Source organism: Geodermatophilus sp. URMC 63 (genome assembly GCF_053502565.1).
The window spans coordinates 3,170,750-3,286,092 of record NZ_CP199956.1; the positions used below are offsets into that span (position 1 = coordinate 3,170,750).

The following is a 115,343-nucleotide window of genomic DNA, read 5'->3' on the forward strand; positions in this document are numbered from 1 at the left end:
GCCTGCTCCACCACCTGGCGCGCGACCCCGGCGGCCCGCGCGGTGACCACCGCCGCGACCGCCACCGCCGACGCGGTGGCCAGCGACCCCGCGGCCGTGCGGCGGACCAGCGCCGGGAGCAGGGACCGCACCGCCGCCGGCACCGTCCTCCGGTCCGGCACCCGGCTCCCGTCCGCCCGGTACACGTCGCTGGGCTCGACCGGCTGCTGGTCGGTCACGGCGCCACCCCCTCCGTCCGGTCCTCGCCCGTCGCGGCGACGGGACACCTCCCGCTCCCGGGAACGGTTCCCTACCCTCGGGACGTGGGCAACATCGGCAAGGAAGTGCGCCGCATCGAGGTCCTGCCCGTGCCCGAGCCGGCACCCGAGCCGGCCGTGCCGGACCGTCCCGAGCCGCAGCCGGCGTCTCCCGCGGAGTAGCCGCGGTGGACCCCCAGGGTGGCTTCGAGCCGCAGGTGGGTCAGATCCGGGCACTGCGCACCTTCCGCATCGGCCCGGACGGCGTGCTGTACCCGCTCTTCTCGGACGACCCCTGGCACGACGGCGTCAACACCGCGCGCTGCCTGCAGGACCGCCCGCCGCACCCGAGCCCCGACCCGGACTGCACGTGCGGCTTCTACGCCTCCGGCCGGGAGGAGTGGGTCCGCGAGCACCCGCGCAGCCGCCACGTCCTCGCGGTGGTCTCCTGCTGGGGACGCGTCGTCGCGGGGACCCGTGGCCTCCGGGCCGAGCACTGCCGGATCGAGGCCCTGTGGCTGTCGGCCGCCGTCCCGGGAGAGCTCGTCGAGCGCGTCCGCCGCAACCATCCCACGGTGGCGGTGTACCGGGACCGGTCCCGCATGCTGGCCGCGCACCCGCCGACCGAGCTGGACTGCTACGAGCCGCCGGCCGCGGGGACCGGCCGGTCGGCCGGACGCCTGTGGTGGTCGGCCGCGGTCGCCGCGGCCGTGCTCGGCGTCCTCCCCGCTGCCCGGCTGGGCGGCTCCAGCAGCGCCGCGCTGCTGTCCGTCGTGCTGGGGACGGCCTTCGGGCTGGCGGCGCTGCCCCTCGCGCGGTCGGGGGCGGACGTCGGCTGGTCCGGCCGGCGCCTGCTCTGCCTGGGGACCTCGCTGTGGCTCTTCGCCGGCTTCCTGGGCGTCTTCGGTCTGGTGTTCGTGCGGCTGCCGCTGCTGCAGGTCGCGGCGGTCGCCGGGCTCCAGCACGCCTGCCTGCTCGCCGAGGGCCGCCGCATCCCGGCCGACGTCCCCGCACCGCGCCACGACGAGGCGCCCTGACCGCAGGCGCCGGTCACCGGGTGACGGCGGGCACCGGCCGCCCGCAGACTCGGGGCATCATCGGCCGTCCGACCCGAAGCCCCGAGGAGCCCGGGATGACCACCTCGATCGAGCAGCCCCCGGCCGGCGTGCCGGACGCGACGGCGGCCCGCGCCGCCGACCACCTGTGGATGCACTTCGCCCGCCAGGGCCGCCACCCGGAGATCCCGGTCCCGGTGGTCACCCGCGGCGAGGGCGCCCACATCTGGGACAACCGGGCCGGAAGATCCTCGACGGCCTGTCCGGGCTATTCGTCGTCCAGGTCGGGCACGGGCGCCGGGAGCTGGCCGAAGCGGCCGCTGAGCAGGCCGCCGAGCTGGCCTACTTCCCGGTGTGGGGCTACACCACGCCGGTGCAGGCCGAGCTCGCCGAGCGGCTCGCGCACCTGGCGCCCGGCGACCTCAACCGCGTCTTCTTCACCAGCGGCGGGGGAGAGGCGGTGGAGTCGGCGTGGAAGGCCGCCAAGCAGTACTTCAAGCTGATCGGCAAGCCGCAGAAGCACAAGGTGATCAGCCGCGCGGTGGCCTACCACGGCACCCCGCACGGCGCGCTGGCCATCACCGGGCTGCCGGCCATGAAGAAGGACTTCGAGCCGCTGGCCCCCGGCGGCTTCCGGGTGCCGAACACCAACCTCTACCGCCACCCCGAGTTCGCCGAGGACCCGAAGGCCTTCGGCCGCTGGGCCGCCGACCGGATCGAGGAGGCGATCCTCTTCGAGGGCGCCGACACCGTCGCCGCGGTGTTCCTCGAGCCGGTGCAGAACTCCGGCGGCTGCCTGACCCCGCCCCCGGGCTACTTCGACCGGGTCCGCGAGATCTGCGACGAGCACGACGTGCTCCTGGTCTCCGACGAGGTCATCTGCGCCTTCGGCCGGCACGGGACGACGTTCGCCTGCGAGAAGTTCGGCTACACGCCCGACCTGATCACCTGCGCCAAGGGGATGAGCTCCGGCTACGGCCCGATCGGCGCGATGATCGCCTCGGAGAGGGTCGTCGAGCCGTTCCTCCGCCCCGGTGTCGCGTTCCCGCACGGCTACACCTTCGGCGGCCACCCCGTGTCCGCCGCGGTGTCCCTGGCCAACCTCGACCTCATGGAGCGCGAGGGGCTCAACCAGCGGGTGCTGGACAACGAGGCGGCACTCGGCGCCACCCTGCGCAAGCTGCTGGACCTGCCGATCGTCGGCGACGTCCGCGGCGACGGGTACTTCTGGGCCGTCGAGCTGGTCAAGGACAAGGCCACCCGGCAGACCTTCGACGCCGCCGAGCGGGACCGCCTCGTGCGCGGCTTCCTGCCCGGCTCGCTGTTCGACAACGGCCTGTACTGCCGCCCCGACGACCGCGGCGACGTCGTCGTCCAGATCGCCCCGCCGCTCATCTGCGGCCAGGCGGAGTTCGACGTGATCGAGCAGGTCCTGCGGCACACGCTGACCGAGGCCCAGCAGCTCGTGTGACGCGGTGACCGCCGGCTCCCCCGGCCGGCCGGGGGAGCCCGTCACCGCCCCTGGTGGAACCGCCGGGTGACCGCCGAGGCGACGGTGTTGCCGGCCCTGGACCTCCTGGGCACGATCGCGCCCGGAACGGTGCGCTGACCGCGCTGAGCGTCGCCCGGCTCGACGTCGTCGGCGGCCTGGGCACGACCACCGCGATCGGGGGAGGCGTCGTCCGCGACGTCCTGCTCGGCGACGTGCCACCGGCCACGACCGGCGCCACCTGGCCGTCGCGGCGGTCCTGTGCTCCGGCATCCGCACGGTCGGCGTCCACCACGACCTGGACGCGCCGATGCGGCCCCGGGCCTTCGACGACCCGGGCCCGGACGACGACTGACCGCGCCGCCGGGGCGCTAGCCGGCCAGCCAGGCCAGCGCGCCGACGACCAGCGCCTGCGTGCCGGTGTCCAGGGTGGGCTGCAGGACCGGGGCGAAGCCGGCGGAGTGGTTGACCGGCACGTCCTGGGCGACCCGCCCGGCCGCCTCCGCCGCGCGGTACACCTCGGGGTCGGTCCCGCCGACGAACCAGTAGGTGGAGGGCACGCCCAGCGCGGCCGGGATGTCGCTGAAGTCCTCGCTGGCCGACTGCGGGCCTCCCGGCCCGGCCCGCTCGCCGAAGAAGTCGGCGAACGCGGCGGCCACCCGCTCGGTGACGGCGGGGTCGTTGTCGGTCAGCGGGAACCGGTCGAACAGCGCGAACTCCGGCTCCCGGGGGCAGCCCGACGCCTGGCACTCGGCCCGGACGATCCGCTCGACGGCGTCCAGGATCGCGCGGCGGGTCGCGTCGCTGAACGTGCGGACGTTGAGCAGCAGCACCGCGTGGTCAGGGATGACGTTGCTCTTGGTCCCGGCCCGGATGCTGCCGACGGTCAGCACCGCGGTCTCCCCGGGGGGCACCTCGCGGGAGACGACAGTCTGCAGCCGGACGACGATCACGGCGGCCAGGACGACCGGGTCGACGGCGGCCTGCGGCATCGAGCCGTGGGCGCCGCGCCCGTGCACGGTGACGCGCACGCTGTCGGCCGCCGACAGCACGGCGCCGGCGTGCGTGCGCACCTGCCCGGCGGGCCCGGCCACCACGTGCTGGGCCAGGGCCACCCGCGGGGTCGGCACCAGGTCGGCGAGCCCGGCCTCGACCATCCCGCGGGCGCCGTCGCCGGTCTCCTCCGCGGGCTGGAAGAGCGCGACCAGCGTCCCCGACCAGTGCCGCCTGCCCTCGGCGAGCAGCTGCGCGGCCCCGGCCAGGCAGGCCACGTGCGCGTCGTGGGCGCAGGCGTGCATCACCGGCACCTCGTCGCCGTCGGCGTCGGGAGCCGTGATCCGGCTGGCGTAGGGCAGCCCGGTCGCCTCGCGCACCGGGAGGGCGTCCATGTCCGCCCGCAGCAGCACCGTCGCGCCGTCGCCGTTGCGCAGGACGCCCACCACCCCGGTGCCGCCCACGCCCTCGTGCACCTCGAACCCGGCGGCACGCAGCCGGGCGGCCGCCAGCCCCGCGGTCCGGGTCTCCCGGTGGGAGAGCTCCGGGTGCCGGTGGAGGTCGCGGTAGAGCTCCTCCTGCCACGGCCGCGTCCGCTCCAGGCCGGCGAGGACGGACGACGCGGCGCTCATGGCCTCCCCCTGTCCGCGGACGACGGTCGGGCAGCTCCCGCGCCAGTGTGCGCGCAGGCCGCGGTCCGCGCCCGCGTGCCGGGTGCCGGTGGGCAGCGGTGGGTAGCCGCGGGGCCGGGACCGGGGACGACGCCCCGGACGGTCACCGGAGCGCCGCCCCGGGAGGAGGCGCGACGACGCAGCAGGGGCACGCCGTCGGCGAGGTCGTGGTCGGGGTCGACGGGTCCGACGAGGGCCGCCGGGCGCTGACGTGGGCTCTGTGCGAGGCCCGGCTGCGCGGGACGGCGGTGCGGGTGGTCACCGTGTGGGCGGGGCGTCGGCCGCCGGACGACGCGGACGGCGCGGACCGCTCCGGATCCGTCGCCCGGTTCGAGGCCGACGTCGTGGCCGGGATGCGTGCCGACGACGACGCGGCGGCCCGGGCCACGGGGACCACCGCGGTCCCGGTCGTCCCCGAGGTCCGGTACGGCCACCCCGCGAGGACGCTCATCGAGGTGGCCGGCGCCGACGGGCTGCTGGTCGTCGGCTCCCGCGGGCTGGGCGGCCTGCACGGCCGGCTGGTGGGCTCGGTCGGCCAGCAGTGCGCCCAGTACGCCGACGGCCCGGTCGTCGTCGTCCGCGGCGAGTCCCCGGCGGCCGGATCCGACGCGGGCGGGCGGGTCGTGGTGGGGGTGGACGGCTCGGCGGACTCGGTGACCGCGGCGCGGTCCGCCGCGGCCGAGGCCCGGCTGCGCGGCGCGCAGCTGCACGTGGTCCACGGCTGGATCGACACCGTGTCCGGCTACGGCGGGCCGCTGTGGGCCGTGCCGGACACCACGCTGCAGGAGGAGGCCGGGGCGACGCTGCAGCGGAGCCTGCGGGCCGCCGGACTCGACCGGCCCGGCGACCTGCGGGTGCGGGCGGAGGCGGTCCAGGGCGTCGAGCGCGACGTCCTGGTCGACGTCGCCGGGGGAGCCGACCTGCTGGTGGTGGGCTCGCGCGGCCGGTCCGGGTGGGCGGGCCTGCTGCTGGGCTCGGTCGGTCTGCACTGCGTCACCGCCGCCCCGTGTCCGGTCGCCGTGGTGCGGTGACCGCGGAGCGGCCGGGAGCGGCCGGGGGGTCCGTGGCGGGCGTCCGGACGGCGGCGAGCACGGCGCACGCGGCGACGACCCCCAGGTAGACCCCGTAGGGGAGCAGCACGGAGTCCACCCGCACGGGCCACGCCAGCGGCAGGCCCGGTCCCGTCGCCACGTCGCGCACGAAGTGCAGCAGCACGCCGACGCACAGCCCGGTCGCTGCGGTCCGCAGCCGCCGGCTGGCCACCGCGACCGCCGCCAGCGCGAGGACAGTGACCAGCGAGTGGGTGACCGGGCGCCCCTCGGGCGTGCTGGCCAGCGCTCCCCACAGGTACAGCGGCACGTGGTCGACGTCGATGGCGACCGCGCCGGCGAGGACCCACGGCAACGGCGACCGGGCCCGGAGTTCGGGCACCGCCCGCAGGACCAGCCAGGCGGTGAGCAGGTGCGCCGGCTCGTCGAGGACGCCCACGACGGCCAGCGACCACCACCGCGACGACGCGACGAGGTCCAGCACCGCGATCACCGACAGGGCCGCCAGCGGGGCCAGCACCCGACCGGGCACGGCAGGAGGGGAGATCCGCACCGCCGCATCCTCCCCGAGGCCGCGGACCGCACCGCGCGGACGGACCGGTCCACACCGACTTCCGGAACCGCCGTGGTAACCGGCGACCTCGTGCGTCACCTCTCCTGTGGATCGATCAGCGTGGCCTGGGGGCGGCACCGCCGTGCTCCCCGCCGACCCGGCCGGGGAGCGGTCCGTGCACCTCGAGGAGACGCGCGACCCGCGACGCTGGGAGGCGGCCGCACACGCGTCCGGTCAGCCCGGCACCCCCTTCCACACCTTCGCCTGGCTGGAGCTCGCCGCCCGCATGACGCGCACCTCCGCCACGCCGCTGGTCGTCCGGGCCGGGCGCGCCGACGTCGGGGTGGTCCCGTGGCTGTCCCGCCGGCGCGGCCCCGTCACCACGGTGAACTGGCTGCCCTTCCCCTACGTCGGGCCGCTCGTCGCACCGGTGCACCTCCCGGGGCTGCTGCGCGCCCTGCGGGCCCGGGCGCGGAGCCGCCGGGCGGTGCTCGTCCAGTTCGGCTTCCCGCCGTCGGCCGGGGTGGCGGTCGACACCGCGCGGGGCGCCGGGTTCGGCGTGCGGGAGGACGCCACCTACGTCGTCGACACCTCGGCCGGCGTCGACCGGCTGTGGGCCGCCCTCGACGGCCGCGCCCGCACCAAGGTCCGCCGGGCCGAGCGGGCCGGTGTCGTCCTCACCCCGGCCCGGGGCCGGGAGCGGGTCCTGCGCCGGGTGGTGGACGAGGCCTTCGCGGCGCGCGGCCTCACCTCCGGCTACACCGGCGACTTCCCGCCCACGGTGGCCGACCTCGACTCCACCGGGCTGGCGGTGCGGTGGACGGTCGCGCGGCTGGGGGACGACGAGGTCGGCAGCCTGGTCACCCTCGGCTGGGGGACGACGGGTGTGGTGTGGCAGGGCGGGGTGCTGCGGGCGCACCGGCCGACGCACGCCAACACCCTGCTGTACTGGGACGGCATCCGGTGGGCTGGTGAGCGCGGTCTGCGCACCCTGGACCTGGTCGGGGTCCCGGACGAGGGCATCGGCCGCTTCAAGAGCCAGTTCGGTGGCGTCCGGCGCACCCATCCGGTGCTGCACCGCAGCGCCCCCGGCTGGCCGGTCCTGCAGCGCCTCGCCGTCCGGGTGGCCGCCGCCCGGAGGACCGCCGGCGGACGGCCGACGGGGGACCCGTGCTCCTCGTGACCACCGTGCGCGCGAGGGGTCACCGCTTCCGGTCGCGGGTGTCCGAGGCCGCCGCGCGGTCGGGTCGAGCGGCCGCGCTCGGCACGGCGGTGTCCCTGTCCGTGGGTGGCGTCCGGCGGGCGGGCGCCCACCTCCTCGAGACGGCGGTCGACGTGCGGATGGGGGTCAGCACCCGCGGCCTGGTCGAGAACGGGCCGGTGCTGCGCGCGTCGGCCTGCGGGGACGGCCATCCCTACCAGGCGGTGCCGGTGCGGAAGTTCCGCCGGATCCTGGCGGCGGCACCGGTCGTGCCGGCGGACTCGACGTTCCTGGACCTCGGCGCGGGTCGCGGGCGGGCGCTCCTGCTCGCCGCCGAGGCGGGCTTCCGCGACGTCGTCGGCGTCGAGCTGGACCCCGCCCTGGCGGCCGACGCCGAGCGGAACCTGGCCCGGTACGCCGGCGGCCGGGGGGTGGCCGGCTCCGTGCGGTGCCAGGACGCCGCCGACGTCGTCGTCCCCGACGGCCCCCTGCTGGTGTTCGTCTACAACTCCTTCGGCCCTCGGACGCTGCGCCGGGTGCTCGACCGACTCGAGGACTCCTCCTGCACCGACCCGCGGCCGCTGCTGCTCGCCTACCACAACCCCGTCCACGCCGACGTGGTCGAGGAGCGCCCCGCCCTCGTCCCGACGGCGAGGGGGCGGGACTGGGCGCTGTACTCCGTCGCGCGACCGGGCCCCGGGTCCCGGACGGCGGAGGACGCCTGATGCTCGACCAGTCGCAGGCCGGGTGCGCGGCCCGGCGCTCACCGCTGCTCACCACCGGGCCGCCCGCGCCGGCGCGGGCGCCGTCGGCCTACGCGGTCGAGGTGCACACCCGCCGCGACGTCGACGCCCTCCTGCCCGGGTGGCGGGACCTGCACCGGCGGGCCGGGGCCTGGTCGCCGTTCAGCGACCCGGACGCCCAGCTGGCCTGGTGCGACCTGTTCGTCCCCGCCGGACGGGAGCGGATCGTCGCTGTGCGCCGCACCGCCACCGGCGACCTGGTCGCCGTCGTCCCCCTGTTCGAGGTGGCGGTGCGGGCGCCGGGCCTGACCGTGCGCACGCTGCAGGCCTTCGGCGCCCTCCACGAGCCCCTGCTGCACGAGCTGCCCGAGGTGCTGGTCGACCCGGCGTGCGCGCGGCCGGCGCTCGCCGCCGTCGTCGGCTGGCTGGCCCGGTCCCGCGACTGGGACTGGGTCGAGCTCCCGCTGCGTCAGGACCAGGGGTGGTTCGAGTCGCGCTGGGCCACCGACGCCGGCCTGCACGGGGCGATCGTGGTGCACAAGGACGTGGTGCCGACCGTCGTCCTCGCCCTGCCCTCCTCGGGGGAGCCGCCCGCGCTCAAGCGGAACCTGCGCGAGAGCCTGCGGCGCAGCCGCAACCGCATCGACCGGCTGCCGGGCGAGTGCACCCTCGACCGCGTCGACCCCGGCGACCCGCGCTGGGAGCAGGCGCTCGACGACCTGCGCCGGCTGCACGCCGCCCGGGCGCGCATGGGCGGCGTGGTCGCCCACGACGACGTCTTCGCCGGCACCTCCCAGACCGCCCTGCTGCAGGCCCTGGCCGGCAGCGGATCGCGGACCCGGCCGCGCATCCACCGCCTCGTGCACGACGGCACCGCGGTGGCGGCCCTGCTCACCCTCGACGCCGTCGACCGCACGTGGCTGGCCGTCTCGGGGGTGACCCCGGCGCACTGGGCGCTGGGCGCGGTGACCCTCCTGCAGTGGGAGGCCGTGCAGGAGGCCGTCCGCGCCGGGCGCCGGGCCGTCTGCTTCCCGACCGGGGTGGACACGGCCAAGCTGCGGTGGAGCGAGGACGTCCGGCTCAGCCACGTCTTCGTCCTCGTCGGCCCCGGCCGCCGCTCCCGGCTGTGGTTCCGCGCGTACTGGCTGGCCCGCGGCCTGCGGTCGATCCGTTCCTACGAGCGCCGGGCCGCCGTCCGGCCCGTCCCGCAGGGGGGTGCATGAGTCAGCGGGTGTGTGTGGTGGGACCGGGGTTCCGCTTCCTCGGCGGGGTGTCGGTCTACACGTGCACGCTGGTCCGGGCCCTGCGCGAGGACTTCCCGGTCTCCGCGCTGCTCGTCCGGCGGCTGCTGCCGCGCCGGCTCTACCCGGGCGCGGCGCGGGTCGGCGACCGGCTGACCAGCCTCGACTACGCGGGGGTGCCGCACTTCGACGGGATCGACTGGTTCTGGGGCCGCAGTCTCGTGCAGGCCCTCGGCTTCCTCCGCCGGCAGCGCCCGGAGGTGCTCGTCCTGCAGTGGTGGACCGCCGCGGTCGGGCACACCTACCTGCTGCTGGCTCTCCTGGCCCGGCTGCGCCGGGTGCCGGTGCTCCTCGAGGTGCACGAGGTGCAGGACCCGGGGGAGGCCGGCACGGCCGGGCTGCTCAGCCGCTACGGGCGGCTGGTGCTGCGCCTCCTGCTCGGCCTGGCCTCCGGCGTGCTGCTGCACCACGACCGCGACCGGGAGGCGCTCGAGGAGGCCGGCCTCGACCTGTCCGGCACCCGCACGGCCGTGGCGCCGCACGGGCCCTACGACCACCTGGCGGCCGTCGTCCCGTCGGAGCCCCCGGAGCTGGCCGGGGACCCGCTGTCGGCCCAGGTCGCCGACGGCACCTGCCGCGACGTCCTCTTCTTCGGCCTCATCCGCCCCTACAAGGGGCTGGAGGACCTGGTCGAGGCGTTCGGTGCGCTGCCGCGCGCCGTGGCCGAGCGGCTGGTGCTCACGATCGTCGGGGAGACCTGGGAGGGCTGGGAGGAGCCGCTGCGGCGGCTGCGCGACTGCCCGCACCGCGACCGGGTGCGGGTGGTCAACCGCTACGTGAGCGACGCCGAGGCCGCCGCCGTCTTCGCCGGGGCCGACGTCCTCGTGCTGCCCTACCGCCGCGCGTCCTCCAGCGGCCCCCTGCACATCGCCCTCGCCCAGGGCCTGGAGGTCGTGGTCTACGACGTGCCGGCGCTGCGGGCGGTCACCGCCGGGCAGGAGAGCGTGCGGGTCGTGCCGGCCGGGGACGTGGCGGCGCTGTCGGCCGCCCTGGAGCGGGTGGCCGGGCAGCAGCGGCGCAGGTTCGAGCCGGCGGGGGACTGGCGGCGCACGGTCGAGGCCTACCGGGAGCTGCTCGCATGACGCTGCTGGTCTCCCGCCCGTCGCGGCCGGTGCCCGCCCCGGCGCCGGCCCGGGCGCCCGCCGGCGCGCCGGCCCGGCCGGTCGTCCCGCCCGCGCTGGGCTGGCTGGTCGCCGCGGCCGAGGTGCTCGTCGTCGCCGCCAGCTACCGGGTCGCGGCGGACGGCGGCTCGCCGCGCCTCTACTACGGCGTCTTCTGGATGGGCACCCTGGTGATGGTCGCGCCGTTCGCGGCCGTCCTGCTCTCCGCGGGGGCCTCGGCCCGGGCGCGGACCGCCGCGGTCGTCTCCTTCGGCCTGGTCACCTACGTGCCCAAGTTCCTGCGCAACCCCTACGGCCCGGCCTACCACGACGAACCCCCGCACTTCCGGGCCGTCGAGGACCTGCTGCGCTCCCGGGAGCTCTACCGGCAGAACCCGCTCATCCAGATCATCGGCGACTTCCCCGGGCTGCACGTCGTCACCGCGACGCTCGAGGGGCTGACCGGCCTGTCGGTGTGGGGCGCGGCCACCGTCGTCCTGCTGACCGCGCACGTGGCCGCGGTCGTCGCGGTCCTCGCCCTCGGCCGGCTGCTCCTGCCCGACCCGCGCGCCGCGGGCCTGGCGGCGGTCGTCTACGGGCTCAACCCGAGCTACGTGTACTTCGACACCCAGTTCTCCTACGAGTCGCTGGCGGTCTGCCTCTTCCTCTGGGTGCTCACCCTCACCGTCGCCGCCGCCGCGACGACGGGGTCGGCGCGGGCGCTGCGGCTCGCCGGCGCCGTCGTCCTCACCCTCGCCTGCGTCCCCACCCACCACCTGACCACGCTGGTGCTCATCGTCGTGACCGCGGTCGTGCTGGCCACGCACACCCTGTTCCGGCGGCTGGACCCGACCGCGCGCGGCCGGTGGCGACCCTGGGCGCTGGTCCTGGTCACCGCGACGGCCGGCTTCACGCTCTGGATGCTCACCGTCGCCGACACCACCTGGTCCTACCTGGCGCCCTACGCGGAGAAGGCGGTCGGCAGCCTGTCGCAGCACGCCACCGGCCAGGAGAGCCAGCGCACCCTCTTCGCCGGCAGCGTGCAGCCGCTCTACGAACGGCTGCTCGGCATGGCCGCGCCCCTGCTGCTGGTGGCCGTGTTCCTCGCCGTCCTGTGGCGCACCCGGCTGCTCGCCGGCTGGGCGCACCGCCGGATGGCGCTCGGCCTGACCGCGGTGGGCGGCCTGTACTTCGCCTCGCTGCCGCTGCTGTTCACCCCCGAGGGCTACGAGGGCACCCGGCGCAGCTGGGCCTTCACCTACGTCGGCGTCGCCGTCGTCGTGGCCGCGGCGCTGGCCCTGCTGCTGTGGCGCAGCGCCCGGCGGCGGTGGGCGACGGCGGCGGTCGCGGTCCTCCTGGCCGCCGTCCTGGTCGGCAACACCGGCGCGGGGCCCAACGACGCCTACCGGTTCCCCGGCCCCTACGAGCTGGGCTCGGCCCCCCGCTCGATCACCCCGGAGCTCCTCGCCCTGTCGGAGGAGTTCGGCCGCCGCCACCCCGGTGCCCGCACGGTGTCCGACCGCTACACCAACCAGGCGCTGGTGGGCTTCGGCGGCGCGGTCAGCGCCCAGGCCGGTCCCGGCTTCCGCGTGTGGGACCTGTTCTTCGAGGCCGGCACCCCCGACCCCTACCTGGTGCACGAGCTGGACACCAGCGACTTCGCCTACGTGGTCGTCGACGAGCGGCTGTCCCGGTACGTGCCGGCCGAGGGCACCTACTTCTCCCGGGAGGGGGAGCCGACCGTCCGGGGCGACGAGCCCTACGACCCCGCCGCCCGGCAGTCGCAGGTGCCGCAGGAGGCGCTCGACCGGTTCGAGACCGCACCGTGGGCCACCAAGGTGCTCGCGACGACGAACTACTCGGTGTACCGGCTGGACTTCGCCTCCGTCGGCACCCCCCAGTGCGACCGGCCCGGCTGCGAGGTGGCCGGGCCGTGACCGCCGACCTGCAGACCCCGCCCCGGGCCGGCTCCGCGCCCGGCGTCCTCTCACTGGTCCTCACGCTGTGCCTGCTGCTCGCCGTCGCCGCCACCGCGCTGGGCCTCCCGGCCGTCGTCCGGACACCCCCGGCGCTGCCCGGCGTGCTGCTGGCGCCCGGGTACGCCTGGCTGTCGCTGGCCCGATGGCGCACCGGGCAGCCGGCCCGCACGGCGACCGCGCTGGCGCTCGCCCTGGTGCTGAGCCTGGGTCTGCTGCCGCTGGTGGGCGTCGCCGTCGGGGCGGTGGGCCTGCCGGTGTCCCCCGTCACCGTGGGAGCCGGGCTGCTCCTCCTGACCCTGCCGCCGACCGGCTGGGTGCTGCTCGCCCAGCCCGCGCACCCCGCCGCGCGGGTGGTGGTCCCGCCGCGGGCGTCGTGGCGGCCGGCCGCCCGGCGGCTGCTGCCGACGGCGCTGGCCCTGGCCGTGTTCGCCGGCGCGGTGGGCTGGGCCGCCTCCTGGCAGGAGCGGCCCGACAGCGGCCCGTACACCGGGCTGGCCTACGTGGGCGAGCTGGCCGACCTCACCGGCCCGGTCGACGTCCGCCCGGGCGAGCAGGTCCCCCTGCCGGTGCGGCTCGAGCGCAGCGACGGGCAGCCGTGGACGGGCCTGCTGACCGTCTCCGTCGACGGCCGCGCCCAGGACGCGCGGACCGTGCGCCTCACCGCCGGCGACGTCGTGACGCTGCAGGCCGGCGCGCCCGGCGACCCCGGGCTGCACGACGCGACGGTCAACGCCGTCGACGACCGGACCGGTGAGGAGCTCAGCCTGACGCTGCGCCTGCAGGTGGGGGAGCCGTGAGCCCGCGCTCCCGTCTCCCCGTCCCGGCGGGGGGCTGAGCCGTGCGCGTCCTGCAGGTCAGCGACGCCTTCCCGCCGGCGCTGGGCGGGCTGGAGCGCTACGTCGCCTCGCTCAGCCGGCGGCAGGCCGCCGACGGCGACGAGGTCGTCGTCGCCACCCTCGAGTCGCCGGAGGCGCCGGCCGAGGAGGTGGTCGACGGCTACCGGGTGCTGCGGCTGCGCGGGCTGACCCGGCACCTGCGCCGCTTCGCCGAGGACCCCGGGCACGCCTTCCACCCCACCGTGCCCGACCCCGCGCTGGCCCGGCGGCTGCAGCGGGTCGTCGACGAGCTGCGCCCCGACGTCGTGCACGCGCACGGCTGGATGCTGGAGTCGGCCGTGGTGCTGCGCCGGCCGCCGTCCACCGCCCTGGTGGCCACGCTGCACGAGTACGGCGCGGCCTGCGCCCGCAAGACCTACACGCAGACCCGGACCGGGTGCCCGACCGGGCCGCGGCTGGGACGCTGCGTCGCCTGCTCCCGGGAGGTGTACGGCCTGCCGAAGGCCGCCCTGCTCAGCGCCGGGCTGCGGGCCGTGCGGCCGCTGCACCGCCGGGTCGACCGGTGGATCGCCATCAGCGGGCCGGTGGCCCGCGCCAACGCGCCGGGCCTGGGCGGCGGCGCCCGAGTCGACGTCGTCCCCACCTTCGTCGACGACGGCGTCGCCGACGGTGCCCGCACCCCGCTGGCCCTCCGCGTCCCGGACGAGCCGTTCCTGCTCTTCGTCGGCGCCCTGGGCCCGCACAAGGGGATCGACGTGCTGCTCGAGGCGCGGGAGCTCATGCGCCGGCCCGCGCCGCTGGTCGTCCTCGGCACGCCGCGGGCCGACACCCCCGACCTCGACCGGCCGGGCGTCGTCGTGCACACCGACGTGCCGCACGAGCAGGTCATGGCGGCCTGGGCCGCCGCGGCCGTCGGCGTCGTGCCCTCGGTGTGGCCCGAGCCGTTCGGGCAGGTCGCCGTCGAGTGCCTGGCCGCCGGCACCCCGGCCGTCGTGTCGGCCACCGGCGGCCTGGGGGAGATCGTCCGCGACGGCGTCGAGGGGCTGCTCGTCCCGCCGGCCGACCCGCGCGCGCTCGCCGCCGCCCTCGACCGGCTGCTCGGCGACGACGCGCTGCGGGCCCGGCTGGCCGCCGCCGCGCCGGCCCGCGCGCGGGAGTACGAGCTGGGCCGCGTGCTGCCGGCGATCCGGCGCAGCTACGAGCGGGCACTGGCCGCCCGGACGGGAGACGGACGTGGGTGAGCGGCTGCGGATCAGCCTGGTGGTCCCGCGCTACCTGCCGCACCTGGGCGGCATCGAGAACCACGTCGCGGCACTCGCGGTGCGGCTGGCCGACCGCGGGCACGCGGTCACCGTGGCCACCCAGCGCGAGGCCGACGCCACCCTGCCCGCGCGGGAGGTGGACGCGCACGGGGTGGTCGTGCGCCGCTTCCCCTCGGCCGGGCGGCTGCGGGGGCAGGGGCTCTCCCCGGCGCTGTGGGCGTGGGTGCGCCGCGGCGCCGACCGCGCGCAGGTCCTGCACCTGCACAACCTGCACGCCCTGACCACGCTGCCCGCCCTCGCGGCGGCCCGCCGCCCGGTGGTGCTCACCCCGCACCACCTCGGCCCGGGCGAGGGGTGGGCCGAGGAGCTGCTGCACCGCGGCCACGCCGCCGCCGCGCGGCGGGTGCTGCCGAAGGTGGGCCGGGTCGTGTGCACCACCCCGTCGGAGGCGGCGTCCTTCGCCCGGCACCTCGGCGCCGGGGAGCGCTGCGTCGTCGTCCCCAACGGGGTCGACGCCGCGGCGATCCGCGCCGCCTCCCCGGTGCCGGCCGACGGTGGCCGCCTGGTCGTCGTCGCCGGGCGCCTCGAGGAGTACAAGCAGCCGCACCGGGTGCTCGAGGCCCTGCCCCTGCTGGCCGGGCACCGGCTGGCCGTCGCCGGCGCCGGCCCGCTCGAGCCGGTGCTGCGCCGGCGGGCCGGGGAGCTGGGCGTGGCCGACCGGGTGCGGTTCTGCGGCCGGCTGTCCCCGGCCGAGCTCTACCGCTGGTACAGGGCCGCCGACGTCGTGGTGTCGCTGAGCCGGCGGGAGTGCTTCGGGCTCACCGTCGCCGAGGGGCTGGCCGCCGGTGCCGCCGTCGTCGCCAGCGACATCGGAGCGCACCGGGACGTCGTCGCGCTGGCCGGGATCCCCGACGCCGGGCTGGTCCCGGTCGACGCGCCGCCGGACCGGGTCGCCGCGGCGGTGGCCGCCGCCCGGCGCCCGCCGGCACCGGTCCGGCTGCCCGACTGGGACGACGTCACCGACGCGACCGAGGCCTGCTACCAGCAGCTCCTCGCCGTGTCCGGCTGAGCCACTGCACGGCCGGCCCGACGGCCGGGAGGGACCGACGCCCGGCAGACCGCGCCGGGGACGAGCGACGACGCCGGGGGACCCCGGCAGGGAGCGAGACCGTGCACCCCTGGCTGAGCCGTGCCACCCGGCACCTGACCCGAGCCGCCCTCGACCTGGCCAACGCCGCCGTGCCCAAGCGGCAGCAGCTCCTGCTCAACCTCTACCCCGACACCGACGCCTCCCTCCCGCCGCTGCTGGCCGCCTGCCGGGACACGCAGGGGCGGGTCGTCGTCCTGCTCACCGACCCCACCAGCGCGGTGGCCGCCCGGGTGCGCGAGGCGCTCGGCGCGCGGGCCCGGGTCCACCGCCGCGGGTCGCTGCCGGCGGCCTGGCAGTACCTGCGGTCCGCGTCGGTGGTCTTCACCCACCCGGTCCACGACACCGCCCGGCTCTCGCCCCGGCAGACGCTGGTCGACGTCTGGCACGGGATGCCGATCAAGGCGATCGGCCGCCTCGACGGGTCCGCGGACACGGTCCCGGCCGACTGGACGCTGGCCTCCTCGGACTTCTACCGCCCGATCGTGGCCGAGGCCCTCGGCGTCCCGCCGGAGAGCGTGGTGGCCCTCAACTCACCGCGCATCGAGCACCTGTGCCGCCGGCACGAGGACGTGTGGGACCGGCTGGGCATCGACCGCCGCGCCCACGACCGGGTGCTGGTGTGGATGCCCACGTTCCGGGGCCGGGAACCCGAGCGCGGCGGCAGCGGCGTGCAGAGCGCCCGGCTGCTGTCCGCGGACGGCGCCGAGCGACTGGCCGCGCTCCTCGAGCGGCGCCGGTGCCTGCTGGTGCTGCGGCGGCACCCCTACGAGGCCCGGACCGCCCCCGTGCCGGTCCCGGGGGTCCTCGAGCTCACCGACGCCGTCCTCGAGGCGGCGGGGGTCGGCGTGTACGAGGTCCTCGCCGAGGCCGACGGCCTGGTCACCGACGTCTCCTCGGTCTGGCTGGACCACCTGCTGCTCGACCGCCCGGTCGTCATCTGGTTCCCCGACGTCGGTGAGTACACCGCCGACCGGCCGCTGCTGCTCGAGCCCTACGGGTCCTGGACGCCGGGGCCGGTGCTGGTCGAGGAGGACGACCTGCTGGCCGCCCTCGACGCCGTCGCCGCCGGCGAGGACCCGCACCGGGTGCGACGGCGGGAGGTGCGGCAGCTGCTCATGGGCGAGGAGCGGGAGGGCGTGTCCGCGCGGGTCCTCGCCCTGGCCGGGATCCACCGCCGCCTGCCGTCCGGGCGCTGAGGGGCGCCCGGCCCCCGCCGTCAGCGGGGGATCGAGCGGATCCGCTCGATGGTCGCCGTCGTCGAGACCGACGGCGTCCGGGCCAGGTAGCGCACCTCGCAGACGTCGCCCAGGTGGTCGAACCGGCCGCGCCAGTCGTCGCCCATGACCAGCACGTCGGCCTGGGCCACCTCCAGGTAGCGGCGTTTGTCCTCCAGCGACTCCTCCAGGAAGCTGCCGTCCACGCACCGCAGGCCGTCGACGATCCGGCGCCGCTCGTGCTCCGGGTAGACGGGGGCGCGGCCCTTCTTGGCCTGGTTGAGCCGGTCGGTCGAGACCCCGACCACCAGGCTCGCGCCGTGGGCCCGGGCCCGCTCCAGGATCGACAGGTGCCCGACGTGGAAGACGTCGAACGTCCCGAACGTCACCACCCGGGGGTGGGCCAGCGGCGCGGTCACCCGCTCGATCGCCCGCTCCGTCGCCGTCACCGTCACCGTCATGTGCCGTTCCTCCTGTCCTCCGGGGCTCATCCGCCCGTCACCTTCCACGACGCCCGCGAGAAGGTCACCGAGCCGCTGTTCGCGCTGCTGCGCAGGTGCAGCTGGACGGCCTCGGCGCCGGCCGGCGGGGACCCGGTCACGATCAGCCACTGCCAGCCCTGCCGCCCCGTCGCCAGCGGGGGGCTGCTGGAGTTGGCCAGCCAGTGCCCGTCGCCGTCGAACCAGCTGAGCGTGACGTCGTTGTCGCCCGTGGCGTCGGTGACGCGCGCCTGCACGCTCACGGTCCACCGCTGTCCGGACTCGACCGGCTGCGCGGGCACGGTGAACCACGACGTGACGCCGTCGGCCCGGGCCCGGGTGCCGGAGAAGACCAGCGCGTTGTCCCCGGAGACGCCCTGCCCGCGCGCGATCCGCGCCGAGCCGGTCGGCTTCCACGGCGTCCAGCCCGCCGCGGCGTCGCCGTCGCCCACCAGCAGGGTGAAGCGGCCGTTGAACGGCTGGGCGTCCAGCGTGCCGGCGAAGGCCGCGGACACCACGCCCAGCGCCGGCTTGGGGGTGCCGTCGGTGCGCAGCAGCCCGAAGCCGACCTCGGCGTCGGGCAGCTGCTCGGGCACCCCGCCGCGCCGGAAGTCGTAGAGGGTCCACGGCGCCACGGGCGCCAGGCCGGCCGCGCGGGCGGCGTTCTGCACGACGCGGTACCAGGCGGCCTGGTCGGCCTCGTCCTGCGCGCGCCCGGGGGAACCCGGCCCCTCCGGGCGGCTGGACAGGCCGGCCTCACCGACGACCAGCGGCGTCGGGGCGACGGCCGCCGCCGCCCGGCGGAACGCGCCGTAAGCCAGCCCGGGGTCGCCGTAGTAGTGCAGGCTGAACAGGTCCGGCGGCGCGTCGGCCAGCGCCCGCCGCAGGGTGGTGAGCCCGTCGACGCCGAGCCGGCCGCTGGTGGAGACGGTGACCGGGGTCGCCGGCAGCAGGTCGTGCAGCAGCGAGACCTGGTCGCGCGCCCAGGCCGTGGCCTGCGGGTCGGACGGGTCGATCTCGTTGCGGACCTCCACCAGCGCGATCCGCTCGTCCTCGGCCGACCCGGACAGCAGCGACGTCGTCCAGGTGCGGCTGCCGGCCAGGTCGGCCCAGTCGCTCCAGGAGTCGAACAGGGTCAGCTGCACCCGCAGGCCGTGCCGCGCGGCGATCCCCAGGGCGTTCTCCAGCCGCTCGCGCATCTGCGGCCGCACCACCGGGAAGCCGAAGGCGGACGGGAAGACGATCAGCCGCACCGTCGTCGCGCCGGTGCCGGCGACCCGGCGCAGGTCGCGGTCGAGGGTCGAGGCCGACCACTCGGTCCACATGCGCTCCCACGGGGAGCCGGAGGGGTAGTAGTTCACCAGCCGCAGCGACGTGGCCAGGCGGCCGGCGTTCTCCTGCCGCACGCCGGCCTCCAGCGACAGCCCGGCCGGGCCCAGGGGCAGGCTCGGCGCGCGCCGCTGCTCGGCGACGTGCCGCTCGACCCGCGAGGTGTCCGCCCGCTCGCCGAGGGCGCCCGGGAGCAGCGCGAGCAGCACGGTCACCGCGGCCACCAGGGCCAGCGCCGGCGCCGGGCGCGGACGCACGGGGACCCGCACGGGTCCCGGCGCGACCGGCAGGACGGCGGCTCCGGCGCTCACCGCGGCGCCCCGGCGGCGGCCGGAGAGGTCGTGCCGCGGGCCACCGGGTGGCCCGCGATCCGGTCGCGGGCGGCCGCTTCCCAAAGGGGAGGGGCGCTCCTACGGTCCTGCAGGTCCCCGTGCGCGGGGACGGTCCACCAGGCCGTGCACCGCCCCGCCGGGCACCCCGATCGCCGGGGCCGGCGAGGGAGGGATGACCACGGCGCCCATCGCAGTACCGCACCCCCCGGAGTCTCGCCATGACCCAGCCGACCTCCACCCCACCGCCCGCCCCGACCCCCGGGGAGGCGATCCGTCTCTCCGTCGTCATGCCCGTGCTCAACGAGCAGCGCACGCTGCGCCTGGCCCTCAACCGGCTCCTGCACACCGAGCTTCCCGTGCCCGCTGGAGGTGATCGTCGTCGACGACGGCAGCACCGACGGCACCTGGGACGTGCTCACCCGGCTCGGGTCCGAGCACGACGAGGTCGTCCTCCGCCGGCACGAGCGCAACCGCGGCAAGGGAGCCGCGGTGCTCACCGGCCTCGACGTCGCCACCGGCACGCACGGGCTGGTCTTCGACGCCGACCTCGAGTACGACCCCGAGGACATCCGCCGCATGCTGCAGCCGGTGATCGAGGGCCGGGCCTCCACGGTCTACGGCACCCGGCTCTTCGGCCGCGACACCGTCTACCAGTCCTTCTGGTTCGCCCTGGGCAACCGGGCGACGACGCTGGCCGCCAACGTGCTCTACGACGCGGCGATCAGCGACCTGCACACCTGCCTGAAGCTGCTGCCCCTGCCGCTGCTGCGCAGCCTGGACCTCGACGAGCAGGGCTTCGGCCTGGACACCCAGATCACCGCCCGCATGCTGCTCAGCGGCGTCCGGCCCTACGAGGTGCCGATCAGCTACAACAGCCGCACCCGCGAGGAGGGCAAGAAGATCGGCTGGCGGCACGGCGTCGAGTCGATCGCCATCCTCCGGCGGGAGCGGGCCGCCGCGCGCCGCGGGCCGGCCTGGGTCCGGATCAGCCGCGACGTCGCCCGCTTCCAGCGGGGCCAGGACGTCGAGCGGCTGATCGCCACGGAGGAGGCCCGCATCGCCGCCCGCCTGCTCGTGCGGCTGGCCGGGGCCGACCCCCGGATCGCTCCCGCGGCCCGCGCCCACGCCTGACCGGGCGACGGCCCCGGGTGCACGCCCGTGTGCACCCGGGGCCGCCTCCAGCGGTCCCGGCGGCGGGGGCAGGGCCGCCGGGACCTGCGCCGCCGGGGTCCTGGGGGAGGGGACACCGGCGCACGCGGACCGAGAGACGTCGAGGGACGGAGGAGTCACCATCGAGACGCCCGGAGGGGGTCTGAGATCTCGCTCAGCACACCCAGGAGACGTGCGGGAGGGCCGGTTACCACGTCACTGCCGGGTTCCCCCGGATGACGTGGTCGGTGCCGCTCCCGCCTCAGCAGTAGGGCGCGGCGGCCTCGTACAGGTCGTGCAGCCGCACCGGGTAGGGGTGCCGCAGCTCGTAGGCGGGGACGCCGGCGAAGGCGCGGGTGAGCACCCGCAGCTCCCGCTCCCGCGCCGTCTCCAGGAGCGGGTTGACGCGGTCGGGGAAGGCGTAGCGGAACTCCTGGTACGCCGTGGTCAGCGCCGCCCGCTCGAAGGCCTGCGAGCTCACCATGCGCCGCGCCACCTCGGCCGGGTCCAGCGGCGTCACGGTGGTGTCGCCGTCCCGGCCGACGACGGGCAGCAGGACCCGGTCGAGCGGGGCGCGGCCCCGCCACACGCGGCTGCCGAAGAGCACCGCCGGCTCGAGAGGCCCGACGCCCTGCGGGCGCCACGCGCCGTCCGTGGCCAGCCGGCGCAGCGCGCGCACCGGCCGGGCACGCGAGCGGTCCAGCCCCGGGACGGCGCGGTAGAGCCGCCGGTACCCCCGCCAGGCCCGCAGCCGGGCGCGCTGCCGGGGCCGGATCCGCGCCCAGTACCCCGGCAGCTGGCGCAGGTGCCAGTCCCAGACGCGCGCGATGCCCGAGCAGCCGTAGAGGCCCGCCGGGTCCCCGCCGACGATCGTCCACTCGTCGGACACGTAGTCGGCGCCGGCCGCGGCGAAGGGCAGCAGGGTCTCGGTCTTGCCGCCCTTCTGCCACCCGGTGACCAGGACGCCCCGGGTGCCGTGCACGAACGACGCCGCGTGCAGCAGCACGTGGTCGCGGCGCAGCAGGTGCAGGCCGAGGACCGGGATCAGCAGCGGGACCCGGTCGACGCCGCGCTCGCACACGATCTCGTCGCGCCCGCCCAGCCGGTCGACGTCGATCCGCGTCCGGCGCCCGTCCGGGTCGAGGAGGTAGAAGTGCTCGTCGTCGAAGCCGGCCCGCTGCAGTCCCAGCAGGCGCAGCGACCCGGCGACGGGCAGCTCGTCGGTGAACCGGACGGTGACGTCCGGCGTCCCCTCCGGCGGGCCGGCCGGTGCGCCGAGCTCGGCGACCAGCGCCTCCCGCACCCGCCGCGGGGCGCCGTGCAGCCGGACCCGGACGAGGCCGTGCACGTCGTGGTCGGTGACGTCGGTGATGCCGGGGGCGGCGCTGTGGGGAGCGTCGGTGTGGGGGGTGCCGGTGCGGGTGGTGTCGGTGGCGGGGTGGTCGGTGGCGGGGTGGTCGGTCATCGGCTCCGGTCCGTTCGTCGTCGGGCACGGGGGGAGGGCCGGGCGTGATCACCCGGCTCCGGTCCTCGGTGGCGCGGCTGTGGTCGGTGGGCCTCTACCGGAACAGCTTCCTGATCCTGGCCACGCAGGCCGTCACGTCCGCGGTCGGCTACCTGTTCTGGGCGCTGTCGGCGCGGGACGCCGGTCCCGCGGCGACCGGCCTCGGCGGCAGCCTGCTCAGCGCGGTGAGCGCGACCCACCTGGTGACCGCCACGGGGGTCGTGGTGGGCACCATCCGGCTGCTCGCCGAGGCCTCCGACCCCCGGGCGCGGCGGGCGGAGGCGGTGCGGGCCGGCGTCGCCACCGCCGTGCTGTCGCTGGTCGGGGGACTGTTGCTGGTCACCGCCGTCCCCCGGCTGGTGGGCTCCCTGGCGCCGGCGGCCGAGCCGTCGCTGGCCGCCGCCCTCGTCGTCTCGGTGGTGGCCACCAGCACCGGGCTGGCGCTGGACGCGGTGTCCTTGGCCGTCGGCCGGACGCGCATCATGCTCGTCCGCGGCGCGGTGGCCAGCCTGGCGCGGTTGCTGGTCTTCCTGCTGCCCGGCCCGACGTCGCTGCACGACCTGATGTGGTCCTACGCCCTGGCGACGGTGGCGGCCGACCTGCTCGCCCTGGCCCTGCTGCGCCCCCGGGAGGCCCTGCGGCACGTGCCGCGGGCGCTGCCCGACGTGTGGGGCAGGCGCCGGTACTTCCTCGGGCACCACCTGACCGCCCTCGGCGGCGCCGGCGCGGTGTACCTGCTGCCGGTCGTCGTGCTGACCCGGCTGGGGCCGGTCGAGGCCGGCTACTTCTACCCGACCTGGCTGCTGGGCAGCCTGTTCTTCACCATCAGCCCGGCGGTGGCCAACGCCTACCTGGCCCGGACGACGCCGCCGGGGGAGCCGCTGGGGGCCCAGGTGCGGCAGGCGGTCGTGCTGATCGGCGTCCTGCTGGCCCTGCCGCTGCTCGTGGTCGCCCTCGCCCCGGACCTCCTGCTCGGCGCCCTGGGCCCCGGCTACGCCGAGCGGGGGCGGGTGCTGCTGTGGGTGCTGGCCGCCTCCGCGCTGCCGGACGCGGTCACCAACGTCGCCGTGGCGGCGCTGCGCATCCGGCGGCGGCTGGGCACGGCGGCGGCCCTCAACGCGGGCATGTCCGTGCTGGCGCTGGCCTCGGCGTTCCCGCTGCTGGCGGGGCTGGGCATCGCCGGCGGCGGGGTGGCCTGGCTGCTGGCGCAGACCGCCGGCGCCCTCGCCGTCCCCGTCCTGCTCCGCTCGCGGGAGCGGGGGTGAGCAGCGCCGGGGGTCAGCCGCCCGGGTCACGGGTGGCCCGGGTCAGGCGGGAGGCGCCGGCCGCCAGCAGGGACCGCAGCTGGGCGTCCACCGCGTGCAGGCGGAGCGGCAGCAGCGCCGGTCGCCCGTGCAGCCGGGCCAGCTCGCGCAGCCGCAGCCACCGGCCGGCCAGCTGGTGCAGCAGCCGCAGCTCGAACACCGGTGCCGACACCCGGGAGCCCCCGGCCTCGTAGCGCCCGAGGAAGCAGGCCACCAGCGGGCGGTGCCGGCGCAGGTGCTCGGGCAGGGTTGCGTCGAGCAGGAACGGCGCGGACCCCGCGGTGAACGCGACGAACCGGGCCAGGTCCTCCTCGGGGGGCCCGACCTCGCGCAGGTCGACGTCGATGCCGACCACCGACCCGGGCGCGGGGAGGAGGACGTTGGCCGGTGTCCAGTCGCCGTGCAGCCGCACCCGGCGCACCGGCACGCGGACGTCCGGCACGGCGGCCAGGGCGCGGACCACGCCGGGGGGCACCGGCAGCCCGGCCGCGACCAGCCGGTCGGCCAGCAGCCGCCGCACCCGCTCGGTCTCGGCGGCCAGGTCGAGGGGCGCGGAGGGCGCGGGGTCGACCTCGTGCAGGCCGCGGAGGAAGTCGGCCGCCCGGCCGACGCCGTCCAGTGGCATCGCGGGCGAGAGCACCCAGCCGGCGTGCAGCAGGTCCGACAGCGCCGGGCCGGGGACGTAGGCGGTGGCGAGACCGCCGAGCCCGGGCAGCAGGGCGACGGGTGCGGGGACGCCGACCGCTGCGTCGCGGGCGCCGAAGTGGGCGGCCAGCCGCACCAGCACGGCGTACTCTCGCTCAGCGGCCAGCGGACTGGCGACGTCGTCCTGGGTCCAGCCCGTGCGCGGCTGCTTGACCACCCACCGGCACCGGTCGGGCCGGTCGGCGGTGCCCAGGAAGTGCACCGTCGAGCGGGCCTGTGCGCGGGCCGGGCGCACGGGCCGGCACGCACCCGCCGGCAGGCCGAGCCGCTCCCCGAGCGCGGCCGCCACGTCGGCCGACGGCGTCAGCGGCGGCCAGTGCTCGACCGGTCGCGGGGTCAGCAGGTGCGGCGCCAGGATGCGGGCGGTCCTCACAGCGCGCGCCACACGGTCCGCAGGATCTCCTGGTGCAGGTCCCCGGCGGCCCGGAGGCCGTCGAGGCGCCGGAGGCCGAAGCGCGGCACGTGGCGCTCGTAGAGGTCGGCCATGCGCTGCAGCTCGGCCGGCCCCCAGTGCTCCTGCCGCCGCGCGTGGGAGACCTCGCCGGAGACGGCCAGCAGGAACCCGACGGCCGGCCGCGGGGCCAGGAGGCGGAACAGCGCCCGCGCGAGCCGCACGTCCATCCGGCGCTCCTGGCCGAAGAAGTAGTCGATCTTCACCGCGGTGTCGGGGCTGAACCGGTCGAACAGCACCACCTCCGGCCGGGGGCGGGGCCGCAGCACCAGCCACCACAGCTGCGCGGCGTTGAAGACCGCCGCGAGGACCACCCACAGGTGGGGCGCCACGGTGCCGGTTCGGCAGCCGGGCGGGACGAACGGGTCCGCCGGCCCGGTGCGCAGCTGCCGGCGGCCCGCCGGCGTCCAGGCGCGCCGGTCCCACCGGGAGCACAGCCGGTACAGCTTCCTGCTCGTGGCGAACCCCGCCCACTGCTGCGCGCTGGAGGTGCCCAGCCGGTCGAGGGCCTCCCGCAGGTGCCGCGCCTGCGTGCTCTTGCCCGACCCGTCCAGACCCGACAGCGAGACCACCGTGGGGTGCAGGCGCCGCGGGAGGGCCTCGCGCACCAGGGCGGCCTTGACCCGCACCGGGTCCGGGGACAGCAGGTACCGCAGCAGCCGGCCCGCGCGGGCCGGCGCGGGGTCCGCGGGGGACCCGTGGGCCGCCCGCAGGGCCCGCAGCGCTCCCCGCAGCCCGAGCCGGCGGGCCACCCGCTCGGCGGCCGCCCAGGCGTCGGGCTCCCGCTGCAGGGCGCCGTCCACGCGGGCCCGGGTGCCCTCCGTCAGCCGGCCCCGGCGGGTGACGACGCTGCGGGCGGCCAGGACCAGGACGGTGGCCGGCGCCGACCGCGCCAGGTGGTCGAAGCCGGCCAGCGGCTCGGCGCCGTCGAACAGGACCGCGGGGTCCCGTCCGCCCCAGCGCCGCCGGTCGGCCCGGTGCACGTCGACGACGTAGGGGACCGCGGCGCCGAAGGCGGCCCACCGTCCCCGCGAGGGGGCGTACCCGGAGACGGCGCACCACGCGTCGACCTCCCGGCACTGGGCGGGCGCGACCAGCAGGTCCAGGTCCCGGCCCGTGGGCGGGAGGGAGCCGGTGACCAGCGCCGGGCCGCTCAGCGCGGCGTCGACCGCCGAGGCCACCGACGCGGCGAGGAGGGCGGGGTCCTGCTCCCGGACGGGGTCGGCGGGGGTCACCGGGCCGCGCCCCAGCGGCTGCGGCCCCGCCGCGCCGAGGCGCGGGAGCCCTCCACCGTCCGGCGGCGGTCCTGCTCCGTGCGGCCACCCCAGAGGCCGAAGCTGCCCCCGCCGGACGTCGCCTCGAACCGCAGCGCCTCCGACAGGCAGCACGACCGGACGGGGCAGGACGCGCAGATCCCCGCGGCCTGCTCGCGGTGGGCCGGCAGGGGGGAGAACCACAGCTCCGGGTCGCTGCCCCGGCAGGCGGCCGACTGCCGCCAGTCCACCGGCGAGCAGGTGCGTTCGGACCCGCACGTGCCGAGCGGCGCCGAGAGGTCGGGGCCGGTGGCGGACACCAGGGTCACCGGGTCCGGGCCCGGGGGTGGGGTGCGTCGTGGTGCGTCACGGAAGGGTGACGAGCCGGGCGGCCCCCTACCACGTCACTTCGCCGTCACCTCCCGGTCACGTGACGTGCGTCACGACCGGGACGCCGCCGGCGTCAGGCCGAGGACGTGCTCGCGGTCGAGGTCGCCGTGGACGAGGTCCCCGACGGCGTGGACGAGGTCCCCGACGGCGTGGACGAGGTCCCCGACGGCGTGGTCGACCGGGTCGACGACGTGCTCGACGACGACCGGGTCGAGGACGCGCCGGACGACGACGCGCCCGAGGACGACGCGCCCGAGGACGACCGCGACGACGACGCGCTCGACGAGGACCCGCTCGACGACGAGGACCCGCTCGACGAGGACCCGCTCGACGAGGACCCGCTCGACGAGGACCCGCTCGACGACGAGGACCCGCTCGACGACGAGGACCCGGAGTCGTCGGACCCCGACGACGACCTGCTGCTGCTCGAGTCTCCGGAGGACCCCGACCCGGACGACCCGGACCCGGAGGACCCCGACCCGGACGACCCCGACCCGGACGACCCCGACCCGGAGGACCCCGACCCGGACGCCCCGGAGCCGTCGACCGGTGCGCCGGAGGAGGACCCGCCGGAGTCCGAGGCGCCTCCCGGAGGTGCCTCGCCCGTGTTGAGCGAGCCGCTGACCGGGGGCGAGATCCTGGGGGAGCCGTTCGACCCGGACGAGCCGCCGGGGAGCGCGGGCGCCGTGTCCGACCCCGACGGCGAGCCGGGGGTGACCTGCGCCGGACGCGAGTCGCTCGGAGCCGCCGGCTGGGCCGGGCGGCTGTCGACGGCGACGTAGGCGCCGAAGCCCGTCGTCGCCACGGCCGCCGCCACCAGGCCTGCGGTGACCGGCTGCGACAGCGCCGTCATCGTCGCCCCGAGCAGCCCGCCGGCGCCGAGCAGGGAGCCCGCGGCCGGCGGACCGCTGACGCCGGCCGCCGCGCCGGCGGTGCCGGACCCGCCGGCTGCCGTGCCCGCGGTGCCGGACGCCTTCGTCGCGGCACCCGCGGTGCCGGACGCCTGGGCCGCGGGCTCGGCCGCGGGGCCCCCACTGCCGGGTCCCGGCGTCGCGGCCGCGGCGGCGCCCGCGGCCCGGACCGCCGCGGCGGCCGCCGGGTGGGCGTCCCAGGCGAGCTGGGCCATGCTCAGGCCGAGCAGCGCGGGCACCAGGATGACACCCAGCCGGGAGTTGACGTCCTGGAGCTCGTCACGCAGCCGGCGGCAGTCGGCGCACTCCGCGAGGTGGGCCTCCAGGGCCCGGCGGTCCCGCAGGCCCAGGGACCGGCGGATGTGCGCGGCGAGCAGCGAGACCATCTCCTCGTGCCCCGGGGGCGCGGAGACCACGTGCTCCCGCAGCCAGGCCGTGCGCAGGCCCTCCCGGGCCCGGACCGCCAGCTGGGCCACCGCCCGCGGGCTGATGCCGAGCAGCGGCGCCACCTGCGCGGGTGTCTCCCCCTGCACCTCCGTGTGCCACAGCACCATCTGCCAGCGCTCGGGCAGCGCCTGGAAGGCGCGGGCCACCAGCTGCTGCTCCAGCTGGTCGATCACGGGGTCGGTCCGCGGCTGCTCCTGGCCCAGCGGGGTCTCGGCCTCCTCGAGGCTCTCCCGGGGCGTGACGCGACGGACGCGACGGTGGCGGTCCATCGCGGCGTTGCGGACCGCGCGCAGCAGGTAGGGCCGGAAGGCGACGTCGGGGCCGCGGCCCTCGCGCAGCACCGTGTAGGTGCGCGTGAAGGCGTCCGACACGACGTCCTCGGCCTCGTCGGTCAGTTGCCGGGCGACGTGCAGAGCCGTCCCGACGTGTCGTTCGTAGAGCTGTGCGTAGGCGCCTGCGTCCCCCTCGCGGGAGCGGGAGAGCAGCTGCGCGTCGTCGTTCACGTCCATGTGGTGACCTCAGGTGTCCTCGACGTCCGGCCGTCCCTGGCGTGGGGGACGGCAGGCTCCGTCTCCCGCGAGTGCTGCGGATCCCCCTCGAGCCTGGTCGGGTCGTGCCCCCGGGCGTCGGGTGGCCCCGACGCCGGGACGGGCACGGCCCTGAGGTCCCCGTGACGAACGGTCCGTGCCCGCGCAGGGGTGCAGGACCCCTGTGCTGCGCTTGCGCCCCGTCCGGACGACCCGGACGGTGGGTGTGCCCGCCGGTCACGCGTCACCCGGGGTTCGGGGGAGTCCAGATGGAGCCGACAGCGTACCGCTACGAGCCGCAGGCACCCGGCCACTCTTCGTCCCCCGTCCTGCACCCCGGACGGGACACGCTGACGGGTGCCACCGTGAGCGTCCTGCAGCTGCCGGCCCCGGACGGCGCCGCCGCGACGGCGGCCGCGGTGGACCGGCTGCGCCGCTCCGCCCGGGTGCGCCACCCGCACCTGGCCGAGGTCCGCGACGTCGAGGTCCGTGCCGGGGTGCTCCGCGTCGCCTGCGAGCCGCTGAGCGGTGACCTCCTGTCGGCGCCGGGCGAGCGCGCGATGACGGTGCAGACGGTGCAGCGGCTGGCGGGGGACGTCCTGGACGCGCTGGCGGCGCTCCACCGGTCCGGCGTCGTCCACGGGGCGGTGGGCGGCAGCAGCCTGCTGCTGTCGCACCGGACCGGCCCGACGACCGAGCTCGACGTGACCCTCCTGCCCGTCCCGGCGGGACCGGACCGCCCGGGGCCCGGGCCCGCCGCCGACGCTGCCGCCGAGGCCACCCCGGAGGACGACGTGCGCGCCGCGGCCACCACGTTCCTCGCGCTCCTGGACCGGACGCCGAAGGGCGGGCTCGACGCCACGGTCCTGGCCGCCGGCCTGGCGCGTGCGCTGCAGCGGGCCGGGGGGGTCACCTCCACGCCCGGGAGCGGACACGGACCCGACGCCGGGGCCGGCGCGCGGGCGGTCGCGCAGGCCGGGCGCCCGGCCGGCGCGGAGCCGGTGGACGGACGCCGTCCACCGGAGCGCGGCGGCGCGGGGAGCCCGGACCGCCGGCCCGGTCCCGGGCGGCACGCGGTGCGGGCCCGCCGACCCGAGCCGGCACGGCTCGGCGGGCGACGCACGCGGACCGCGGCGCTGGCCCTCGGCGCCGCCGCCGTGGGCGCCACCGCCGCGTTCCTGGCGGCCGGCGGGGGCACCGCGCCGTCGAGCACGGCCGCACCCGCCGGTGGGACGACCGCGACCGGCGTTCCGGTCACGTCGTCCCCCGCGCCCGCTCCCGTCCCCCGGACGGTGCCCGGGCTCGTCGAGGACCTCACCGCGCGCCCGGACGTCGCCGGCCCGGCCGGACCGGCGCTGCGCGACGCACTGGCGGGGCTGCTGTCGGCCGACGGGGCCGTGCGGCAGCAGGCCGGGCTGCAGGTGCTGGGCCTGCTGGTCGACGGGTCCGGGCTCGACCCGCGGTACGCCACCGCGAGCCGCCAGGCCCTGGTCGAGGCGCTGACCGGGGCGCCGGACGCGCTCCCCGTGCCGGGTGGTCCGCCGACGTGCCTGCGGGTCACCGCGGGCACCCCGGTCCCGCTGGTGCAGGGGTACGCCCAGCAGGTGCTCGATCGGTTGCCGGCGTGGCAGGCCGACGGCCTGCCGGCCGGGGACGCCGAGACCGTGCGGCAGCTCGTCACCCCGGTCGCGGCCGGGACGGCGACCCTGGGCCTCGCGCCCTGCCCGGCCGGCTGACCCGGGGCGGGCAGCGGTCAGGACACGGGCGGCGGTCAGGACACGGGCGGCGGTCAGGACACGGGCGGCGCTCAGGACAGCTGCGGCAGGACGAGCTCCTGGCCGGGGCGCAGGAGGTCGGGGTCCGGCCCGATCAGGTCGCGGTTGGCCGCGTAGACCTCCGGCCAGCGGTCGAGGACCTGCTGCGCCGACACCTCGTCCCCGAGCAGCTGCGCGGTGATGGTCCACAGGCTCTCGCCCACCTGCACGACGTGGCGGGCCGGCTGCGCCGTGGGAGCCGTCGGGGACTGCTCGGCCGTGCCGCCCGGCTGCGCCGGCGACGGGCCGCCCTGGCTGGAGTCCCCGCCCTCGCCGTTGAGTCCTCCACCGGACCCCGGTGCTGGCGACAGCGAGGACACCTCGTCGTCCCCCGGCTGGCCGGTGGCCTCCGACCCGGGCAGGGAGGAGTCCGCGGCGTCGCTCGACCCCGCGTCCTCCGACCCCTCGGCACCCGAGCTCGCCGAGGCCGTCGCCTCGGGGGAGACCCCGGCCGACGTGCCCACGCCGTCGGCGCTCGGCCGGCCGCCGTCGTCCCCGTCGATCACCCCCGCGGCGAGGCCGCCGACCAGCCCGCCGGCGGCCAGCGCCGCGGTGGTCACCGCCGCGACCCGGAGCCGCTGCCGTCGCCGCTCGCTCTGCTGTGCGGCGAACAGCGCGTCCACCTCGACCTCGCGTCGTCCGGACCCGCGTCCGTCCTGTTCGGTCATCTCTCCCCCTCGGCAGGTCCTCGCGGCCGCAACCCTCGTCCGGGAGCGCCGCAGCTGACGGTGGCCGGCCGCGCCGCCGGGCCGGCCCCTGGTGCGTCCCGGGCGCGACCGCTCCCGGCGCCGGCGCCGCGGAGGGCGCCGGCCAGGTCGCTGGCCGCGTGGGACTCGTCGTCGGCCGGCCCGGGGGCGTCCGCACCGGTCGCGCCCGGCGCCCCCTGGCGCGGCCGCGCCCAGGCGCCCGCCGTCCGCGGCGCGCGACCCCGGTGGACCACGACGACGGCCACGACCCGGCTGCCGGTCCGGGCGAGGCGGTCGGCGGCCCGGCGGCAGCCCACGACGGTGGAGCTCCCCGGCCACCACGACCAGCACCGCCGCGTCCGAGACCGCCGCGAGCCGCAGCGGGACCTCGGGCTCGGTGAGCGGCGGGCCGGCCAGGACCACGAGGTCGGCGGCACCGAGCAGCCGGTCGACGAGCAGCGGGAGCCGCCGCGACTCCAGGGCCGCGCGGCCCCGCCGGTCGGAGGCAGCCGGCCAGTCGAAGGGCAGCACCCGCAGGCGCGGACGGTCGGTGGGCAGCAGTGCGGCCGCCACGGCGCCCTCGTCGTCGAGCGTGTCGCGGAGCACCTCGCCGGCGGAGCGGGTGTGGCCGGAGAGCCGGGAGCCGACCAGCACGGTGCGCACCCCGGCGTTCGCCCCGGCCACGGCGACGTCGATGCTGCGCACGCCGGCCCCGGCCCGGGGCGAGTCGCCGACCACGAGGACGACGTGCAGGTCCGGTCGTGCGGCCAGCGCCCGGTGCAGCTCCCGGTAGGGCTCCAGGTCGCGGAAGCGCATGTCCGCCCCGGCGGCGGCGCGGGTCCCGCGCGGCTCGGCGGTGTGGACGACGACGTCGGCACCGGTGGCCTGGACGGCGTCCGCGGTGAGCAGGATCAGGCCGCGGCTGCGGTCGTGCACGACCAGCGCGGCCAGCGCGAGGCCCGCGCCGACGACGGCCCCGGCCGCGAGGCCGAGCGCGACGCGGGCCGCGAGCGGAGCCGGGAGGACCGGGGAGCGCGCGAGGACGGCGGCCGTCGCCGCGCCGAGCACCGCCGCGCCGGCGGCCAGCCAGGGCAGGCGGCTGTGCACGAGGACCCGCAGCCGGCTCTCGCGCGGCGGCGGGCCGCCGCCGGACCCGGCCGCGAGGTCGTCGAGGTCGTCGAGGTCGTCGGGGGCCGCCCCGCGCCGGCGAACCGGCAGCAGGACGCCGGCGGCGAGCAGGGCCCCGCCGGTGGCGGCGAGGCCGCTGTAGAGCAGTGGGCGGGGGCGCTCCGGGGCTCGGGGGACCGCGGCGGGCGAGGCGAGGTCCAGCGCGGCGTCACGCACCCCGACGAGGTCGGCGCCCTCCTCGGCGGCGACCTGCGCCCAGGCGGTGGCCAGGTCCGCGGCGCCCCGGGCGGTGGGCCCCTCGGCCGTGACCTCGACCACCGCGGTGCCCTCGACGGCGCTGAACGAGGTCCGGTCCAGGGCCGCTGCCGGGGTGAGCGAGGCGTCGAGGCGGGCCGCGACGCGGTCGGCGACCGCCGGGCTGCCGAGCACCCGCGCGAACGTGCGGGCGTACACCTGGTCGGCCACGGCACGGTCGTCGGCCGGCTCGTCCTGCGTGCCGGCCGACGCCACGAGGCGTGCGGTGGAGGAGTACTGCGGGGGGACGAACGCGCAGACCAGCAGGGCGAGGGCGGCGCAGAGGGCGGCGAACAGGACGACCGACAGGACACGGAGGCCTCTTCGCCGAGGCGTGCGCAGACCCAAATTCTCTCCCCCTCGGACCGCTCACGTTCCCCCGGCCCGGCGCCGGCTCCCCTCGGGGAGCGGGCGCGCGACCGCAGGGGAGCCTGGGCACCAGGCCGACCTGTGTCAATCGGCCGTTCCTGCGGCCGACCTCGCGTTCTGTCCTAGGGAACACGACGTGAGCAGCGGGTTACCACGCGGTTCCCACCGTCTTTTCCGCCACAGCCCCATCCCGGCGGCACGGGCACCGCCGACGCGGCGTGGCCGTGACCGGTCCTCGTGACCACGGTCACGCAGACGGGTTCGACGCGCCGGCCGTAGTCGCGTCGTAACCCGGTGTCTGGCCCGTCTTCATCCCGAGTCCACCGACCCGGGGTCCGTGGACCCACCACGACCAGAGGAGCTCCGTGTCCGAGCGGATCAGTGCACCGGCTCTCGGCCGGTCGACCGGCGCCGGGTGCGACCCGGCAGAGGCGGCCGCATGACGCGCGTCGCCGTCGTCCACGAGGCCTGGGACGGCCCCGGAGGTCCGGACGCGGTCGTCGAGCAGCTGTGCGCCGCGTGGCCGGGCGCGCAGCTCCTGACGACCGGCGTGGGCGAGGAACGGGCGCAGGCCAGGCCGGGACCGGCCCGGCTGCGCGCCGTGGTCCTGCGCTCGCGCGACCACGGCGACGGCCGGCTCCCGGGGGTCCTCGGCGCGGTGCCGCCGGCCGTGTCCCCGGTCGACCTCAGCGACGTCGACCTCGTGCTGACCGTGCACCGTGCCGTCGCCCACCGGGTCCTCCCTCCGGGCGACGCCCCGGTGGTGTCCTACGTGCACAGCCCGGCGCGCTGGATCTGGGACCCCCGGTTCCGGCAGGCCGTGCGCACCGGCCGGGTGGTCCGGCTCGCCCTGGACCACCGGGCGCTGCGGCAGCAGGGACCCGACCGCGCGGCCGCGCAGCGTCCCGACGTGCTCCTCGCGCCCTCGCGGGCGGTGGCTGCGCGGATCTCCCGCTGGTGGGACAGGACGGCGGAGGTCGTGCCGCCCCCGGTCGACGTGGACTGGTTCCGGCCGGCCCCCCGGGCCCGGGAGGACTTCTTCCTGTACGCAGGGGGGCTGCGTCCCCACGAGAGCCCGGACGTCGCGGTCGCCGCCGCACGGGTGGCGGGCGTGCGGCTCGTCGTGGCCGGCGACGGCCCCGCCCGGCCGGTGCTGGAGCGGATGGCCGGCCGGCGCGTCGACGTCCTGGGCGAGGTCGGGCGCGAGGAGCTGCGCGAGCTCTACCGCAGGTGCGCGGCGGTGGTCGTGCCCGGCGAGGAGGACGTCGGCAGGGCGGCGGTGGAGGCCCAGGCCTGCGGGACCCCGGTGCTGGCGCTCGCCGCGGGCGGCGCCCTGGAGACCGTCGTCGACGGGATCAGCGGGCGGCTGTGGCGGCCGCTGTACGACGGCACGGCGGTCGGCTCGCTCGCCCACGAGCTCCGCAGGTTCGACCCCGGCGCCTACGACCCCGTGCGGCTGCGCCGGCACGCCGAGGGCTTCGCGCCCAGGCGGTTCCGCCGGAGCGTGCAGCTCGTCGTCCGGGAGCTGCTCGCCCGGGGCGGGAGCCCGCACCGGCACGTGACCGGACGCGGCTCCGGTCTGCGGCAGGCCGCCACCTGCTGACCCGCCACGGCCCGGGGGTCAGCCCGCGTCGGAGCTGCCCTCCGGCCGCGGGAGGGTGTCGACCCCCTCGAGCGCCCAGGACGGCGTCATGGTGACCGCCGCGATGCGCCACCGGTCGCCCTCGCGCACCAGAGCGTACCGGTACCGGCCGCCGAGGACCCAGGTGCTGCGGTCCGGGCGGACGTGCGTGGCCTGGAAGTACGCGTGCGCCACGGCACGGTCGCCCTGCAGCGTCACGCGGTGGTTGGTCACCAGGTGGTGGGTGACCACGAAGGTGGTCAGGCTCCCCGTCCAGCCGGCGACGAGGTCGGCCGCCCGCACCGGTCCCGGCGTCCCGCCGGTCGACGCCGTGTAGTCGGCCGTGACCTCGTCGGTGAACAGGGCGGTCAGCGCCGCCCAGTCCCGCTCGTCGGCGAGGACGGCCATGGCGACGGTGGTGTCGACGACCGCGCGGACGTCGGCTGCCGGGTCGGCCGCCACGGGGACTCCTCGGGCTCTCGGGGTGGTCACCAGGGGATGGGCCGGCCGTCGCGGAGGAAGCCCCCGCTGGGCCCGCCGTCGGGGAGGTCGACGGCGAACAGGACGCTGTCCGCGCCGTCGGCGATCGGGCGGCCGCCCGGGCCGCCCATGTCGGTGGCCACCCACCCGGGGCAGACGGCGTTGACGAGGACCCCGCGGGGTCGCAGGTCCGCGGCCAGCTTGACGGTGAGCATGTCCAGCGCGGCCTTGGACACCGCGTAGGCGGGCGTGCCTCCGGCGCCGCCGGTCTCGGCGAAGGACCCGGCGCCGCTGGAGACGTTGACCAGGCGGCCACCCGGGCGCAGCAGCGGGGCCAGCGCCACCGCCATCCGCCAGGCTCCCACCACGTTGACCGCCAGCGCGTCGGCGACCACGCCCAGGTCGGCGCCAGCCGCGGTCTGCCAGGTGTCGTAGTGGACGGCGGCGTTGTTGACCAGCACGTCCACGCCCCCGTGCTCGTCGTGCAACCAGGACGCCAGCGCCTCGACGCTGACGGGGTCGGCGACGTCGAGCCGGCGGACGACGACGGGGCCGGTCATGCCGCGGGCGGCCGCCCGTCCCCGGGCCTCGTCGCGGGAGCCGAGCACCGTGGTCACCCCGCGGGCGGCGAGCCGGGCCACCACCTCGCGGCCGATGCCCCGGTTGGCGCCGGTGACGACCGCGACCCCGGCGGTCCTTCCCGCGTCACCGCCGCGGCGTCGGGGACCCCGGAGGGTGCTCACGGGCCGTGGTCTCCGGACAGGGAGGAGGTCTCGGCGACCCGCTCGCCGGACGCCTGCTGCAGCACGAGCGGGTCGAAGTACTCGCGGAAGACGACGATGACGCCGCCGACCACGCGGAACAGGCCGGCGTAGGTGTCGTCGAAGCGGGAACCGTCGCGCTGGACCATGCTGCCGCGGTACCCCAGCAGGATCCACTCCGGATCGGCCATCCGCCGGGCGGCGGACACGTCGAAGCGCATGCTGGTGTAGGCGTCCGGGAGGCCACCGTACTGCTGGCGCAGCGCCGCCTTGCCCTCCAGGCGGCGGGGGGAGCCCGGTGGCGCGAAGGGCATCTCCTGCACCGCGTCATCGGCGAAGCAGTCGAGGGCAGCGGCGATGTCCATGTCCGCCAGGCCGCGCAGGAACCGCTGCGGGACCGACGCCGCGGTGTCGGCGGACCGTGCCGTGTCGGGGGACGTCATGACGGTCTCCTCATCGGGTGGGATGGCCACGGGTGGACCGTCGCCGCCAGAGGGTGACGCGCAGACGGGCGGCGGCGACGTCGGTGGCCAGGCCCAACCGGGCAGGAACAGCCGGCCGGCCAGGCGCTCGTCGGAGCCGGGGAACTCCACCGCCTGCCGGGACACCGCCTGCCGGGACACCGCCTGCCCGGGTACCGCCTGCCGGGACACCGCCTGCCGGGACACCGCCTGCCCGGGTACCGCCTGCTGGGACACCGCGTCCTCCGTCCTCGTCCGCGTCGGGCCGCACCGACCGGGTGGGCCGCCACCAGGCGGGCCGGAGCCCGTGCCGCGGCGGGCGGCGCGCCGGTGACCGGGGAGGAGGGCGGTGGCGCGACACCGGTCGGTCCTCCTGCCGCCGCCCACCATGGGGTCCGGCCACCGTCGGCGTCCAATGCCCGTCCCGATGACTCCGTGGCATGGGGACGAGACCGCGGGGCCCCCGTCCTCCCGCGGTGGCCCTCCTCCCGTCGGCCGCGAGGCCTACCGCCAGGCGTCGGCGTGGTCCTCGACGAAACGGCGCAGCGTGGTCGGTTCGCGGCCGAGCAGACGGGCGAGCTCGTCGGTGGTGCGCCCGGCCAGGCCCAGCCGGGTGGTGGTGAACAGCAGGCTCATGACCAGGACCAGCCCGGGGGGCGTGCCCTCGGCCAGCTCCTCCCGCACGAAGGCGATGACACCCGGGTGCGGGTAGACGATCGGGCGGCCGAGCACCGCGGACAGGGTGGCGGCGATCTCGGCGAAGGTCGGCGCCTCCCGGCCGGTCAGCTCGTAGGCCCGGCCCTCGTGGCCCGGCGCGGTCAGCGCCGCGGCGGCCACCTCGGCGAGGTCGCGGACGTCGACGTGCGCGGTCCGGCCGTTGCCCGCCGGCACCGAGATCCGCGACCGGTCCCGGATCTGGGCGCGGTGCACGGTGAGCAGGTTCTGGTGGAAGTTCGCCGGCCGCAGGTGGGTCCAGGCCAGGCCGGTGGCCTCGACGCGCTTCTCCAGGGCGCGGTGGGGGAGCAGGGGGTTGCGACCGGCCGCCTGCACCGACAGCAGGACGACCCGCCAGACCCCGGCGGCGACGACCGCGTCGAGGAAGGGCTGCAGCCGCCCGACCCGGGCCACCTCCGGCGGGCGCAGCAGGAACAGCGCCTCGACGCCGTCGAGGGCGGCCGGCCAGGTGGCGGCGTCCTCGAGGTCGAGCCGGACGGCGGGCACCCCCGTCGGGAGCGCGGCGGCCGCGCGCTGCGGGTCGCGCGTGCCGGCGCGGACGTCGACGCGGAGGGTGGCCAGGCGGCGGACGACCTCGCTGCCGACCGTGCCGGTGGCGCCGGCGACGAGGACGGTCACCGGTCACCGGTCACGACGGACGGCGCCGCCGACTGCCGGTCGCGTGCCAGGTCCATCTCGGCCCCCTCCGCCGGTCTCCCCCGGAGCGAGCCTGTCAGGAGACCTGACACCGCACAACGCCGAGCGGACCTGCCGGTGGGAGGCGGCCGTCGATCCGCGGTCATGCGGTCCGGTCATCGGGTTCGTCATTGGACAGGACCGCCCGCCGTGGCAGTCTCCTGACGACCCGCCTCGTCCGGACGTCGGCGAGGGGCGGCCGTCGGATGGGCCTCCCGGCCGCGCGCAGGGGGCCGCTGAGGAGGTCGGGTGCGGAGCTGGGTGGGCGGCGACCGTCGCGGGCCGGCCGGTCGTGCCGGCTGAGACCGGGCTCCCGCGGGACGGCGGGACGGCGCCCGGTGGCCTGCGCATGGGCACGCGCCAGGCGCGCTGGGTCCTGCTCACCACCGTCCTGGGCTCGAGCCTCGCGATGCTCGACGCGACGGTGGTCAACGTGGCCCTGGAGCGGATCGGCGCCGACCTGGGCGCCGACTTCACCGGCCTGCAGTGGACGGTCAACGCCTACACGCTGACCCTCGCCTCGCTGATCCTGCTCGGGGGTTCGCTGAGCGACCGGCTGGGCCGGCGGCGGGTCTTCGTCGTGGGGGTCACGTGGTTCGCCGCGGCGTCCCTGCTGTGCGGGCTGGCGCCGGACGTGGGGACGCTGGTCGTGGCGCGGGCGCTGCAGGGGGTCGGGGGAGCGCTGCTGACCCCCGGCAGCCTGGCGATCATCTCCGCGTCCTTCGCCGGCGCCGACCGTGCCGCCGCGGTCGGCGCGTGGTCCGGGCTCGGCGGGGTCGCCGGCGCGGTCGGCCCCTTCGTCGGTGGCTGGCTGGTCGAGTGGAGCTGGCGCGCGGTCTTCCTGGTCAACCTGCCGCTGGCCGCCGTGATCGTGGCGGTGGCGGCCCGGCACGTGCCCGAGACGCGCGACCCGGACGCCGCGCCCGCCCTGGACTGGACGGGGACGGCGCTGGTCGTCGCCGGCCTCGGCGGGCTGACCTACGCCCTCACCGCCGCCGGTGGGGCCGGCCGCGGCGGGGAGGCGCTGCTCTGGGGCGCCGTCGGGGTGCTGGCGCTGGCGGCGTTCGCCGTCGTCCAGCGCCGGTCCCGGCACCCGCTGGTGCCGCCCGCGCTGTTCCGCAGCCGGCAGTTCACCGCGGCCAACGTGGTGACGCTGCTCGTCTACGCCGCCCTCGGGGTGGTGTTCGTGCTGCTGGTCCTGCAGCTGCAGGTCGTGGCCGGGTTCAGCCCGCTGCTCGCCGGCACCGCGCTGCTCCCGGTGACCGTGCTCATGCTGCTGTTCTCGGCCCGCGCCGGCGCCCTGGCGCAGCGGATCGGGCCGCGGCTGCCCATGACGGCCGGCCCCCTGCTGGCGGCCGCCGGTCTGCTGCTCCTGCGGCGGATCGGTCCCGGGGCGTCCTACGTCACCGACGTCGTCCCCGGCGCCGTGGTGTTCGGCGCCGGGCTGGTGCTGCTGGTCGCCCCGCTCACCGCGACCGTGCTCGACTCCGCCGAGGACCGCTTCGCCGGTGTCGCGTCGGGCGTCAACAACGCCGTCGCGCGTGCCGCCGGCCTGCTGGCGCTCGCCGTCGTCCCCGTGGTGGCCGGGATCGGCGGGAACGACTACACCGACCCGGCCGCGTTCGGAGCCGGTTTCCGGACGGCGCTGCTGATCTGCACCGGGCTGCTGGCCGCCGGGGCGCTGGTGGCCGCGGCGACCATCCGCCGTCCGCTGGGGGCGACGGGAGCCAGGGCGGCGCCGGAGGGTGGGCGGCTGCGGGTGGAGGAGTGCCTGCACTGCGGTGTCGCCGGACCCCAGCTGCACCCGCCGCAGCCGGCCGGCGGGCCGTCCCGGGCGGCCCGGGACGGCGCGGCGTGAGCGCCGGCAGCATCCCGGCCGTGCGCCCGCCCGGTGGGCCCGGCACCGACGGGCAGTCGTCCGCCGGCGGCAGCGGTCTCATGGCGCGGGTCGCGCCGCTGCGGCGCTCGCTGCGCACGGAGGCCGGGAGCGCCGGCCTGCTGCTGATCGCCACGCTGGCCGCGCTGGGCTGGGCCAACTCGCCGGTGGGGGAGAGCTACGCGGCCTTCTGGCACACCGAGTTCGCCCTCCGCTGGGGAGGCGCCGAGCTCGCCCTGGACCTGCGGCACTGGGTCAACGACGGGCTCATGGTGTTCTTCTTCTTCGTCGTCGGGCTGGAGATCAAGCGCGAGCTCGCCATCGGCGACCTCACCGACCGGCGCCGGGCCGCGGTGCCCGCGCTGGCCGCGCTCACCGGCCTGGTGGTGCCGGCGCTGGTCTACGTCGCCTTCAACCTGGGCGACGAGGCGGCGTCGGCCTGGGGCGTGGTGATCTCCACCGACACCGCGTTCCTGCTCGGCGTGCTGGCGCTGGTGGGCCCGGCCTGCCCGGCCCAGCTGCGGCTGTTCCTGCTCACCCTCGCCATCGCCGACGACGTCGGGGCGCTCAGCGTGATCGCCGTCTTCTACACCGACTCCCTGCGGCTGCTGCCGCTCGCCCTGGCCGTGCTCGGGCTGGCCCTGATGGCAGCGCTGCGCCACCTCCGGGTGTGGCGCGGCCCGGCCTACCTCGTGCTCGGCCTCGGCGTGTGGGTGGCGATGCACGAGTCCGGCGTCCACCCGACCCTGGCCGGGGTGGTCATCGCACTGTCCACCCCCGCCTACACGGCCCGGCGGGAGGAGGTCGCCGACGCCGCCCGGCTCGTGCGCGCCTACCAGCAGTCGCCCAACCCCGGGTTCGCGCGGGCGGCGCGGCTGTCGATCGACCGGTCGGTGTCGGCCGGGGAGCGGCTGCAGCAGCTGTGGCAGCCGTGGACGAGCTTCGTGATCGTGCCGGTCTTCGCGCTGGCCAACGCCGGCGTCCCGCTCACCGGCGAGACCCTGCGGGCCGCGGCGTCCTCGCCGGTGACGCTCGGCGTGGTCGCCGGGCTGGTCCTGGGCAAGCTCGTCGGCATCCTGCTCGGCACCGCGCTGGCCGTGCGGCTGCGGCTGGGGCGGCTCGCGCCGGGCCTCACCGGCGCGCAGCTGGCCGGGGGCGCGGCGCTGTCGGGCATCGGCTTCACCATCTCGCTGTTCATCGTCGACCTGGCCTTCGGCGAGGCCGAGGAGCAGGTCGCCGACCAGGCGCGCGTGGGCGTCCTCGCGGCCTCGGTGCTGGCCGCACTCCTCGGGTGGGCGCTGTTCCGCCTCGCCGACCGCCGCCGGCCTGCCGGGACCGCCCGTCCCGTGCTGCTCGACCGGCCCGTCGACCCGGCCCGCGACCACGTCCGCGGGCCGGTCGACGCGCCGCTCACCCTGGTCGAGTACGGCGACTTCGAGTGCCCGTTCTGCGGCCGGGCCACCGGCGCGGTCGAGGAGCTGCGCGAGCGGTTCGGCGACCGGCTGCGCTACGTCTTCCGGCACGTGCCCCTGGTCGACGTCCACCCGCACGCCCGGCTGGCCGCCGAGGCGGCCGAGGTCGCCGCCGCCCAGGGCCGCTTCTGGGAGATGCACGACCGGCTCTTCGCCGACCAGGACCACCTCCTGCCCGGCGACCTGCTGGAGCACGCCGCGGCGATCGGCCTGGACGTGCCGCGCTTCGCCCGCGACCTCGGCGCCGGCCGCTACGCCCGCCGGGTGCAGGAGGACGTCGAGTCCGCGGAGGCCAGCGGGGTCGAGGGCACGCCGACCTTCTTCGTCGGCGGCCGCCGCCACACCGGCCCCTTCGACGCGGACACCCTGGCCGCGGCGCTGCTCGCCGCGGCCAGGGAGGACGGGCAGCCGGTCGCGGACCCCGCCGGGAACACGGCCGGGAACACGGCCGGGAACACGGCCGGGAGCACGGCCGGCGGGCCGGTGCTGCCCGCGCTCGGTCCCCACGCCGGTGAGCGGCGAGCGGTCCCCGGCGGCGTCCCGACCCCGCTGTCGCCCGACCTGCCCGAGACGCCGGACCGCCACGGCGCCTTCCCCCGCCTGACCGACGCCCAGCTGGCCCTGCTCGCCCGGTCCGGGGCCCGCCGGACGTGGCAGCCCGGCGAGACGCTGTTCCGGGAGGGCGACCCCGGCTACGACTTCCAGGTCGTCCTCTCCGGCGCGGTGGCCGTGGTCGAGCACGCCGGCGCTCCCGACCAGCGGGTGGTCTCCGTGCACGGGGAGCGGCGCTTCCTCGGCGAGCTGGACCTCTTCAGCGACCGCCCGGTGTTCCTGACCGCCGTGGTGGTGCGCACCGCCGAGGTCCTCACCGTCCCCGACGCGCAGGTGCGGACCGCCTTCGCCGCCGACCCCGCGCTCAAGGAGACCGTCCTGCGCGCGTTCCTCATCCGCCGCTCAAGACTGCTGGAGCTGGCGGCCGACCTGCGGGTGATCGGGCGGGCGACGTCGCCCGGTACCGCCCGGCTGCGGCGCTTCGCCGAGGTCCACGGCCTGACCGTCGCCGTCGTCGACGTCGACACCGAGGACGACGACACCGGGCTGCTGGCCGACCTCGGCGTCACCGAGGACGACCTCCCGGTGGTGGTGTGGCGGGCCGAGCGTGTCCTGCGCGACCCCACCGACGCCGAGCTCGCCGCCCTCGTCGGGGTGCCCGACGGGCACCCGGCCCCCGTTCCCCAGGAGGACGCATGACCCGGACCGACGAGGCTGCCGGTCGGACCGGCGGGCCCGCCAGGCCCGTCCTGCTCACCGTGGACGACGACCCCGGGGTCTCCCGTGCGGTGGCCCGCGACCTGCGCCGCCGCTACGGCGAGCGCTACCGGGTCGTGCGCGCGTCCTCCGGCGACGAGGCCCTGGGCGCCCTGCGGGAGCTGAAGCTGCGGGGGGACCCCGTGGCCGCGATGCTGGCCGACTACCGGATGCCCCAGATGGACGGCATCGCCTTCCTCGAGCAGGCGATGGACCTCTTCCCCCGCGCCCGCCGGGCCCTGCTCACCGCCTACGCCGACACCGACGCCGCGATCCAGGCGATCAACCTCGTCGACGTCGACCACTACCTGCTCAAGCCGTGGGAGCCGCCGGAGGAGAAGCTCTACCCGGTCGTGGACGCCATGCTCGAGACCTGGCTGGCCAGCCCCGACGCCGCCGTGCAGGACGTGCGGATCGTCGGGCACCACTGGTCGGCGCCGTCCTTCGCCGCCCGGGACTTCCTGGCCCGCAACGCCGTCCCCTACCGCTGGTACAGCGTCGAGGAACCCGAGGGGCGGCGGCTGCTGGCCGCGGCCGGCGCCGGGCCCGACGACGTCCCCGTCGTGGTCCCGCCCGACGGGCGGGCGCTGCTCGCGCCCAGCGAGGCGCGGCTGGCCGCCGCGGTCGGGCTCACCGTCGAGCCCAGCGCCGACTTCTGCGACCTCGTGGTGGTCGGCGGCGGTCCCGCCGGCCTCGGTGCGGCGGTCTACGGCGCCTCCGAGGGGTTGCGGACGGTGCTGGTCGAGCGACAGGCCACGGGCGGGCAGGCCGGCCAGAGCAGCCGGATCGAGAACTACCTCGGCTTCCCCGACGGGGTGTCGGGAGGACAGCTGGCCGAGCGGGCCCGGCGGCAGGCGGCCAAGTTCGGCGCGGAGATGCTCACCGCCCGCGCCGTCACCGCGCTGGAGACCGACGGGCCGGCGCGGGTGGTGCGGTTCGCCGACGGCGGCTGCCTCTCCGCCCACGCGGTCGTCCTCGCCACCGGTGTCTCCTACCGGCAGCTGGACGCCGAGGGCGCCGGCGAGCTCACCGGCCGCGGCGTCTACTACGGCTCGGCGATCACCGAGGCCGCTGCCTGCGCCGGCGGGCACGTCTACGTCGTGGGCGGCGCCAACTCCGCGGGGCAGTCGGCGGTGTTCTTCGCCCGGCACGCCAGCTGCGTCACCCTGCTGGTCCGCGGCCCGTCCCTGGAGGCCTCGATGTCGCACTACCTGGTCCAGCAGCTCGCGGCGATCCCGAACGTCGTCGTCCGCACCGGCACGTCCGTGGCCGCCGTCCGGGGCGGGGACCACCTGGAGGAGCTCGACCTGCGCGACGCCACCGGCCGGGTGGAGACCGTGCCCGCGTCCCACCTGTTCGTCTTCATCGGCGCCGCCCCGCGCACCGAGTGGCTCGACGGCGTCGTGGCCCGCGACGGCCGCGGCTTCCTGCCGACCGGCCCCGACCTGCTCGTCGACGGGGCCTCCCCGCCGGGCTGGCACCTGCCGCGGGACCCGTGGCTCCTGGAGTCCAGCGTCCCCGGGGTGTTCGTCGCCGGTGACGTCCGCGCGCAGTCGGTCAAGCGGGTGGCCTCGGCCGTCGGCGAGGGGGCCATGGCGGTCACCCTGGTGCACCGGTACCTGGGGGAGCGGTGAGCGCCCCCGGCGCGGCCGCGGCCGCCCGGCTCTCCCCGGCGCGGCTGCGCGAGCTGTTCCTCTTCGCCGACCTCGACGACGCCCAGCTGCAGTGGGTGGCCGCAGCCGGCGACGTGGTGGCGTTCCCGGCGGGCAGCGAGGTCTCGGTCGAGGGCGAGCCGGCCGAGTGCTTCTCCGTCCTGCTGTCGGGGACGCTGAGCATGGTGCGCCGCGTCGGGCGCGACGAGGTGGAGACGGTGCGGACGGACGCGCCGGGCGTCTACAGCGGCGCCGTGCAGTTCTACCTGGGTGACCAGATCGACCAACGCTACCCGGCGACGGTGCGGGCGGTCACCGACTGCACGTTCCTCGCGCTGCCGGCCGCGGAGTTCGCCGCCGTGTTCCGCCGCTGGTTCCCCATGGCCGTCCACCTGCTGCAGGGGCTGTTCCTCGGGAGCCGCAACTCCGAGGAGCTGGTCGGCCAGCGCGAGCGGCTGCTGGCGCTGGGCAAGCTGACCGCCGGGCTCACCCACGAGCTGAACAACCCGGCCGCCGCGGCCTCCCGCGCGACGTCGGCGCTGCGCGAGCGGGTGGCCGGGATGCGGCACAAGCTGGCGCTGCTGGCAGAGGGCAGGCTCGACGGGGAGCAGCTGCGCCGGCTGACCGACCTGCAGGAGCGGTTCGTCGCCCGGATCGGCACCACCGGCGAGCTCTCCGCGCTGGAGCGGTCGGACCGGGAGGACGAGCTCGGCGACTGGCTCGACGACCACGGCGTCGACCGGCCGTGGGAGCTCGCGGCGGTCTTCGTCCCGGCCGGCCTGGACGTCGAGTGCCTGGACCTGGTGGCCGACGCCGTCGGCGCGGACCTGGAGCCGGCGCTGCACTGGCTGGCCTACACGGTGGAGACCGAGCTGCTGCTCGGCGAGATCATCGAGAGCACCGCCCGCATCTCGCACCTGGTGGGCGCGGCCAAGCAGTACTCGCAGCTGGACCGCACGCCGCACCAGCCGACCGACCTGCACGCCGGCCTGGACGCCACGCTGGTCGTCCTCAGCGCGAAGACCGGTCCGGGGATCCGGGTGGTGAAGGAGTACGACCGCGGCCTGCCGCCGGTGCCGGCCTACGCCGCGGAGCTCAACCAGGTGTGGACCAACCTCATCGACAATGCGCTCGACGCCATGGGCGGCTCCGGCACGCTCATGCTGCGCACCGCCGTGGAGGGGGACTCCGCCGTCGTGGAGGTGGCCGACACCGGCCCGGGCATCCCGGAGGAGGTGCGCCGGCGGGTGTTCGAGCCCTTCTTCACCACCAAGCCGGTGGGCCAGGGGACCGGGCTGGGGCTCGACGTCGCTTGGCGCATCGTCACCAATCGGCACGGCGGGGTGCTGAAGGTGCGGTCGCGGCCCGGGGACACCCGGTTCGTGGTGCGGCTGCCGCTGTCGGACGCCGCGCCGCCGGCCTGACGCCGGCCCGCCGCGTTCAGACCGGGCCCGCGGTCCCGGAGACGGCGGTGGCCGCGGCTCCGCAGGCCAGCACGAAGTCGTGCACCTGCGGCCGGCGGTCGCCGTCGCGCCAGACGACGGCCAGCTGCGCGGGGGCCAGCCCCCGCACCGGGCGCACGACGAACTCCGGACGGCGGTAGATCTCGGCGTTCCCGCCGCTGATGAGGGCGACGCCGAGCCCGCGGCCGAGCGCCTCGACCACCTCCTCCGGGCCGTGGACGACGGCGGCGACCCGCGCCGGCCGGCCGCCGCGCGCGTCCTCCGCGAGCCAGAAGGACCGCAGGCTCCCGGCCGACTCGGGGAGGGCGAGGAAGGGCTCGTCGAGCAGGTCGCCCATTCCCAGCTCGTCCCGGGCGGTGAGCGGGTGGTCGACCGGGAGCGCCACCTGACGCGGCTCGGTGAACAGGACGCGCCACCGCAGTCCGTCCCCCGGCAGCGGCAGCCAGCAGAAGGCGACGTCGGCGGTGCCGTCGGCCAGGCCCACCGTCGGGTCGTCGAAGCCGACCTGGTGCAGCCGGACGCGGGCGTCGGGGTGCCGCTCCTGGAAGGCGCGGGTCGCCGCCGGGAGCACCCCCCGCCCGACGCTGATCGACAGCCCCACGACGAGCTCCCTGGCCGCGGCCGCCACGGCCTCGGCGACGGCGTGCTGCGTCTCGTCCCACGCGGCCACCACCTGCCGGGCGTGCGCCTGCAGCGCCCGTCCCCCCACGGTGAGGGCCACGCCGCCCGGCCGGCGCTCGAACAGCGGTGCGCGGACGTGCTGCTCCAGCGCCTGGATCTGCCGGCTGAGCGCCGGCTGGGACACGAACAACCGCTGGGCGGCGCGCGTGAAGTGCAGCTCGTCGGCCACCGCGAGGAAGTACCGGAGGTCGCGCAGGTGCACGTCCATGCGCCGAGGTTGTCACCGCGACCGGCGGCTGGACAGCCTCCCGCACGTCCGGTGCCGCCGTGGCGCCGAGCTGCGCGCCGGTCAGCGCGGCGGACCGGGACAGGAGGGGCGGCCGTGTCGACGGAGCGGTGGCCGGGTCAGGTCCTCGGTCGCTGGGCGCGGACGCGGAAGGACGTGCCTGACGGCGGGCACCCCGCGGGGATCGCGGGGGCCGGCCGGGGGCGGAGCCAGCGGTGGAGCGGTCACCGCGGCGGCGAGCAGGAGGCCGGCGGCGGCGAGGAACGCGGCCCGGGTGGTGGTGGCGTCGGCGAGGGCGCCGACGCCGAGCGCGCCGGCGGCCTGCCCGGCGGTCAGCGCGATGAACAGCAGCGCCGCCGCCCGGGCGGGTGAACCCGGCGTCAGCTGGGCGCCCCAGGCGATGAGCACGCCGCTCAGTGCCACGAAGCCGCATCCGAAGACCGCCAGCGCCGCCGCCGCGACGGGGGCGGACCCGGGGCGCCAGGACAGCAGCGTCGTACCGCCGGCGGTGACCCCGACGGAGACCACCCAGGCGGTTCCGAGCCCGGCCCGCTCGACCAGGCCGCCGCTGAGGCCGCCGAGGAGGGCGGCCGCACCCAGCAGGCACCACAGCACCCCAGTCGCCTGTGGACCGAGCCCGCTCTCGGTCACCAGGTCGCGCCCGAAGGTCCACACGGCCGCCCCGCCGGCCCCGGCCAGCAGGCTCGCGGCCAGCGGGCGGGCGTGCCGCAGCAGCCGGCCCCCAGGGTCCGGTGGCTCCGGGGCGGCGGCGGGAGAGGGCCACGTGGCGGCGTGGTCGGCCCACCAGGTCGCGAGCAGCGCGCCGACGGCGTAGCCGAGCCATGCGCCGCGCCACTGCGCCGGCCAGGCGAGCACCACCAGGCCCCCGACGACCACGCCGGCCCCGGTACCGCTGTTGACCACGGCCTGGGCACGAGCCCCCACGGACGGCGGCACGGTCGCGGCCACGGCGGCGACCAGCGCCGGTGTGGCGGCACCCGCTCCGGCTCCGGCGACCAGGACCCCGGCGGCCAGGACGGGTCCCGTCCACGAGGAGGCGACGACCACGGACCCGATGGCGGCGCTGCCGCCGGCGACCCACAGCGCCTGCCGCGCCCGGCCGCGGGCCACGAGTCGCACGCCGAGGACCGCGGCGACGCAGTAGGCGAGGTAGCTCCCCGCGGCGATCGCACCGGCGGACCCGGTCGACAGCCCCAGGTCGGACCGGAACCGCGGCAGGTGCAGGCCGAACCCGTACCGGGCCAGGCCGTAGGTGACCGCGATGACCAGCAGTCCCGGGACCACGAGCGCGCCGCCCCGGCCGACCGGGGACCGTAACGGTCGTTTCACCATAACGATCGTTACAGTAGTGGGATGTCTCCTGCTGCCGCCAGCCGACCGGCCCGGGAACGTCTGCTCGACACCGCCGGCGAGCTCTTCTACGAGTCCGGGATCGCCGCGACCGGGGTGGACGCCGTCCTGGCCCGCGCGCACGTGTCGCCGGCCACGATGTACGCCCACTTCTCCGGCAAGGACGCGCTCGTCGCGGCCTACCTCGAACGCCGCTTCCGACGCTGGCAGCAGACCTGGGACGACGTCCTGGCGGAGCCGGCCGGTCCGGTCGACCGGCTCCTGTCGGTGTTCGACGCCGTCTCCCGCTTCCGGGCGGTCCAGCAGAACCGTCGCGGGTGCGCCTTCCTCGCCGCGGCGACCGAACTGCCACCGGACCACCCGGGCCACCGGTGGCTCGTCGCCGACTCGCGTCTCCTGGCCGACCGGCTGCACCAGCTGGCCGAGGCGGCCGGTGCAGCCGACCCCACCGACGTCGCCGACGGGCTGCTCGGCCTCTACGACGGCGCCCTCGCCCGACTGGCCCGTCAGGCGACCACCCCGGGGCTCGACACGGGGGACCCCGTGCAGCGCGCCCGGGAGATGGCGGCGGACTGGCTGGTGCGCCGGGTGGCTCGGCCGGCCGCGTCGGGCTGAGCGATCGGACCCCCTGCCGGTCCGCACGGGCCGCGCCCGTGCCTGTCACCGATGCCACAGCGACGCTCCCCGCCGGACGCCGGGGAGGCCGGCTGCGCGCCCCTAGCCTGGTGGTGTGCTCCCCGTCAACCGGTCCCCCCAGTCCCGGTACGCCCGCCTGCCGGACCGGGCCCGGCGGGTGATCTCGGGTTTCCAGCCCCCCACCGCACCCATCGGCCTGCGCGCCCAGCGCGGCGGGGTGGACGACGCCACCGCGCACGCGGCGCTCGGGCTGGCCCTGCGCATCGGGGAGTCGATGCTCGCCGTCGGGGCCCCGGCGGCCGACGTGACCGCCACGGTCCTGCGCGTGGCGGCCGCCTACGGGCTGGCCAGCTGCCAGGTCGACGTCACGTTCAGCACCCTGGTCGTCAGCCACGACCGGGAGGGCGCGCTGCCGCTCACCGCGATGCGCACCGTGCGCACCGGGGGCATGGACTACACCCGCCTGCAGGGGATCACCGACCTGGCGCGGGCGGTCGCGGCGGACCACCTGGACATCGAGGACGCCCACCGCCGCCTCGACCACGTCGTGTCGGCCCCGCACCCCTACCGCCGCGGCATCCACGCGCTGGGCTGGTCGGGCGTGGCCGGGTCCATCGCCTTCCTGTTCGGCGGCGGCTGGCTGGTGGCCCTGGTCGCCGCGCTCACCACGGCCTCGATCGAGCAGATGATGCGCGCCCTCGACCGGCGCGGGCTGCCGATGTTCTTCCAGCAGGCCGCCGGCGCCGCGGTGGTGACCGGCGTGGCCGTCCTGCTCGCCGTCTGGCACGTCGACGTCCCGAGCTCGCTGGTCGTCGCCGCGGGGATCGTGGTGCTCCTCGCCGGCCTGTCCCTCGTCGGCGCGGCCCAGGACGCGATCACCGGCTTCCCGGTCACCGCCGGAGCGCGCTCCTTCGAGGTGCTCACCCTGACGGCCGGCATCGTCGTCGGCATCGGCGGCGTGCTGGACCTGGCCCGGCGGGCGGGGCTCCCGCTGGCCGTCGCCGACCCCTCGCCGTCCCCGGTGCCCTCCGCCGTCGCCCTGGCCGCCGCGGCCGGGATCGCCGGCTGCTGGGCGCTCGCGTCGCACGCCCGCCCGCGCGCCGTCGGCATCGCCACCGTGGCCGGCGCGCTGGCCTGGGCGACGTCCTCGGCGGCCGGCGCGCTCGGTGCGGGTCCGGCGGTAGCGGCCGCGGCCGCCGCCGTCGTCGTCGGGTTCTGCGGGGAGTCCCTGACCGAGCGGCTGCAGATCCCGCCCCTGCTGGTCGCGGTCTGCGGCATCGTGCCGCTGCTGCCCGGGCTGGCGATCTACCGGGGCCTGTACGCGATCGTCGTGGACGCCGACGTCCTCGGCGGGCTCGGCGCGCTCGTCGGCGCCGCGGCGGTCGGGCTCGGGCTCGCCGCCGGGATCGGGCTGGGGGAGCACCTCGGCCGGCCGCTCGGCGGCGGGCGCGACCGGTTCGACCGCCGCGTCCGCCGCCGGGCGACGACCGGCGACTGAGGCCGGCCTCGCCCGGGCCGGTCAGGGGCCCTCGGTGGGGTAGCCCTCCTCGTCCATGCGCCGGATGACCCGGGGGTCGAGCCGTCCCTCGCCCACGGCGGCGTCGACCTCGGTGTCCACGACCGCGCCGTGCTCGTGCATCCACCGGTCGGCGCGCTGCTCGGCGGCCACGCCGTCCTGCGTGAGGTGGGCGTCGCCGATCACCCTGCGCCGGACGGCGTAGGCCACGAGCACGAGCGCCCAGGCGAGCAGGCTGAGCAGGAGCTGCGACCGCGTATCCGCCCGGACGAACATCTGCACGAGGATCGCGAGGATGGCGGCCGCCGTGAGCAGGGTGAGGACCGGGTAGAGCCACATCTTCACCCGCAGCCGCTCCGGCGGGATGGTCGGCCGCATCCGCAGCTGCGAGAGGGTGATCAGCAGGTAGACGAACAGGATGATCGCGCCGGAGGAGTTGAGCAGGAACAGGAAGACCGTGTCCGGGGAGACGTAGGCGGCGATCACGCAGAGGAACCCGATGACCGAGGACGAGAGGATCGCCCAGGCGGGCACCCCGCGCTTGCTGATCGACAGCATCCGGCCGGGGGCCTCGTGCCGGGCAGCCAGCACGAACAGCATCCGCGAGGCGGTGTAGAGGCCGGAGTTCAGGCACGACAGGACCGCGGTCAGCACGACCGCGTTCATGATGTCGGCCGCCGCCGGGATCCCCATCTGCGCCATGGCGGCCACGTAGGGCGACTCCCCGAGCTCCGTGGAGTTCCAGGGGAGGATCGTGGCCAGCAGGAAGATCGAGCCCACGAAGAAGATCGAGATGCGGAAGACGACGGAGTTCGTCGCCTTGACGATGCCGCGTTCGGGCTCGTCGGACTCCGCGGCGGCGATCGTGGCGATCTCCGCGCCCACCATCGAGAAGATCACGATGACGATGCCGCCGAACAGCGCGCCGACCCCGTTGGGGAAGAACCCGCCGTGCGCGGTGAGGTTGGAGAAGTCCAGGTCGCGGTTCGGCCACAGCCCCAGGACGTAGAGCGTCCCGAGGCCGATGAAGACCATGATCGTGGCGACCTTCACGCCGGCGAACCAGTACTCGAACTCCCCGTAGGAGGCCACCGAGAACAGGTTGGTCGCGGTCATGAGCAGCATGAGGACCAGCGCCATGAGCCACAGCGGGACGCCGGGCAGCCAGCGCTGCAGGATCCCGGCCCCGGCCACGGCCTCGAAGCCGACGACGATGACCCAGAAGTACCAGTACAGCCAGCCCACGCTGAAGCCGGCCCAGCCGCCGAGCGACTGGCGGGCGTAGTCGGCGAACGACCCCGTCGAGGGGTTGGCCACCGCCATCTCGCCGAGCATCCGCATGACCATGACGATCAGGACGCCGGTGATGGCGTAGGTGAGGAAGGCGGCCGGGCCGACCTCCCCGATGATGGCGCCCGAGCCGACGAACAGGCCCGCGCCGATGACGCCCCCGATCGCGATCATCGTCAGGTGCCGCTGCTTGAGGCCCTTCTGGAGGTCGCCGCCGTCGGCGGCTGGACCGTGCGCCATGTCCGTTCCTCTCGTCTGGGACCAGGTGTCCGGTGGAGGGCTCGGCGGGGGCAGCGCTCTTCTCGGCTGCGGGCAGCATCTTTCTGCGGCAGCCGCCGGACCGCCAACCGGAGAGCGGTCAGGGCCGGGAGGGCGGCCGAGACACGCCCGACCGGCCGACCCCGGGCGCGGCCCCGGCCTCCAGCAGCGGGCGAGTCCGCCAGGGCACCAGCTCCGACAGCGCGACGACGCTGGTCGAGCGCACCACCGCCGGGGAGCGGTTGAGGTCGACCAGGACCTGCTGCAGCTCCTCGTGGGAGCCTGCGGCCACCCGGCACAGCACGTCCCCCCGGCCGGTGGTGGCGTGCGCCTCCAGGACGGCGGGGATGGCGGCCAGGTCGTGCCGCACCTCGTCGATGGCCCCCTGCGCGATCTCCAGGGTCACGAACGCCTGGACGCCGAAGCCGGCCGCCGCGACGTCGACCCGCGGCCCGTACCCGGTGACGACGCCGCCGTCCTCGAGGCGCCGCAGCCGCGCCGACACGGTGCCGCGGGCGACGCCGGTGACCCGCGACAGCTCCAGGTCCCCGGCGCGGGGGTGGTCCTCGAGCGCGGCGAGCAGCGCCACGTCGAGCGCGTCGAGCCCGGTCCGGTCGGCCATCGCCGTCCTCCTGCCGTCGGCGTCCCGGTGTGCAGTCTGCACAGTCCAGGGTGTTGCTGCACGCCCGGGCTGCGCAGCTCGTCCAGCGATCGCGATACCGCTTGCCCAGGTGTCGGGGCCGGGTGTGCGGTGGGCACCGCACCGTTCCGAGAGGGGAGAGGGCCGTGGGCCTCGAGCAGGTTCTCGACGACGAGGAGCGCCTCGCGCAACTGGACGCCGGCCAGCTGCGGCAGCTGGTCGGGCTGGTCGAGTACGACGCCTCGACCGACCCGTTCCCGGTCACCGGCTGGGACGCGCTGGTGTGGGTGGTCGGCAACGCCACCCAGACCACGCACTTCCTGCAGTCGGCGCTCGGCATGGAGCTGGTCGCCTACTCCGGGCCGGAGACCGGCAACCGCGACTCCGTCTCCTTCGTGCTGCGGTCCGGGGCGGCCCGGTTCGTCGTCACCGGCGCCTGCAACCCGGCCAGCCCGCTGGCCGACCACCACCGCCGGCACGGCGACGGCGTCGTCGACATCGCCCTGTCCGTGCCCGACGTCGACCGCTGCGTCGCGCACGCGCGGACCGTGGGCGCCACCGTGCTCGCCGAGCCGCACGACCTCACCGACGAGCACGGCACCGTCCGCCTCGCCGCGATCGCCGCCTACGGCGACACCCAGCACACGCTGGTCGACCGTTCCCGCTACACCGGCCCGTACCTGCCCGGCCACGTCGCGCGGACGTCGTCCCACCGGCCTCGGCCGGGCCGGCCGCGGCGGCTGTTCCAGGCCGTCGACCACGTCGTCGGCAACGTGCAGCTCGGCGCCATGGACACCTGGGTGGACTTCTACAACCGCGTCATGGGCTTCACCAACATGGCCGAGTTCGTCGGCGAGGACATCGCCACCGAGTACTCGGCGCTGATGAGCAAGGTCGTCGCCAACGGCAACCACCGGGTCAAGTTCCCGCTCAACGAGCCGGCCGTGGGGAAGAAGCGCTCGCAGATCGACGAGTTCCTCGACTTCTACGGCGGCCCGGGCGTGCAGCACGTCGCCCTGGCCACCGGCGACATCGTGGGCACCGTGGACGCCATGCGGGCCGAGGGGTTGGAGTTCCTCGCCACGCCGGACTCCTACTACGAGGACCCCGCGCTGCGGGCGCGCATCGGCACGGTGCGGGTGCCGATCGAGCAGCTGCAGAGCCGCGGCATCCTGGTCGACCGCGACGAGGACGGCTACCTGCTGCAGATCTTCACCAAGCCCGTCGGCGACCGGCCGACCGTCTTCTTCGAGCTCATCGAGCGGCACGGCTCGCTGGGCTTCGGCAAGGGCAACTTCAAGGCGCTGTTCGAGGCGATCGAGCGCGAGCAGGCCCGCCGCGGCAACGCCTGACCCGGCGTCAGGGCGCCGGCTCGACGCGGCCGGTGACCTCGCCGAGGGAGATGCGTCCACCGCCGGTGCCGGGTGCGGTGGCGCTGAGGGTGACGACGTCGCCGTCCTCGAGGAAGGTGCGGGTGGTGCCGTCGGCGAGGGTCAGGGGCTCCTGACCGTTCCAGGTGAGCTCGATGAGCGAGCCGCGCTGGCCGGGCGCCGGGCCGGAGACGGTGCCGGAGGCGAACAGGTCGCCGGTGCGCAGGGACGCGCCGTTGACGGTCGTGTGCGCCACCTGCTGGGCCGGCGTCCAGTACAGGAGGTCGGCCGGCGGGCAGGAGACGAGCTCGCCGTCGAGCCGCATCTCGATGCGGACGTCGAGCCCCCAGGGCTCGGCGTCGGTGTCGTCGAGGTAGGGCAGCAGCGGCACGCGCCGGGCGGGTGGGCGCACCCGGGCGGCCTCCAGCGCGGCCAGCGGCACCACCCACGGCGAGACCGAGGTGAGGAACGACTTGCCGAGGAAGGGGCCGAGCGGCACGTACTCCCAGGACTGGACATCCCGGGCCGACCAGTCGTTGACCAGGCAGACGCCGAAGACGTGGTCGGCGAAGTCGCTCAGCGGCACCGGGGTGCCCAGCTGCGACCCCACGCCGACGACGAAGCCGACCTCGGCCTCGACGTCCAGCCGCTGGGAGGGTCCGAAGGTGGGCGCGTCGTCGGTCGGCGACCTGCGCTGGCCGTTCGGCCGGACCACCGGCGTCCCCGACACCCGCACCGTGCCGGCGCGGCCGTGGTAGCCGATGGGCAGGTGCTCCCAGTTGGGTGTGAGCGGCTCGGAGTCCGGGCGGAACAGCCGCCCGAGGTTCTCCGCGTGGTGCCGCGAGCTGTAGAAGTCGACGTAGTCGGCGACCTCGACGGGCAGGTGCAGCGTCACCTCCGCCAGCGGCACCAGGTGCGGCTCGACGCGGCCGAGGTGCTGCTCGTCGGTGAGCCAGGTGGTCAGCTGCTCACGGAGGTCCGCCCACGCCCGCGGCCCGCGCGCCAGGAAGGCGTTGAGCGAGCCGGTGGCGTGCACGTCGTCGCCGGTGGCCGCGGCCAGGTCGAGGACGTGCCCGCCGATCGCGACACCGGTGCGCGGCGGCGTCCCCCGGGTGGAGAAGACGCCGTGGGGCAGGTTGTCCGGGCCGAAGCCGGTGTCCTCGGGCAGGTCGAGCCAGGTCACGCCGAGGGGCCCCGGCCCGACCAGGTCCAGGCGTAGCGCCCGTCGTCGGCGGCGATCCCGGCCTCGCCGAGGTCGAGCGGGCGGAAGGTGTCGACCATGACGGCGAGCTCGTCGAAGTACTCCGCGCCCAGGGACCGCTCCACCGCGCCCGGCTGCGGGCCGTGGGAGTGCCCGCCGGGGTGCACCGAGACCGAGCCCCTGCCGATGCCCGAGCCCTTGCGGGCCTCGTAGTCGCCGTCGACGTAGAACATGACCTCGTCGCTGTCGACGTTGGAGTGGTAGTAGGGCACCGGCACCGCCAGCGGGTGGTAGTCGACCTTCCGCGGCACGAAGTTGCAGATGACGAAGTTGCCGCCCTCGAACACCTGGTGCACCGGCGGCGGCTGGTGCACCCGGCCGGTGATCGGCTCGAAGTCGGCGACGTTGAAGGCGTAGGGGTGGAGGTGCCCGTCCCAGCCGACGACGTCGAAGGGGTGCTCGGGGACCACGTGGACGGTGCCGGCCAGCCCGCCGGGACCGGTGCCGCGGTGCTTGACGTGGACCTCGACGTGGCTGCCCTCGCCAAGCAGCGGCTCGGCCGGGCCGCGCAGGTCGCGCTCGCAGTAGGGTGCGTGCTCGAGGAACTGCCCGTACCTCGACAGGTAGCGCGTGGGCGGGGCGATGTGCGAGTTCGCCTCGATCGCGTAGGTGCGCAGCGGCTCGCCGCCGGTGGGGACCCACCGGTGGGTGGTGGTCCGCGGGATGACCACGTAGTCACCCCGGCCGACCTCCAGCGCGCCGAAGACGGTCTCCACCGTGGCGCTGCCGCGCTCGACGTACACGCACTCGTCGCCGACCGCGTTGCGGTAGTAGGGGCTGGTCAGGCTGCTGACGGCGTAGGAGATGCGGACGTCGGCGTTGCCGAGCACCAGCCGCCGGCCGGTCACCGGGTCGACCGCCTTGTGCTCCTCGCCGGGGAACAGGTCGTGCAGCTTCAGGTGCCGGGGCACCAGCGGCGCGTTCGGCGTCAGGGTCTGGTCGGGCAGCTCCCAGGGGCGGGCGTCGACGAGCGCCGACGGGACGCCGCGGTGGTAGAGCAGCGCGGAGTCCGAGGAGAAGCCCTCCTCGCCGACCAGCTCCTCGGAGTAGAGACCGCCGTCGGGACGGCGGAACTGGGTGTGCCGCTTGGGCGGGACCTCGCCCACCTGCCGGTAGAACGCCACGGGGGTGCCTCCTCGGTCATGCCGGGACGGGGATGGGGAGGGGGTGGCCGAGCAGCCGGGCCACCGCGGGGTCGACGTCGGCGGAGCGGGTCAGGACGGCGGCGACGTGGGCGTCGGGGCGCAGCACCCACAGCTCGTGGGGGCGGGCACCCAGGGCCTTGCGGAGCAGGCCGGTCGGGTCGAGGTCGCGCACGCGGTGCACCGCCCTCGGTGGTCCGCCGGCGGCGGGGGGCTCGGGCTCGGGCGCGTCGTCGCCGAGCAGGACGGTGACGCCCTCGCGTGCGAGCTGTCGCAGCCGGACGACGTCCGGCCGGCCGGGCACGGTGACCGGGCAGTCGGGCACCAGCACGCCGGGAGCCGGCACCGGCACGTCGCCCCGCGCCGGGCGGCCGGGGAACGCGCGCGTCGGGTCCGGGGTGGTCAGCGGGGAGTCGACGTACCAGAACGGCTCGGCCAGCCGGCCGGAGTCGACCTGCGCCCGGGCCGCGGGGTCGCCGGCCGCCCGCTCGAGGACGTCGAGGCGGTGGCGGGCCTCCGCCTCGGTGCGCGGGACGAGGAAGCGCATGGTCGCCGTGGTGACCTCGGCGTTCTCGAGCGCCGCGGCGTGCCGCTCGGCGTGGTAGCTCTCCAGCAGCTCCTCGGGCGCCCAGCCCCGCCGGACGAAGGCGATCTTCCACGCGGCGTTCTCGGCGTCCAGCACCCCGGAGTTCAGGCCGCGGGCGCCGAACGGGCTGACCAGGTGCGCGGCGTCGCCGGCGACCAGGACCTTCCCGACCCGCATGCGGTCGACCACCCGGGTGGAGAAGAGGTAGACCGACCTCCACACGACCTCGTGGGGGCGGTCGCCGATGACCTGGCGGATCCGCCGGTCGAGGCCGCCGGAGGCCTCCTCGGCGGCCAGGTCGAACTCCGGCGGCACCTGCCAGTCGATGCGGAAGGTCGAGTCCGGGCACGGGTGGATGAGGACCTGGCGGCCCGGGTTCCACGCCGGGTCGAAGTGGAACCGGCGCTCGGTCGCCCAGCCGGGCAGGTCGGTGCGGACGTCGCAGATGAGGAACCGGTCGTCGAAGGTCTCGCCCTCGAAGGCGAGCCCGAGGGCCGACCGCAGGGTGTCGCAGCGCGCCCCGGCGCAGGCGACGGCGGAGGAGCCGCGGACCACGACCTCGCCGTCCGCGGTCGTGCAGGTGAGCGTCACGCCGTCGTCGTCGCGGGCGAGGCCGGTTCCCAGACCGGTCACCCGATGTCCCCAGCGGACCTCGATCAGCGGCTCGGCGGCGATGCGCCGGTCGAGCAACCGCTCGGTCTCGCACTGCGAGATGTTGACGAACGGCGGGAACGGGGACCTCCCGCGGTCGGCGAAGCGGGAGCTGAACAGCTCCGCGTCGCGGTGGAAGGTGCGGGCGGTGGTCCAGGTGACCCCGCGTCGGGCGACCTCCGCGCCCACCCCGACGGCGTCCCAGACGTCGAGGACGTCGCGCTGCTGGCAGATGGACCGGCTGCCGACCGCGTCCCGCTCCGCGCGGGCCTCGAGCACGACGACGGGCAGGCCCCAGCGGGCCAGGAGCAGCGCGGTGGTCTGGCCGACCGGGCCGGCACCCACGACCAGCACGGGTGCGGTCGTCACGGTGCTCCTCCCTGCAGCTCGTGCCAGACCTGGCGGTCGCGCTCGGCGGTCCAGATCACGGGGCGCTCGACGCCGGAGAGCTCGTCCCACAACCGGGACACGTCGAAGGGCAGGCAGTGCTCGAAGATCGGCCAGGCGCCGTACTGCGGGGCCAGGGCGGCGTGGGTGGCGTCGAAGGCCTGCTTGAGGGTGCCGCCGGCGCGGTGCACGTCGCCGACGGTGCGCTGCATGGTGAGCAGGAAGTGGCGGGTCTGGGCGACGGCGGCGTCGACCTCGTCGCGGCCGCGGGCGATCCTCCCGCGGCCGCCGACCAGCTGCCGGGCGCCCAGGGCCTCGACCCGGTCGAGGGTGCCGCCGGCCCAGTCGAAGTGGAACGCGTCGCCGGTGTAGAGCGCGGCCTGGGACTCCACCAGGTCGCCGGCGAAGAGGATCTCCTGCTGGGGCAGCCAGGCGACGACGTCGCCCTCGGTGTGCCCGCGGCCGAGGAACTGCAGGACCAGCTCTCCCCGGTCGCCGCCGAGCTCGATGGTCAGCCTGTCGCGGAAGGTCAGGGTGGGCCAGGTCAGGCCGGGGATGGACTCGGGCTCCTCGAACAACCGCGGCATCCGGCCGTACTCGCTCTCCCAGTCCTGCCGGCCGCGCTCGGCGATCAGGTGCCTGGTCTGCTCGGAGCTCACGATCACCTCGGCGTCGAAGGCGCTCGCGCCCAGCACGCGGACGGCGTGGTAGTGGGACAGCACCAGGTAGCGCACCGGCTTGTCCGTGTGCTCCCGGAGCCTGGCCAGCCAGCGGCGGGCGGCGACCGGGGTGGCCAGCGCCTCGACGCAGACGAGGAAGTCCTCACCCTCGATGGCGCCGACGTTCGGGTCGCCCTCCGCGGTCAGCGCGTAGACGCCGTCGGCGAGCACCTCGAGGGTCTGCTCCTTGACGCCGAGGTCGGCGGAGGAGGCGAAGGGCTTGGTCGCCATGGGGAGGGCTCCCGATCGTCGCCGTCCGACAGTCGGACGCACTGTCCCGTGACCGGCTCCACGGTGCGCTGTCGTGGGGCACGGCACAAGGGGCGCCCGCGGTGGTCCCGGCGCCCGGCGCGGACCACGATGGCCCCGTGGACGACGTCGCCCCTGCCGCTCTCCGGACCGCGGCGGTGACCGGCGCCGGCTCCGGCCTCGGCCGCGCCATCGCCCGGGCGCTGCTGGCCGACGGCTGGTCGGTGGCGCTGCTGGGACGCCGGCGGGACGCGCTCGAGGAGACCGCCGACGGCGCCGCCGCCGCGCTCGTGCTGCCCGCCGACGTGGCCGACGAGGAGCAGGTGGACGCGGCGTTCGACGCGGTCCGCGACACCTGGGGCCGGCTGGACCTGCTGGTCAACAACGCCGGAACCTTCGGCCCCTCCGGTGAGGTCGACGAGGTCGCGCTCGCCGACTGGCGGGCGACCGTGGACGTCAACGTCACCGGCGTCTTCCTGTGCGCCCGCGCCGCGGTCCGGCTGATGAAGGCGCAGGACCCGCCGGGCGGGCGGATCGTCAACAACGGGTCGATCTCGGCGCACGTGCCGCGGCCGGCCAGCGTCGCCTACACCGCCACCAAGCACGCGGTCACCGGGCTGACGAAGGCCGTCGCGCTGGACGGCCGCGCGCACCGGATCGCCTGCGGGCAGATCGACATCGGCAACGCCGCCACCGAGATGACCGGCGGGATCGCCACCGGTGCCCGCCAGGCCGACGGGTCGGTCCGCCCCGAGCCCACCTTCGACCCCGCGCACGTCGCCGACGCGGTGGTGCAGATGGCCCGGCTGCCGCTCGACGTCAGCGTCCCGTTCACCACGATGCTGGCCACCGGCATGCCCTACCTCGGGCGCGGCTGAGCCCGGTGCGCGTCGCCGTCAACACCTCGATCCTCTTCGGCGACCTGCCGCTGGAGCGCCGGCCGGCCGCCGCCCGGGCGGCCGGGTTCACCGCGGTCGAGTCGTGGTGGCCCTTCAACGCCGTCGTCCCCGGCGACCGGGAGGTCGAGGCGTTCGTCCGGTCGGTCGAGGACGCCGGGGTGCGGCTGGTCGCGCTCAACTTCCCGGCCGGCGCGATGGCCGACGGCGAGCGCGGGCTGGTGTCGGTGCCCGGGCGGGAGGCGCAGTGGCGCGACGCCGTCGCGGCGACCGTCGGCGTCGGGGAGCGGCTGGGCACGCGGCTGTTCAACGCGCTCTACGGCAACCGGGTGGCCGGCGCCGACCCGGCCGCGCAGGACGCGCTGGCCGACGAGCACCTGGCGCTGGCGGGACGGGCGGCGGCGCGGATCGGCGGCACCGTGCTGATCGAGCCGCTCAGCGCGGCACCCCGCTACCCGCTGCGGACGGCGGAGGACGCGCTCGCCGTCGTCGACCGGGTGGCGGCGCAGACCGGGGTCACCGCGCTCGGCCTGCTGCTGGACCTCTACCACGTCGCGGTCAACGGCGAGGACCTCGACCGGGTGGTCGAGGTCGCCGGGCCGCGGGCCGCGCACGTGCAGGTCGCCGACGCGCCCGGCCGGGGCGCGCCGGGCACCGGGGAGCTCGACCTGGCGCGGCACCTGCGCCGGCTGGAGGAGGTCGGCTACGCCGGCTGGGTGGCGCTGGAGCACGTGCCCGGGGACGGCGACCCGTTCGCCTGGCTGCCCCGTGAGCAGCGAGCGGCGGACTGACCGCGTCGCCGGCTCACCGGCACTCGGTGCACCGCACCGCGGCGCCCGGCCCACCGTCCGGGAGGCCGTGCAGCGCACCGGCCAGCAGCGCGGCGCTGTCCCGGTACCACCGGCGGGTCTCGGCCGCGCGCCGGCGCGCCCCGCCGGACCAGTAGTCGGAGAAGGCCGCGTGGCCGTTCGCGGCCGCGGTGCCGACGATGTCGTAGGACCAGTCGTGGTTGCGCCGGACCGCGGACAGCAGGCGGTGCCGCTCGGCGGCGGGCAGCCCGTAGCTGTCGACGAACAGCCGCATGCGGGTCAGCGCGCGGCCGCGCCGGGCGTCGGAGACGAAGCGGTCGGGCCGCAGCGGCGCCCACAGCCGCGCGGCGCCGGCGACGTCCCAGACCCGGCAGCCGGGACTGGCGAGGTCGAAGTCGATGAGGGCGACGGCCCGCCCGTCGCGGAACACCACGTTGTCCAGGTTGACGTCGTTGTGGCTGACCAGGTCCCCGGCGAACGGCGGGGGAGGGGACGCCGGCCAGCGGTGCGGTGCGGGGTCGAAGCCCTCCGCGGCCGCGTGGTACTCGCGGAGCAGGTGCGCCACGCTGACCAGCGCCTCGTCGGTGAGGGCCCAGGGCGGGTAGGGGGGTGTGACGGCGGTGCCGGGGACGTAGGAGAGGACCTCGCGCCCGTCGTCGTCGACGCCGAGGAAGCGCGGTGCCCCCGGGAAGCCCACCTCGGCCAGGTGGCCGAGCAGCGCCCGGGTGGCCGCGCTGGTCGCCCGCCACGGCCGCCGGACGGTGTCGCCGATCCGCACGACCTGCCCGCGGTTGGCCGTCCCGCCGACCAGGACCTCGGGCGCGCCGTCCTCGGGCACGGACTCCCCCTCCACCGGTGCGGTCACCCGGCGCCGGGGCCCCCGTCGTCCTCGAGGACCCGCTGCGCGAGCGCGGTGTGGGTCACGATGCCACCGACCAGGCCGCTGCGGAGGGCGGCGCGGACGGCGCGCGCCTTGGCCGTGCCGTACGGGATGACGATGACCTCGGGGATCGCCCGCAGCTCGTCGGCGCCGATGCCGATCATGCGCTCGGACAGCTCCGCCCGGACCGGCTCGCCCTCGGCGGACAGGAAGACGCCCGACACGTCCGCGCAGACCCCGAGCCCGCGCAGCGCCTCGCGGTCGTCGTCGGACACGGCGTCGTAGAGGGTCGACTGGCCCGGCGCCCACAGGCCCACCCCGGCGACCGCCCTGGTCACCAGGGGCAGCTGGGCGAGCGCGCTGGCGACCTCCGGCTGCTGCCGCAGCGCCGCAGCGGTCGCGGCGTCCGGGACGGTGAACGGCGCGTAGAAGACGTGCGCCGCACCGCCGGAGGCCCGGGCCACCCCCCGCACGACCTCCACCGAGGTGTCGGGGCCGCCGGGCAGCGACAGCACCCCGGTGAGCTGCACGACCGGCGTCCCGGGCAGCGGGGGGAGCGCCTGCGCCATCGCGCTGACCGCGCGTGCCCACGCGAGGCCGAGCACGTCGTCGGCGGTGACCACCTCGGCGAGCAGCCCGGCCGCGGCCCGGCCGAGGTGGCCGCGCAGGGACGCGGCGTCGTCGTCGGGGGTGTCGACGACGACGGCGTGCTGCAGGGCGTAGCGGTCGCGCAGCCGCACCGACAGGTCGACGTCGATCTCGCCCTGGTGCCGGATCTCGATGCGGACCAGCCCGCTCGCCCGCGCGGCGTCGAGGAGGCGGGCGACCTTGAACCGGCTCAGCCCGAACTCGTCGGCGATCTCGACCTTGGACCGCCCGTCGAGGTAGTAGCGGCGGGCGACCGAGGCGCTGAGCACGATCCCCGCGGGTCCGGTGCGGTCGACGGCCATCACTCTCTCCTGCTCGTGCGAGCACCCCCGCGCTCACTGTCGCACAGCGGCTTGACGGATCGTCCACCTCGCGTGAGACTCACGCCACACCCAAATGAGTGACAGGTCGCTCATCTGAGCGGATCGCTCATGTCCCGGGCCGATGCGAGAGGACCGGACCTTGCGCAGACACGGACGAGCCGCCCTGGCCGCCACGACGGCGGCGGTGCTGGTGGGCGGACTGACCGGGTGCGCCGGCTGGGGCGGCGGCCCCGGCGGCGGCGGACCGGACACCATCAACGTGCTCATGGTCAACAACCCGCAGATGGTCGACCTGCAGCAGCTCACCGCCGAGCACTTCACCGCGGAGACCGGCATCAGGGTCAACTACACGGTGCTGCCGGAGAACGACGTCCGGGACAAGATCAGCCAGGAGTTCTCCAGCCAGGCGGGGCAGTACGACGTCGCCACGCTGAGCAACTTCGAGATCCCCATCTACGCCCGCAGCGAGTGGATCGCCCCGCTCGACGAGTACGTCGACGCCGATCCCGAGTTCGACCAGGACGACGTCCTCGGCCCGCTGACGGCCTCGCTGTCCGACGACGGCCGGCTCTACGGCGAGCCGTTCTACGGCGAGTCGTCGTTCCTGATGTACCGCCGGGACGTCCTGGAGGCCGCCGGCATCCAGATGCCGGCGAACCCCACGTGGCAGGAGGTCGCCGACATCGCGGCGGCCGTCGACGGCGCGGAGCCCGGCATGGCCGGCATCTGCCTGCGCGGCCAGCCCGGGTGGGGGCAGCTGTTCGCCCCGCTGACCACCGTGGTGAACACCTTCGGCGGCACCTGGTTCACCGAGGACTGGCAGGCCCAGGTCGACAGCCCGGAGTTCCGCGCGGCCACGCAGTTCTACGTGGACCTCGTCCGCGAGCACGGCGAGGTCGGCGCCCCCCAGGCCGGCTTCACCGAGTGCCTCAACAACGTCATCCAGGGCAACGCCGCGATGTGGTACGACGCCACCTCGGCGGCCGGGTCGCTGGAGGCCGAGGACTCCCCGGTGCGAGGCCTCATGGGCTACGCGCCGGCCCCGGTGGTCGAGACCGACAGCTCCGGCTGGCTCTACGCCTGGTCGTGGGCCATCCAGCAGGCCAGCGCCAAGAAGGACGCCGCGTGGCAGTTCGTCTCCTGGGCCTCCAGCGCGGAGTACGAGCAGCTGGTCGGCGACGAGCTCGGCTGGTCGCGCGTCCCCGCCGGCAAGCGGGCGTCGACGTACGACAACCCGGACTACCTCGCCGAGGCCTCGGCGTTCGCCCAGCCCACGCTGGCCGCCATCCAGGCCGCCGATCCGAACGACCCGGGGGTGCAGCCCCGCCCGGCGCCCGGGATCCAGTTCATCGACATCCCGGAGTTCCCCGACCTCGGCACGCAGGTCTCCCAGGACGTCAGCTCCGCGATCGCCGGCCAGATGACCGTCGACGAGGCGCTGGAACGAGGCCAGCAGCTCGCCGAGGACGTCGCCGAGCGCTACCAGGAGAGGGAGTCGGGATGAGCGCGGACGAGACCACCCGGACCTGCGCGCCCGAGCGCCCCGGACCGACCCCGGAAGCGGAGGAGCGGCCATGAGCACGACCATCGAGCGCGGGCGCGACGACGTCGGGACACGACCGCCGCCACCGCCGCCGTCCGGCGGGGCTCTGCGGCGCACCTCGGACTGGGCCCGGCGGGCACCGCTGCTGCCGGCGCTGCTCTTCACGATCGTCGTGACGCAGCTGCCGTTCGTCGTCACGCTGATCGTCTCGTTCATGGACTGGAACGCCTACTACCCCGACGAGCGCGGGTTCACCGGCTTCAGCAACTACGCGAGCGTGCTGACCGACGTGAACATGCGCCAGGCGATCCTCACCACGGTGATCCTCACGGTGGTCGTCGTCCTGGTCAGCCTGGTGCTGGGCATGGTCATCGCCCTGCTGCTGGACCGTCAGTTCCGCGGCCGGGGCGTGGTGCGCACCCTGATGATCACGCCGTTCCTCGTCGTCCCAGTGGCCGCGGCGCTGCTGTGGAAGCACGCCCTGTTCAACCCCGAGTACGGGCTGCTCAACGGCACGCTGAACGCCGTCTGGCGGCTGTTCGGCTCGGACAGCGCGCCGCAGCCGGACTGGATCACCACGGCGCCGCTGGTCTCGGTGGAGATCGCCCTCATCTGGCAGTGGACGCCGTTCATGATGCTGATCCTGCTGGCCGGGCTGCAGAGCCGGCCGCTGGACGTCATCGAGGCCGCGCGCATCGACGGCGCCAGCACCTGGCAGATCTTCCGGTACATGACCTTCCCGCACCTGCGCCGCTACCTGGAGCTGGGCGCCCTGCTGGGGTCGATCTACATCGTGCAGAACTTCGACGCCGTCTTCACGATCACCTCGGGCGGCCTGGGCACGGCCAACCTCCCGTACGTCATCTACCAGACCTTCTACCAGGCGCACGACTACGGCCGGGCGTCCGCCGCCGGCGTCGTCGTCGTCATCGGCACGATCGTCATCGCCACCCTGGCGCTGCGGACGGTGTCGACCCTGTTCCAGGAGGAGAACGCGCGATGAGCTCCGTCACCGACGTGGGACCGGTCGCCGCCACCCGCACGCCCGAGGGCGAGCCCCGTGCGCCGCGCAAGCCGCGCAGCGGAGCCCTGCTCGGGCTGCTCGCCTGGCTCATCGGGATCCTGTTCGTCATCCCGGTCCTCTGGATGATCCTGACGTCGTTCCACAGCGAGGAGGCCGCGGCCACCAACCCGCCGTCGCTGTTCGCCCCGCTGACCCTCAGCGGTTACAAGGAGTTCTTCGGGATCGGGACCGGGGCCAACCCGTGGCCGTCGCTGGCCAACTCGCTGACCGCCAGCGTCGTCTCGACGGTCATCGTGCTGCTGCTCGCCATCCCGGCGGCCTACGCGCTGTCGATCAGGCCGGTGCGCAAGTGGACCGACGTCATGTTCTTCTTCCTGTCCACCCGCATGCTGCCGATCGTGGCCGGGCTGCTGCCGATCTACCTGTTCGCGCAGTGGAGCGGGCTGCTGGACAACATCTGGCTGCTCATCGTCCTGTACACGGCGATGAACCTGCCGATCGCGGTGTGGATGATGCGCTCGTTCCTCGCCGAGGTGCCGGTGGAGATCCTCGAGGCGGCGTCGATGGACGGCGCGGGGCTGCTGCTGACGCTGCGCTCGGTGGTGGCGCCCATCGTGCTGCCGGGCATCGCGGCGACCTCGCTGATCTGCTTCATCTTCAGCTGGAACGAGCTGCTGCTGGCCCGGACCCTCACCGGCACCGTCGCCCAGACCGCGCCGGTGTACCTGACCGGGTTCGTCACCAGCCAGGGCCTCTTCCTCGCCCAGGTGTGCGCCGCGGCCTTCGTGGTGTCGCTGCCGGTGCTCATCGCCGGCTTCGCCGCCCAGGACAAGCTGGTGCAGGGCCTGTCGCTGGGCGCGGTGAAGTGACCGCCGCGACGGCCGACGCCCCGGTTCCCCCGGTCGCCCCGTCGATGCGGGTCGCGGTGCTGCGCGGGGCCGGCGACGTCGCCGTCGAGGAGCGCCCCGTGCCCGAGCCGGGGCCGGGCGAGGTCGTCGTCCGGGTGTCCTCGGTCGGGGTGTGCGGGTCGGACACCCACTACTACGAGCACGGGCGCATCGGCCGCTTCGTCGTCGAGGAGCCGCTCGTGCTCGGGCACGAGGCCGCCGGCGAGGTGGCCGCCGTCGGCCCGGGGGTGCCCGCGGCACGCGTCGGCCAGCGGGTGTCGGTCGAGCCCGGGGTGCCCGACCTGACCTGCCCGCAGTGCCTGGCCGGCCGGTACAACCTCTGCCCGGGCATGCGGTTCTTCGCGACCCCGCCGATCGACGGCGCGTTCGCCGAGTACGTCGTCGTGCACGCCGCCTTCGCCCACCCGGTGCCCGACGGCATGAGCGACGACGCCGCCGCGCTGCTCGAGCCGCTCTCGGTCGGCATCTGGGCGTGCCGGCGCGGCGGGGTGAGCGCCGGCTCCCGGGTGCTCGTCGTCGGCGCCGGCCCGATCGGGCTGGTGAGCGTGCAGGCCGCGCTGGCGTTCGGGGCCACCGAGGTGGTCGTCTCCGACGTCAACCCCGCCCGGCTGGCCCTGGCCCGCGACCTCGGCGCCACCGGGGTGGTCGACGCGCGCACCGCGAGCGTCACCGACCTCGACCGCCCGCCCGGCGTGCTGCTGGAGTGCTCGGGCCACCCGGCGGCCATCGGCCAGGGCATCCGCGCGCTCGACCGGGCCGGCCGCGCCGTCCTCGTCGGCATGGGCGGTGACGAGGTGCCGCTGCCGCTGTCGGTCGTGCAGGAGCGCGAGCTGGAGGTCACCGGCACCTTCCGCTACGCCGGCACCTGGCCGACGGCGATCGCGCTCGTCGCCGCCGGCCGCGTCGACCTCGACCGCCTGGTCACCGGCACCTACGGCCTGGACCGGGCCGAGGACGCCCTCACCGCCGGCCGCCGTGACCCCGACTCGGTGAAGGTCGTCGTCCACCCCCGGTCCTGACCCCCTCCCGACCACAGCGAGGAGAGACCCATGGCCTCCGTCACCTACGACGCCGCCAGCCGCATCTACCCCGGCGCCGACCGCCCCGCCGTCGACTCCCTGGACCTGCAGATCGCCGACGGCGAGTTCCTCGTCCTGGTCGGCCCGTCGGGCTGCGGGAAGTCGACCAGCCTGCGGATGCTCGCCGGGCTGGAGGACATCGACCGCGGCGCGATCCGCATCGGCGACCGCGACGTCACGCACCTGAAGTCCAAGGACCGCGACATCGCGATGGTCTTCCAGAGCTACGCGCTCTACCCGCACATGACCGTCGCGGACAACATGGGCTTCGCGCTGAAGATCGCCGGGCGCAGCAAGGAGGAGATCGCCACCCGGGTGCGGGAGGCGGCGAAGATCCTCGACCTGGAGGAGTTCCTCGACCGCAAGCCCAAGGCCCTCTCCGGCGGCCAGCGCCAGCGGGTGGCCATGGGCCGGGCCATCGTGCGCGACCCGCAGGTGTTCCTCATGGACGAGCCGCTGTCCAACCTCGACGCCAAGCTGCGGGTGCAGACCCGCACCCAGATCGCGGCCCTGCAGCGCCGCCTCGGGACGACGACCGTCTACGTCACCCACGACCAGGTCGAGGCCATGACGATGGGCGACCGGGTGGCCGTGCTGCGGGCCGGCGTCCTGGAGCAGTGCGACACCCCGCTGCGGCTCTACCAGCAGCCGGCCAACGTCTTCGTCGCCGGGTTCATCGGCTCGCCGGGCATGAACCTCGCGGAGTTCCGGCTCGCCGAGGGGCACGCGGTGCTCGGGCAGGCCCGCATCCCGGTGCCGACCGCGGCGCTGACCGCGCTGTCGGCGGAGGGCGCGAGCTCGGTGGTCGCCGGCTTCCGCCCGGAGTCGGTCGACCTGGTCGCGCCGGGTGAGCCCGGCGCCTTCCCGGTCGACGTGGACGTGGTCGAGGAGCTGGGCTCCGACGCCTTCCTGCACGGGCGGCTGTCCGACCTGCCCGCGGGCTCGGGCCCGCTGAGCGACAGCATCATCGCGCGGGTCGACCCGAACCGGCCGCCGGCGAAGGGCGAGCGGGTGCACCTGCGGATCCAGCCGGGCCGGGAGCACCTCTTCTCGCCGTCCACCGGCCGGCGTCTGCCCGCCTGAGTCCCCCCGGAGACCGCCGTGACGAAGCTCGACGCCGCCGCCCTGCCCGCCCTCGCCGGCTCGGTGCCGGTGCCGACGTACGACCGGTCGCGGGTGCGGGCCGGGATCGTGCACCTCGGGGTGGGCGCGTTCCACCGCTCGCACCAGGCCCTCTACGTCGACCGGCTGCTGGAGCAGGGGACGGCGCAGGAGTGGGGCATCTGCGGGGTCGGCGTGCTCCCGTCCGACCGCGCGATGGCCGAGGCGATGGCCGCGCAGGACTGCCTGTACACGCTGGTGGTCAAGCACGCCGACGGCACGTTCGAGCCGCGGGTGGTGGGCTCGATCGTGGAGTACCTGCTCGCGCCCGACGACCCCGAGGCCGTCGTGGAGAAGCTGGCGGCCCCCGAGACGCGGATCGTGTCGCTGACGGTGACCGAGGGCGGCTACAACTTCTCCGCCGTCACCGGGGAGTTCGACGCCGACGACCCCGACGTCATCAGCGACCTGCAGCCCGGGGCGGCCCTGCGGACGACGTTCGGCCTGGTCACCGAGGCGCTGGTGCGCCGGCGCGAGCGCGGGGTGGGGCCGTTCACCGTCGTGTCCTGCGACAACATCCAGCACAACGGCGACGTCGCGCGGCGCAGCTTCGCCGCCTTCGCCCGGCTGCGCGACCCCGCGCTCGGCGAGTGGGTCGCCGCCGAGGTGCCCTTCCCGAACTCGATGGTCGACCGGATCACCCCCGCGACCACCGACGACGACCGCGCCGAGGTCGCCCGGCGGTTCGGGATCGAGGACCGCTGGCCGGTGGTGTGCGAGCCGTTCACGCAGTGGGTGCTGGAGGACCGCTTCGCCCTCGGCCGGCCGCCGCTGGAGGACGCGGGGGTGCAGATCGTCGAGGACGTCGAGCCCTACGAGCGGATGAAGCTGCGGCTGCTCAACTCCGGCCACCAGGCGCTGGCCTACCTCGGCTCCCTGGTCGGCTACCGGCTGGTGCACGAGGCGGCGCAGGATCCGCTGTTCCGGCGGCTGCTGCTCGACTACATGGTGGAGGAGGCGACGCCGACCCTGCTGCCGGTGCCCGGGATCGACCTCGACGCCTACCGCCACGAGCTGATCGAGCGCTTCGCCAACCCGGCGATCCGCGACACCCTGGCGCGGCTGGCGTTCGACGGCTCCGAGCGGCTGCCCAAGTGGCTGCTGCCGGTCGTGCGGGACAACCTGGCCGCCGGCGGGGAGGTCCGCCGCTCGGCCGCGGTGGTCGCCGGCTGGGCGCGCTACTCGGAGGGCGTGGACGACGAGGGCCGGCCGCTGGAGATCAATGACCGCCGCAAGGACCGCCTCGCGGCCAGTGCGCGGCGGCAGCGGGAGGAGCCGCTGGCGTTCCTCGCCGACCGCGAGCTCTTCGGCGACCTGGTCGACGACGAGCGGTTCACCACCTCCTACCTGGCGACGCTGGCGTCCCTGCACGAGCGGGGGGCGCGGGCGACGCTGGAGGAGCTGGTGGGCACCGCCGCCCACTGAGGGCCCGCTGCTGCCCGCGGGATCCTGGTGAGCACCGTCCGCGTGCACGCGACGCGTCGTCGACGCGCGTGTTGTCGTGCACGCACCCGGTGATCAACCGCTCGGTCAGCTGCTCAGGCGATCAGGAGGCCGCGACGTCGACGACCGCCAGACCGGCCTCGTGCCAGGCGTCCAGCAGCTCCTAGTCTCCAGCGGTGGCCACCACGCCCGAGTCGGCGTGCTGGAGGGCGGCCGCACAGTGCACCGCGTCGTACCCCCGCAGGCGGTGGACGGCGGCCAGGTCTGCCGCGGTGTGGATGAGCGTCGTGTCGACGGGGAGCGCGATCAGCTGGTCCCACAACTCGTGCAGCCGTCCCAGGCTCTCGCGGTGCTGCACGCTGGACACGCGGTTCATCCGCTCGGCGCGGGCGAGAGCCGCAGCTGCCTCCACGAGGGTGAGCTCCACGGTCAGGACCGTGTCCGACTCGTCCCAGACGTCCCGGCAGCGTGCGCTGGTGGGTTCAGCGACCAGGAGCGGGACGAGCGCCGACGTGTCGAGGTAGGCGATCACCGACGCTGTTCGGCGACGAGATCGGACACCGTGCCGCTCACGTCAAGCGGCGTGGGAGCCGGTCGCTTCGCCGTCCGGGGCGGCTGGACCACGCCATCGGCGATGAGGCGCTCCAGCGTCGTGGGCCGGTCGACCGGCACGATCCGGGCGACCGGTCGACCGTGGTCGGTCACGGTGATCGTCCCTCCTCCGCGCACGGAGGACAGGTGACGGCTCAGGCCGTCCCGCAGTTCGCGGATCCCGATCCAGCTCATCCTCGACCTCCTGCGGTGGCTACTTCCTCGACCTACAGAGTAGCCACATCAGTCATCCGGGACCTCCGCGGTCTGGAAGTCGTCCCTCACGGCTCCATGCGGTCGACGGTGGGGACTGCGGACGAACCGTCGGCCCGGTCGACGTGCGGGGCGAGCACGGAGGGGTGGGCGCCCGCGGGATCTCAACCATCGCGTTGAGCCCAGGGCCATCAGTGGCGAGGTCGTGTCGAGGCCGGGATGGAGGACACCGGTCGGCTCGGCGGCCGTCAGGACCGTCCACCACAGACGCGGGACGATGCCGCAACGGACTCGCGAGGAGGGTCAGTCGTAGGGGTTCGTGAGGACGGCTGATGCCTCGACGACGCCGAAGGTGACCGGCGGGCCCTCGGTCGTGGTGGTGCCCGGGACGTCGGCCGGGGCGCTGCCGTCGACGGTGAACGTCGCACCCCAGGTGACAGTGAGGCTCGCGGTGTAGGTGCCCGAGCGGTACAGGTGCTCGGCGGCCTGGTCGGGATAGGGGCCGCCGGGCTCGGTGCTGGTGAGCGTGGGCGCCGCGGGGTCGCCGGTATGCCACGTGTACTGCTGGGCCTCGGCCGCGATGACGACGGTGAAGCCGCGGATGTCGACGGTGAACGTCTGCGTGGTCGGGGAGTCGGTCCAGAAGACGACCGGCAGCCCGGACAGGCCGTCACCCGGCGGCGCGTGCTCGGCGGTCAGCTGGGGGAGGGGCAGCCGCTCGAAGTAGCTGAACACCTCGGCCGGCGACGGCGGCGGGTTGAGTGCCGTGATGTCGATGCACCCCGTGCGGACGTCGGTCCACTCCCCGAGCAGATCTCCCGGGTTGAACCCCGCAGGGACCGGGACGACCGCGGTGCCGTCGGGACGGACCACCGGGCGCTGCTGAACGGTCAGGTACCGGACTGCGCGCCCGGGCTCCACCGGACAGGCCTGGAAGTCGATTCCCGAGCAGGCGCCCAGGCGCTCGTCGGACAACACGCAGGGATCGCGGAGGCGCCAGAGGTAGTCGACGACCTCGGCACCACGGGCACCGACGACCTCGGTGACGCCGCCGCCCGAGAACTCCGTTGTCACGGCTCCGTCACCGAGCCCTGTTTCGGGACACTTGCGGTACCCGCAGTCCGCAGCGGCCTCCGTAACTGCAATCACGGTGAATGCGACAAGCACCAGCAAGCACAGCGAGCAGCGACCCAATGCCCGGGTCATCCGTACCCAAAGCTGGTGACGATCCACGAGCGGTGCATGGGCGACCAGACGAGATTGATGCCGCCGGCAACGTTAGGTGCGACTTCCTGCCCCTCGTCGATCGGATCTCCATGGTCGTCCACCCGTTGGACGGCTTCCTCCCGGATGCCGAAGCTGATGTACGCAGTCTCACCATTCATGACTGGTGACGGGACGTCGTTGAGCGTTAGCTCGCCGCCCTCGTACTTGTAGCCAGCGGCCGCGGTCTCGTCGTAGACCCGGGCGATCCGCTGGCACTCATCGCAGTCGGGCCCCAGGTCACGCAGCGGCTGGCCTGCCGGGATGGCCTGCTGCCGGTCGAGCAGGTCGATCCAGTAACGGAGGAAGGCCTCGGCGCCGGCGGCGTCCTGGGTGCGGGCCTCGGGCGGCACGGGGAAGTCGGCCGGGCCGACGACCGGCAGCGCTTCGGTGGTCGGCGCCGCGGTGGCCGACGGCAGGGTCTGGCTCGGCGTCTCGTCGCCGCCGCCGCAGCCGGTGAGCAGCGTCCCCAGTGCGACGGCCGCTGCCGTGAGCCGGATCCGTCCCCCGTGATCACGCACGGCCGGACGATAGCCAGAGGAGGGCCGTCCACGTGGCCACCCTGGGGAAAGCCACCCGAACGACGCGAGTCCCGCCCGGACAGCGGGAGCCGTGCACCACGTCGAGGAGGCAGTCGCTGCCGCGTGGTCCGGCGTGTCCGCCCGTGCCGGCGGCGACGAGTGCGCTCTCGCGCCGCCGCCTGCGAGTCAGCCGCCGAAGACGACCTCCAGCCCCTCCTCGCTCTCCGCGGCCAGCGTGCGGCCGACGGCGACGGCGTGGGTCATCCGCAGGCTGCCGGCCAGCCACAGCAGGACGTCGTGCAGCCGCAGCCGGGTCAGCGGCCGGCCGAGCAGCGTCGCCGCCGCCGTCTCGAGGCGGCCGAACGCCACGGCGTTGGCGCGCAGCTCCCGGTGCACGACGGCCTCGGGCCCGCTGTCGCCCTCGACGACGTGCCCGTGGAGCTGGCGGCGGGTGACGCCGTCGAGCAGCGGCACGAGGGACGGCTCCCGGTGGTGCAGGGCGGCGACGACGTGGCGGGCGCCCGGACGGTCGGTGAGCCGGCGCAGCAGCGCGCCCACGGTGCCGGGCTCGGCGAGCACGGAGAACTCCTCGTCCGGGAGCTCCCACAACGCGCGCCCGGCCGCCCGGTCCACGAGCTCCCGGGCCAGGGGCCGGACGTCGTCCAGCGCGGTGCGGACCTCCCGCCAGCCCACCGGGTCGAGCCGGCCGTGCAGGCCCTCGGCGAGCAGGACGTCGCGGTCGGTGGGGGAGTCGGCGGTCTCGCGGCGCTGACCGTCGAAGCGGTCGAAGGCGTAGGCGAGCACCTGGAACCACCGGCCCTGCGGGGCGCTGGGGGAGCGGAAGAACAGCGGACGGCGTCCGCGCGCGTACCCGAGGACGGCGGCCAGGGCGGTGGGCAGCGGGATCGGGTCGGGTCCGGCGCTGGGGAGGACGAGGGCGGCGTCGTCCTGTCGTCCCCCTGTCACGGAGGGTATGTCTACCGCCTCCGGGGCGTCCGATGAATCCCGGCGCTCCCGGCGGTCCCCGCTCCATGACGACGATCGACCTGGGACCTGCCGCGGCCGCGGTGAGCGCGGTGGTGGCCGGGGTGCGCGACGACCAGCTCGGCGCCCCGACGCCGTGCCGGGACACCCCGGTGGCCGGCATCCTCGACCACCTCGCCGGGCTGACGCTGGCCTTCCGGCTCGCCGCGGAGAAGACGCCGCTGGACGGCGCGCCGCGGGCCTCGGCCGACTCCCTGCCCGCCGACTGGCGCACCCACATCCCCGCGCAGCTCGCCGCGCTGGCGGTCGCCTGGCGCGACCCGGCCGCCTACGAGGGCACGACGGCGGCCGGGGGAGTGGAGATGCCCGGCGAGGTCGCCGCGCTCGTGGCGCTCGACGAGGTGGTGGTGCACGGCTGGGACCTCGCCGTCGCCACCGGGCAGCCCTACGCCGTCGACGACGCGTCGGCCGAGGGCGCCATGCGGTTCGTGGCCTCGTTCGGCGACGACCGGCCGCCGGGCCTGTTCGGGCCGCCCGTGCCGGTCCCCGACGACGCACCGGCGCTCGACCGGCTCATCGGCGCCACCGGCCGCGACCCCGGGTGGACGCCGCCTGCGTAACCGACGGCGCTCAGCGACGTGACCGTCGTCCGGAACGGTGTCCGGGGCAGCCCTACCGCGGGACCACCGTCACGGGACACCGCAGACCGGGGGCCCGGGCCAGTCGTCCGTCTGCGGTGACCAGGGCGCATCCCAGGGCCTCGGCGAGCGCGACGTACGTCGCGTCGTACGCCGTCACGTTGCCGCGGAGCTGCCACACCCGGTCCAGCAGGCCGGTGGCGGGGTGGCGGGTGACCGCGAGCCGGCGCCAGGTGTCGAGGGCCGACCACCCGTCGGCTGCCGTGATCGTGCCGGCCGCGGCGGCGCGACGCAGGGCGCTGGTGACCTCGGTGTCGACCAGGTGCGGTACCTGTACCCGTTCCCGTGCCAACAGGGTCCGGGTGGGACCGGCGTTGAGCAGGCCGGAGACGACCGCCGAGGCATCGGCGACGATCACCGCCCGGCGCGCTCCGCGTCCAGCCCTGCGACGAACTCGTCCGCGGGGACGCCCAGGTCCGGCAGTGCTCCCAGGAGGGCCGGGTTGTCCGCCCGCCGCGAGGCCTCGGCCAGTTCGCGGACGGCGAGCGCGCTGACCGACGTCGCCTCCTGTGCGGCGAGGCGCTCCAGGCGCTCGACCACGTCGTCCGGGACGTTGCGCAGGTAGAGGGTCCTCATGTCGCACCATGCTAGCGCTGTGCAAGCAGGACGCTAGCAATCGGACTGCAGCCCGCGTCAGAGCCGCAGGCCTCCGCGAGGACCGGGCTCACGACCAGGCCTGCGAGCGGGGAGCGCGACAGGGGCTGCGGCGGCTGTCCGACGAGCTGGTGAGGTGACGGCGTACCGCCACCTCACCGCCGTCGTCAGCTCTGGCCGGACTTCTCCTCGTACCGCTCGGTCATCGTGGCCACGGCCTGCAGCTGCGCGGCGGCGTACTCCTTGGCGTTCAACGTCGCCTGCGCATGGGTGATCTCGCCGCCATGGAAGTGCGGCATCACGTGCGGCGAGGGTCAGCCGGCGACGAAGGCCAGCGACGACGGCGCCTCGGCGGTGGCGCACGAGCCGACGACGGTGAGCGTCGCGCCGTCGGCGGCCAGTGCCACCCGGCCGAAGGCGCCCTGGCCGGGGCACAGCTTCGCGGCGGCGAGCTGCTCGCCGTCGGACAGGGCGAGGGTGATGACGCCGGACTCGACCTCGAAGCCGACCACGGGCAGATAGGCGACCCGGCCGTCGGGGGAGACGGCGAAGTCGGCGGGGGTGCGGTCGGTGCCGGGGACGACGTGGGACGCGGTGACCTCGCCGTCGTCCACCGTGACCACGCGGAACGGGTCGTCGCCCGAGCCTGCGGTGAGGGTGGCGACGGCGGTGCCGTCGTCGGTGACCTGCAGGGCCGACGGGATGCTGGCCGGCTCGTCGGGCGCGAGCTCCACCGGGCCGTCGACCGGGTCGAGCTGCTCGTCCCACGTGGCCAGCGCGGCGACGTCGGCCAGGTCGGGGGCGCGGGCGTCGCTGAGCAGCGCCGTCGGCCCGCCGTCGGGGCGGACGGCGAGCGCCTGCACGGTGAGCCCCTCGGCGAGGTCGGTGGTGGCCTCCACCCGGCCGGTGCCGGCGTCGACGGCGGCGAGCCGGCCGTCGTCCGTGGCCAGGTAGAGGCGGCGACCGTCGGGGGAGAGGGCGGCAGGATCCCCGGCGACGTCGACCGCGGTGACCGTGGGCGCCGCCCCGCCGGGCGGGACCCGGGTGATCCGGCCCGGGCCGGTGACCAGCACCGTCCCGTCGGCGGTGACGAACAGCTGCGTGCCGACGTCGTCGACCCGGCGGACGTCGCCGAGCCCCTCCTGGCTGATCGGCACCAGGTAGCCGGTGCGCGCGTCGGCGGTGTCGGCGAGCAGGGCGAGCGTGCCGCCGTCGGGGACGGCCGCGAGGTCGAGGACGTCGACGCCGGCGGGCGCGACGCCGTCGAGGTCGGCGCTGCCGAAGTTCTCGGTGAACGTCCGCGGCGGTGGGGTGGGCGTGCCCTCGTCGCCGGTGCAGCCGGTGAGCGCCAGCGCGACGGCGGCGAGGGTGGCCGCGGCACGGCGGGCGGGGGGCATGCGGGCTCCGGGAGTCGGTGCCCGAGTGTGGGGTGGACCTGGACAGGGCGGCAACCGGGCGGCGTGGTCTCATGCCCGGACGGACCGGCGCCGGGGCCGGCCGCTGATCCGGAGGTGCGCTCGTGGCTGACGCCGAGGTCCTGCTCGAGGTCGACGGTGGCGTGGCGGTGGTGACGCTCAACGCGCCCGACCGTCGCAACGCCCTGACGCCCGCCATGGCGAACGAGCTGATCGGCGTCTTCGACGAGGTGGACGCCCAGCCGGAGGTCGGCGCGCTCGTCGTCCGGGCGGTGGGGAAGTCGTTCTGCGCCGGCGGGGACATCGCGACGCTGACCAGCGCCGGCAAGGACCCCGCAGCGCCCGACGCCTACGAGGGCATGAGCCGCATCTACGACTCCTTCTACCGGCTGGGCCAGGTGAAGGTGCCCACCATCGCCGCCGTCCGCGGGTCCGCCGTGGGCGCCGGGATGAACATGCTGCTGGCCGCCGACCTGCGGATCGTCGCGACCGACGCCCGGCTGATCGCCGGCTTCCTCAAGCGCGGCATGCACCCCGGCGGCGGGCACTTCGTCATCCTGTCGCGGCTGATCGGCCGCGAGGCCGCCGCGGCGATGGCGCTGTTCGGCGAGGAGGTCAGCGGCGCCCGCGCGGTGGAGCTCGGCCTGGCGTGGGAGTCCGTCGACGACGCCGCCGTCGAGGACCGCGCGCTGGAGCTGGCCCGCCGCGTGGCCGCCGACCCAGAGCTGGCCCGGGTGGCGGTCGGCAACTTCCGCCGGGAGGTCGTCAACGGCGCGGTGAGCTGGGAGGTCGCCACCCAGTTCGAGCGCCCGGCGCAGATGTGGTCCATGCGCCGCTCGGCGCAGCAGGGCTGAGCGATCCGGCCTCGGCCTCGTGCGAGTCCGGGGCGCCGGGCTCGTCCCTGGCGAGCAGCGGCACCACGGCGGACGTGTCGAAGCAGGCGATCACCTGCGCTGTTCGGTGACCAGGTCGCTGACCGTCCCGGAGGTCTCGACCGGCTGAGGTGCCACCCGCTCGCGTCGGCGAGCTGGCTGGACGAGGCCCTCAGCGACCAGCCGCTCCAGTGGGCCGGGCTGGTCGACGGGCACGATCCGCGCGACCGCGCGGCCGTGGTCGGTGACGGTCACGGTGTGCCCGGCACGCACCTCGGCCAGGTACCGGCTCAGCCCATCGCGCAGCTCGCGGACGCCGACCGACCTCACGAGGACCTCTCGGTGCTGCCGCAGTGCATCGGTCGACCGTAGCCACGAACGGGCGGACGCCTCATCGGGTCAGCTAACGACGAACGCGGTGGTCTGCGGGCCGTCGGCGTCGATGCACGAACCGATGACCGTGAGCGTCTCGCCGCCGGCGTCGGGTGCGAGCGCGCCGAAGGCCCCGGCGCCGCCGCACAGCCCCACGGTGGCGGTGCGCCTTCCCGTGACCAGGTCGACCGCCGTCAGCTCGGCCGGGTGGTATGAGGCGGACAGCACCAGGTACGCGACCCGGCCGGCCGGGTCGACGGCGAGGTCGAGGGCGGTGTCGTCGGTGCCCTCCAGGTCGGCCACGGTCCGCGCCTCCCCGCCGACGACGCGCACCACGCGCCCGGCGTCCTGCGCCTCGTTGACGTAGGCGGCGGCGACGACGGTGCCGTCGGCGGTCACCTGCAGGGCGGTCGGCGTGCCCTCGGGCTCGGCGACGACCTCGACCGGGTCGCCGTCCGGGCGCAGGTCGGCGGTGAGGCGGAGGAGGACGACGCCGTCCCGGTCCGCCAGCGCGACCAGGCCGCCGTCCGGCGTCCTCGCCAGGTGGGTGACCGGAGCCGGCGCGGTGGCGGTGGTGCGGACGGCGCCGGTGCCGGCGTCCACCGCGGCCAGGTGCGTGTCGCGGGCGAGATGGAGGGTGTCGCCGTCGAGGAGGACGGCGTCCGGCGGTCCGCCGAGGGGGAGAGGGAGGACGGCGCCGCCGACCCGCGTCAGCGCGGTGCCGACGACGAGCGGTGTGCCGTCGTCGGCGATCACCAGCTCGCTGCCCGGGTCGAGGCCGGGGACGGCGGTCGGGTCGCCGCTCCCCAGGTCGACCAGCCAGCCCTGTCCGGCGCGGGGTGCGCCGACCAGCGCCACGGGTAGGCCATCGGGGCGCGGCGCGAGGTCGTGGACGACGACGTCCGTGCCGACGGCGGCGTCGACGTCCAGGGTCCTCACCACGGCCCGGAGCGGGGGAGGGGCGTCGACGTCCCCGCCGGTGCAGGCGGCCGCGAGCAGGACGGCCACTGCTGCTGCCGCGGCGGTGCGGGACACGTCGCCTCCCGGGGTCGGGTCGAGGGTCCCGCGGGAACGGCTCCCCGGACGACGGCGGGGTCGCGGACGGTCGCCCCCGGTCGGCGCGTGCACCGCCCCGATCCGTCGTACTCCCGTCCTAGCCTTCACCGTGGGTGAGCGAGAGGGAGCGCAGTGAGCACCGCGGTCTGGGCCTTCATCGGCGTGGTGGCCGGCGGGCTGCTCACCGTCGCCGCGCAGGCCACCGCCGAGTCGCTCAAGGCCCGCGCCGCGGCCCGGGCGCGGGCCGACCAGCGGGAGCGGGCGACGCGCGAGTTCCAGCGCGACACCCTGATCGAGCTGCAGACCGCGATGGCCGACTACCGGTCGGCGCTGTGCCGCGACAGGAGCCAGATACTGCCCTCGCGGAACACGGACGCCCAGCTCTCGGCGGCCCGGACGAAGTACCAGATGCTCGTGCACCGCGTGTCGTCGTCCGCCGCGCGGGAGGCGGCGCTGGCGTGGGAGGCGGCCGCGCTGCCCTGGTTCCAGGGCGACGACTCCGGCACCGCCGCGGCGGAGGCCGACGCGTGGGAGGCGGCCATGCAGGTCACCGGTGAGGCCGTCCGCGCTCCGGACTGAGAGCGGTCAGACGACCTGCAGCCGCTCCGCGACGCCGTGGTCCCGGGCCGCCTCGAGCAGCCACGCGCCGAACTCGCGGCTGACGTGCTCCGCGCGGAGCGCCGCCGCGCCGCCGTCGACCAGCACGCGGGTGACGAGCTCGTCGGCGAAGGACGGCGTGCCGGCGACCATGCGGCGGAAGTCGGCCACGATGGTGGCGCCGCTCATGCGGTCGGCGAGGCCGTCGACGAGGGCACGGGCGCGCTCGCGGCCGCCGCTCAGCTGGGGGACCTCGATCGGTGGGAGGACTGCAGGCACGGTCGTCGACCTCCTCACAGGCTCAGGCGCACGTGCGCGAGCGTACCGGGGTAGGACGCGGGCAGATCCGACAGTTCGGGTTCCGGAGAACCCCGCCGGAAGGTCCCGCTGGCCGCTCCGCTGACGAGCGTCACGCTGCCGCGGTGCTCGCCGGTGATGCCGATGACCCGGCTGATGCCGCGCCCGCGCCCCGGGCGGCCGATGGAGGTCACGTGCACCTGCGCGGCACGGACGATCGCCGTCCGGTCGTCGGGCACGGGTACCGCCCGGACGAGCCGCTCCCGCAGGCCGATGCCGCTGTCACCGACGGCGAAGGAGATGTCCCCCCGGGCGTCGTACCGCTGCAGCGCCACGTACCCGTGCGACCGGGTGCTGTGCTCCAGGACGTTGCGGGCCATCTCGTCGAGCGCCGCGTACAGCGGCTGGACGAGCTCGGGGTGGTCGTCGACGTAGGTCTGCACCAGGGCGGCGGCGACGGTGTCCAGCCCGGCCTCCCCGTCGAACCGGCGCAGCTCGACCAGGCGGTGGCCGAGCCGGCGCTCCTGCACCCGTGGCAGGTCGTGCCCGACGTCGAGGGCGGCGAGCTGCTCACCGAGCCGCATCCGGGTGAGGTAGTTGGCGACGTCGCCCCCCTCGGGCCGGCGGAAGCGGACGGGACGGCGCAGGAGCGTCGCCCGCTCGGCGACGACTGCGAGGCTCACCAGGCCGGCCGGGTCGATGAACCTGAGCCCGGTCAGGTCGATCTCGACCGGTCCGGTGCCCGCAGGGCGCAGGTGTCCGCCGATGTCGTCGTACGTCAACTCGCCGTTCGTGGTGACCGCGATGTCGACGCAACCGGCCCTGGTCATCTCCGGTACATCATCGGCGAGCCGGTGGCGGTCGGCGCAGTGACGACCCGGTGCTCGTGCGTGACCGGGCACGGCACGAGCGGGTACCCACAGGGCGGGATCTCCGGTACAGATGCGGGTGGAACGAGACCGCCGTCCGCCGGGCAGCTGCGGGCGAGCAGAGCACTGGTTGAGGAGTACGCAGAGCATGCACCGTCCGAGCTGGGTCCCGGCCGAGGTCGACCTGAGTCGTCCGAGCGCGGCCCGGGTGTACGACTACTACCTCGGGGGATCGCACAACCTCGAGGTCGACCGGCGCATGGCGCGGGAGGCCATCGGCCTGTGGCCGGACCTACCGGTGATCATGCAGGCCAACCGCGCGTTCCTGCGCCGGGCGGTCCGCTTCCTGGCCGAGCGCGGCACCACCCAGTTCCTCGACATCGGCTCCGGCATCCCCACCGTGGGCAACGTGCACGAGGCCGCCCAGCAGGTGCACCCGGGAGCCCGCGTCGTGTACGTCGACAGCGACCCGGTGGCGGTGGCCCACAGCCGCGCGATCCTCGCCGGCGACGAGCAGACCGCGGTCGTCCACGGCGACCTGCGCGCGCCGGAGACCATCCTGGAGGACCCGGCGGTCCGGGCCACGCTCGACCTGGACCGGCCGCTCGCGGTGCTCGTGGTGGCCGTCCTGCACTTCGTGGGCGACGAGGACGACCCCTTCGGGGCGGTGGCCCGGATCCGCGACCAGCTGCCCCCCGGCAGCCACCTCGTCCTGTCCCATGCCAGCGCCGACGGGCGTCCCGACGCGGCCGCCTCGCACCGCGAGCTCTACAGCCGCACCCCGACGCCGATGACCATGCGCAGCCGCGGGGAGATCACGCGGTTCTTCGACGGCTTCGACCTCCTCGACCCCGGCCTGGTGTGGCTGCCGCTCTGGCGGCCGGACGACCCCGACGCGGCGGCCCGCCGGCCCGAGCGGACCACCGGCTTCGCCGGGGTCGGCCGCCGCACGTGAGCGCGGCGGTGGCGGGCTCCCGGGACGACGGGCAGGCGGCGGGCGCCCCCGGATCCCCGGACCCCGTCGACGTCCTCGCCGCGCGGTGGGCCGACGCCGTCGCCGGGAGCAGCTACGTGCCCCTGCAGCCGGACGAGCTGCGGGAGTTCCTGCGGGGCCTGCTGCGCCGGCTGGTCTCCGCGCTCGACGAGCCGGCCGACCCGGGGTCCGTCGGCAGGGACGTGGGAGCCGCCTTGGTCGACGCCCACTTCACCAACCCGGCGTCCCTCGCGCAGACGCTGTGCGTGCTCCTCGAGGGCCGGCCCGCGACCGGTGCCGCACCGCGCGCCCGCCGGTGGGACGCGCTGGTGGCGGCGGTCGCCGAGGGGTTCAGCGCGGCGCTGCAGGAACGGGCGCTGTGCGAGCAGGAGGGGATCCTGGCCGCCGCCGCGGCGGCCCGGGAGCAGGCCCGGGAGGCCCTGCACGTCAGCCAGGAGCGCTTCCGCGCGGTCTTCGAGGGCGCCACGATCGGGATCGGGATCGGTGACCTGGAGGGCCGCATCCTCGACGTCAACCCGGCCCTGGTGCGGCTCCTGGGGTATCCGGTCGAGGAGTTCCGCCGCCGGTCGGTGCACGAGTTCATGCACCCCGCCGACGTCGAGCACGTGTGGCGGCTCTACGGGGAGCTGATCCGCGGGGAGCGGGACCACTTCCGGCTGGAGAAGCAGTTCCTCAAGTCCGACGGCGAGTCGGTGTGGACCGACCTCACCGTGTCGCTGCTCCGCGACGGGGACGGCCGGCCCCGCTACCAGCTGGCGCTCATCCACGACGTCACGGCGCTGCGCCACCTGCGGCGCCAGCTCGAGTTCGAGGCCCAGCACGACGCGCTGACCGGGCTGCCCAACCGCAGGACGTTCCTCGCCCACCTCGACGCCGTCTTCGCCGGGGCGTCGCCGGGCGCGCGGGCGGGGCTGTGCTACCTCGACCTCGACGGCTTCAAGGGGGTCAACGACACGCTGGGCCACGAGGTCGGCGACCAGCTGCTCGTGGCCGTCGCCCAGCGCCTGGTGTCCGTGGTGCGCGACCGCGGGCTGTCGGTCGCCCGGCTCGGCGGGGACGAGTTCGTCGTCCTGGTCCCTCGGACGTCGGACAGCGCGCAGCTGGTCGCCCTCGCCGAGGAGCTCCTCGCCGCGGTGGCGCAGCCGGTGCAGCTGGGCGGCCGCCGGGTGGAGATCACCGCCAGCGTCGGGGTGGTGGAGCGGTCGATCGCCGACGTCGACCCGGCGGAGCTGCTGCGTGCCGCCGACATGACGCTGTACTGGGCCAAGGCCGACGGCCGCAGCCAGTGGGCGCTGTTCGAGCCGGAGCGCAACGCCCGGGAGATCACCCGCTACCGGCTCTCCTCCGCGCTGCCCGCGGCGCTGGCGGGGGAGGACCTGCTGGTCCACTACCAGCCCCTGCGGCGGCTGAGCGACGGCCGGCTGCACGGCGTGGAGGCGCTGGTCCGGTGGGAGCACCCGCGCATGGGTCTGCTCGGCCCGGAGAGCTTCGTCGGGCTGGCGGAGGAGTCGGGGATGATCGTCCCCCTCGGCCGGCACGTGCTGCGGGCGGCCTGCCGGCAGGCGTACGCCTGGTTCGGGGCCGGCCGCAGCGGCCCGTTCGTCAGCGTCAACCTCGCCAGCCGGCAGCTGCGCGACGAGCACCTGGTCGACGACGTCCGGGCCGCGCTCGCCGACAGCGGGCTGCACCCCCAGCAGCTCCAGCTCGAGATCACCGAGAGCACGGTCATCGGCACCGACCCGCTCACCGGCCACACCCTCGACGCGCTCGCGGGGATGGGCGTGCGCCTGGCCATCGACGACTTCGGCACCGGGTACTCCAACCTCGCCTACCTGCGGCGGCTGCCGCTCGACGAGCTCAAGCTCGACGGCTCCTTCCTCCGCGGGCTGCGCTCCGCGGACGCCGTCGACCCCGTCGACGTGCAGCTCGTCGGGTCGATCGTCTCGCTGGCCCACCTGCTCGGGCTCACGGTGACCGCCGAGGGGGTGGAGACGCCGGCGCAGGTCGCCGTCCTGCGGGAGCTGGGCTGCGACGCCGGGCAGGGCACCCACCTCGGCCGCCCCGCCGGCCCGGCCGACCTCGGCCGGCTGCTCGACCCGAGGTGAGCGTCCTGCGGGTCAGCCCGGCAGGTGCACCAGCTCCAGCTGGATGTTGTCCGGGTCGCGGAACACGAGCACCGAGTACGGCATGGGGTCGGTCGTGTCGGTGACGCCGGCGTGCTGCACGCCCTGCTGGTCGAGCCAGGAGGCCCAGGCGTCGAAGTCCGCCCGGGAGGACACCGCCAGCGCGAAGTGGTCCAGGCCGGTCGCCGTCTCGCTGGCCGGCGTGCCCGGGTTGGACACGTGGCGGTGGATCCCGATCGCCCACCCCTGGGCCGGCTCGAGGAGCACGATCGCGTGCCCGGTCTCCTCCGCGCCGTAGTGCGGGAACGTCATCGGCAGCGGCTCGAGCCCGAGCACGCGCTGGTACCAGGCGACGCTCGCGTCGAGGTCCGTGGCGGTGATGGAGAAGTGGTGGAAGCCCGCGATGGCCGATCGGCCTCCCGCTGTAGCGGTCACGTCGCCCTCCTGAGAGCCGGTGGGCTCGGAGCGTGTGCCGGCGCCGTCCGCGGCGACCGAGGCGGACGGCCCTGACGCCGTGGGGTGAGCTCCTCGTGCCGCCGGGTGAGCACGCGCAGGTCGGGGACGGGTCGCGGCCCGCCGGGGTTGGCCTGCCGTCCCGCGACCCCCGAGGCTCCGGGTAGCTCGGAGCGGAAGGGGACCGCGTGGCCGTCTACCAGTACCGGTGCGCCGAGCACGGCCTGCTGGAGGTCGCCCGGCCGATCGGCACCGCGGCCGACCGCGAGCCCTGTCCAGACTGCGCGGCCCCCGCGCCCCGGGTCTTCACCGCTCCGCGCCTGTCGCTCGGGTCGGCTCGCAACCGGGCGCTGCTCGACCGCACCGCGCGGACCGCCGACGAGCCCGCAGTGGTCTCCGCGCCGCCGTCCCGGCGGTCCGCACCACAGCCGCACAACCCGGCGCTGGCCCGCCTGCCCCGTCCCTGACCCGTCTCCGTCCGGAGGTCCGCCCGTGCCCGAGGTCGTCTTCCCCCTCGACTCCAGCAGGTCCTTCACCGACCAGGAGCTCGTCGGCCACAACCGCTGGCACCCCGACATCCCGCCGGCGGTGACCGTGCGGCCGGGCGACGTCTTCCGGGTGCACTGCCGCGAGTGGTTCGACGGGGCCATCAACAACGACGACTCGGCCGACGACGTCCGGGACGCGCCGCTGTCGCGGGTGCACGCGCTGTCCGGGCCGATCGCGGTGGAGGGGGCCGAGCCCGGCGACCTGCTGCTGGTCGACATCCTCGACCTGGGTCCGATCCCGCAGGAGGACTCCGGCCCGCTGGCCGGCCAGGGCTGGGGCTACACCGGCATCTTCTCCCGGACCAACGGCGGCGGGTTCCTCACCGACCAGTTCCCCGACGCGTACAAGGCGATCTGGGACTTCCGCGGGCAGACGGCGACGTCACGGCACGTGCCCGGGGTGTCCTACACCGGGATCACCCACCCCGGGCTGATGGGCACCGCGCCGTCGGCGGACCTGCTGGCGCGCTGGAACCGGCGGGAGGGTGCGCTGATCGCCACCGACCCCGACCGCAACCCGCCGCTGGCGCTGCCGCCGCTGCCGGACGACGCGATCCTCGGGTCGCTGTCCGGCGCGGACTTCGACCGGGTAGCGGCGGAGGCCGCCCGGACCGCGCCGCCGCGGGAGAACGGCGGCAACCAGGACATCAAGAACTTCACCCGCGGCAGCCGGGTGTTCTACCCCGTGTTCGTGCCGGGGGCGAACCTGTCGGTGGGCGACCTGCACTTCTCCCAGGGCGACGGCGAGATCACCTTCTGCGGCGCCATCGAGATGGGCGGCTTCATCGACCTGCACGTCGACCTGCTCAAGGGCGGCATGCAGACCTACGGGGTGGCGGAGAACGCGATCTTCCTGCCCGGCAACGTCGAGCCGCGTTACGACCGGTGGTTGGCCTTCTCGGGCACCTCGGTGACCCTGGACGACGAGCAGCACTACCTGGACTCTGATCTCTCCTACCAGCGGGCCTGCCTGCACGCGATCGACTACCTGACCAAGTTCGGCTACAGCCCCGAGCAGGCCTACCTGCTGCTGGGCTCAGCGCCGATCGAGGGCCGGCTGTCGGGCGTCGTCGACATCCCCAACTCGTGCGCGACCGTCTACATCCCGACCGGGATCTTCGACTTCGATGTCGAGCCGTCGGCGTCGGGGCCGGTGCGCATCGATCCCGGGATGGGCGCGCCGCACTCCAGCTTCTGAGCGGTCGGATCAGGACCGGGTGCCGTCGTAGCCGGGCAGCCATCGGCGGACCTCGCCGTCCACGGGCACGCTGGCGCCCAGGGAGCAGAGGACGCCGGCCAGCCCCGCGGCGACGCGTTGCAGCAGCAGGTGGCGCGGGGGGATGGTCAGCCGGCGCTGCGTCCGCGCCGCGGCGCTGAACGGGTCGGAGGCGAGCCGCGTCTGCTCCTGCACCCAGGCCCGGGTGAACGCGAAGGCGGGGCTGCGCAGCGGCCGCAGGTAGGGGTCGAGCAGCGCCAGCAGCGCTTCCTCGGTGACCTGGTCCGGTTTCAGCAGGCCCGCGGAGGCGGCGATGCGGTGCAGCGCGGCGGCGTCGCCGTCCCGGCCGGCGGCGAGCAGCGGGCCGAGCCGGGTCGGCCAGCCGGACGGCAGCGCCTCGGTGGCCCCGAAGTCGAGGACGGCGAGCCGCCCGTCGGGCAGCAGCCGGAAGTTGCCGGGGTGGGGATCGCCGTGCAGCCGGCGGGCGCGCTCGGGGGAGGAGGCGAGCAGGCGGACCAGCAGCAGGCCGGCGCGGTCGCGGTCGTCCTGGGTGCCCTTGGCGATGACCCGGGACAGCGGGGTGCCGTCGACCCAGCGGGTCACCAGCACGCGGTCCTCGGCGGCGAGCACGTCGGGGACGGCGATGTCCGGGTCGTCGCGGTAGGCGTCGACGAACGCCGTCTGCGCGTCCGCCTCCTGGGCGTAGTCGACCTCCTCGACCAGCCGGTCACGCAGCTCGGCGATCAGCTGGCGGGCGTCGAGACCCGGCATGGCCGCCTGCATGAGCGGCGCCGCCCGCTGCAACACGCTGAGGTCGGCGACGAGCGCGTCACCGGCACCGAGGTACTGGATCTTGACCGCCACCGGGCTGCCGTCGGACCAGGTGGCGCGGTGCACCTGCCCGATGCTGGCCGCCGCGACCGGCCGGTCGTCGAAGTCGCGGAACCACTCCCGCCAGCTCTCGCCGAGGGACCGGGTGAGCTGGTCGTGCACCATCGGCGCCGGCATCGCGGGTGCGGCGTCCTGCAGCCGGACGAGCGCCTCGCGGTAGGGGCCGACCAGCTGCTCGGGCAGCGCGGCCTCCATCGCCGACATCGCCTGGCCGACCTTCATCGCGCCGCCCTTGAGCTGGCCGAGGGTGGCGAACAGCTGCTCGGCGGTGCGCTGCTGCACCTGCGCGGCGACCACCTCGGCGGGTCGGCCGCCGATCCGCCTGCCGAGGCCGAGCGCGGTGCGCCCGGCGTACGCCGCGGGCAGCGCGGCGAGCCGGGCGGTGCGGGCGAGCCGGCTGCTGGTCGGCCGGCCGGTGTCGGGCTGGTCCACCGCCGGACGGTAGCGCCCCGCCTGAGGTCCTCGGTGTCACGCGGGGCGCCCCCTCCTCACGGGCTGTCCGGACAGCGCACCGCCTGAATCGATCGGCGGCGCGACGTGCCGTCTCTGGGGAGGAGCTCTGGTCACGCGCGCGACGACCCGGCCACAGGGTGCAGTGATGCGACGGTGACGCTGCGGTGACAGCGGCCGTGTTGCCTCCAGGTCCTCAGCGTCCGTTCAGGGAGGCGAGGGCCTCCGTGTCCTCCTCCGGAGGCGGGGTGACTGGGACAGCGTCAACCCGAGCTCTGACGACCAGGAGGACAACGACATGAGGAGCGTCGACCAGTCGAGGGTGGAGGCCCTGGCGCACGTGGTCGTCCAGGAGACCGCACCGGACGAGTTGGCGCTCTTCGGCGTTGCGGCCACCGCGTACTTCGACGATCCGCAGCGGGCGGTGAAGGCGGCCAAGGCCAACGCCGGGGACGACGTGCTGGGTATCGGTGTCGAGTTGGCGGATGCGGTCCCCATGATCTCCACCGCGGCGCTGTGGGTCGCCCACCAGGTTGTGACCTGGCTCGCCTCGGAGGTCCAGGCGTCACTCGAGGAGACGTCCGGAGGCGTCATCCGGTCGTGGGTGCGCCGTGTGCTCCGACGTCTCGGCATGGGGACGGACGACGAGGAGAGCCCGGACGGCACAGAGCCCCTGACGCCGGATCAGCTCGCGCGCGTCCGGCAGGTCGCCCTCCGGAGTGCGCAGGAGGTCCTGCCCGAGAAGGAAGCGCGAGCGGTGGCCGACGCCGTCGTCGTGGGCCTCGCCCTGCCCGCTACCGACGGCTGATCCAGGGTGGTCGAGTCGGTGGGAACGGGACCCCGGCCGAATCCCTTCGCCTTTCCGCCGGACACCACGTTCCGGTTCGCCCTCCTGATCGCAGGGGTCGTCGGAGGGATCCCCGCCATCTGGCAGCAGATCTGGCTGGATCTCGACGAGGAGCGGGCGGAGGCGGTCATCGCCTCCTGCCAGCGACTGCACCCGGCCACCGGCTTGTCCGTCGATCACGCGCGCGCTGCCGCGGACTACCGGTACTGGTGGGAGGCGTACGGCGAGTTCCTGGACGATCAGCGGCGCGCGTTCGAGTGCCTGTCCCCTGTTTTCGGCATCCCCATGGGGGTGGCGGCCCTCGCCGGCCTGGTCGCTGTGGCCGGCCTCGCTCTGGTGCTCTACCGGCTGTCGCCGTGGTGGGTCGTCCGGCAGCACCGGGCACGCCCCCTACCCCTGGAGGCCCTGCCCTCCCTCAAGGACGAGATCGCCCGGCAACAGGCGCATGCCGGAGTGGAAGGGGTGTCGTGGTTCATCGACGCGCACAGTCCTCGCGTCAGCGGACTGGCCTTCGGCCGTCGGGGACGGGAGTGCATCATGGTGACCGGCGGCCTGGTCTCGTGCGCGAAGACCGATGTGTCCGCCTTCCGGGCGGTGGTCCGACACGAACTCGCCCATGTCGCCAACAAGGACATCGGCAAGACGTACGCCACCCTCGCCACCTGGTACGCGTTCGTCCTCGTCGGGATTGTGCCGTGGCTGGTCCTGCAGGTCTTGTACCTCATCCGTGGTGAGGCGTGGGCCTACTGGGGACAGGCGTGGCGCGTCGCGGCCCTGACCGTGTTCGTGGTCCTCGTCCGGAACGCGATCCTCCGGTCCCGGGAGTCGGAGGCCGACATCCGGGCCGCGTGGTGGGAGGGGGACGACGGCGAATTCGAGCGTGGCCTGGCGGCGGCGACGGGCGGGACGCGACGCACCTGGTCGTGGCTCTCGCCGCTGTGGCGGCACCCGTCGCTGGAGTTCCGTCGGAGGGCGTTGGCCGATCCCCGGACGGTCCTCCGTACGGGGTTCTGGAACGCGCTGGCCGTCGGCCTGGTCGCGAGCATCGGTTACGACGCACTGCGCGACCTGGCCAGCCGGTTCCAGGTGGGCCCCACGGGAACGACGGCCGGCGTCGTCTACGGGCCGTTGGTGGCGGGCTTCATCGGTCTGGCGGTGTGGCGGGCCGCGTATGCCGATCACATCACCCCCGGCGTGCGCACGCTGCGTCCGGGGCGCATCGGGGTGGGTCTGGGTGTGAGCCTGGCGATCGGACCCTTCTTCTACATACAGAACGCGAACGGGGCGGAGTACCAGACCATCCTCGGTGAACCAGCCTCCGTCCTCACGATCCTCAGCGCGGATGCCCTCGTGGTGTTCGGGATCTGGGCGCTCGTGCGCTGGTTGACCGTCTCGTCCCGTGCGTGGATGCCCTCGGTCATCCGTGGGGAGTCGCCCCGGGCCGGGATGCTCCGGGCGTTCGCGGCGTTCGCCGTGGTCTCCGGCGCGGTCGTCTCGATCGTCCTCTTCCTCTGGGAGGAGACGATCCTGCACAGCGGACCCGGTGTTCCGTACACCGCCTTCAACGCCGCGCTGCGCACGCTCTCCCCCATGGAGGGTGAGAGTCTGTGGGTCACCGTGATGGCCCTAGTCCTCACCGTCGTCCTGTGGCTGCACCCGTTGGGTGGTGCTCGACGGGCGGCAGACGGGCCCATCGCCTCCTGGGCCACGGTCTCCCGTCCAGCGGTGGTCGATCCGGGTGTGCCGAGGGAGTCCGCGTGCCTCGGCACCGCCTTCCGCACCGGGCTCGTCGTGGCGGCGGTTCCCTTCCTCCTCGCGTTCGCCTACCGGGCACATGCACTGTCGGGAGACGCCGACGCTGCACTGCCGACAGCCGGCTGGCTGAGCAACCTGGTGATCCTGGCGTGGGTCGTGCAGATCCTGGCCGGGGTCACGGCCGCCGTCCGGATCCGGTCGCACCCGGTCCTGCACGCACTGGGCGCGGCCAGCGTCGCCGGAGTCGTCGCGACGGCCCTCTTCGTCGCCAACGCAGTGGTCGAGACGCCGGACATCGGCGACGCCTGGCGGTGGCAGGACCTCCTCGGCCTGGCCGGGATCCTGATGCGCCCAGGGGCCCTCGCGACGTTGGCGGTCGCGGGACTCGTGGTTCTGCTGCTGCGGGCGATCCGGGGGAGCCGACCACCGTCCGTGTCCCGAGCACCGAGCGGCGACAGACAGTTGGCCGGCTGACGTCGTCCCGCGACCCGGAGGTCGGTGCCGCGTCCGGCGGTCAGTGCACGCCGCGCTCCTGCCCGGTCCAGTAGGGCTCGCGCAGCGTCCGCTTGAGCACCTTGCCCACGGGGGAGAGCGGCAGCGCGTCGACGACGTCCATCGACCGCGGGATCTTGTAGCCCGCGAGCCGGTCGGCGCAGAAGTCGTGCAGCTCCTCGAGGGTGACGGTGGCGCCGGCCGCCGGGACGACGACGGCGTGCACGCGCTCGCCCCAGGTGTCGTCGGGGACGCCGATGACCGCGCACGTGGCCACCGCTGGGTGCTGGGCGAGGACGTTCTCCACCTCGACCGAGTACACGTTCTCCCCGCCGGAGATGATCATGTCCTTGATGCGGTCGGTGAGGTACACGAAACCCTCGTCGTCCATCCAGCCGGCGTCGCCGGTGTGCATCCAGCCGCCGCGCAGCGCCTCGGCGGTCTCCTCCGGGCGGTCCCAGTAGCCGAGCATCACGTTGCCGCCGCGGACGACGATCTCGCCGATCTCGCGGCGGGAGAAGCTCGGCGTCGTCCGGGCCGACGACGCGCACCTCCGTGTGGGGGAGGGCGCGGCCGATGGAGCGCCGGTGTGACGGGTCCTCGTGTTCCTCGGGCAGCAGCACGGTCGCCCCGGGGCTCAGTTCGGTCATGCCGTATCCCTGCGCGAACCGGGCGTTGGGCAGCGCCTTGACCGCGCGGTCGAGCAACGCGCCCGACATCGGTGAGGCGCCGTAGAGGACGCGCTGGAGGCTGGACAGGTCGAACTCGTCGACCCGGGGATGGTCGACGACGAGCTGGATCATGGTGGGCACCAGGAGGGTGTCGGTCACCCGATGTTCCTGGACGGCGGTCATGGCGGCCACGGGGTCGAACACCGGGATCATGACCCGCGTGACACCGAGGACGCCGCCGGCCACCCACGTGCCGAAGGCCGCGAGGTGGAACATCGGGGCGGCCTGCAGGCCGATGGCGTGGCGAGGAGCGGGGTTCGCGATCAACCCTCCCATGGCCGAGGTCAGCAGGTTGTCGTGGCTGAGCATGACGCCCTTGGACCGGCCGGTGGTGCCGCCGGTGTAGAAGACGCCGGCCAGGTCGGCGCCGCCGCGGCGGGCGTCCTCGACCGGCTCGTGCGCCTCGATCAACTCCTCGAAGGCCAGCATGCCGTCGGGGGTGGGGCCGTCGCCGGCGTGGACGACGTGCTGCAGGCGCGGGTGCGCCGCGCGGATGCCGTCGGCGCAGCCCGCGAAGGCGTCGTCGACGATGAGAACGCGGGCGTCGACCTCGGCGAGGGAGTCGGCGATCTCCGGGACGCTCCAGCGGATGTTGACCGGGACGACGACGCCGCCGGCCCACAGCGTCGCGGCGAGGAACTCGGAGTAGCGGTCGGAGTTGAGCGACAGGATGGCCGCGCGCTCGCCGTCGGTGACGCCGAGCTGCTGGAGCGCGGCCGCGAGCCGGGAGGTGCGGTCGACCGCCTCGGCGTGGGTGCGGGTGCGGCCGGCGCAGACGGTGGCGATGTCGTGCGGGCGCTGCTGGACGTGGCGGTGCAGGCCCTGGGTGACGTACACGGGTGCCTCCTCGTTCGGAAGAGGCTCCGCATGGTGGCGCCGGCGGGGGCGGCGGTGCCAGAGGCGGACGGCCCTGCGGGTGGGGCCCTCCGGCGGGTGCGGTCAGGTGGTGGCGCGCCCCTCCGGAATCCCGGCGCACAGCCGGTGGGCCGCCTCGGTCCGGCCGGGGGAGCAGATGTCGTCGGTTGCGCCCCTCCACGGTGAGCAGCGCGGCATACCGGATGGCGCCAGGACTCGAGGCGTTGTCCGCACCAGGTGAAGCGCCCGAGGGGAGGTCGTGCTGCTGTTCAGACGGCCTCGGGGACGTGCAGGTGGGCGAGGACGAGGTCCATCTCGGCAACGTCCACGATCTTGGCGCCCATGGCCTGGGCGAACTGCTCGCGCAGGACCCGGGCGTGCTTGCGCACCAGCCCGGCGGCGTCGCGGTTCTCGAAGCTGGTGACGCTGACCGTCCGGCCGAGGCGCCGGTCGACCAGCATGCTGATGCTGCAGAAGCCGGGCAGCTCCTGGAGCTTGGGCAGCAGGTTGTGCCGGTAGGCGTCGAGCAGGTCGTCGAGGTGGTTGGGTGCGATGCGGGCCCAGGTGACCTGTGCGCCGGCGCCGTCCCCGGCGGGACGCTCGCGGTGGAGGACGGCGATTTCCCACTCCTGCACGTCGGCGTGCTCGCCACCGAGGGTGTGCATGAGGCGGTGCTGGACGGTGCGGTCCTCGTGGGCAGTGGCGCGCATGGCCTGCTCGTCGACCCAGGAGGTCGCGACGATGCAGCGGCCGCTCCCGCGGTCGGCGAGCAGCGACAGGCCGACGCAGCCTTCGGTCTTCGGAACCGTCGGCATCACCTCGTCGCGCACATAGGCGATGCCGGCGTCGAGGTTGCTGAGGTTGCCGCGGATGCTGGTGGATCGGGCGTACATGCCGCCTCCGTTCGGGCGGCGCCCCGGCGGCATCGCCTCGCGGGCTCACTGATATCGCCCACCGGCCTGCCGGGCAACCGTGGCGACTGTCGTGGCAGTCAGTGCACCAGCCGCTCGAGAACAGCCCTAACGCTGTCGACGTCGTCGTCGCCGGGCAGCCACCCCCGTCGGCCATCGCGCGTCGGCCAGCCGCTGTCCTCCGAGGTCACCAGCGGACCCGAGCACCGCCGGCGTCCGCGATGCGGGAGCCCCCGCGTGGTCGTGGTCCTCGTGCTCGTCCTGGGGCGGTGGGATGCTGGCCGCCGGCTGGCGGAGGTGGACATGGACCAGCGGGCGCTCGTGGCGGGTGTGTTCGACCGGGCGGCGGAGACCTACGATCGGGTCGGGGTCGAGATGTTCGGCCCTATCGCGGAGCGGCTCGTCGACGAGCTGCAGCTACGGCCGGGGGAGCGGGTACTCGACATCGGGTGCGGCCGGGGCGCGGTCCTCTTCCGGGCCGCAGAGCGGGTGGGCCCCACCGGCAGCGTGGACGGGGTGGACCTCGCCCCGCGGATGGTCGAGGCCGTCCGGGAGGAGGCGCGGGCTGCCGGGCTCGAGGTCGGGGTGTGGGTCGGCGACGCGCAGGACCCGGCGCCGGGGTCGGGCCCGTACGACGTCGTCGCGTCGTCCCTGGTGCTGTTCTTCCTGCCCGACCCGGCGGCCGCGCTGCGGTCGTGGCGCGGGCTCCTGGTGGACGGCGGCCGGCTGGGCGTGACGACCTTCGGCGGCTACAGCGAGTCCTGGCGGGATGTCGACGGTCTGCTGGCGTCGTACCTGCCGCCGGGCGTGCGCGATCCCCGCACCACCGGCAGGGCCGGCCCGTTCGGCTCCGACGAGGGCGTCGAGGAGCTGGTGCGCGGCGCGGGGTTCACCGACGTCCGGACGGCGCACCTGACCGTGCCGGTGCGCTTCGCCGACGAGGACCACTGGCACACCTGGTCCTGGTCGGTCGGCCAGCGGGCGATGTGGGAGGCGGTGCCCGAGGCCGAGCGGGAGGGCGTGCGGGCCGAGATCTACCGCCGGCTGCAGCGGTGCCGCGACGCCGAGGGCCGGATCGGGTTCGACCAGGACGTCCGGGTCACCCTGGCCCGGCGCGGGGAGCGGTAGTCCCTCAGCCGCCCATCCCCGGCGGGGGCGGCAGCACGCCGGTCTGGACCAGCCAGCCCAGCCAGTCGCCGAGGTGCCAGGCCTCGGACACCCTGTCCCCGGACCAGTGCAGGACGTAGGCACCGTCGGAGGACGCGTGCCTGCCGGTGGGTTCCACTCCGGGGAGGAGCGGCGTCGTCCCGGTGAAGGTCCCCTCGGCCGTCCAGCGGTGCACCGACGTGGTCCCGTCGACGACGTCCCCGTGCACCTGGACGTGCGCGTCGGGGAAGGCGGCCCGGAAGGCGGTGATGAAGTCGCCCAGCTCGGCCCGGCCCATGTCGGCGAAGGGCGGCGCGTGGTAGACGAGGTCCTCGGTGAAGACCTCGTCCACGGCCGCCAGGTCGCCCTGCTCCCAGGCGGCGGCGATGCGGGTCATCACCTCGTGCGCCCGCTCCCTGGTGCCCGGCGCGTGGGTGATCTGGGTCATGGCACGACTCCTCCCTCGGGCGTCCGCGACGGTCCCGATGCTCCTCGGACCGCGGCGGGGGACCAGGGTCGTCCGGCCCCTCGGGGGAGTGCTCGCCACCGGGGCTGGCATCGTCGACGTCGCCGAGACGGACGTCCCAAAGCGCGTGACACCGCGGATGAGGGGGAAGCGAGAGTGCATGACGCAATCCGGTGTCAACAAGCGCCGGATGGAGGCGGCCGCGTGGTGGGCGCCGCGGGAGGTGGCCGCCGCGCTCGAGCACACGGTTTTCCGCGACGACCCGGCCGTGGTGGCCGGGGCGATGCGCTCCTACCTCGGGGTGCCGCTGATCGACGAGGACGGCTTCGTGCTCGGCTCGCTCGGCGTGTTCGACAACGAACCGTGGGCCTTCTCGCAGGCGGAGGAGGCGCTGCTCGAGCACTAGGTCCGGCTGGTGCGTAGCGTGCTGTCGCTGCGCCGGCAGGTGGCCGCGCACCGGTGGGACGCCGGGCTGCTGGCCGCGCAGGGGCAGGCGCTGGAGGCGGTGGCGGCGGGGCGGCCGCTGGAATCCGTGCTCGATGAGCTGGCCTCTTCCACGGCCGGTCTGGCCGACGAGGCGGACGCCGACCAGGCGCGGCGGCTGCGGGAGGCGGTGGACCGGCTGACCGCGGTGGCCACCAAGGCCGACGGCTGGCGGCAGGCGCTGCTGCGGTCGGCGCGGCAGGACCCGCTGACCGGGCTGGCCAACCGCAGCCACCTGCTCGACACCGGGCGGGCGGCGCTGGCCGTCGGGGGAGCGGTGCTGTTCGTGGACGTCGACCGGTTCAAGGAGGTCAACGACCGCGGCGGGCACGCGGTGGGGGACCAGCTGCTCGTGCGGCTCACCGAGCGGATGCGCCGGTATGTGGAGAAGGAGCTGCCCGGGGCGGTGGTCGGCCGGCTGGGTGGCGACGAGTTCGTGGCGGTGCTTCCTGGGGTGGACGCCGCCGCGGCGGAGGCGATCGGGCATGGGCTGGCCGCGGTGCTGGTGGACGAGGTCGAGGTGGGACGGCGGACCGTGCGGGTGTCGGCGTCCATCGGGCTGGCGATGGCGACGGCGGGGTCAACGCTGGACGAGGTCCTCTCGCTGGCGGACCGGGCGATGTACGGCGCTAAGGACCGCGGCCGCGGTGCCCTACACATGGTGGACGCCTAGGACCTGTTGGCGCAGGTGACCTCATCGGCTGCTGGATGCGGCCTAGCCCGTGATACGTCTTTGACTAGTTTCCATTGATGGCGAGCGCCTTGACCGCGCATACACCCCGAACGGCCGCCCTGCCGACAGCCCTCGGCCGAGGGGTGCGGGCGCTGGAGTCCTGCGTTGATCGCTTCACATGACCACCGCTCAGCAATGAGAGCTTCATGAGGGGCATGGCTGCCGGCGCCAACGAGTTCTAGGCGCGAGAAGCATCCAAGACGCCACCATGCCGTAGCCCTGAGTCGCCATGCACTGCGTCAAGGTCATCCATGATGAGGCGTCGGGCTGTAATGCCCCAAGCTACTTCAAGCCGGAATCAGTGTCGTCAGAAGGAATCTCGGCCGCGATGCCTGACATACCCGGAGCTCCACGTGGAACTGCGGACATGGCGTCGCCTCCAGGCAGCTCCGTCCCGCGCCTTTGTCGCCACTAGGCTTCCTGCATGGCGCTCGACGAGAGTGGGCGGAAGCATCCTCGTCCTCGAGACGCGCAGGTTGCTCGTCAGATGCAGCGGATGCCGCGAAGAGACACGCGGCCGGAGGTGGCCCTTCGCAGGGAGTTGCACGCCCGAGGTCTGCGATTTCGTAAGGAGTACCGAGCGCTTCCTGGGAAACCGGATCTAGCCTTCACTCGCGCTCGACTGGTCGTCTTCGTGGACGGTTGCTTCTGGCACCGCTGTCCCCTTCATGCAACCCAGCCTAAGAACAACGCAGAGTGGTGGTCCGCCAAGCTGGCAGCGAACGTCGCCCGTGACCGGCGCCAAGAGGTGGAGCTGCAGCAGGCCGGATGGACTGTCTTACGGGTCTGGGAGCATGAACCTACGCTGGCCGCAGCGGACCGCGTCGAGGCCGTGTGGCGGACCTTGCTGGCGAGCCACCACGGTAGCGGCGACGACGTGTGAGAGCCTGGACATGTGCCACGCGACAGGGAGGCCTTGGGGGCAGTGAGCCGACACAGATCCGTAGCGCCATCCGCGGCTCGCCTGACGGAGTCGCTCCGAGACATCGGCTATGACTTCCCATCGGCCATCGCCGACCTCGTCGACAACAGCGTCACGGCCGGTGCCGAACGTGTCGAGATCTTGATTCGCTTCAATGGAACGGACTCGACAGTCACAATTCTTGATGACGGCGAGGGGATGAACGCCAACGGATTGATCGAGGCTTTACGCTTCGGCAGCCGGCGGACGTACGGGAAGGGCGATCTCGGCCGATATGGGTTGGGGCTGAAGACAGCTTCGCTGTCGCAGTGCCGAAGTCTGATGGTGGTCAGTCGCCGCACCGACGAGGGTCCAGTATCGGCGCGGGAACTTGACCTCGACACGATCATCGAATTTGATGACTGGCTCATCACATCGCCACCCAAGGCCCGCGTGCAGCCGGCCCTTGACGTCCTCGGTCATCACCGCGGCACCGTCGTTGTATGGCGCAACTTGGATCGGGTCCTGCCTGAGCGCCGACCTGAAGGCGGTTGGGCGAAAAGGCGCTTGGAAAACCTGTCGCGCAAGACTGCGGAACATTTGGCGATGGTCTTCCATCGCTTTTTGGAAGGCTCGGCTGGCCACCGTCTCGCCATCAGCGTGAATGGCGAGAAGCTCAAGGCGTGGGATCCCTATGCCGTTGACGAGGAGGCGACGCGTCGCGCGGGGAGGCAGACATTCGAGGTGTCTGTCGGTGACGCGGTGGGGGCGGTGCGACTCGAGTCTTATATTCTCCCTGCGAGACAAGACTTCAGTTCGCCGACCCGATTTGAAGAGTTGTCCGGACCGCTCAACTGGAACAGACAGCAGGGTCTCTACATCTATCGCGCCGACAGGCTGGTTCAGTGGGGAGGCTGGGCCGGCATCCGAGGTATCGACGAGCACCTGAAGTTGGCCCGTGCCTCTCTCGATTTCGACACTGAGCTGGATAGCCTTTTCCAGATTAACGTCGCCAAGATGCGAGTCAGCATTCCGAGTCAATTGAGGCAGCTGCTCGAGCGGCCGCTCAACGACTTGTGCATCCAGGCGAATCAAGTCTACCGCGATAGGACGACGAGGATATTGCGTGCTGAGCGGGGAGGAGTGGACTCAGACAGGCCTACTGTGACCCCGATGGCCGGATTGGCGTTGAAGTCGGCGGCCATTCAGGCCGGCGAGTATCCTGCGTTTAGGAAAGTGATTGATCATCTGTCGGTATTGGATCAAGATGTCTGGCGTGCCCTGGGGTTCTCCGACTCTTAGACGTGACAGCTGCGTTGTGATTGGACCACGGCGTATAGCTGCGTACCGACTAATTCGTAAGGACTGCCTTGACCGAGCCTCGTAGTCGTGCGCCCTATGGCGTCAAACTGGTGCGCGGGCCCTTCGTGAAGCTTCGCCCTCATGCGGATAGCGTTCGCACGGAGAATGAGCTCACATCGCTCGTTGAGCGCATGCGCTCCGAGAATCAAGGGATCCGCCTAGCGGCCGATCTCTTTGCTGGTGCGGGCGGACTTAGCCTCGGTTTGACAAAAGCCGGCTTCGTGAATGTGGTTGGGGTCGACCACTACACCGAGGCAGTGGAGACACACGGGCATCACTTTCCTGGGCTGAGCCTCAATTGGGACCTGGCTGATGCCGACCGCGTTGAGCGTCTTTCCGAGCTGCTCAAGGCCATCCGTGTCGACGTCATCGCCGGTGGGCCGCCCTGTCAGCCATTCTCCAAGGCGGGACGCTCCAAAATCCGCCATCGCGTCCGTAACGGCTTGCGTGACCCTAAGGACGAGAGACGGAACCTCTGGCGCTCCTTCCTCGAAGTGATTGAGCGGGTTCGTCCGCCGGCGGTGCTCATGGAGAATGTGCCCGACATGGCACTCGACCGCGAGATGTTCATCCTCCGGTCCATGGTTGAGGAGCTGGAGGATCTCGGTTACAGCGTCGAGGAACGCATCGTGAACACATGGCGGTACGGGGTTCCGCAATTCCGTCAGCGCTTGATCTTGGTCGCGCTACGAGGCAGCCTGCGGTTTGAGTGGCCCGTCGAAGCAACCGAACGGGTCAGTGTCTTCAATGCGATCGATGACATGCCTGAGGTTGAGGGTGGATGGCGTCCCGACAGGGGCGCTGACGGGTGGATGGACTACTCGGGTCCCCAGAGTTCCTTCCAGCGCATGATGCGCCTAGGTGTATCGGAGCGCGACGCTACGAAGCTGTACGACCACATCACCCGCCCCGTCCGTGAAGACGATGCTCGAGCGTTTGCACTGATGGACTCGAAAACGCGCTATTCCGAGCTTCCCCAAGAGATGAAGCGTTACCGCGACGACATCTTCGATGACAAGTATAAGCGGTTAAACGGCCATGACCTGTCTCGCACAATCACGGCTCACATCGCGAAAGATGGGTACTGGTATATTCATCCGACGCAGCCTCGCACAATCACCGTACGGGAAGCCGCACGACTACAGACCTTCCCGGATTGGTATCGGTTCTCGGGTCCCCCGTCGGCCGCCTTCAAACAGATTGGCAACGCAGTCCCGCCGCTGCTCGCAGAGCACCTTGGCATGGCGATCGGCGCCGCGCTGACACGACGGGAGACCGGGGGCTACTCGACAAAGCACATGGCAAGCATCCTGAGCAAATGGTTCGCTAGCAGTCCTACCCGAGCGGTGCCGTGGTTGAAGGCGGCTACGAGATGGCAAGTCGTTTCAGCAGAAATGCTCCTCGATCGCGCTACCGCGGACGCCGTGAGACTGGTATGGCCCATCCTGCGGCTCTGGGCGACGCCTGAGCAGACGCAAGACCACGATGAGGCGCTTCAAGACCTGAGCGCCTCGATGAGAAGGGGTGGCCGAGCCGCTCAACTCTTGGAGTTGGCTGACTGGCTAGTCGAGCACCCAGGGGTCTTGGATGAGGACGAGCCGGAGGCACAACCGATTCCGCATGTGCCCACCTCGGTGTTGGAGCTGGCGTCGCTCGTCGTTCCGTCGGGAGATCCTGACGACTCGGAGGAGCCTGTCCTCACAACCAAGGGCGTCCTCCGGGTAGCCGCGCGTGTGACGGGAGAGCATGTCGACCGCAAAAACCGGTTAACCGATGGCCGGCTGGCGGTTGCTCGTCTTATCGGGGGCGGGTCGGACGCGCGTCCTGCACATCTGGCACTCATCGAGATTGCGGCCTCCGTCTGCCGTCCGGCAGAGCCGTTGTGTGAAGTCTGTCCTCTGCAGGACGAGTGCGTGAGCTCAAGGGCTGCGGAGCGCCGAGAAGCCATGCTCTTCTGACGGCCCATCCAGGTGGAGCGACCGCCGCACATGGTGACGTGACCGGAGGCCGCCTGGCCCACAGCGCTCATGGGCAACTACCTATGGAAGTCAGCGGGCTAGACCCAACGCGCCATCCGCTCCTACGAGCTGCCTTGGTTCGACGGTCCGGGGAGCGGCCAGTGCCCTGCAGTCGCGTCGAGGCCCACGGGACGCTTGATGTCAGAGTGACGACGCACCCACGACGAGTGACGGGGTGTCCCTGCGACGCACTCCTTCAGCGTAAGGTTCGGCCAAGGAAGTAACGATTACGGGCGGTCCGTTGTCGGAGGGAGCAAGGCTGCAGAGTCACATGTGGACACAACCTCGTGTCCCTACGGCGATGCCTATCCAGGCAACGCTGATCCGGACCGCGGATGACACGCAGGCGCCACGCGATCGAGGGAGCGCTCTGCCATCCGCCGTGTAGCCGGACCGCCGGCTCGGCGCCCCCAACGACTCGCCGTCCACGCTTTATGGAGTAGCCAAACGTGCGTACGCAGGACTTGCCTCCCGACCCGCAGCTCATGGAGTCGCTCCGAGCCGTTGGCTACTCGGTCGAGACGGCCGTCGCTGACATCATCGACAACTCCTTGGCGGCCGGCGCGACGACCGTTGACATTTGCTTCGCAGCGTCGACTCAGCCATACATCGCTATCGTTGATGACGGACGGGGCATGAACCGGGCCGAGGCCAAGCACGCTATGTGCTTGGCTGCGACCAGCGCGCTCGAGACGCGTTCAAGCGAAGACCTAGGACGTTTTGGGCTTGGCCTAAAAACTGCGTCGCTGTCCCAATGCCGTCGGCTGACGGTTTTAAGCAAGAAGCGCGGCAGCGTCTCGGGCTTCTGCTGGGACTTGGATCACCTACAAGAGTCAGGCCGCTGGTCCCTTCTTCAGCTCGATGCGGACGAGATTCAAGCCTGCGTCGCCTACGAACGACTAGCGACACTGACGACTGGGACCCTCGTCTTGTGGGAAGGCCTAGATCAGCTCCCTGCGCACCCACTACTACAGCGCGCGCTGGATGAGCAAATGTCCACCACACAAAGTCACTTGAGCCTCGTCTTTCACCGCTATCTGTCTGGGGAAGCAACGGGCCAACCTGTCAGGATTAACATGAATGGCAGGTCTGTCGCAGCGGCCGACCCCTTCCTGACGGCACATAAGGCGACGCAACGCGGTCACGCGGAAGTGATCAGGATTCGCGGAGCCGACGTCGCGGTGCAGCCGTACACGCTTCCGCATATCTCAAAGCTGTCAAGGGCCGATAGAGAAAAGGCTCACGTTGCGGGACGGCTGAGGGACAGTCAGGGATTCTACATCTACAGGGGGATGAGACTGGTCATCTGGGGCACTTGGTTTCGCTTGGTGCCGAAAGACGACCTTGCCAAATTGGCACGCGTCCGCGTCGACATCCCCAATTCGCTAGACCATCTGTGGTCTCTAGACATCAAAAAGTCGGCGGCGGTTCCTCCACTCGAAATTCGCGACCAACTGCGCCGGACTGTCAATCGCCACGTTGCGCCAAGTCGAACGGTACATCTGTATCGAGGTAGGCAGGCGGGCGCGCAGGACACGAGAGTCCCCTTGTGGAACCTCGTCGAGGATCGCAATAGCTTCCGCTACGAGATCAACAGGGCCCATCCGGCTCTCGAGGCGCTCTCCGCAGAACTACAGCCGGACGTCCTCCGCATGCTGACTCACACCTTGACGGCTCTCGAGGCCGGCTTTCCGATCGAGGACGCATACAACCGCTTGGCCATGGATCAAAAGCCAGAGCGCCCAACGCGATCGGATGAGGAATTGCTGGCGTATGCCGAGTCGCTGTGGTCCGCCTATAGGGAATCGCGCCTCGAGCCCAGCCTCTTCGTTCGTCAATTGCAGGGCGTCGAGCCGTTCGCCACGCATGCGAACGGTGTCGACATTCTTGAGAGGGCAACCTTGTCATGACTGATGCTACGAAGCTGCCCGATGCTGCCAGCGAGAAGGAGATGGCGGAACTCGAGAACATCCTTGCGGCGATCCTGGCCGGGGCAGTGCACTCCGAAGCCCACCTCGTGGACACGGTTCAACGCTTCCAACCTGTTTCCGCTCCCTATGCGAGCCGAGAGCAAATCGAAGGCCTCATCAGGAGGTTGACGCAGCGGCTGACGATCGATGTGGAGCAGGGGGTGGCGCTCACCGCGGCGGAGTTTACTCCGTGGCTAGCCGAGAAGCGCCGCTCGATCGTGTGGGCGCGGTGGCGCAACTACAAGCAGTGGATGCTCAACACAGGAAGACCGCCCCGTGTTGTTGAGAAGATGGACGAGCTCACCGACGATATTCTGGATTTCGCGGGTGACCCCACTGCTGGCGGAAGCTGGGCGAGGCGGGGCCTTGTCATCGGTGACGTCCAGTCCGGCAAGACCTCGACGTACCTTGGCCTCTTCAACAAGGCTGCCGACGCCGGCTACCGGCTGATCATTGTGCTTGCGGGCAATACGGAGTCGCTTCGCCAGCAAACGCAGGAACGCGTTGACGAGGGCTTCATTGGCCGGGATTCCAGCCTGATCGCAGGACGGCGAGGCCTCCCCAAGCAGACTCGCCTGATCGGAATCGGCTCTCTGAATCAGACTCTCGCGCACGCACACGGCATGACCACCGTCCTGCAAGACTTCAAGACAAGCAGCCTGCAGGCAACCAACATCAGTCTGAACGCTGAGGCGTCCGACCCATATGTGTTCGTTGTCAAGAAGAACAAGGCCGTTCTGGCGGCGGTGACGCAGTGGCTCAGTCAACAGCCGAAGTCCGGGCCCCGTTTGTCTATCCCCCTGCTGCTCCTTGACGACGAATCGGATTACGCGTCTGTCAACACGCGGGCAGAGGGCAATCCCACAGAAATCAATGCGGCCATCCGGGGAATTCTAGGTCTCTTTGCGCGTAGCTCTTACGTAGCATTCACGGCCACGCCATTTGCCAACATCTTCATCGACCACGATGTTGAGAACGACCTTTTTCCGCGCGACTTCATTTACTCCCTGGAGTCACCGTCCAATTACTTCGGCAGCGAGCGGACCTTCGGAACGCCTGACCAAGGCTCGAATGTGACGGTGGACCTCCTGGATGTTGAGCCCTTCGTCCACTTGGGACACCGCTCGTCCCATCAGGTGGGCCCGGTTCCGAACTCGCTGAAGGATGCTATCCGCGTATTCTTGTTGGCTAACGCAATTAGGGATATTCGTGGGCAGATCTCGGCGGGGCGATCGATGCTCGTCAACGTATCAAGGTATAAGCGAGTCCAAGCGCAGGTCTTCATTGCGGTCGAGTCTGAGTTGACCCGGCTTCGTTTGGCAGTGGAGTTCCACAGCGACTTGCGAAACGCGGATATCGCATCTCTCAAGGCTAGCTTCGACCGCCACTTCGCCGGCCTGGGAATCCCATGGTCTGAGGTCCTCGCCTCGTTGCCCTCGGCGACCTCGGACGTCAGAGTGCAGCTCTTCAACTCGGATAAGGATCGCGCGCTCACTGAGGAAGAGGGTCGCTGGGAGCGTCCCGCCAGGTTGATCGCCGTCGGAGGTGACGTACTCAGTCGCGGTCTTACGCTCGATGGGCTGATGGTCAGCTACTTCTATCGGCGAGTGGCCGCGTCCGACACGCTGCTGCAGATGGCGCGTTGGTTCGGGTATCGCGACGGATACGAAGACCTGTGTCGTGTCTGGATCGACCCAAGCAGCGCGGCGGACTACCGATTCGTGGCGGAGGCCACATCAGAGTTGAAGCGCAGCCTGCGCTTGATGCTGAGACAACGATTGACACCTGCGGACTTCGGGTTGGCCGTGCGTAAGCATCCAGGCGCTCTCTTGGTTACCGCAAAGAACAAGATGCGGGCCGCGGAGACGACTCGCCGGACGATCTCCCTCCTTGGCCGCCGCGTTGAGACAACGAAGCTGTCATCGGACCCGTCAGACATCAGCGCAAATGCGACGGCAGTCGGGACGCTCGGCGAGTCAACACTAGCGTCGGACGCTTTCCATCGGGCAGTGCGGGGTACAAACATCTGCTGGTCGATGGTGCCGAAGGAAGTTGTCGCCAACTTCCTCCGCGAGTATCGACCGCACAAGTCCGATGCCATCTTCTCGATGCCTGCGCTTGCGAGCTTTGTCGAGCGGAGCCGCCAGTTCCCGCATTGGGATATAATGGTCGTGTCCGGCGGCGAGCCGAAAAAGTTCACCTTTGCTGGTGATACGGTCACCGCCGTTGGCCGGCAGCTAAAGCCCGGTACCGCCGGGGAACTCAGAGTCAGTGGCAGCAGCAGCCGCTTGGCCGGTTCCCAGGACGTTGGCTCGCTGCTCAACGAAGCGGACCTGCGTGAGGCGAGGGAAATGTTCCGCCGAGACAATGGCGGAGGCACACCACCTGAGACCGCCTACTATCGCTATCTCCCACGGCCAGCCCTCATGATTTACCCGCTCTGGCCACGACCGAGCGATGACGCCTTAGGAGATGCGGGACCGACGGCGGCCATGTATCTCGGCGTGAAGATCGCGCTGCCGGGCGAAGCAGACACGCGTGACACTCGCGGCGACGTCGAGTACGTCATCAATACGGTTGCGCAGCGGAACTGGTTCGTCGAGGTCGGCGAGGACGAGGACGACGTTGATGACTGATGCGTTCGTCCAACGATGGCGCCAGCTACTTACGGTTCCTGGGAGCAAGTCTGAGGTCGATGCGACGCATCCGCTCAGGATCATTTACGGGTCGGACGAGCTCGGCCGTCCCCTACTCTTTGTGATATGCGACCACAAGCCGGCGTTGCCAGATCTTTCGGATGTCGTGGACGTGTCGCGCCTCGTCCGTGCAAGGGATGGTAGGTGGACGCTTTCCATGACCTTGCTGGAGGACGCATATCTTGACGTCTTCTTCGCATTCGCCGCCGATGTCGTCCGACGGACCTCAGCAGGATCAAGCGAGGCGACGGCGCTCCGGCTCCTGTTTAAGGTCCTACGGGAATGGAAGCTGCTTTTCGCTCGCGGAGGCGGCAAGCCACTCAGTTTTTCTGCGCTACGGGGATTGATAGGAGAGCTGTGGTTCGGCTTCCATCATCTAACAGTCGTTCAGTCCCCGCATCAGGTCGTTCGGGCTTGGCGAGGTCCCTTGGGTGCTGACCAAGACTTCCGCTTCGAGTCGGGAGGGACGTACGAGGTCAAGACGCTGTACCCAGATAGATTTGAGGTAACTATCTCGTCCTCGGAGCAGTTGGACCTCGACAGTATGACCTTATCGGTTGTCGTGCTTGATGAAGCAGATGAGGCGGACGAGGCTTCGATCACTCTCCGTCAGCTTATCCTAGATGCGAGTGAACGGTTGGCTGATGATGATGACGGCTTGGATCTGCTCGCCGAACGCCTTAGACGTTATCAAATCTACAATGATGGTTCAGCCTACGATGACTTTCACTTCAAGGTCGTCGGCGTGCGTAGCTTCGGGGTGGACAATGAATTCCCACGCCTGAGGCGATCCAGCATCCCGTCGGTTGTGAAATCCGTCGAGTACTCCCTCGACCTACGTCACCTGACGGACTTCGAAGTTGAGATACCGGAGGCAATTTGCGCCCGCCAGGGCGAAGGAGGTGAAGGCTCCCATGCAAATTGATGAGTTCTATGTTGATCTAATGAATACCGCTCGAGCACGGGCAGAAATTGACAACGACTATGTAGCGTCGGCCTTCTTTCTCGAGACGGCTGAACGCCTAGAGGATGCAGAAGAGGTCGACCACCTCTTGCCGGCGCATTTCGAGGGGGTCGGTGAGCGGGGTCGCAGGTTGGCCGTTGACGGTTACGACCTGTCGGACGCCGATGGGTCTGTGGCCTTGGCGGTCATGCACTACGTACCGGACGCCAGGCCGCGCAAGCCCTCGACGCTGACCCAAACGGAGGCCAGGCGATCCTTTGGCGCCTTGTCGGCCTTCCTGTCAGAGGCGATGACGGGACGTTTTGAGGAGGAGCGGGAGGAGAGTAGTGCGGAGTTCCAGCTGGCGCGTGATCTCCGTACTCGCGGGCGCAATGTCACGCGTTATCGGTTCTACCTCTTGACTAATGCGGCCATGAGTGCACGGGCTAAGGCGATTGAGAGCGCCGAACTCAATGGCGTCCGAGTCGACTATCATATTTGGGACGCCACTAGATTTCATCAACTGTTTCTCTCGACCGCGGGCAGGGAGGAGCTGGAGATTGATCTCACTGAGTGGAACGATCGAGGCATTGGCGCGCTTCGCGCGACAGGTACGTCCAAGGATGTCGAGACCTACCTCTTGGCGCTGCCGGGGACGATGCTCGCCGACTTATACGGCCGTTTCGGCAGTCGCCTGCTCGAAAGCAACGTGAGGTCTTATCTCAGCGCGCGAGGAGCGGTCAACAAGGGTATCCGGTCCACCCTTATCACGGAGCCAGAAAGCTTCTTGGCCTACAATAACGGAATCACGGCAACGGCGACCGGAGTCATGCTCGATCCGAGTGAAACTCGGATACTCTCCATTCGGGATCTGCAGATCGTCAACGGTGGACAGACGACGGCATCCCTATTCTATGTCCAGCGTGAGGGTAAGGCGGCGCGGGAGCTGGGCGAGGCGTTCGTGCAAGCCAAGTTGGTGGTTGTGGACCCAGAGGTTGCGGCCGACATGGTCCCTCGTATCTCGCGGTACGCAAACAGCCAGAATCGTGTAAGCGAAGCTGACTTCTTCTCAAACAGTCCGTTTCACGTACGTTTGGAGGGCATCTCGCGGCGGCTGCTCGCGCCCCCACGCCCGGGTATCAGCTTCCAAGTCAAGTGGTTCTATGAGCGAACGCGGGGTCAATATCTCAACGAGCAGGGCAAGCTCTCGCCGGCTGAGGCGAAGCGTTTCGCGTCCACCTTCCCGCGGGATCGGGTGATCACGAAGACGGACGCCGCGCGCTACGAGTCTGCTTGGGCGCAGCGTCCACATATCGTGAGCTCCGGCGCCCAGAAGAACTTCGTTGCATTCGCGGGCGATGTGGCTGGCCGCTGGGAGTCATCCCCTGACGAGTTCAACGAGGTGTACTTCAAGAGTTTAGTCGCTAAGGCCCTGTTGTATCAGGGTGTTCGTCGAGCGGTTGCGAAGTCGGCTTGGTACGAGAGCGGCTACTTGGCCAATATCGTGGCCTATGCCATGGCGAAGCTCGCGCACTCGATCCAGGTCCAGGCGCCTGGGCGTGCACTGAACTTCGATGGGATTTGGCAGGCTCAAGGAGTCTCCCCGGAGCTAGAGGCAGTGGGCGTCGAAGTGGCGCATGTCTGCTTCAAGGTCCTGACGGATCCGCAGCGTCCGGTCATCAACGTCACTGAATGGGCGAAGCGCGAAGCGTGCTGGGAGGCGGTCAAGAAGGTTCACTGGATGCTGCCCGCCGAGCTGTCCGCGGATTTGGTCTCGACGGAGAGGGTGATCGAGAGTAAGCGAAATGCGAGGGCAACTCAGCGAATCGACTCGGGAATCGAGGCGCAGGGACGAGTCGTGCGGATCGGTCCTACCGGATGGGCGGTGGTGCGCGACTTCGTCACGGCAAGGAACCTCGCAACCCCTCTTGAGCGGGATCTGTTGGTCGTTGCGTGCTCGGGTCGCAGGGTCCCGTCGGAGAAGCAGAGTGTCTTGCTGCTGCGCCTCTTGGACAAGGCGTCGAGCGAGGGGCTGACCGGTGTGGACGCGTTCTAGGGAGGGGCGCCAAGAGCAGCGTCGGCGTCGTGATGACAGCCGTCGGTGGTGTGTCGCGTCAAGGTTGAAGGGGGAGTCGTGGATCCTTACCAGACGGCGCAGCGGGCTTTGGCGGACTTGAAGGCGGCCGTCTTGGCACACCTTCGAAGCTCCCCGGAGCCACTGCGCAATGCGGATGTAGGACGAGCTCTCGGGATCTACGGGGGTCATGTGGGCCATGAGGGCCACATCTCTAGGACAATCCTCAACTTGCTGCAACATGAGGGGCTCATTCGGCAGGATGGTGAGAAGGGCCCTTGGAAGGCCCTTTGATCTCGGGAGAGCCTCGAATTGCCCGTCTCCGCGGCGACCGAGTTGGCGCCAACCTCGTCGAGCTCCGCAGCTGATCGAGTGCTGTCCGTACCGCGACGCGAGAGCCACGGCGCCTCGCCGCTGAGAGGCGGGTGGGCTGTCCCGTCTCTGGAGTGAGCCCGTCCGGTCTCGCAGTCCGTCCCTAATTTGACGAGCGGCACGACCATGGTGAGCCCCTCAAGCCGCGTCAAACGACATGCAGCCACGGGGTTCACGCGAGAGGACCTTCGCAGATCAGTCGAGCATCTCGATCGGCACGTCGGTTCCGCTGGCTTCGGCCGAATCCACAAGATCGTCCATCGCATGCTGGAGTGCAGTGGTGATGGAGTGGCCGGGCAGCCGCTCCGTGACCGCCCGCTCGACGCTCGTGTAGTACCAGAGCAGGTCGTCTCGGGAGGCGTTGAACGTCGACCAGAAGTCCGGCCCGTACCGACGCACGTCGGCGGCGATGCAGAGGCCGTTGTGCGTCTTGTCGGCTGCGGTCACCAGCAGGGCGTCGAGGGGCTTGTCGCTCAACCCGGCGACGTACGGCCGCTTGCGCTCCGCCCACGTTCCGCTGCGGTTGCCGTCGGCGTCCAGCCCGTCCGAGCACGCCCGCACGATGTCCGCGACGTCGTCGCCGAAGCTCGAGCGGATCTCGGCCAGGACGGCGCCACCGGTGCCCTTCGGCGCGTCCTCGACGGCGTCGTGCAGCAGCCCGGCGATCGCCTGGTCCTCGCTGCCGCCGTGCTCGAGCACCAGCGCGCTGACGCTCATCAGGTGCGTCAGGTAGGGCACCTGTGAGCCCTTGCGCAGCTGCTTCCGGTGGTGCTTCGCCGCATACGCGAAGGCATCGTCGTAGCGGGTCGACAGCGGGCCGCTGCCCATCTCCTTGCGGTCCTCGAGCGTCGTCATCCGTCCCGTCCTCTCCTCACCGCGGCGACGATCGCCTCGACCGTCGCCTGCTCCGTGGTCGTCCGTGAGGCCACCCGGTTGGCGGCCCACTGGCTGTCGGGGTCATCGCCGTTGGCGCCCCAACCGGCATCCGGCGGCCAGTAGCGCACGACCCGCACCTCCTCCGCGTCCGCCACACGGGTGACGGTCGCCGAGTCCTTCGCACCGAGCCTCAGCTCGAGCGTCTCCGTGCCGGCCGACCGGGTCAGCGAGCTGCCGACCACACCGGGGACGGTGCTCAGCAGGGCCAGGAGCAGGTTGTCCGAGCCGACCCGGTCGCCGCTGGCGCCGATCCACCGCAGGCGGGCGTGCGTCGTCTCCCCGCGCTGCTCCTGGCTGAGCACCTGATAGCGCCCACCGGTGACCAGCTCCTGCTCCTCCGTCTTCACCCCGGACGCCATCCACGCCGGCACGGCGGGGAACGGGCCGACGAGCTCGAACAGGAACCGGGTGCCGAACGAGTCGGCGACACCGGGGCTGAGCGAGACGCCCCACAGCGGCATCTCGATCGAGCCGGTCCGCAGCCGGCGCTCGATCTGCGGCTCCTGCTCGGGCTTGGCGGCGAGGCCCCGGCCGGCGAAGCCCCGCGCCGGCAGCCCGGCCCGGGCGTTTCACCCGTCGGCGTCCAGGTGGTCGGCCGCGTTGACCGCCCGCAGCAGGGTGACGGCCGCCTGAAGCTCGCCGACCGACGCCCGCGCCGCCTCCTCCTGCGCCCGGATGAACGGAGCCGAGAAGTAATCTCGGACACCGCTCAGCACCCGCGCGGCGCCGCGCAGCCGGGACGACCCGGAGTCGCGACCGCCCTGCCACATGTCGCAGGCGACGGCGAGGTCCGCGGCGTCGACGGGTGGCTGGCCGCCGCGTACGCCGCGCTTTTGGGCAAGACGTGTCCATATAAGGCCGTCACCCTCCAACCGAGCGCTCGGACTCAAGGACCTGCAGCCGACGGGCACCTGACTCACTGAGGAGCAGCGACACACCCACGGCAGGCCCGAAGGCTCCTCGTTGGACGAAGGCAGCGGGATCTCCTGCACCGTGCGGTTGGTCCGCGCTTCCATGCGGATCGTCGTCGACGAGCACGCGTGGTCGGATCGGCCAACGGACCGTTGAGCGGAGACGAGCAGGCCGCGGCGACCTGCGCCATGACGTCATCGGACGTATCGCCGCGGCATCCCAGAGCGTCGGTCAGGTCTAGGACGGTTCCGTCATGCCTTCTGCGCAGAGGCGGAGGCTTCGACTGCGGGGAGGAGTGTCGGCGTCACCGCGCGAGCCCTCGACTTGGGGACGAGGCTCTGCAGCAGCTTCACCGCGGGCTCGCCTTGGTCGTGGAGTACCGATCCGCGCAGCTTGTAGACCCGCTTGACCGGCTTCTTCCCGTCGGTGACGTACTCGAGGGAGAGGTGAAAGCCGTCGTCCCGATCGCTCTCCCGAACCTTCGTGAGGGCCGAGACGTCACGCCAGCGCACCTCTTCGGCGAGGTCACCCGAGCGGAGGAAGGCCTCCTCCTCGAGAACGAGGACCCGCTGGTCGGTGAAGGCCAGGAAGCGAGAGCTCGTCGTGGCGACCAGGGAGACGACGTCCTCGTCGCCCTCGATGACCCAGCGGAGCTGCTCGGTCAATCGCTCCAACTCGTCCGGCTCGGTGAGCGGTACGGCCACCCGTGGCGCCGAGGGGTTTGCCTCGAACTGCCCCGTTCCGTCCAACAGTGCAGCCAGCTGGTTCGCGAGGTGGAGGGCGGTCCGGGTGACGGTCTCCCGCGTTGCCTTGCGGCCGAACAGTGTGAGTCCGAGACTGCCGGGGTTCCTCTCCACCAGGCGCAGGTAGCGGTACACCCGCGCGAGGAGAGGGGCTACCCGGGCGACGACCTCCGCGTGGCGCTTCCGCGCGCCCTCGACGATGCGTCGCTGCAGGACCGCCTCGAGCGGATCGGCCTGTGCCCGGTCCTGGAGCGACGCTGCCCGCAGGGCTTGGTAGAGCAACCAGCCGTGCTCTGCCATGAGCAGGGTCTGGGTGGTCCGCATGAGTGCTTCGCTGTGGTCTCCGAGCCACTTCTGACGCTCGGTAGCCGTCTTGGCGCCCAACAGAGAGCTGGCCAACTCGTCGGCATCCTCGAGTGCTGAGTCGAGCTGACGGCGCAACTCCGTCTCACTGGCCTGCGCCTGGACGTGCGTCCAGATGGACGGCGTCACCTTGCCGACGGCCTTGGCGTGGTCCAGTTCCACGGCCAGCGCATCGTAGTGCGCCTTCGCGGCCGCCCACTGGTCCACCTTGAGTGTGCGAAAGACGGAGCGCGTCAGCGCGATGTTCTCCTTGACGAGGGAGGAGATCTTGGCCAGTTGGAACTGGATGGCCAAGAGTGCTGCGGCAGGGCCGAGCGCGGCCAGGACGGCCACACCGCCCTGTGCGCCGGCGGGCGCCCACCGGACGGCGTGAGCGATCTTGCCGTTCTGGGCGAGGGCGCCGAGGTTCCACCCGCCACTGGACAGTGGCTGGGCGCCAGCCTGGAGCGCACTGAGGGTGTCCGGGGCGAGGCGCACGAGCCCTCGCGCCCCCTGGATGCCGTGGAGGATCTGCGCCCCGGCGTTGACCGCGCCTGTGGCGATGGCTGCGCTGTCGGTCAGCGACCGATCGCGGGACGAGGGATCGAAGGTCAGCGGAACGACGTCCGCATCGAGAAGGGAGAGGTCGCCCGTGGCCAGGAAGACCCCCGCCTCGGCGGTCTCCACCAGCTCGAGGGCAACTCCGTCATGGTTCGCCGCATCGAGTGCGATGTCGCCGGTGGGGCTCTCGGCTCGGTCCTGCTCGTCCTTCACTCCGGTGACCTCTCAACTCGTGGGGATGTGATCAAGCCAGGGGATGACGGTGACGTTGTCGGGCGCCGGAGAGGCGAGTCGCGGATGCACGGCGGCGTTGCGGGTCGCGGCGTCCGACGTCGTCGCGTACGACCTCAGCCGGAGTGGTGGTGCTGCGCCCGTGCCGGGAGCAGATCAGCCGGGATAGCGTCGGCTTGTCCTCCCGGAAACGTCTCGGCGCTCCAGCGCAGTGCAGTCGTCTTGTGGTCGTGCATCCCTCATGATCGGAACCGCGGAGGAACGTAACAGCGCCGTCTCGCAATTCACCTGAGCTCACGTCACGGACACCCCGCCCGTCACTCCAGCGAGTCAGTGGAGTGTCGGAACACCCGGGATGTCAACTGGCCGTGGCACCGTCCGCACTCGTTGACTGCTGGTGAAATCCCTGGGAGTGCCTGATGGCTCCGCTTCTCGTCTTCCTGCACGGCGTCGGTGACGGTGACCCCAGCCGCAGTTGGCTCGAGGAACTCAACAAGGGGCTCCTTGAGGCCGGCTTCGACGAGGTGTCTGAGGACGCTGTGGTCTCCCCTCGCTACAGCGACCTGCTGGAGACGGACGGTATCCGGGCCTCACTGCCCGACCGCACGTACGCGGCCAAGGACGAGGACCGCCGACGGCGCGAGTACGAGGTCCGCCAGACCCGGGTGAGTCGACTCGTCGGCCACGACCCCGACGCAGGACCACTCGGCTTCGACGACCTGCCGGACGTGGTGGTCGATGTCCTGCAGACCATCGCTGTCGAGCAGCGCGTCGGGCAGCTCGGCCAGGTCGACCGCTACATCAGCAACGACGGACTACGCGGCGCCATCCTCCGTCGGGTCCTCGAGCACCTCCCCAACGAGGGCGAACTCGTGCTCATCGGCCACAGCCTCGGCTCCGTCGTGGCCATCGACCTGCTCGACCACCTCCCGGTCGGCGTCGAGGTCAAGCGGCTCGTGACCATCGGCAGTCCTGCCGGCTCGCCCTTCATCCACGCCAAGAGCGAGCGGCTCCTCAAGCGGTTTCCGTACGGGGTGGTGGGCGACTGGGTCAACCTCTACGGCCGCGCGGACGGCGTGACCGCAGGACGCGGACTCGCAGGCACCTTTCCGGCGGCCCGTGACGTCGTCATCGCCGTCGGGCCGCGGCACGCCGCGAAGGCCTACTTCGAGCACCCATCCGTGCGAGCTCTCATCGGCGAGGCCCTCCAGGGCTCGCTCGGACGCGAGATCGTCCCGGCCGAGCGTCAGTTGGAGTTGCGGGCCCCGGTTCCCGAGCAGCTCGCCGTCTTCGGGCTCGTGTTCGCCCACCACGTCCGCCGCTCGATCGAGGACAAGGGCACCGCGGAGCGCTATGCGATGGCTCTAGAGCTGGTTCAGACCGATGTAGCGGACCGGCTGCGCCTGTTGCTGGCCAACGAGGGGCGAGCCATCTCGTCCACGGTCCGGGAGCTCGACAACGGCAAGCCTCCGCGCCTGCACCGCTCATGGGAGCTCAACGAGGCGATCGACCCGTTGGTGCTCTGCACGATCTCGAACCTGGTTCAGCCCTACGACATCGATGCCGGCAAGGCGCCGTTCGCCGCCCTTCGCGACATGGCCATCGAGATCGGCATCCAGCCTGAGAGCGGCGTGGCCATCGGCAAGGCGATCCAAGAGGTGCGCAGAGTCCTCGAGGACAGCTCTGGCATCCCCTGGACTCGCATCCTCGTCGGCGCTGCGGGGGTTGCGCTGGTCGCGGCCGGCCCGCTGGGCATCGCGCTGGCGACGCCGGCGGGTGTCGCGGGCGCCGCAGCGGTCACCAGCGCGTTGGCTGCCTTCGGGCCTGGCGGGATGGTCGGTGGGGTCGCTCTGCTGGGCGGACTCGCGTCGACGGGAACAGCGCTGGCGACCGGCGCGGCCACGGTCTCGGCGGCCGATGCGCCGCTCGACCAGATCGTCATCGACCTGACCGCGCGCATCTCCGCGGCGCGGGCGCGCCAGCAGCTCGACCTGTCCGTCGATCCGGCCGTGTGGCTGCACGTCGTCGCGCTCGAAGCCGAGGTCGCTGCGGAGTTGAACCGGCTCGAGCCACTCAGCGACAGGAACGCACCCAGGCTCAAGAGCCTGCGGCACAAGCGGGACGTGATCCGTCGGCTGCTCACTTACATGCTCGACAAGGGCCTCTGCCCACGACAGCTGAGCGAGACCGCAGAGGCGATCGCTGTGTGATGTCCGGCCTCCTCGGCTGGAGTCGGCCTCTGACGAAGGGGCCGGACCGGCGGGGCCGTATGGCGGTCGAGGGTCGCCGGCGCGAGCTTGCGGCACACGAGTCGTCGTCAGCACAGCGGCGGAGGAGTGCTCTGGAGGTTCGGCACGCCTCGGGCGAGCACTCGGCTCCCGACGAATCCTGGGCTCGGGGCCAGTCCTGGTCCGTATACGCGGGTTGTGAGACCGCCCGCTCGTCGATGCCGACGGAGGCGCATCAACGCACATGACAGCAGGAGGACTCGTGTACGACCGCAGCGACGACACCTGGGACGAGTTGACTCGCGTGGGCGCGGAAATTCTCATCGAGCGGGCTCGGCTGCGCCGAGTGACCACCTACACCGAGCTGAACACTGTGCTGGCTCGGCGCACCGGACAACCCGCGTTCGATTTCAGCCGGGATGCTGAGCGAGCTGCCATGGGGCAGCTCCTCTTTCGGATCGTCGAGGCGACGTGGGACCCCGACCGGAAGCTGATGATCTCCGCGTTGGTCCATTACCTCGACCAGAACGACGCCGGCCCGGGCTTCTACACGCTCGCGGCGGACAAGGGACTCCTGCCGCGAACCGCAAACCGGAATGCGAGGTTGGAGTTTTGGGTGCGGCAGGTGGCCGCGCTCCACGAGCTGTACGCCACCAGGCGGTAGGGGATTGCGCGGGCGACTGGGTAAGCCGCTGGCCCTCAGGCGCCCGGTCAGGTCCCAACCACGCCTCAATCTCGTCCAGGTGCAAGTGGGTGAGGCCGACGAAGAGGTGCGGGACGGCCACCAGGACGTGCGGATGGGCGGCCAGCCACTCGCCGGTGTCGGCGACTGCCGGCCAGGTCGTCGTCACTGCGGTGTCCCGCAGTAGATCGGAAGGCTGGTCAGGGCCCTAGGAGATCAGGGACCGCCTGCAGCCGCAGCAGCGGTATTAGCGAGGCCGCGGCGTCCTCCGTCACGTAGTGGGTACTGCGGTGCACGCCGGTCGCGCCGGGAGGCGTGGCGTGCGCCGCGGCCACACGCGGACCGGTGACCTGGGGGAGGCGCGACGTGGTGCGGATCGGCACGTGGAACCTGGAGAACCTGTTCCGGCCCGGGGACGAGGGCGGTCCCCGGGACCCGGCGGTGTACGAGGCCAAGCTGGCTGCCCTGGCCGCGGTCATCGCGCGGATCGAGCCCGACGTGCTGGCGGTGCAGGAGGTCGGCAACCCCGATGCCCTCGCCGACCTGGCCGAGCGGGTCGGCGGCGAGTGGCACTGCGCCACCGCCGGGGTGGAGGAGGGTCAGCGCCCCATCCGGGTCGGCTACCTGTCCCGGCTGCCGCTGACCGACGTCGCGGAGATCACCGCCTTCCCGGAGAAGCTCGACCCGATCCAGGTCGACGACGCCGGCACCCGCCTGGCGGTGATGGGGCGGGCGGCGCTGCGCGCCCGGGTCACCGTCGGCGGGTCGCCGATCGACCTCATCACCTGCCACCTGAAGTCCAAGCTGCTGACCTTCCCGCCCGGCCCCGACGGGCGGCCCCGCTTCGACACCCGCGACGAGGGCGAGCGGGCCCGCGCCGCGGTCTATGCGCTCAGCCGGCGCGCCGCCGAGGCCGCCACCGTGCGCGCGGCCGCCACCGAGCTGCTTGACGGCCGGGGCCAGGACCGCCGCCTGGTGGTCCTCGGCGACCTCAACGACGTCCCCGAGGCGGCGACCACCCAGATCCTGCAGGGCCCGCCCGGCTCGGAGATCGGCACCGACGGCTTCGCCCAGCCCGACCGGGGCGACGGCCAGCGGCTATGGAACCTCGCCGCCCTCATCCCCGCGGACCAGCGGTTCAGCCGCCGCCACCGCGGCCGCGGCGAGCTGATCGACCACATCCTGGTCAGCCACGCCCTGGTGCACTCCGTGGGCGACGGCGACGTGCGGACCGACGGAGCCGGCCCCACCCCCTCGATCGACGACGACCCGAGCCTGCGGCAGGGCGCGGCGGGCTCGGACCACCGCCCCGTCGTCGCCGACTTCGACGTCTGACCCCTGCAGCGTCCAGGCCGGGGAGAGGAGGACGGCATGGCCGAGCAGCCGGGGGCCACGGGGTGGCTGTCCCGCGCGCGGAAGCGCGTCAGGGTGCCGCAGGGCAACGCCGTCGTGCTGGCCGTGCTGCGGTCGCGCGCCCACCGTCTGCTGAGCGGCTCCGCGGTCGAGCTGCGCTACACCGGGCGGCGCAGCGGGCGGGAGTACATGCTCCCGGTGCAGTACGCCGACGCCGGGGACTCCCTCGTGGTGCGGCCCCAGCGATGGCAGCACGCCACGTGGTGGCGCAACTTCCGGACGCCGCAGCCGGTGACCGTGCGCCTCGCTGGTCGGCTGCGCGAGGGCACGGCGCGGGTGGTGGAGCCCGACGATCCGCAGTGGGAACCGGCCCGGCAGGTCTACGTGGCGCGGTGGCGGCGGTCCGCGCGGAGCGGACCTGGACCGCTGGTGGTGATCGACCTGCGGTCGTGACCGCGGCCGGCGGGAACCGATCGGGCACCGGGACGACGCCGGGCTCCCGCGTGGTACGAGATGTCCCCGTCCTCGGACCGGAGGAGGGTCCCCGCATGCCGCCTGCGGACTCCCCGCGCGCGCTGGGCTGGCCGGACGTACCGGTGGAGGTGCGCCGGGCCATCGCCGACGCCGTCGGAGCGCCCGTCGTGTCCGCCTCGTCGCCGCCGGGTGGCTTCACCCCTGGCGTCGCCGTCCGGCTGCTGCTGGCCGACGGCCGGCGGTGTTTCGTGAAGGCCGCCTCCGCCGCGTACGGGGACTGGGTGGCGGCGGCCTACCGGCACGAGGCCGCGGTCAACGTCCACCTGCCGCCCTCGGTCCCTGCCCCGCGGATGTGGACGCACCTCGACGACGGGGAGTGGATCTGCCTGGTCTTCGACGACGTGGCCGGCCGCTTCCCGTCGCCGTCCTGGGACGGCGACGACCTGGTCCGAGTCCTGGACACGGTCGACCGCAGCGCGCAGGCCCTGACGCCCAGCCCGGTGCCGGACGCCGCTGGAGTCCAGGACGCCTTCGCCGCGGTCCTCGGCGGCGCCTGGGAACGGCTCGCGGAGGACCCCGCGCTCCCGGACGCCGATCCCTGGGCCGCCGCCCACCTCCCGGCCCTGATCAGCCGGGAGCGGCACTGGGTCGACGGCGTGGACGGGCGGACGCTGCTGCACCTGGACCTGCGCCGCGACAACATCCTGCTCACGCCGACCGAGGTGGTGTTCGTCGACTGGGCGTGGCCGGCCGTCGGGGCACCCTGGCTGGACCTGGTGTGCTTCCTGCCCGGCGTGACCGGACCGACCGCCCGCCACGACCTCGACGCCGTCTTCTCCTCCCGCGCCGCGGGCCGGGCGGCGCCACCGGCCGCGGTCGACGCCTTCCTCGTCGCCCTCGCCGGCTACTGGCGGGCCGGCTCCCTGCTGCCCGCTCCGGCCTACGCCCCGCAGCTGCGCACCGAGCAGCGACTCGCCGCCGACGGAGCCACCCGCTGGCTACGG

The 115,343-nt window shown here is 73.8% G+C and carries 102 protein-coding genes and 2 pseudogenes (2 of these 104 running past the window's edge); 56 read left to right on the forward strand and 48 right to left on the reverse strand.

The window, feature by feature from the left end; all coding sequences use genetic code 11:
• Positions 1-218 carry the 5' portion of a hypothetical protein gene (locus ACWIZO_RS15590; RefSeq protein ID WP_448638558.1) on the reverse strand. It extends 85 nt beyond the left edge of the window, so only the first 218 of its 303 coding nucleotides appear in the window; it begins with the start codon at positions 216-218; its stop codon lies off the left edge, out of view.
• Between the two features lie 206 nt (positions 219-424).
• On the opposite strand from ACWIZO_RS15590, the gene ACWIZO_RS15595 reads away from it, so the two are divergent.
• The 3 genes and pseudogenes from ACWIZO_RS15595 to ACWIZO_RS15605 form a co-directional block, all read left to right on the forward strand.
• On the forward strand, positions 425-1,273 hold the full coding sequence (locus ACWIZO_RS15595) for a hypothetical protein (RefSeq protein WP_448638559.1): 849 nt from the start codon (positions 425-427) through the stop codon (positions 1,271-1,273).
• A 166-nt stretch (positions 1,274-1,439) separates the two neighbouring features.
• Entirely contained in the window at positions 1,440-2,762 is a 1,323-nt protein-coding gene (locus ACWIZO_RS15600; protein WP_448638560.1) for an aspartate aminotransferase family protein, read from the forward strand.
• Between the two features lie 53 nt (positions 2,763-2,815).
• Positions 2,816-2,953: pseudogene (locus ACWIZO_RS15605) on the forward strand (hypothetical protein); the annotation flags it as partial.
• Between the two features lie 198 nt (positions 2,954-3,151).
• Here ACWIZO_RS15605 and ACWIZO_RS15610 read toward each other — a convergent pair.
• The gene (locus ACWIZO_RS15610) at positions 3,152-4,405 is read right to left on the reverse strand and encodes an amidohydrolase (RefSeq protein ID WP_448638561.1); all 1,254 of its coding nucleotides are present in this window, start codon (positions 4,403-4,405) and stop codon (positions 3,152-3,154) included.
• Between the two features lie 98 nt (positions 4,406-4,503).
• Between ACWIZO_RS15610 and ACWIZO_RS15615 the strand changes: the two genes are divergently transcribed.
• Positions 4,504-5,475, forward strand: a complete 972-nt coding sequence (locus tag ACWIZO_RS15615) for a universal stress protein (RefSeq protein ID WP_448638562.1) — start codon at positions 4,504-4,506, stop codon at positions 5,473-5,475.
• Here ACWIZO_RS15615 and ACWIZO_RS15620 read toward each other — a convergent pair.
• Positions 5,438-6,025: a metal-dependent hydrolase gene (locus tag ACWIZO_RS15620; protein WP_448638563.1), complete on the reverse strand. Its 588-nt coding sequence runs from the start codon at positions 6,023-6,025 to the stop codon at positions 5,438-5,440. The two genes, ACWIZO_RS15615 and ACWIZO_RS15620, sit on opposite strands and share 38 nt — an antisense overlap.
• Before the next feature lie 163 nt (positions 6,026-6,188).
• On the opposite strand from ACWIZO_RS15620, the gene ACWIZO_RS15625 reads away from it, so the two are divergent.
• From ACWIZO_RS15625 to ACWIZO_RS15665, 9 genes are all read left to right on the forward strand, one after another.
• Positions 6,189-7,229 carry a GNAT family N-acetyltransferase gene (locus ACWIZO_RS15625; RefSeq protein WP_448638564.1) on the forward strand — a complete coding sequence of 347 codons (1,041 nt, stop codon included), beginning with the start codon at positions 6,189-6,191 and terminating at the stop codon, positions 7,227-7,229.
• Complete coding sequence (locus ACWIZO_RS15630; RefSeq protein ID WP_448638565.1) at positions 7,217-7,972, forward strand: SAM-dependent methyltransferase; 756 nt, start codon at positions 7,217-7,219, stop codon at positions 7,970-7,972. Before ACWIZO_RS15625 ends, ACWIZO_RS15630 begins: the two co-directional genes overlap by 13 nt.
• A complete protein-coding gene (locus ACWIZO_RS15635; protein WP_448638566.1) occupies positions 7,972-9,213 on the forward strand; it encodes a GNAT family N-acetyltransferase in 1,242 nt (413 codons plus the stop codon). The genes ACWIZO_RS15630 and ACWIZO_RS15635 overlap by 1 nt, the downstream gene beginning before the upstream one ends.
• Positions 9,210-10,373, forward strand: coding sequence for a glycosyltransferase (locus ACWIZO_RS15640; protein WP_448638567.1), 1,164 nt, complete (start codon positions 9,210-9,212; stop codon positions 10,371-10,373). Before ACWIZO_RS15635 ends, ACWIZO_RS15640 begins: the two co-directional genes overlap by 4 nt.
• A complete protein-coding gene (locus tag ACWIZO_RS15645; RefSeq protein ID WP_448638568.1) occupies positions 10,370-12,328 on the forward strand; it encodes a hypothetical protein in 1,959 nt (652 codons plus the stop codon). Before ACWIZO_RS15640 ends, ACWIZO_RS15645 begins: the two co-directional genes overlap by 4 nt.
• Positions 12,325-13,167: a hypothetical protein gene (locus ACWIZO_RS15650; protein ID WP_448638569.1), complete on the forward strand. Its 843-nt coding sequence runs from the start codon at positions 12,325-12,327 to the stop codon at positions 13,165-13,167. The genes ACWIZO_RS15645 and ACWIZO_RS15650 overlap by 4 nt, the downstream gene beginning before the upstream one ends.
• Before the next feature lie 41 nt (positions 13,168-13,208).
• The gene (locus ACWIZO_RS15655; RefSeq protein ID WP_448638570.1) at positions 13,209-14,447 is read left to right on the forward strand and encodes a glycosyltransferase family 4 protein; all 1,239 of its coding nucleotides are present in this window, start codon (positions 13,209-13,211) and stop codon (positions 14,445-14,447) included.
• Positions 14,440-15,537, forward strand: a complete 1,098-nt coding sequence (locus ACWIZO_RS15660) for a glycosyltransferase family 4 protein (protein ID WP_448638571.1) — start codon at positions 14,440-14,442, stop codon at positions 15,535-15,537. Before ACWIZO_RS15655 ends, ACWIZO_RS15660 begins: the two co-directional genes overlap by 8 nt.
• Before the next feature lie 101 nt (positions 15,538-15,638).
• Positions 15,639-16,814, forward strand: coding sequence for a CDP-glycerol glycerophosphotransferase family protein (locus ACWIZO_RS15665; protein WP_448638572.1), 1,176 nt, complete (start codon positions 15,639-15,641; stop codon positions 16,812-16,814).
• A 20-nt stretch (positions 16,815-16,834) separates the two neighbouring features.
• Here the strand turns inward: ACWIZO_RS15665 and ACWIZO_RS15670 are convergent, their stop codons facing one another.
• Entirely contained in the window at positions 16,835-17,293 is a 459-nt protein-coding gene (locus ACWIZO_RS15670; protein ID WP_448638573.1) for an adenylyltransferase/cytidyltransferase family protein, read from the reverse strand.
• Positions 17,294-17,319: 26 nt separating this feature from the next.
• The gene (locus ACWIZO_RS15675; protein ID WP_448638574.1) at positions 17,320-18,951 is read right to left on the reverse strand and encodes a hypothetical protein; all 1,632 of its coding nucleotides are present in this window, start codon (positions 18,949-18,951) and stop codon (positions 17,320-17,322) included.
• Between the two features lie 390 nt (positions 18,952-19,341).
• Here ACWIZO_RS15675 and ACWIZO_RS15680 point away from each other — a divergent pair, with 390 nt between their 5' ends.
• Positions 19,342-20,103, forward strand: coding sequence for a glycosyltransferase family 2 protein (locus ACWIZO_RS15680; RefSeq protein ID WP_448638575.1), 762 nt, complete (start codon positions 19,342-19,344; stop codon positions 20,101-20,103).
• 280 nt (positions 20,104-20,383) lie between these two features.
• Here the strand turns inward: ACWIZO_RS15680 and ACWIZO_RS15685 are convergent, their stop codons facing one another.
• Positions 20,384-21,586, reverse strand: a complete 1,203-nt coding sequence (locus ACWIZO_RS15685; protein ID WP_448638576.1) for a hypothetical protein — start codon at positions 21,584-21,586, stop codon at positions 20,384-20,386.
• Between the two features lie 44 nt (positions 21,587-21,630).
• Here ACWIZO_RS15685 and ACWIZO_RS15690 point away from each other — a divergent pair, with 44 nt between their 5' ends.
• On the forward strand, positions 21,631-22,890 hold the full coding sequence (locus ACWIZO_RS15690; RefSeq protein ID WP_448638577.1) for a hypothetical protein: 1,260 nt from the start codon (positions 21,631-21,633) through the stop codon (positions 22,888-22,890).
• Positions 22,891-22,903: 13 nt separating this feature from the next.
• Here the strand turns inward: ACWIZO_RS15690 and ACWIZO_RS15695 are convergent, their stop codons facing one another.
• The 4 genes from ACWIZO_RS15695 to ACWIZO_RS15710 all read right to left on the reverse strand — a co-directional run bounded on the left by ACWIZO_RS15695 (position 22,904) and on the right by ACWIZO_RS15710 (position 27,595).
• The gene (locus ACWIZO_RS15695) at positions 22,904-24,007 is read right to left on the reverse strand and encodes an aminoglycoside phosphotransferase family protein (protein ID WP_448638578.1); all 1,104 of its coding nucleotides are present in this window, start codon (positions 24,005-24,007) and stop codon (positions 22,904-22,906) included.
• Positions 24,004-25,320 carry a hypothetical protein gene (locus ACWIZO_RS15700; RefSeq protein ID WP_448638579.1) on the reverse strand — a complete coding sequence of 439 codons (1,317 nt, stop codon included), beginning with the start codon at positions 25,318-25,320 and terminating at the stop codon, positions 24,004-24,006. The genes ACWIZO_RS15695 and ACWIZO_RS15700 overlap by 4 nt, the downstream gene beginning before the upstream one ends.
• Entirely contained in the window at positions 25,317-25,658 is a 342-nt protein-coding gene (locus tag ACWIZO_RS15705) for a WhiB family transcriptional regulator (RefSeq protein WP_448638580.1), read from the reverse strand. The genes ACWIZO_RS15700 and ACWIZO_RS15705 overlap by 4 nt, the downstream gene beginning before the upstream one ends.
• A 143-nt stretch (positions 25,659-25,801) precedes the next feature.
• Positions 25,802-27,595, reverse strand: a complete 1,794-nt coding sequence (locus ACWIZO_RS15710; protein WP_448638581.1) for a sigma-70 family RNA polymerase sigma factor — start codon at positions 27,593-27,595, stop codon at positions 25,802-25,804.
• A 383-nt stretch (positions 27,596-27,978) separates the two neighbouring features.
• On the opposite strand from ACWIZO_RS15710, the gene ACWIZO_RS15715 reads away from it, so the two are divergent.
• Entirely contained in the window at positions 27,979-29,349 is a 1,371-nt protein-coding gene (locus ACWIZO_RS15715; RefSeq protein WP_448638582.1) for a hypothetical protein, read from the forward strand.
• Between the two features lie 71 nt (positions 29,350-29,420).
• Here the strand turns inward: ACWIZO_RS15715 and ACWIZO_RS15720 are convergent, their stop codons facing one another.
• Positions 29,421-31,883: a hypothetical protein gene (locus ACWIZO_RS15720; protein ID WP_448638583.1), complete on the reverse strand. Its 2,463-nt coding sequence runs from the start codon at positions 31,881-31,883 to the stop codon at positions 29,421-29,423.
• A gap of 460 nt (positions 31,884-32,343) precedes the next feature.
• Here ACWIZO_RS15720 and ACWIZO_RS15725 point away from each other — a divergent pair, with 460 nt between their 5' ends.
• Entirely contained in the window at positions 32,344-33,507 is a 1,164-nt protein-coding gene (locus ACWIZO_RS15725) for a glycosyltransferase (protein ID WP_448638584.1), read from the forward strand.
• 18 nt (positions 33,508-33,525) lie between these two features.
• Here ACWIZO_RS15725 and ACWIZO_RS15730 read toward each other — a convergent pair whose 3' ends face one another.
• The 4 genes from ACWIZO_RS15730 to ACWIZO_RS15745 all read right to left on the reverse strand — a co-directional run bounded on the left by ACWIZO_RS15730 (position 33,526) and on the right by ACWIZO_RS15745 (position 36,580).
• Positions 33,526-33,987 carry a nuclear transport factor 2 family protein gene (locus ACWIZO_RS15730; RefSeq protein ID WP_448638585.1) on the reverse strand — a complete coding sequence of 154 codons (462 nt, stop codon included), beginning with the start codon at positions 33,985-33,987 and terminating at the stop codon, positions 33,526-33,528.
• Positions 33,988-34,013: 26 nt separating this feature from the next.
• Complete coding sequence (locus ACWIZO_RS15735; protein ID WP_448638586.1) at positions 34,014-34,748, reverse strand: SDR family NAD(P)-dependent oxidoreductase; 735 nt, start codon at positions 34,746-34,748, stop codon at positions 34,014-34,016.
• On the reverse strand, positions 34,745-35,464 hold the full coding sequence (locus ACWIZO_RS15740) for a nuclear transport factor 2 family protein (RefSeq protein WP_448638587.1): 720 nt from the start codon (positions 35,462-35,464) through the stop codon (positions 34,745-34,747). Before ACWIZO_RS15740 ends, ACWIZO_RS15735 begins: the two co-directional genes overlap by 4 nt.
• 267 nt (positions 35,465-35,731) lie before the next feature.
• Positions 35,732-36,580 carry an NmrA family NAD(P)-binding protein gene (locus tag ACWIZO_RS15745; RefSeq protein WP_448638588.1) on the reverse strand — a complete coding sequence of 283 codons (849 nt, stop codon included), beginning with the start codon at positions 36,578-36,580 and terminating at the stop codon, positions 35,732-35,734.
• A gap of 406 nt (positions 36,581-36,986) precedes the next feature.
• Between ACWIZO_RS15745 and ACWIZO_RS15750 the strand changes: the two genes are divergently transcribed.
• The 4 genes from ACWIZO_RS15750 to ACWIZO_RS15765 are packed head-to-tail and all read left to right on the forward strand — an operon-like array spanning position 36,987 to position 44,369.
• Complete coding sequence (locus tag ACWIZO_RS15750; RefSeq protein ID WP_448638589.1) at positions 36,987-38,495, forward strand: MFS transporter; 1,509 nt, start codon at positions 36,987-36,989, stop codon at positions 38,493-38,495.
• Positions 38,492-41,236, forward strand: coding sequence for a Na+/H+ antiporter NhaA (gene nhaA, locus ACWIZO_RS15755; RefSeq protein WP_448638590.1), 2,745 nt, complete (start codon positions 38,492-38,494; stop codon positions 41,234-41,236). The genes ACWIZO_RS15750 and nhaA overlap by 4 nt, the downstream gene beginning before the upstream one ends.
• Positions 41,233-42,927, forward strand: a complete 1,695-nt coding sequence (locus ACWIZO_RS15760; RefSeq protein ID WP_448638591.1) for an FAD-dependent oxidoreductase — start codon at positions 41,233-41,235, stop codon at positions 42,925-42,927. Before nhaA ends, ACWIZO_RS15760 begins: the two co-directional genes overlap by 4 nt.
• A complete protein-coding gene (locus ACWIZO_RS15765; protein ID WP_448638592.1) occupies positions 42,924-44,369 on the forward strand; it encodes an ATP-binding protein in 1,446 nt (481 codons plus the stop codon). Before ACWIZO_RS15760 ends, ACWIZO_RS15765 begins: the two co-directional genes overlap by 4 nt.
• A gap of 16 nt (positions 44,370-44,385) precedes the next feature.
• On the opposite strand, the gene ACWIZO_RS15770 is transcribed toward ACWIZO_RS15765, so the two are convergent.
• Both ACWIZO_RS15770 and ACWIZO_RS15775 read right to left on the reverse strand, forming a co-directional pair.
• Positions 44,386-45,297, reverse strand: a complete 912-nt coding sequence (locus ACWIZO_RS15770; RefSeq protein ID WP_448638593.1) for a LysR family transcriptional regulator — start codon at positions 45,295-45,297, stop codon at positions 44,386-44,388.
• Between the two features lie 81 nt (positions 45,298-45,378).
• Positions 45,379-46,665 carry an MFS transporter gene (locus tag ACWIZO_RS15775; protein ID WP_448638594.1) on the reverse strand — a complete coding sequence of 429 codons (1,287 nt, stop codon included), beginning with the start codon at positions 46,663-46,665 and terminating at the stop codon, positions 45,379-45,381.
• 24 nt (positions 46,666-46,689) lie between these two features.
• Here ACWIZO_RS15775 and ACWIZO_RS15780 point away from each other — a divergent pair, with 24 nt between their 5' ends.
• Together ACWIZO_RS15780 and ACWIZO_RS15785 are read left to right on the forward strand one after the other, a co-directional pair.
• Complete coding sequence (locus ACWIZO_RS15780) at positions 46,690-47,301, forward strand: TetR/AcrR family transcriptional regulator (RefSeq protein ID WP_448638595.1); 612 nt, start codon at positions 46,690-46,692, stop codon at positions 47,299-47,301.
• 115 nt (positions 47,302-47,416) lie between these two features.
• On the forward strand, positions 47,417-48,820 hold the full coding sequence (locus ACWIZO_RS15785) for a threonine/serine ThrE exporter family protein (protein ID WP_448638596.1): 1,404 nt from the start codon (positions 47,417-47,419) through the stop codon (positions 48,818-48,820).
• Between the two features lie 21 nt (positions 48,821-48,841).
• Here the strand turns inward: ACWIZO_RS15785 and ACWIZO_RS15790 are convergent, their stop codons facing one another.
• Together ACWIZO_RS15790 and ACWIZO_RS15795 are read right to left on the reverse strand one after the other, a co-directional pair.
• Positions 48,842-50,368, reverse strand: coding sequence for an amino acid permease (locus ACWIZO_RS15790; RefSeq protein ID WP_448638597.1), 1,527 nt, complete (start codon positions 50,366-50,368; stop codon positions 48,842-48,844).
• 118 nt (positions 50,369-50,486) lie between these two features.
• Positions 50,487-51,008, reverse strand: coding sequence for an Lrp/AsnC family transcriptional regulator (locus tag ACWIZO_RS15795; protein WP_448638598.1), 522 nt, complete (start codon positions 51,006-51,008; stop codon positions 50,487-50,489).
• Between the two features lie 164 nt (positions 51,009-51,172).
• Here ACWIZO_RS15795 and hppD point away from each other — a divergent pair, with 164 nt between their 5' ends.
• On the forward strand, positions 51,173-52,378 hold the full coding sequence (hppD, locus tag ACWIZO_RS15800) for a 4-hydroxyphenylpyruvate dioxygenase (protein WP_448638599.1): 1,206 nt from the start codon (positions 51,173-51,175) through the stop codon (positions 52,376-52,378).
• Between the two features lie 7 nt (positions 52,379-52,385).
• Here the strand turns inward: hppD and fahA are convergent, their stop codons facing one another.
• The 4 genes from fahA to ACWIZO_RS15820 are packed head-to-tail and all read right to left on the reverse strand — an operon-like array spanning position 52,386 to position 57,373.
• Complete coding sequence (gene fahA / locus ACWIZO_RS15805) at positions 52,386-53,579, reverse strand: fumarylacetoacetase (RefSeq protein ID WP_448638600.1); 1,194 nt, start codon at positions 53,577-53,579, stop codon at positions 52,386-52,388.
• Positions 53,576-54,781, reverse strand: a complete 1,206-nt coding sequence (locus ACWIZO_RS15810; protein ID WP_448638601.1) for a cupin domain-containing protein — start codon at positions 54,779-54,781, stop codon at positions 53,576-53,578. The genes fahA and ACWIZO_RS15810 overlap by 4 nt, the downstream gene beginning before the upstream one ends.
• Before the next feature lie 16 nt (positions 54,782-54,797).
• Positions 54,798-56,405, reverse strand: a complete 1,608-nt coding sequence (locus ACWIZO_RS15815; protein WP_448638602.1) for an FAD-dependent monooxygenase — start codon at positions 56,403-56,405, stop codon at positions 54,798-54,800.
• Entirely contained in the window at positions 56,402-57,373 is a 972-nt protein-coding gene (locus ACWIZO_RS15820) for an MBL fold metallo-hydrolase (RefSeq protein ID WP_448638603.1), read from the reverse strand. Before ACWIZO_RS15820 ends, ACWIZO_RS15815 begins: the two co-directional genes overlap by 4 nt.
• Before the next feature lie 137 nt (positions 57,374-57,510).
• Between ACWIZO_RS15820 and ACWIZO_RS15825 the strand changes: the two genes are divergently transcribed.
• Together ACWIZO_RS15825 and ACWIZO_RS15830 are read left to right on the forward strand one after the other, a co-directional pair.
• A complete protein-coding gene (locus tag ACWIZO_RS15825; RefSeq protein WP_448638604.1) occupies positions 57,511-58,269 on the forward strand; it encodes an SDR family oxidoreductase in 759 nt (252 codons plus the stop codon).
• Between the two features lie 5 nt (positions 58,270-58,274).
• Positions 58,275-59,078: a hydroxypyruvate isomerase family protein gene (locus ACWIZO_RS15830; RefSeq protein ID WP_448638605.1), complete on the forward strand. Its 804-nt coding sequence runs from the start codon at positions 58,275-58,277 to the stop codon at positions 59,076-59,078.
• Between the two features lie 13 nt (positions 59,079-59,091).
• Here the strand turns inward: ACWIZO_RS15830 and ACWIZO_RS15835 are convergent, their stop codons facing one another.
• Positions 59,092-59,961: a phosphotransferase gene (locus tag ACWIZO_RS15835; protein WP_448638606.1), complete on the reverse strand. Its 870-nt coding sequence runs from the start codon at positions 59,959-59,961 to the stop codon at positions 59,092-59,094.
• Positions 59,958-60,926, reverse strand: a complete 969-nt coding sequence (locus ACWIZO_RS15840) for a sugar-binding transcriptional regulator (RefSeq protein ID WP_448638607.1) — start codon at positions 60,924-60,926, stop codon at positions 59,958-59,960. Before ACWIZO_RS15840 ends, ACWIZO_RS15835 begins: the two co-directional genes overlap by 4 nt.
• A gap of 160 nt (positions 60,927-61,086) precedes the next feature.
• On the opposite strand from ACWIZO_RS15840, the gene ACWIZO_RS15845 reads away from it, so the two are divergent.
• The 6 genes from ACWIZO_RS15845 (at position 61,087) to ACWIZO_RS15870 (ending at position 68,087) form a co-directional block, all read left to right on the forward strand.
• Positions 61,087-62,451, forward strand: a complete 1,365-nt coding sequence (locus ACWIZO_RS15845; protein WP_448638608.1) for an ABC transporter substrate-binding protein — start codon at positions 61,087-61,089, stop codon at positions 62,449-62,451.
• Positions 62,452-62,521: 70 nt separating this feature from the next.
• Complete coding sequence (locus ACWIZO_RS15850) at positions 62,522-63,493, forward strand: carbohydrate ABC transporter permease (RefSeq protein ID WP_448638609.1); 972 nt, start codon at positions 62,522-62,524, stop codon at positions 63,491-63,493.
• Positions 63,490-64,383 carry a carbohydrate ABC transporter permease gene (locus tag ACWIZO_RS15855; protein WP_446759644.1) on the forward strand — a complete coding sequence of 298 codons (894 nt, stop codon included), beginning with the start codon at positions 63,490-63,492 and terminating at the stop codon, positions 64,381-64,383. Before ACWIZO_RS15850 ends, ACWIZO_RS15855 begins: the two co-directional genes overlap by 4 nt.
• Entirely contained in the window at positions 64,380-65,441 is a 1,062-nt protein-coding gene (locus ACWIZO_RS15860) for an NAD(P)-dependent alcohol dehydrogenase (protein WP_448638610.1), read from the forward strand. The genes ACWIZO_RS15855 and ACWIZO_RS15860 overlap by 4 nt, the downstream gene beginning before the upstream one ends.
• A 30-nt stretch (positions 65,442-65,471) precedes the next feature.
• Positions 65,472-66,584, forward strand: coding sequence for an ABC transporter ATP-binding protein (locus tag ACWIZO_RS15865; RefSeq protein WP_448638611.1), 1,113 nt, complete (start codon positions 65,472-65,474; stop codon positions 66,582-66,584).
• Positions 66,585-66,602: 18 nt separating this feature from the next.
• On the forward strand, positions 66,603-68,087 hold the full coding sequence (locus tag ACWIZO_RS15870; protein WP_448638612.1) for a mannitol dehydrogenase family protein: 1,485 nt from the start codon (positions 66,603-66,605) through the stop codon (positions 68,085-68,087).
• Between the two features lie 181 nt (positions 68,088-68,268).
• Here ACWIZO_RS15870 and ACWIZO_RS15875 read toward each other — a convergent pair whose 3' ends face one another.
• The 5 genes from ACWIZO_RS15875 to ACWIZO_RS15895 form a co-directional block, all read right to left on the reverse strand.
• Positions 68,269-68,637: a type II toxin-antitoxin system VapC family toxin gene (locus ACWIZO_RS15875; protein ID WP_448638613.1), complete on the reverse strand. Its 369-nt coding sequence runs from the start codon at positions 68,635-68,637 to the stop codon at positions 68,269-68,271.
• Positions 68,634-68,891, reverse strand: a complete 258-nt coding sequence (locus ACWIZO_RS15880) for a type II toxin-antitoxin system Phd/YefM family antitoxin (protein WP_448638614.1) — start codon at positions 68,889-68,891, stop codon at positions 68,634-68,636. Before ACWIZO_RS15880 ends, ACWIZO_RS15875 begins: the two co-directional genes overlap by 4 nt.
• Positions 68,892-69,212: 321 nt before the next feature.
• Complete coding sequence (locus ACWIZO_RS15885) at positions 69,213-69,983, reverse strand: hypothetical protein (protein WP_448638615.1); 771 nt, start codon at positions 69,981-69,983, stop codon at positions 69,213-69,215.
• Positions 69,984-70,111: 128 nt separating this feature from the next.
• Complete coding sequence (locus tag ACWIZO_RS15890; protein WP_448638616.1) at positions 70,112-70,693, reverse strand: hypothetical protein; 582 nt, start codon at positions 70,691-70,693, stop codon at positions 70,112-70,114.
• Positions 70,694-70,879: 186 nt separating this feature from the next.
• Positions 70,880-71,659, reverse strand: coding sequence for a DUF6308 family protein (locus ACWIZO_RS15895; protein WP_448638617.1), 780 nt, complete (start codon positions 71,657-71,659; stop codon positions 70,880-70,882).
• Positions 71,660-71,724: 65 nt separating this feature from the next.
• Here ACWIZO_RS15895 and ACWIZO_RS15900 point away from each other — a divergent pair, with 65 nt between their 5' ends.
• On the forward strand, positions 71,725-72,297 hold the full coding sequence (locus tag ACWIZO_RS15900; protein ID WP_448638618.1) for a TIGR03086 family metal-binding protein: 573 nt from the start codon (positions 71,725-71,727) through the stop codon (positions 72,295-72,297).
• Positions 72,298-72,349: 52 nt separating this feature from the next.
• Here ACWIZO_RS15900 and ACWIZO_RS15905 read toward each other — a convergent pair whose 3' ends face one another.
• The 4 genes from ACWIZO_RS15905 to ACWIZO_RS15920 all read right to left on the reverse strand — a co-directional run bounded on the left by ACWIZO_RS15905 (position 72,350) and on the right by ACWIZO_RS15920 (position 74,366).
• Complete coding sequence (locus ACWIZO_RS15905; RefSeq protein WP_448638619.1) at positions 72,350-72,733, reverse strand: type II toxin-antitoxin system VapC family toxin; 384 nt, start codon at positions 72,731-72,733, stop codon at positions 72,350-72,352.
• Positions 72,730-72,951: a hypothetical protein gene (locus ACWIZO_RS15910; RefSeq protein ID WP_448638620.1), complete on the reverse strand. Its 222-nt coding sequence runs from the start codon at positions 72,949-72,951 to the stop codon at positions 72,730-72,732. Before ACWIZO_RS15910 ends, ACWIZO_RS15905 begins: the two co-directional genes overlap by 4 nt.
• 185 nt (positions 72,952-73,136) lie before the next feature.
• Positions 73,137-73,268, reverse strand: coding sequence for a hypothetical protein (locus ACWIZO_RS15915; RefSeq protein WP_448638621.1), 132 nt, complete (start codon positions 73,266-73,268; stop codon positions 73,137-73,139).
• Positions 73,269-73,283: 15 nt separating this feature from the next.
• On the reverse strand, positions 73,284-74,366 hold the full coding sequence (locus tag ACWIZO_RS15920; protein ID WP_448638622.1) for a hypothetical protein: 1,083 nt from the start codon (positions 74,364-74,366) through the stop codon (positions 73,284-73,286).
• 122 nt (positions 74,367-74,488) lie between these two features.
• Here ACWIZO_RS15920 and ACWIZO_RS15925 point away from each other — a divergent pair, with 122 nt between their 5' ends.
• Positions 74,489-75,238 carry an enoyl-CoA hydratase/isomerase family protein gene (locus tag ACWIZO_RS15925; protein ID WP_448638623.1) on the forward strand — a complete coding sequence of 250 codons (750 nt, stop codon included), beginning with the start codon at positions 74,489-74,491 and terminating at the stop codon, positions 75,236-75,238.
• 90 nt (positions 75,239-75,328) lie between these two features.
• Here the strand turns inward: ACWIZO_RS15925 and ACWIZO_RS15930 are convergent, their stop codons facing one another.
• Both ACWIZO_RS15930 and ACWIZO_RS15935 read right to left on the reverse strand, forming a co-directional pair.
• Positions 75,329-75,586, reverse strand: a complete 258-nt coding sequence (locus ACWIZO_RS15930; RefSeq protein ID WP_448638624.1) for a type II toxin-antitoxin system Phd/YefM family antitoxin — start codon at positions 75,584-75,586, stop codon at positions 75,329-75,331.
• A 69-nt stretch (positions 75,587-75,655) separates the two neighbouring features.
• Positions 75,656-76,663, reverse strand: coding sequence for a hypothetical protein (locus ACWIZO_RS15935; RefSeq protein WP_448638625.1), 1,008 nt, complete (start codon positions 76,661-76,663; stop codon positions 75,656-75,658).
• A 153-nt stretch (positions 76,664-76,816) separates the two neighbouring features.
• Here ACWIZO_RS15935 and ACWIZO_RS15940 point away from each other — a divergent pair, with 153 nt between their 5' ends.
• Positions 76,817-77,263, forward strand: a complete 447-nt coding sequence (locus tag ACWIZO_RS15940) for a hypothetical protein (protein ID WP_448638626.1) — start codon at positions 76,817-76,819, stop codon at positions 77,261-77,263.
• Between the two features lie 6 nt (positions 77,264-77,269).
• Here the strand turns inward: ACWIZO_RS15940 and ACWIZO_RS15945 are convergent, their stop codons facing one another.
• Complete coding sequence (locus tag ACWIZO_RS15945) at positions 77,270-77,560, reverse strand: hypothetical protein (RefSeq protein ID WP_446759661.1); 291 nt, start codon at positions 77,558-77,560, stop codon at positions 77,270-77,272.
• A gap of 14 nt (positions 77,561-77,574) precedes the next feature.
• Positions 77,575-78,408, reverse strand: a complete 834-nt coding sequence (locus ACWIZO_RS15950; protein ID WP_448638627.1) for a hypothetical protein — start codon at positions 78,406-78,408, stop codon at positions 77,575-77,577.
• A gap of 187 nt (positions 78,409-78,595) precedes the next feature.
• On the opposite strand from ACWIZO_RS15950, the gene ACWIZO_RS15955 reads away from it, so the two are divergent.
• Entirely contained in the window at positions 78,596-79,402 is an 807-nt protein-coding gene (locus ACWIZO_RS15955) for an SAM-dependent methyltransferase (protein WP_448638628.1), read from the forward strand.
• Positions 79,399-81,546, forward strand: coding sequence for a putative bifunctional diguanylate cyclase/phosphodiesterase (locus ACWIZO_RS15960; protein ID WP_448638629.1), 2,148 nt, complete (start codon positions 79,399-79,401; stop codon positions 81,544-81,546). The genes ACWIZO_RS15955 and ACWIZO_RS15960 overlap by 4 nt, the downstream gene beginning before the upstream one ends.
• Positions 81,547-81,558: 12 nt before the next feature.
• Here the strand turns inward: ACWIZO_RS15960 and ACWIZO_RS15965 are convergent, their stop codons facing one another.
• Positions 81,559-81,999 carry a VOC family protein gene (locus ACWIZO_RS15965; protein ID WP_448638630.1) on the reverse strand — a complete coding sequence of 147 codons (441 nt, stop codon included), beginning with the start codon at positions 81,997-81,999 and terminating at the stop codon, positions 81,559-81,561.
• A gap of 206 nt (positions 82,000-82,205) precedes the next feature.
• On the opposite strand from ACWIZO_RS15965, the gene ACWIZO_RS15970 reads away from it, so the two are divergent.
• Entirely contained in the window at positions 82,206-82,484 is a 279-nt protein-coding gene (locus ACWIZO_RS15970) for an FmdB family zinc ribbon protein (RefSeq protein ID WP_448638631.1), read from the forward strand.
• A 25-nt stretch (positions 82,485-82,509) separates the two neighbouring features.
• Positions 82,510-83,763: a formamidase gene (gene fmdA / locus ACWIZO_RS15975; RefSeq protein WP_448638632.1), complete on the forward strand. Its 1,254-nt coding sequence runs from the start codon at positions 82,510-82,512 to the stop codon at positions 83,761-83,763.
• 9 nt (positions 83,764-83,772) lie between these two features.
• On the opposite strand, the gene ACWIZO_RS15980 is transcribed toward fmdA, so the two are convergent.
• On the reverse strand, positions 83,773-85,104 hold the full coding sequence (locus tag ACWIZO_RS15980; RefSeq protein ID WP_448638633.1) for an ABC1 kinase family protein: 1,332 nt from the start codon (positions 85,102-85,104) through the stop codon (positions 83,773-83,775).
• 340 nt (positions 85,105-85,444) lie between these two features.
• Here ACWIZO_RS15980 and ACWIZO_RS15985 point away from each other — a divergent pair, with 340 nt between their 5' ends.
• Together ACWIZO_RS15985 and ACWIZO_RS15990 are read left to right on the forward strand one after the other, a co-directional pair.
• Positions 85,445-85,930, forward strand: coding sequence for a hypothetical protein (locus ACWIZO_RS15985; protein ID WP_448638634.1), 486 nt, complete (start codon positions 85,445-85,447; stop codon positions 85,928-85,930).
• Between the two features lie 6 nt (positions 85,931-85,936).
• Entirely contained in the window at positions 85,937-88,198 is a 2,262-nt protein-coding gene (locus tag ACWIZO_RS15990) for a M48 family metalloprotease (RefSeq protein ID WP_448638635.1), read from the forward strand.
• 40 nt (positions 88,199-88,238) lie between these two features.
• On the opposite strand, the gene ACWIZO_RS15995 is transcribed toward ACWIZO_RS15990, so the two are convergent.
• The 3 genes and pseudogenes from ACWIZO_RS15995 to ACWIZO_RS16005 form a co-directional block, all read right to left on the reverse strand.
• A complete protein-coding gene (locus ACWIZO_RS15995; RefSeq protein WP_448638636.1) occupies positions 88,239-88,688 on the reverse strand; it encodes an AMP-binding enzyme in 450 nt (149 codons plus the stop codon).
• Between the two features lie 94 nt (positions 88,689-88,782).
• A pseudogene (locus ACWIZO_RS16000) lies at positions 88,783-89,784 on the reverse strand (AMP-binding protein); the annotation flags it as partial.
• A 287-nt stretch (positions 89,785-90,071) separates the two neighbouring features.
• The gene (locus tag ACWIZO_RS16005; RefSeq protein WP_448638637.1) at positions 90,072-90,695 is read right to left on the reverse strand and encodes a hypothetical protein; all 624 of its coding nucleotides are present in this window, start codon (positions 90,693-90,695) and stop codon (positions 90,072-90,074) included.
• 255 nt (positions 90,696-90,950) lie between these two features.
• Between ACWIZO_RS16005 and ACWIZO_RS16010 the strand changes: the two genes are divergently transcribed.
• Positions 90,951-91,841, forward strand: a complete 891-nt coding sequence (locus tag ACWIZO_RS16010) for a class I SAM-dependent methyltransferase (RefSeq protein WP_448638638.1) — start codon at positions 90,951-90,953, stop codon at positions 91,839-91,841.
• Between the two features lie 4 nt (positions 91,842-91,845).
• Here the strand turns inward: ACWIZO_RS16010 and ACWIZO_RS16015 are convergent, their stop codons facing one another.
• Entirely contained in the window at positions 91,846-92,307 is a 462-nt protein-coding gene (locus ACWIZO_RS16015) for an ester cyclase (RefSeq protein WP_448638639.1), read from the reverse strand.
• Between the two features lie 178 nt (positions 92,308-92,485).
• Between ACWIZO_RS16015 and ACWIZO_RS16020 the strand changes: the two genes are divergently transcribed.
• From ACWIZO_RS16020 to ACWIZO_RS16060, 9 genes are all read left to right on the forward strand, one after another.
• A complete protein-coding gene (locus ACWIZO_RS16020; RefSeq protein WP_448638640.1) occupies positions 92,486-92,731 on the forward strand; it encodes a GAF domain-containing protein in 246 nt (81 codons plus the stop codon).
• A 9-nt stretch (positions 92,732-92,740) separates the two neighbouring features.
• The gene (locus ACWIZO_RS16025; protein ID WP_448638641.1) at positions 92,741-93,481 is read left to right on the forward strand and encodes a GGDEF domain-containing protein; all 741 of its coding nucleotides are present in this window, start codon (positions 92,741-92,743) and stop codon (positions 93,479-93,481) included.
• Positions 93,482-93,965: 484 nt separating this feature from the next.
• The gene (locus ACWIZO_RS16030) at positions 93,966-94,424 is read left to right on the forward strand and encodes a very short patch repair endonuclease (RefSeq protein WP_448638642.1); all 459 of its coding nucleotides are present in this window, start codon (positions 93,966-93,968) and stop codon (positions 94,422-94,424) included.
• 42 nt (positions 94,425-94,466) lie between these two features.
• The gene (locus ACWIZO_RS16035) at positions 94,467-95,744 is read left to right on the forward strand and encodes an ATP-binding protein (protein ID WP_448638643.1); all 1,278 of its coding nucleotides are present in this window, start codon (positions 94,467-94,469) and stop codon (positions 95,742-95,744) included.
• Positions 95,745-95,935: 191 nt separating this feature from the next.
• The gene (gene dcm, locus ACWIZO_RS16040; protein WP_448638644.1) at positions 95,936-97,762 is read left to right on the forward strand and encodes a DNA (cytosine-5-)-methyltransferase; all 1,827 of its coding nucleotides are present in this window, start codon (positions 95,936-95,938) and stop codon (positions 97,760-97,762) included.
• A 509-nt stretch (positions 97,763-98,271) separates the two neighbouring features.
• Positions 98,272-99,732 (forward strand): ATP-binding protein, encoded by a 1,461-nt coding sequence (locus ACWIZO_RS16045; protein ID WP_448638645.1) that lies wholly within the window; start codon positions 98,272-98,274, stop codon positions 99,730-99,732.
• Positions 99,729-102,428, forward strand: a complete 2,700-nt coding sequence (locus tag ACWIZO_RS16050; protein ID WP_448638646.1) for a Z1 domain-containing protein — start codon at positions 99,729-99,731, stop codon at positions 102,426-102,428. Before ACWIZO_RS16045 ends, ACWIZO_RS16050 begins: the two co-directional genes overlap by 4 nt.
• The gene (locus ACWIZO_RS16055) at positions 102,421-103,413 is read left to right on the forward strand and encodes a PD-(D/E)XK motif protein (protein WP_448638647.1); all 993 of its coding nucleotides are present in this window, start codon (positions 102,421-102,423) and stop codon (positions 103,411-103,413) included. Before ACWIZO_RS16050 ends, ACWIZO_RS16055 begins: the two co-directional genes overlap by 8 nt.
• Positions 103,391-105,487, forward strand: a complete 2,097-nt coding sequence (locus ACWIZO_RS16060; RefSeq protein ID WP_448638648.1) for an AIPR family protein — start codon at positions 103,391-103,393, stop codon at positions 105,485-105,487. Before ACWIZO_RS16055 ends, ACWIZO_RS16060 begins: the two co-directional genes overlap by 23 nt.
• A 585-nt stretch (positions 105,488-106,072) precedes the next feature.
• On the opposite strand, the gene ACWIZO_RS16065 is transcribed toward ACWIZO_RS16060, so the two are convergent.
• The 4 genes from ACWIZO_RS16065 to ACWIZO_RS16080 all read right to left on the reverse strand — a co-directional run bounded on the left by ACWIZO_RS16065 (position 106,073) and on the right by ACWIZO_RS16080 (position 109,584).
• Complete coding sequence (locus ACWIZO_RS16065; RefSeq protein WP_448638649.1) at positions 106,073-106,732, reverse strand: HD domain-containing protein; 660 nt, start codon at positions 106,730-106,732, stop codon at positions 106,073-106,075.
• Positions 106,729-107,274 carry a hypothetical protein gene (locus tag ACWIZO_RS16070; protein WP_448638650.1) on the reverse strand — a complete coding sequence of 182 codons (546 nt, stop codon included), beginning with the start codon at positions 107,272-107,274 and terminating at the stop codon, positions 106,729-106,731. The genes ACWIZO_RS16065 and ACWIZO_RS16070 overlap by 4 nt, the downstream gene beginning before the upstream one ends.
• 108 nt (positions 107,275-107,382) lie before the next feature.
• Positions 107,383-107,583 (reverse strand): hypothetical protein, encoded by a 201-nt coding sequence (locus ACWIZO_RS16075; RefSeq protein WP_448638651.1) that lies wholly within the window; start codon positions 107,581-107,583, stop codon positions 107,383-107,385.
• Between the two features lie 393 nt (positions 107,584-107,976).
• The gene (locus ACWIZO_RS16080; RefSeq protein WP_448638652.1) at positions 107,977-109,584 is read right to left on the reverse strand and encodes a hypothetical protein; all 1,608 of its coding nucleotides are present in this window, start codon (positions 109,582-109,584) and stop codon (positions 107,977-107,979) included.
• 437 nt (positions 109,585-110,021) lie between these two features.
• On the opposite strand from ACWIZO_RS16080, the gene ACWIZO_RS16085 reads away from it, so the two are divergent.
• From ACWIZO_RS16085 to ACWIZO_RS16105, 5 genes are all read left to right on the forward strand, one after another.
• On the forward strand, positions 110,022-111,812 hold the full coding sequence (locus ACWIZO_RS16085; protein ID WP_448638653.1) for a hypothetical protein: 1,791 nt from the start codon (positions 110,022-110,024) through the stop codon (positions 111,810-111,812).
• A gap of 280 nt (positions 111,813-112,092) precedes the next feature.
• Positions 112,093-112,494, forward strand: coding sequence for a hypothetical protein (locus ACWIZO_RS16090; RefSeq protein ID WP_448638654.1), 402 nt, complete (start codon positions 112,093-112,095; stop codon positions 112,492-112,494).
• A gap of 363 nt (positions 112,495-112,857) precedes the next feature.
• Positions 112,858-113,847, forward strand: a complete 990-nt coding sequence (locus tag ACWIZO_RS16095) for an endonuclease/exonuclease/phosphatase family protein (protein ID WP_448638655.1) — start codon at positions 112,858-112,860, stop codon at positions 113,845-113,847.
• 36 nt (positions 113,848-113,883) lie between these two features.
• Positions 113,884-114,318 (forward strand): nitroreductase/quinone reductase family protein, encoded by a 435-nt coding sequence (locus ACWIZO_RS16100; protein WP_448638656.1) that lies wholly within the window; start codon positions 113,884-113,886, stop codon positions 114,316-114,318.
• Between the two features lie 95 nt (positions 114,319-114,413).
• Positions 114,414-115,343: the 5' portion of a hypothetical protein gene (locus ACWIZO_RS16105; protein WP_448638657.1), read on the forward strand. The gene runs 36 nt beyond the window's last position; the window shows 930 of its 966 coding nt (coding positions 1-930); its start codon is at positions 114,414-114,416; its stop codon lies beyond the right edge, outside the window.

Excerpts from the sequence above, each read along its gene's own strand:
- ACWIZO_RS15610 (WP_448638561.1), bottom strand. The coding sequence starts at position 4,405 with ATGAGCGCCGCGTCGTCCGTCCTCGCCGGCCTGGAGCGGACGCGGCCG.
- ACWIZO_RS15635 (WP_448638566.1), top strand. The coding sequence starts at position 7,972 with ATGCTCGACCAGTCGCAGGCCGGGTGCGCGGCCCGGCGCTCACCGCTG.
- ACWIZO_RS15640 (WP_448638567.1), top strand. The coding sequence starts at position 9,210 with ATGAGTCAGCGGGTGTGTGTGGTGGGACCGGGGTTCCGCTTCCTCGGC.
- ACWIZO_RS15645 (WP_448638568.1), top strand. The coding sequence starts at position 10,370 with ATGACGCTGCTGGTCTCCCGCCCGTCGCGGCCGGTGCCCGCCCCGGCG.
- ACWIZO_RS15670 (WP_448638573.1), bottom strand. The coding sequence starts at position 17,293 with ATGACGGTGACGGTGACGGCGACGGAGCGGGCGATCGAGCGGGTGACC.
- ACWIZO_RS15685 (WP_448638576.1), bottom strand. The coding sequence starts at position 21,586 with ATGACCGACCACCCCGCCACCGACCACCCCGCCACCGACACCACCCGC.
- ACWIZO_RS15710 (WP_448638581.1), bottom strand. The coding sequence starts at position 27,595 with ATGGACGTGAACGACGACGCGCAGCTGCTCTCCCGCTCCCGCGAGGGG.
- ACWIZO_RS15725 (WP_448638584.1), top strand. The coding sequence starts at position 32,344 with ATGACGCGCGTCGCCGTCGTCCACGAGGCCTGGGACGGCCCCGGAGGT.
- ACWIZO_RS15750 (WP_448638589.1), top strand. The coding sequence starts at position 36,987 with ATGGGCACGCGCCAGGCGCGCTGGGTCCTGCTCACCACCGTCCTGGGC.
- ACWIZO_RS15760 (WP_448638591.1), top strand. The coding sequence starts at position 41,233 with ATGACCCGGACCGACGAGGCTGCCGGTCGGACCGGCGGGCCCGCCAGG.
- ACWIZO_RS15770 (WP_448638593.1), bottom strand. The coding sequence starts at position 45,297 with ATGGACGTGCACCTGCGCGACCTCCGGTACTTCCTCGCGGTGGCCGAC.
- ACWIZO_RS15780 (WP_448638595.1), top strand. The coding sequence starts at position 46,690 with ATGTCTCCTGCTGCCGCCAGCCGACCGGCCCGGGAACGTCTGCTCGAC.
- ACWIZO_RS15790 (WP_448638597.1), bottom strand. The coding sequence starts at position 50,368 with ATGGCGCACGGTCCAGCCGCCGACGGCGGCGACCTCCAGAAGGGCCTC.
- ACWIZO_RS15795 (WP_448638598.1), bottom strand. The coding sequence starts at position 51,008 with ATGGCCGACCGGACCGGGCTCGACGCGCTCGACGTGGCGCTGCTCGCC.
- ACWIZO_RS15820 (WP_448638603.1), bottom strand. The coding sequence starts at position 57,373 with ATGGCGACCAAGCCCTTCGCCTCCTCCGCCGACCTCGGCGTCAAGGAG.
- ACWIZO_RS15840 (WP_448638607.1), bottom strand. The coding sequence starts at position 60,926 with ATGGCCGTCGACCGCACCGGACCCGCGGGGATCGTGCTCAGCGCCTCG.
- ACWIZO_RS15850 (WP_448638609.1), top strand. The coding sequence starts at position 62,522 with ATGAGCACGACCATCGAGCGCGGGCGCGACGACGTCGGGACACGACCG.
- ACWIZO_RS15855 (WP_446759644.1), top strand. The coding sequence starts at position 63,490 with ATGAGCTCCGTCACCGACGTGGGACCGGTCGCCGCCACCCGCACGCCC.
- ACWIZO_RS15865 (WP_448638611.1), top strand. The coding sequence starts at position 65,472 with ATGGCCTCCGTCACCTACGACGCCGCCAGCCGCATCTACCCCGGCGCC.
- ACWIZO_RS15880 (WP_448638614.1), bottom strand. The coding sequence starts at position 68,891 with ATGAGCTGGATCGGGATCCGCGAACTGCGGGACGGCCTGAGCCGTCAC.
- ACWIZO_RS15900 (WP_448638618.1), top strand. The coding sequence starts at position 71,725 with ATGACGACGATCGACCTGGGACCTGCCGCGGCCGCGGTGAGCGCGGTG.
- ACWIZO_RS15910 (WP_448638620.1), bottom strand. The coding sequence starts at position 72,951 with ATGAGGACCCTCTACCTGCGCAACGTCCCGGACGACGTGGTCGAGCGC.
- ACWIZO_RS15915 (WP_448638621.1), bottom strand. The coding sequence starts at position 73,268 with ATGCCGCACTTCCATGGCGGCGAGATCACCCATGCGCAGGCGACGTTG.
- ACWIZO_RS15920 (WP_448638622.1), bottom strand. The coding sequence starts at position 74,366 with ATGCCCCCCGCCCGCCGTGCCGCGGCCACCCTCGCCGCCGTCGCGCTG.
- ACWIZO_RS15950 (WP_448638627.1), bottom strand. The coding sequence starts at position 78,408 with ATGACCAGGGCCGGTTGCGTCGACATCGCGGTCACCACGAACGGCGAG.
- ACWIZO_RS15955 (WP_448638628.1), top strand. The coding sequence starts at position 78,596 with ATGCACCGTCCGAGCTGGGTCCCGGCCGAGGTCGACCTGAGTCGTCCG.
- ACWIZO_RS15995 (WP_448638636.1), bottom strand. The coding sequence starts at position 88,688 with ATGCTCGGCTACTGGGACCGCCCGGAGGAGACCGCCGAGGCGCTGCGC.
- ACWIZO_RS16005 (WP_448638637.1), bottom strand. The coding sequence starts at position 90,695 with ATGTACGCCCGATCCACCAGCATCCGCGGCAACCTCAGCAACCTCGAC.
- ACWIZO_RS16015 (WP_448638639.1), bottom strand. The coding sequence starts at position 92,307 with ATGACCCAGATCACCCACGCGCCGGGCACCAGGGAGCGGGCGCACGAG.
- ACWIZO_RS16020 (WP_448638640.1), top strand. The coding sequence starts at position 92,486 with ATGACGCAATCCGGTGTCAACAAGCGCCGGATGGAGGCGGCCGCGTGG.
- ACWIZO_RS16030 (WP_448638642.1), top strand. The coding sequence starts at position 93,966 with ATGGCGCTCGACGAGAGTGGGCGGAAGCATCCTCGTCCTCGAGACGCG.
- dcm (WP_448638644.1), top strand. The coding sequence starts at position 95,936 with ATGCGCTCCGAGAATCAAGGGATCCGCCTAGCGGCCGATCTCTTTGCT.
- ACWIZO_RS16050 (WP_448638646.1), top strand. The coding sequence starts at position 99,729 with ATGACTGATGCTACGAAGCTGCCCGATGCTGCCAGCGAGAAGGAGATG.
- ACWIZO_RS16055 (WP_448638647.1), top strand. The coding sequence starts at position 102,421 with ATGACTGATGCGTTCGTCCAACGATGGCGCCAGCTACTTACGGTTCCT.
- ACWIZO_RS16065 (WP_448638649.1), bottom strand. The coding sequence starts at position 106,732 with ATGACGACGCTCGAGGACCGCAAGGAGATGGGCAGCGGCCCGCTGTCG.
- ACWIZO_RS16070 (WP_448638650.1), bottom strand. The coding sequence starts at position 107,274 with ATGCCGCTGTGGGGCGTCTCGCTCAGCCCCGGTGTCGCCGACTCGTTC.
- ACWIZO_RS16075 (WP_448638651.1), bottom strand. The coding sequence starts at position 107,583 with ATGTGGCAGGGCGGTCGCGACTCCGGGTCGTCCCGGCTGCGCGGCGCC.
- ACWIZO_RS16085 (WP_448638653.1), top strand. The coding sequence starts at position 110,022 with ATGGCTCCGCTTCTCGTCTTCCTGCACGGCGTCGGTGACGGTGACCCC.
- ACWIZO_RS16100 (WP_448638656.1), top strand. The coding sequence starts at position 113,884 with ATGGCCGAGCAGCCGGGGGCCACGGGGTGGCTGTCCCGCGCGCGGAAG.